Source organism: Halopseudomonas sp. 4NH20-0008, from assembly GCF_057548395.1.
Window position 1 is genome coordinate 1 of sequence record NZ_BAAJMD010000003.1, and the last position, 114136, is coordinate 114136.

The window sequence follows — 114136 nt, forward strand, 5'->3', positions numbered from 1 at the left end:
AGGGCTCTCTCAGCGTTCAATTACCTGCGAGAAGAGAGGGGTATAGCCAGAGATGCGGGAGCGCGGCGATTGGTTAGCCGGTACGCTTGTTTCGATGATTTTGTGATTGACTGGCTGTGTGCCGAAAATGCGGTCAAGCAAATTCACTTTGCCCCGCAATGGCACTTCCTGGTCAATGGCCTTGGACAAGTGGATATGGACTTTATTGGTAAGCAGGAGAACATCAGTTCTGACTTCGTCCAGGTGTGCAGAGCCTTGGATGTTGAGGTTAACCTGTCGCACACCAACCGTTCGCAAATGACGGCTTTGTCTATCAGCATCTCCGATGAGGCGAGAAGTATTGTGGCCGAGGTATACCGACGTGACTATCAGTTGTTTGGCTATACAAGTTAGCTCTTGCCTGTTTCGCTAAGGCAAGGGTGAGCTATCCAGGTATGCCATGATCTGGGCAACAGACGCGCCGATGCATTGATGCTGCGTCGGTACGACAATCTCTGCTGAGTCAGGGGCTTCGTAGGGTGAATCAACACCTGTAAAGTCCTTCAGTTGTCCGAGCCTGACTTTGTGATAGAGACCCTTGGGATCGCGCCGCTCACACTCTTCAAGCGGTGCGTCTATATACACTTCAATAAATTCGCCCGGCTCGAACAGCGCTCTGGCTTTCTCGCGATCTTCCCGGAAAGGCGAAATGAAGGCGGTAATGACCAGCAAGCCAGCATCAACCATCAGTTTGGCCACTTCGCCCACCCGGCGTATATTTTCTTCCCGATCCTGATCAGTCATGCCCAGGTCCTTGTTCAGGCCATGCCGCACATTGTCGCCATCCAGCAGGAAAGTCTTGTTGCCAGCTTGATGCAGGCTGAACTCGAGGGCGTTGGCAATGGTTGACTTGCCCGAGCCTGAGAGCCCGGTGAGCCAGATGCAGCGTGGGCGTTGGCCAATCAACTGGCGACGCATGACTGGCGTTACCTGTGTTTTGTGCCAGACAACCTCGGCTTTACTGTCATTTTCTCGCTCCTCATAAACCAGCTTTGCCTTGTCGGTCGCCGAACTGGCCCAGTCTGGATGTGTCTGGCTGCAGACTATAAACCAGGGGTTGAGAAGCGACTGGGGATTCTGGTTGTAGCGAAGCGGTGTCAGTTCCGGATAGCGCAAGACCTGACCGCCGGCAGCCTCTACCACGGCCTGTGCCGCAGCCGTATCCCATTCACTGGTGGGACCGAGGCGCGGATACAGATCGGCTGCACCTTCTGCCACCAGGCAGAGCTTGAGCGAGCTGCCCATGGCCACCAGTTCGCTGTTTGGCAGGGCCGTCATGAATGATTCGAAGTCGGCAGAGGCATGTGAGCGGCTGCCAACTACCTTCCAGCTTTTGCCGGGCAAAGGGGGCTGGGCAGCTTGAATGGCTTCAGGAGCAGCTTGACCCTCCTGCTTGAAGGCGCCACGCCCCTGTTCGCCCCAGTAACTGATGCCCAGCGCGGGTGCATGTACAACGCCCATAACGGGGACGCCGTTATCAATGAGTGCGATATTCACGGTGAACTCACCGTTGCGCTTGACGAACTCCTTTGTGCCATCCAGCGGATCAACCAGCCAGTAGCGGGTCCACTGCATGCGATCTAGACTATCCTGGGCAGAGGATTCTTCCGATAGGGCCGGGATATCAGGGGTCAGTTGCGAAAGGCGCGCGCAAATAAGGTGGTGGGCACGCATGTCCGCCTCTGTCAGCGGGCTGCTGTCCTGTTTGTCGGTAACGGCAAAATCCTGTTGATAAACAGCCAGAATCTGTTCCCCGGCGTCCACTGCAATCTTGACTATGGCCTGGATATCGATCATCGGCTGTCTGGCTTCCACAGTAATATTGAGCTTGATGGCTTTAGTTTGAGCCATGTAAGAAGTTTATTCTAACCAGCTTGGCGAGCTGATGTGAAATTGAAACGCGGTTTGTGGGGTTCTGCCTGGTCGGATTCGAGCTCAGATGCTGGAGCGATGCTTGCCTGGACCTTATACTGTTGGCCGGAAAACATGGACGATAGGCAGGAGTACTAACGTGTCGGAAGCCCCCCTAGTATCTATTGTGGTTGCCTGTTACAACCACGGTGATTATATAGAAGAGTCCCTGCGCTCGGTGTTCGCTCAGGACTATCCGAATATCGAACTGATTGTGGTAAATGATGGCTCTACAGATCAGAGTCTCGAGGCGATCGAAAGGCTACGTAGCGAGCACGACTTCACTCTGATCAATCAGACCAATCAGGGTGTGACCCGTGCTGTGAATGCTGGCCTTCAGGTTGCAAAGGGCGAGTTTTTTCTGACTTTTGATTCCGACGATATCATGCTGCCTTCGAGGATCAGTATTCAGGTCGGGCACCTGCTCAAGTATCCTGAACTGGGTGGCTGTGGGGCAAACTTTCAGTTTATCGATGCCCAGGGCGCGCCAATGAAGGGGGCGCCGAACAAGCGTGCCGCGCGTTATCGTTTCAAGGATTTGTTTGAAAATGATGACATCTGGCTGGGCGGTCCTACCGCCGTGTTTCGACGTGAGGCTGTTCTGAAAGCGGGCGGCTATGACGTCAATAACCGCATTCAGGATCATCATCTGGAGTTGCGCATTGCTCACGCGGGTTATCCATTGGATATCATCGAAGACATGGTCACGCTGTATCGCCAGCATGGCCGTAATCAATCGCACAACTATAAGGGCAATTATCCCTGGTTATTGATGGGGCTGGATTGCTATCGCGACCATCCAGGCTATATGCGAGGCAAGCGTAGCCTGATTAACAACACGCTCAAGAGTGCGGTTAAATATGATCGTGAATTCGCGCGGCAATTGTTTGCCGAGTTGCCCTGGTACCGCTGGAATGGCAAAACCATCAAGCGTTATCGGCACTTTCTGTTTAAATACCGTCCGGGTAAGGCGTTGGTCAAGGCTTGAATTGGCTGCGCACTATCGGACTGACCAGTGCCCAGTCCTGCTCATAGCGTAACAAGTGCTGGTAGTTGCGCTTGCGCATGCTATTGGGTAGGGGTTTGCCCAGGCAGCGCAGGTCCGATATGTCGATCAGGCCGAGTTGGCCAGAGGGGGTTTGCACTATATTGCCCAGATGCAGCGAGCGGAAGTACACACCTTTGTCATGTAGTTCAGTGATAAAGGTGGCGAGCTTGGCAAAGAGTTCAATCTGGCCAAGATTGACATCGCGGTTGAGCAGATCGCGTAAGGTTGTACCTTGCAGCGGGTGGTAATGCACCGCATTGCGTGGAGGGTTGATGAGCCGGTATACGGCAATAATGTCCGGGCAAGCTATGCCCAGTTTGCGCAGTGCTTCGGCGTTGTCCGCAAAGCGCTGTGCGGGAGGGAACAGCAGCGTTTTCGAGAACAGGCTCTTGCGCCGGAACAGTTTGAAGAAGGTGCCGTCAGCAAAGCGCAGGACCTTGTCGCCATGGCCATCCTTCTCGAGAACGTCGGCGTCCTCGCGCCAGCGTTCAAAATCTGCGTTGCTGAGTGTTTGCAAAGCTGTTTCCCAATCAAAAAAAACAACAAGTTTATCGCATTTTCCATTCTACCGTTGGTCGATCTTTCCCTGTGTTAAACTCTCGTTCCATCATTCTACTGCGAACAGTCCATGCCCAATCCATTGAATGAAAGTTTCATGCAATCCAGCGTCAGGATTTACCTGCGGCTGCTGGGGTATGTCAAACCCTACTGGATTCCCTTCAGTATCAGTATTTTGGGTTTCACCATTTTTGCGTCCAGTCAGCCGGCCATGGCCTGGATGCTCAAGTACTTTGTTGACGGTCTGAACGCGGGTGCGGGTGCCGAATTTTTTGGCATTCCACTGCTGTGGGGGTTTCCCGCCTTCATTATTCTGGTGGCTTTCTATCAGGGCGTTGGCTCCTTTCTGGGTAACTTTTATATTGCCAAGGTGTCTCTAGGGGTTGTGCATGACCTACGCACTGCTTTGTTCAATAACTTCCTGACCTTGCCCAATCAGTATTTCGATAACCACAATTCCGGTCATCTGGTATCTCGCGTTACCTTCAACGTGACCATGGTGACCGGAGCGGCCACCGATGCGATCAAAGTGGTTTTCCGTGAAGGGATGACGGTGATTTTCCTGTTTGCTTATTTGCTGTGGATGAACTGGAAGCTGACCCTGGTCTTGCTGGCTATCCTGCCGGTGATCGGCCTGATGGTAACCAGCACTAGCAAAAAGTTTCGCAAGCAGAGCAAGAAAATCCAGGCTGCCATGGGCGATGTTACCCATGTCACCTCGGAAACCATCAGTGGTTATCGGGTGGTGCGCAGCTACGGTGGCGAACAGTATGAAATCGACCGTTTCAATCGCGCCAGCGAAGAAAATCGTCAGCGCGGACTGAAAATGACCCGCACTGGTGCGGTGTTCACGCCAACGCTGCAGCTGGTCACTTACGGCGCCATGGCCGTTATCATGTTCCTGGTACTTTTTCTGCGCGGCGACGCTACGGCAGGCGACCTGGTTTCCTACATTACGGCCGCTGGTTTGCTGCCCAAGCCCATCCGCCAGTTGTCGGAAGTCAGCGCCAATATCCAGAAAGGCATTGCGGCGGCGGAAAGTATTTTTGAGCAGCTGGATGAAGACCAGGAAACGGATGTAGGGGTGATTGAGCGCGAGCGGGTCAGTGGTCGCGTTGAAGTACGTAATCTCAGTTTCAATTATCCAGGCACCGACAAGTCGGTATTGCAGGATATCGACTTTGTTATTGAACCAGGCCAGATGGTCGCATTGGTTGGCCGTTCAGGCAGCGGAAAGTCCACCCTGGCCAGTCTGATCCCGCGTTTCTATAACCACAGTCAAGGTCAGATACTCATTGATGGCGTGCCGATTGAAGACTACCGGCTACCCAACTTGCGTCGGCATATCGCCCTGGTGACTCAGCACGTCACCCTGTTCAACGACACCGTGGCCAACAATATTGCCTATGGTGATCTGGCCGGGGCGCCGCGCGCCGACATTGAGGCGGCCGCCGAGGCAGCCTATGCCAGCGAGTTCGTCAATAAGTTGCCGAAGGGCCTGGACACACTGGTTGGTGAAAACGGTGTGCTCTTGTCAGGCGGTCAGCGGCAGCGTTTGGCGATTGCCCGTGCCTTGCTCAAGGATGCGCCGCTGCTGATTCTTGATGAAGCAACGTCGGCACTGGATACAGAGTCCGAAAGGCACATCCAGAAAGCCCTGGACAGGGTAATGCAGGGCAGAACCACGCTGGTTATTGCCCATCGGCTGTCAACCATTGAGAAGGCCGACGTAATTATGGTCATGGATCAGGGGCGAATAGTCGAACGCGGCAGCCATAGGGAGCTTATAGAACAGAATGGCTATTATGCGCGTCTGCACAGCATGCAGTTTCAGGACGAGCCAGGCCAGGCGTCATGATCGGAACGCCCCTGAAGGGTAGAGAAGACAGGTGAATATTAGAATGAAACTGAGTATGCCGCGCTTTGATTCAGCACCGGTACTGGTGGTCGGCGACGTGATGCTGGACCGTTACTGGCATGGACCGACCCATCGTATTTCCCCGGAGGCGCCGGTCCCTGTGGTCAAAGTCGAGCAGATCGAAGATCGACCGGGCGGCGCGGGTAATGTGGCACTGAATATAGCAGCGCTTGGCGCCCCAGCCTGGCTGGTGGGTGTAACGGGTGACGATGAGGCCGCCTTGAGCCTGCAGCAGCGCCTTAACGCTGCGGGCGTGTATTGCGCCTTTCAGGCGCACCCGGAACAGCCAACCATCACCAAGCTAAGGGTCATGAGCCGCCATCAACAATTGATCAGGCTGGATTTTGAAGCGCCTTTCAAGACCGATGGTCAGGCCATTCTTGCTGCTGCCAGAGAGCTGATCGGCAAGGTCAAGGTCATGATTCTGTCGGATTACGGCAAGGGTGCCCTGGTCAATCATCAACAGCTTATTGCCTTGGCCCGAGAGCATTCAGTGCCGGTGTTGGCCGACCCCAAAGGAAAGGACTTTTCAATTTATCGCGGCGCCACGCTGCTGACGCCGAACCTGGCCGAGTTCGAGGCGGTGGTGGGTCATTGTGATAGTGAACAGATGTTGGTCGATAAGGGCATGGCTCTGATCGAGATGCTCGAGCTTGAGGCGCTGCTGGTGACTCGCAGTGAACAGGGCATGACATTGTTGCGCAAGGGTGAGTCGGCCTTGCACCTGCCGGCCCGTGCCCGCGAAGTGTTCGATGTTACCGGTGCTGGCGATACGGTGATTTCTACGCTTGCCGCTGCTCTGGCGTCGGGTGAGCCCTATCCGCAGGCCGTGGCCCTGGCCAATCTGGCCGCCGGCATCGTGGTTGGCAAACTGGGTACAGCGGCTATCAGCGCACCGGAACTGCGCCGTGCAGTTCAGCGTGAGCAGGGGAGTGAGCGCGGCGTTTTGGGTCTGGAGCAATTGCAGCAGGCGGTCGAGGATGCCCGTGCCCATGGTGAGCGCATTGTCTTTACCAACGGCTGCTTCGATATTATCCACGCCGGTCACGTCGGCTATCTGGAAGAGGCGCGCAGTCTGGGTGATCGCCTGATTGTGGCCATTAATGATGATGCCTCGGTAAGTCGCTTGAAGGGGCCGGGCCGACCGATCAACAGTGTTGAGCGGCGCATGACCGTCTTGGCTGGGCTCGGCGCGGTGGACTGGGTAATCAGCTTTGCCGAGGACACCCCCGAGCGGCTCTTGGGTCAGCTCAAACCCGATGTGCTGGTCAAGGGTGGTGACTACCGTGTTGATCAGGTAGTGGGTGCGCCCATAGTCCAGGCTTACGGTGGTGATGTGCAGGTGCTGAATTTTGTTGAGAGCTGTTCAACCACGGCCATAGTCGAGAAAATCCGCGAACGCGGCGACGCTTAAAGACGGCTTAGCCCTTCTGGCCAGTTGGCCCGAGGGGCAGCTACTACCCAGCCTACCTGTTCCGCCATGCTTTCACTCAGCTTGGGCTGGGTTGGTCTTCGCGGAATCAGCTCGCCCTTTTCCAGGGTAAATACCTTGCCATTGGCCCTGCCGTCGCTTATCTCGGCAAGAAAAAGTTCGGGCCGGCGGCTGTCCATTTCAACAACGAGCTCACCGGTCTGGCTGTCGAGATGTTCATCGGCATGTAGCAGGCTCAAACTGTGGCAATTGTCCGGCAGGCTGAGTTGCAGGGAATAGACCAGCTGCAGTGAGTTGCTGGGCAAGTGGACATAGGCCCTGGGTCGCTCGATCAAGTGCAATTCGCGGCATAACACCGGGTGGGTTGCGCCTTGTAATGGGCTGAGGATGAAATGGTGACGCTTGCTTTTTTTCAAACCGGAGTAGGGCGTGGGTAACCAGGTATTCTGGTATCGGCCCTGCAACCAACCCCAGGGGCTCTCTATCAGCAGTTCTTCGGCTATTTCAGTGATGGCTGTGAGCAGGGGCACGCGGAGTTCATGCGCCGGTACGTAGCCAGACAATAATTTCAGTACGGTATCGCCGTGATCTTGACGAATCTGTCGAACCAGAACGCGGAAGCTGCGGCCTTGCCAGTTCAGCGTCAGATTAATGGACACACCGAGGTTGGCGACCGTCAGTTCGAATTGCCAGGGGTCGCTGATAGCGACAGGTAGGCGCAGTGACTGCATTTCATCAAAGTTGAGCGGGTTGCCGACCGGGGTGTAGCAGAGAACTTCCGGCGTGGCCTTGATATGAATAGCCTGGGTTTTGAAGATGACCGGGTTTTTTCGGGCGATGATGCGTGACATGCATGTATCCCTATTGTTGTTCTAGCACCTTCACGGCTGCCGCGACATTGGCCCGCAAGTGTGCAGGATTGATGGTGCCGACAATGGCGCTGGTAACGGCAGGGTGGCCCAGCACCCATTTCAGGCTGGCTTCAGTGGGGTCGTTGCCCTCTTTGCACAGGTGCCCGCTGGCCAGTGCTTTTTTGATCAGAATGCCCTTGTTGTGTGACAGCGCAAAGTCGAGTACGGCTGTTTCCGATTGCTCCTGCAGATTGTAAGTGACCATGGCGCAGTCACCCTGCTGCAGGGCAGCGATGCCGCCTTCCGCTGTCTTGCCGGAAAAGCCGAAGGCACGGATCAATCCCGCCTGTTTAAGCTTGGCCAACGTTGGGTAGACCTCCTCGGCCAGTACGGCCAGATCGTTGCCATCGGAGTGTACCAGCACCAGATCAAGGTAGTCGGTAGCCAGGCGCTTCAGCGAACGTTCAACCGACAGTCGGGTATGTCCGGCACTGAAGTCAAAGTGCGATTGACCATGCTCGAACTCTTCACCGACTTTGGAACAGATCACCCAGGCTTGACGCTGGCGGCGTAACAACTGGCCAAGGCGCTCTTCGCTGCTGCCATAGGCCGGTGCCGTGTCGATCAGGTTGATGCCCAACTCACTGGCCAGCGCCAATAGATCGGCTGCCTCTCGGTCGCTCGGCAATTCAAAATGACTGGGATACTTGACCCCCTGATTGCGGCCCAGTTTTACCGTGCCAAGTCCGAGTGGTGATACCAGCAGGCTGGTATCACCCAGGGGTCTGAGAAAATTGCGCATATCGCTCATGGGAACAGGCCGTCCCATACCGGTACGGCCGGGGCAGGTCTGGGCAGACCAAGGTTGCTTTTCTGCGCTGAGGGCTGAATGCCCTGCCGTTCCAGCTCTGCCAGAACCTGATCACTTAGATCCGGTGCCAGAGCCAGCTTGGTCGGCCAACTGACAAGGCCATTGCTGCTGGCTTGCAAATAGGCGCTATCGGGTCTGGTAAGGCCACTCTGCGCCGGTTCGGCACGGTTAACGGGCAGGGTCTGCCATTGGCAGCTGCTAAGGTCTACCCAGGGTAACAGGGCAGCCAGTTCCTGTTGTGCTTTGGCAATCAGTTGTGCGGCACTTTGCTCAACACCCTGTTCGGCGATCTCGCCACCCAGATACCAGCACCACTGGCCGTCATGGCAGGGATGAGTGGTTACGGTAAGGCGGGGTTTCGGACTGTTGCCCAGGCAATGGGCGTACAGGGGAGGAAGTTGTGCACCCTTGACTAAAACCATCTGCAAGGGCCGGCGTTGCATCGCGGGCTTGCTCAGCCCCCACTGCTGCAGCAACTGTTCGTTGCCCTCTCCGGCACACAGGATGTAGCGCCGGGCACGAATAAGGTGGCCTTCGATCGCTATGCCTTGGATGTCGCCATGATCCCCCTGTAGTACCTTGGGGTCAGGGTCGAAGACCAGGCTGTCAGCACTGAGCTCGGCCAGGTGTTTCACCAGGTCGGGTACGTCCAGCACCAGTTCTGCCAGTCGGTAGACTTTGCCCTTGAATGCGGGGTGGGCAAAGACCTCGGGGAGTGCCTTGCCCTTGATCTGGTCAACCCGGCCGCGCAGTGCCTTGCTGGCAAAAAAGCCGGCAAGATTGCTGATCAGGCTGCCGGGCGACCACAAGTAATGATACTGCGACAATACTCGAACGCCGCGAAGGTCAAGCTCACCCCGGCCATCCAGACAGGCGCGCCAGCGAGCAGGCATGCCTGAGATGGCTTCAGCAGCCTGGGTCAGGCTGCCTTGCAGGGCATACTTGGTGCCGCCATGGATGATGCCTTGGGATTTCATGCTTTGTCCGCCACCCAGCTGATTCTGTTCGATCAGCAGGGTGTTGTAGCCGGCAGCACGAAGACGTGCATTCAGCCAGAGGCCAGCAATGCCGCCGCCGATCAAACAGATGTCGGTGTCAAGAGGTGTGCTCATGAGCTCCCATACAGGTAATGAAAAGAGCCCTAGTATAGACATTGCCAGGCCGCGTGCGAACTTCTGCTACCATAGGTCGCAGTCAATTCGGCGCAACATGTTGCCGACTGTCACTGGGGAGTCATGATGTCCCGTCTCGTTTATACCGTTATTTTTGTACTTTGCCTGCCACTGATTATTGCTCGCCTGCTGTATCGATCTTTGCGTGCACCGGCCTATGCGCGGCGCTGGCATGAGCGCTTTGGACTGGGTGGCGATCTGCGCCCCGGAGGTATATGGGTGCATGCGGTGTCGGTTGGCGAGGCTATTGCAGCAGCCCCGATGGTGCGCGAACTGTTGCAACATTATCCGGCCTTGCCGGTGACCATCACCTGCATGACGCCCACGGGCTCGGAACAGATTCGTCGGCTGTTTGCTGATCAGGTTGGGCATGTTTACTTGCCCTATGATCTGCCCTGGTTACAGCGGCGTCTGCTGCGGCGTCTGCGCCCGCGCATCGGCATCATCATGGAAACCGAGTTGTGGCCGAACCTGGTACATGAGGCCAAGGCGGCCAAGGTGCCTCTGGTGTTGGCCAATGCACGCTTGTCGGAACGCTCGGCCCGCGGCTATCAGCGCGTTGCCTGGTTGGTTAGGCCGATGTTCAAGGGGCTTGACTGGGTTGCCGTACAAACACGAGCCGAGTCTGTGCGCTTTGCTGCTCTTGGCGTGCCTGAGTCAGCCATGAGCATCACAGGCAGCATCAAGTTCGACCTCAAGCCGAATGCCGATAGTCTGGCCAGTGCCGCTGTCCTGCGGTCGGATATCGGCGAGCGGCCGGTGTGGATTGCCGCCAGCACCCATGCTGGGGAGGACGAAGTGATTTTGGCTGCACACAAACGCATTCTGGACCATCAACCTGAAGCGCTGCTGATTCTGGTGCCGCGTCATCCCGAGCGTTTCAATGCAGTCGCGCAGTTGATCGCCAACAGCGCCCTGAGCTTGGCCAGACGCAGTCTTGGTGAGCAACCCGCGGCACAGCAGCAGGTATATCTCGGCGACACCATGGGCGAGCTAATGATGCTCTATGCCTGTGCCGACCTTGCTTTCGTCGGTGGTTCGCTGGTAGCCAGCGGTGGGCACAATTATCTTGAGCCGGCAGCACTGGGCAAACCGATACTAAGCGGCCCGCACCGGTTCAATTTCGCTGAAATTGGCGAATTACTGGAAGGTGCTGGTGCGCTGCAGGTTGTTGACGACGACGAGAGCTTGGCTGAATCGGTGTGCGCACTGTTTGCCAGTGCTGAAACGATGCGTAAGGCGGGGATGGCTGGTCAGGCTGTGGTCAAGGATAACGAAGGAGCCTTGTCAGCGCTTTTACAGGGTATCGACCATCTGCTGGCGAGGGCTGATAGGGATTCCTGAAGCCCCATCCTCGCGGCTGTTTGCGCGAGGATGGGGTGGCGTTTAGAACGAGCTGCGCATGCGCCGTTCATCGTCGCCCGCTGGCGTCTGACGACCGAGGGACATGCGTTGGGCTTCTTCTTCTGTGAAGGGCGGAATGAAATCGCGGTCCGGGTTGTAGTCCGGGTTGAGCCAGGTGGACAGGTCGGTCAGATCTTCCGGACTCAGGGTGCCGGCTGCCTGTTTCAGGCTCAGGTTGTCAATGATGTAGTTGTAGCGCACGGTGTTGTAGTCACGTACAGAACGAAACAGGTTGCGCTGAGCTTCCAGCACGTCCACTACGTTACGTGTGCCGACTTCATAGCCGGTTTGCGTGGCGTCCAGTGCGGCCTTGGCGGAAATGATAGCCTGACGCCGGGCTTCAACTTCCTCAACGCTTGATGTAACAGTGCGATAGAGGTTGCGCGTGCTCTCGACAACCTGGCGCAATTGAGATTCGCTGAGCTGCTCGGCTTGGGTTAGGCGATAGTTGGATTCGCGGACCCGTGAGGTGGTTGCGCCACCCGTGAACAAGGGCAAAGTCAACTCAACACCGATACTGCTCAGCTCGGAATCATTGTTATTGCCGCCGTCAAATCCGCCACCACCGCCTCCCGTACTGCTGGCTCCGCTGGTACCGCTGTTGTTATAGCGGACAAAGGCATCGACAGTGGGGGCGTAGGCAGACTTGCTACTGCGCAGGGTCTGGTTGGCACTGGTTACGGCCAGGCGACTGGCTTGCAAGCTCAGGTTCTGAGCAGCAGCCGTATCGACCCATTGCTGCAGGTCACTGGGTGTGGGCGGCAGTATCGGCAGCTCGTGGCTGATGCCTACCAGGCGCTGATAGTCACGGTTGGTCAGGCGGGTCACGGCTTGGTAGCTGACGTCCAGATTGGTTTTGGCGGTCAACCGGGCCGCGCGAGCGGTATCGAAGCCGGCCAGGGCTTCAAGGACGTCAGTGCGTGCTGACAGGCCAACGTCGAAACGCTCCCGAGCCTGATCCAGCTGGCGCTCAAAGGCCTCTTCCTCGGCGCGGGCGGTGGCCAGGTTATCGCTGGCACGCAGCACATTGAAATAGGCCCTGGCCACTTCAAGGATCAGATTTTGCTGGGTCGCCGAAAACTCGACTTCGGCCTGTTCGCTAATCGACTTGGCTGCCTGATAATTGAACCAGCGGTCAGCGCGGAACAGGGGCTGGGTCAGTGATGCCTGGTAGTAATTGCTGGTGTAGCTGTCGCTGCCAACGCCATCAATGTCAATGCGCTCGCGGCTGGTCCCGGCACCTAGGCCGATATTCGGCAGCAACTGAGCTCGGGCCTGGGGCAGGGCCTCCTGACGAGCCATGGCATCTGCCTGGGCCGCAGCCAGGTCGGCACTGTTGGCCAGGGCTTCTTCATACACAGACATCAGGTCATTTTCGGCCAGGGCCTGTGTGGAAAAGCCGGCAAGCAGGATGGCGAGGTACAGAGGACGCAGCATGCAGAGATCCTTCGTAACGGGAGGGAATAATTGATCAAGGCTAATGACCGGCAGGTATATGGTCAAGCAAAGACTGCTGGTGGGCTTGGAACAGATTGTTTCCTCTCGCTGCCCTGGCATTCGTCGGCGCTGGTTTGATATTGCCAGTGCGAGCGTGCAGCGGTGGTTTGCGACGCGGTGCTGGGGTAAGCTGTAGTCATCTTGACGGGGTGCTACCTTTTAGGGGCGGCTGAGATCATACCCGTTGAACCTGAACCGGCTAATACCGGCGTAGGAATCGAGATGTCTTCCCGTATCGACAGCCTTGTTGCTGCCGCTGCCTGTGACTTCGATTCCCTGTGAAGTCAACCCGCAGTGGAGTACAGCAATGAGCAGCCAGTTATCGGATACCGCTATCGCCACCTCCGGCGCAGATAGCGCATCAACCAAAGCTTTTCCCAACTCCCGCAAGATCTATGTGACGGGCTCGCGCTCGGACATTCGTGTACCTATGCGCGAAATCAGTCTGGCCGACACTCAGACGGACAAGGGTATTGAGTCTAATCCGCCGGTATTGGTGTATGACACATCGGGCCCCTACACCGACCCGGAAGTGGCTATTGATTTGCGCGCAGGCCTGGCTGATGTGCGCTCTGCCTGGATAGCAGACCGAAATGATACCGAGGTGCTGTCCGGGTTGAGTTCCGAGTTCGGCAAGTCGCGTTTGGCTGACGAGCGACTCGACCACATGCGTTTTGCCCATGTACGCACGCCTCGCCGCGCCATGGCTGGCCGCAATGTCACGCAGATGCATTATGCCCGACAGGGCATCATTACGCCCGAGATGGAGTATGTGGCGATTCGCGAAAACATGAAGCTGGCCGAGGCCCGGCAGGCTGGGTTATTGGTCGCGCAACATGCGGGTCACAGTTTTGGCGCAAGCATCCCCAAGGATATTACGGCTGAATTTGTTCGTGAAGAAATAGCCCGCGGTCGAGCCATTATCCCGGCCAACATCAATCACACCGAGCTGGAACCGATGATCATCGGTCGAAACTTTCTGGTGAAGATCAATGGCAACATTGGCAACTCGGCGCTGGGCTCCTCTATTGAAGAAGAAGTGGAGAAGATGACCTGGGGTATTCGCTGGGGCTCGGACACCATCATGGATCTCTCGACCGGCAAAAACATCCATGAAACCCGTGAGTGGATCATTCGCAATTCACCGGTGCCGATCGGTACTGTGCCCATCTACCAGGCCTTGGAGAAGGTCGACGGTGTGGCTGAGAACCTGACCTGGGAAATTTTCCGCGATACCCTGATCGAACAGGCTGAGCAGGGTGTCGACTACTTCACTATCCATGCCGGGGTGCTGTTGCGTTACGTGCCGATGACCGCCAAGCGGGTCACCGGGATTGTCTCGCGTGGCGGCTCGATCATGGCCAAGTGGTGTCTGGCTCACCACAAGGAGAACTTCCTCTATACCCATTTTGAAGATATCTGCGAGATCATGAAGGCCTATGATGTGTCTTTCTCGCTGGGGGACGGCTTGCGTCCCGGTTCGATCGCCGATGCCAATGATGAAGCGCAGTTCGGTGAGCTGGAAACCCTGGGTGAGCTGACCAAGATAGCCTGGAAACATGATGTTCAGGTGATGATTGAGGGGCCTGGTCATGTGCCCATGCAACTCATTAAGGAGAACATGGACAAGCAGCTTGAATGCTGCGACGAAGCGCCTTTCTACACCCTGGGGCCTTTGACCACCGATATTGCGCCCGGCTATGACCACATCACCTCGGGTATCGGCGCGGCGATGATCGGCTGGTTCGGCTGTGCCATGCTCTGTTATGTCACGCCCAAGGAGCACCTGGGCCTGCCCAACCGCGATGATGTGAAAACCGGGATCATTACTTACAAGATCGCTGCTCACGCTGCCGATCTTGCCAAGGGCCACCCCGGCGCGCAGATCCGTGACAATGCCTTGAGCAAGGCGCGCTTCGAGTTCCGCTGGGAAGACCAGTTCAACCTGGGCCTGGATCCGGATACGGCTCGGGCTTTTCACGATGAAACCCTGCCCAAGGAGTCGGCCAAGGTGGCGCACTTCTGTTCCATGTGCGGACCGAAGTTCTGCTCGATGAAAATTACTCAGGAAGTGCGCGATTACGCTGAAGCCCAGCGCATCGAGGCAGTGGACCTGGAGGCAGAGGAAGGCATGCAGGCCAAAGCGGCTGAGTTTCGCCAGGCGGGCTCGCAGCTGTATCAGAAGGTGTGAGGCTGGGGCCTCACACCTTCGCTGAATGCTAGAGGCTGGGATGGTCATAAACTGCAGTGTTAGGGAGTTGGGTGCACGGTTTAATGCCGAAGTGCTTTGCATCAGTGGGCGCCAGGGCTAGTCTTCCAGCCTCCAGCCTCCAGCCTCCAGCCTCCAGCCTCCAGCCTCCAGCCTCCAGCCTCCAGCTCAGGCGTTAGCCATGACAGCGCGTCTGCCGGCGGAGCATGGATGCCGCTTTTGCCTTCCAGTTACAAACCGAACTTGCCCGCAACCCTCACTTGCTTGTAGCTTGTAACTTCTATCTTGCCGCTTAAGACCGGGAGTTGCCGTGTCCTTCAGTTCCGCCGATGTCGAGATCATTCAACGCGACACCGCCTTCAAGGGGTTTTATCGCCTGGATGTGCTGCATCTGCGTCACCGCCTGTTTGCCGGCGGCTGGGGCCCGCAGCTTCGCCGCGAACTCTTTGTGCGGCACGACGCTGTGTGCGTATTGCCCTATGACCCTTGGCTGGACAGTGTGGTATTGCTGGAGCAGATGCGCATTGGTGCGATCGGCAAGTGTGACAATCCCTGGATGATCGAATTGGTTGCCGGCTTGATTGATACCGATGAGCAGCCCGAGCAGGTTGCTCACCGTGAAGCCGATGAAGAAGCCGGCCTGGTGTTGCGAGAGCTGATACCCATTACCCGCTACTTTCCCTCTCCCGGTGGCAGTGACGAACGCGTTCATCTTTACTGCGCATTGGTCGATAGCCGAGGCGTGGGCGGTATTCATGGTTTGCAGGAGGAAGGTGAGGACATTCGTGTCAGTGTCTGGTCGCGTGACGATGCGCTAACAGCGGTCGACTCGGGGCGCATCGATAACGCAGCCAGTATCATCAGTCTGCAGTGGTTGGCCATGCATGCCCAACGCCTGCAGCAACAGGCTGGGCCGCAGCCATGAACCAGTTACGCAAACCTCGTTACCGTGTTGACCTGATCAGTCTGCAGGCTGTCTGTGAGTCCAATTACTGGCGTTTGCTGAAATTGATGCCGGACGCGGACTCTCATTCCGAGCGCAGCTTGTTGCTCGATACGGGCGATGGTCAGCCCCAGCGCCTGTCCGTGCGTCTGCTTGAGCGTTGCCGCTACACCACCACAGTGCAATTGCTGCATCACAGTGGTCCTGGCTGGTTGGCACCGCCGAGCATGGAAGTCAGGCTGTATCATGATGCCGCCATGGCTGAAGTGGTCGCCGCTTACAGCCGCAGACAGTTCAGAGGGGTTTATCCCTATCCAAACGAACAGATGTTGCAGCCGGATGAAAAGTTCCAGTTGAACCAGTTTTTGGGGGAGTGGCTGAGTCATTGTCAGCGCCATGGGCAGAGTGAGGATCGGCTCAGTTTTACCGGCTGAATGGCCTGAAACCGCTGCCTTTACCCTGCAGCTGTGAACCAGTCACTGGATTATCTGCCATCTTGTTGACATCATAGGCCATTGTATTAGGACGGGGAGCAGGTGGTTCATGGCATCACCGCAAAAGACTGAATCAGGTCATATTCGTATTCTGCAACTGACAGATTGCCATCTGTATGCCCAGCAGAATACCGAGCTGTTGGGGCTGGATACGCTGGCAAGTCTGCACGCGGTTGTTGATCAGGTATTGGCAGAAGCCACAGCTATTGATCTGATTCTGGCCACGGGTGATATTGCTCAGGATGCCAGTGAGCAGGGCTATCGCCACTTCATCAGCGCTGTCGAACGCCTGCCTGCGCCCTGCGTGTGGATACCGGGTAATCACGACGATGCCCGTTTGATGGACTATATTGGCGCCCCATTGGGACTGAACCAAAATTGGGTTGACCTTGGTGCCTGGCGTATCGTCATGCTCGACTCGAGTTTGCCTGGCTCAGTCGCAGGTTTCCTCGCGCAATCCCAGCTTGAGCGGCTGTCTGATGCGCTGGCCAGTGCCGATGACCGGTTCGTGCTGGTTTGCCTGCATCACCATCCGGTTGCCATCGGCTGTGGCTGGATGGACCCCCTGGGCTTGCTTAACAGCACGGCGTTGATGCCGATTGTGGCGACTGACAAGCGTGTGCGTGCATTGCTCTGGGGGCACGTACACCAGGAGTTTGAACAGCAGCATGGGCCGTTGCGGCTGTTGGCGACGCCGTCAACCTGCGTGCAGTTTGCTGCCCAAAGCAAGGAGTTTGCCACCGACAGCCAGGCGCCGGGTTATCGCTGGCTGCAACTCTTTGATGACGGCCGGATCGAGACACAGGTCAAGCGCCTGCCGCATGGACGCTTTATTCCCGATCCTGACGCCACGGGATATTGATTCGAAAAGGGTCGAGGAGGCGCGGCCATTGGCATGCCTGGCCGCAGACGGATACTATGCGGCATCAAGGATTGACCTGCCCCATTCAAGTGGTTGATCCTCCCTGCATCACCAGCATCAAGGAAGCCCAGACAAGCTATGTCACAATCGACCTATAACGCCGATGCACTGGAGGTCCTCAGTGGTCTGGACCCAGTGCGTCGTCGCCCGGGCATGTATACCGATACCACGCGGCCGAATCACCTTGCCCAGGAAGTGATCGACAACAGTGTGGATGAAGCGCTTGCTGGTCATGCCCGCAGCATCGCCGTGATTCTGCATCAGGATAACCGCCTTGAAGTCAGCGACGATGGGCGGGGCATGCCTGTTGATATCCATGCCGAGGAGGGGGTGTCCGGGGTAGAGTTGATCTTCACGCGGCTGCATGCCGGCGGCAAATTTTCCAGCAAGAATTACCAGTTTTCCGGCGGTTTGCACGGTGTAGGTATTTCCGTGGTCAACGCCCTGTCCCTGCGTGTCGATGTGCGTGTCCGCCGCGACGGCAACGAATACGCCATGGCCTTCGAACATGGCGAAAAAGTCAGTGAACTCGAGGTGGTGGGCACGGTCGGCAAGCGCAATACCGGTACCACCGTGGTGTTTTGCCCGGATCCCAGCTATTTCGATTCACCCAAGTTCAGCATCAGCCGGCTCAAGCATCTGCTCAAGGCCAAGGCCGTTCTCTGCCCTGGCTTGAAAGTCGACTTTGATGACCGCCAGAGTGGCGAGCAGCACAGTTGGTTGTATCAGGACGGTTTGCGCGATTACCTGCTGGATGCCTGTTCCGAGTGGCCGACCCTGCCGGAAGAGCCCTTTGTCGGCAGCTTCAAGGCGCGCCAGGAAACCGTGGACTGGGCCGTGCTCTGGCAACCCGAAGGGGGTGAGCTGATTCAGGAAAGTTACGTCAACCTGATCCCTACGGCGCAGGGCGGCACCCATGTCAACGGGTTACGTGCCGGTCTGCTGGAGGCCATCCGCGAGTTCTGTGAGTTCCGTAATCTGCTGCCGCGAGGTGTCAAACTGGCACCTGAGGATGTGTGGGAGCGGGTCAGCTACGTGTTGTCACTGAAAATGGCCGAGGCGCAGTTTTCCGGGCAGACCAAGGAGCGCCTGTCATCCCGCGAGTCAGCCGCCTTTGTTTCCGGTGTGGTCAAGGATGCGTTCAGTCTGTGGCTGAATCAACATGCTGATATCGGCCAACTCATTGCAGAAATGGCCATCAACCATGCTGGCCGACGACTCAAGGCCGGCAAGAAAATCGAACGCAAGCGTATTACCCAGGGCCCGGCCTTGCCCGGCAAGTTGGCGGATTGTGCCGGACAGGACAGTCGGCGTTCCGAGCTGTTTCTGGTCGAGGGGGACTCGGCTGGTGGCAGTGCCAAGCAGGCCCGTGACAAGGAGTTCCAGGCGGTCATGCCACTGCGTGGCAAGATCCTCAATACCTGGGAGGTCGACTCCGGTGAGGTGCTGGGTTCTCAGGAGGTGCATGACATTGCGGTGGCCATTGGGGTTGATCCGGGTTCGCCGGATCTGGCGCAACTGCGTTACGGCAAGATCTGCATTCTCGCCGATGCCGATTCGGATGGTCTGCACATCGCCACCTTGTTGTGCGCCCTGTTTGTAAAGCACTTCGAGCCGCTGGTAGCGGCTGGGCACGTGTTTGTTGCCATGCCACCGCTATACCGGATCGATATCGGCAAGGACGTGTTCTACGCACTGGATGATGCAGAAAAGCAGGGCGTGCTGGACCGCATTGAGGCAGAGGGCAAACGCGGCAAGATTCAGGTCACCCGTTTCAAGGGGCTGGGTGAAATGAATCCGCTGCAGTTGCGTGAAACCACCATGGCGCCGGATACCCGTCGTCTGGTGCAGCTGACCATCGATGATATGCCGGCCACTGAGGCCTTGATGGACATGCTACTGGCGAAAAAGCGTGCCGGTGACCGCAAGATCTGGCTGGAAAGCAAAGGCAATCTGGCCGAGGTGTTGCTTTGATTGCCTTTGACCGCGACAGGAGACTCTGCCGTGAGTGAGGCGCCGCAAACCCAGCGTCTTGGCAAGGTCATGATGTATCTGGCCTGGGCTGCCGGCCTGTTTCTCGCGGTACAGTGGTTCGCTGCGTTCGAGGAGCGCAAGTACAATCCCAACCAGCAGCCGCAAGCGCAGACCACGGATCAGGGCATTGAGGTGCGCTTGCAGGCCAACCCACAGGGGCATTACCTGCTCAAGGGGCAGATCAATGGCGCTGATGTCACCTTCATGTTGGATACCGGGGCGACCTTCGTGGCTATTCCGGGTAGCCTGGCCGAGCGCTTACGCCTGGAGTCCGGGCGCCGTGTGATGGTCAATACCGCCAATGGCATGGCGGACAGTTTCGATACGCAAATCAGCTCCCTGAACCTGGGCGGTATTCGCCTCCGGGATGTCAGTGCCGGCATTATTCCTGGCATGACCGGAGATGAAGTACTGCTGGGTATGAGCGCCCTGCGCCAGCTGGACTTCAGCCAGCAGGGTGGAGAATTGATTCTGCGCCAGTATCGCTAACCGATGCGCGTTTTCTGATTTAACCGAGGATAAGTATGACTGACAGTCTGGATCTGAGTATGGATGGAGTAGAGCGACGCGCCCTGTCGGCCTTTACTGAAGAGGCTTATCTCAACTACTCCATGTACGTGATCATGGACCGTGCCTTGCCGCATATTGGTGACGGACTCAAGCCGGTGCAGCGGCGCATCATCTATGCCATGAGTGAGCTAGGTCTGTCGGCCGGCGCCAAGCACAAGAAATCCGCACGCACCATTGGTGATGTGCTCGGTAAATATCACCCGCACGGCGATTCGGCCTGTTATGAGGCCATGGTGCTGATGGCGCAGCCCTTTTCCTATCGCTACACCCTGGTAGATGGTCAGGGTAACTGGGGTGCACCGGATGATCCGAAATCCTTTGCCGCCATGCGTTATACCGAGGCGCGCCTGGCGCGTTACAGCGAAACCCTGCTGACCGAAGTGGCCCAGGGTACAGTGGACTGGCAGCCGAACTTCGACGGGACCCTGGACGAGCCTATGGTGCTGCCTGCCCGTCTACCCAACCTGTTGCTTAACGGCACCACCGGGATTGCCGTGGGTATGGCCACCGATGTCCCACCGCACAACCTGCGTGAAGTGGCTGCGGCCTGTGTGCGTATGCTGGATGATCCCGGCGCTGGGGTTGATGAGCTGTGTGAGCATATTCAGGGCCCGGACTTCCCCACCGAGGCGGAAATCATCACGCCGCGTCATGAGCTGTTGAAGCTCTATGCCACCGGACGTGGCTCGGTGCGCTGCCGCGGCGTATGGACTCGCGAGGATGGCGATATCGTGGTGACGGCTTTGCCGCATCAGGTGTCGGGCTCCAAGGTGCTGGAACAGATAGCCGCGCAGATGCAATCGAAGAAACTACCGATGGTCGCCGACCTGCGCGACGAGTCTGACCATGAAAACCCCACGCGCATCGTTATTGTGCCACGCTCCAGCCGGGTCGATGCCGAGGAATTGATGCAGCATCTGTTTGCCACCACGGATCTGGAACACAGTTACCGCGTCAATATGAACGTTATCGGCACCGATGGTCGTCCGGCCGTGAAAGACTTGCGTACGTTGATCGGTGAGTGGCTGGGCTTTCGCATATCCACAGTGCGTCGGCGCCTGCAGTTTCGTCTGGACAAGGTGCTGGCTCGACTGCACTTGTTGGAGGGTTTGTTGGTCGCCTTCCTGAATCTCGATGAGGTCATTCACATCATCCGTACCGAGGAACACCCGCGTGCCGAACTGATGTCACGTTTCGGCCTGACCGAGGTGCAGGCGGACTATATTCTCGATACTCGCTTGCGGCAGTTGGCGCGTCTGGAAGAGATGAAGATCCGCGGTGAGCAGGATGCCCTGGAAGAAGAACGTGACAAGCTGCAGGCGGTGCTGGGCAGCGACAAACTGCTGCGCAACCTGGTCCGGGATGAGTTGTTGGCTGATGCTGAAACCTATGGGGACGACCGGCGCTCGCCGTTGGTCGAGCGCCGTGAGGCACGTGCGTTGTCGGAGACCGAGTTGCTGCCCTCGGAGCCCGTTACCGTCGTCTTGTCCGAGAAGGGCTGGGTGCGTTGTGCCAAGGGTCATGATGTGGATGGGCGCACGCTGTCCTATAAAGCCGGTGATGCCTGGCAGGCCCAGGCATCCGGGCGCTCCAATCAGCAGGCGGTGTTTATCGACTCCACAGGCCGCAGCTATTCCCTGACGGCGCATACCTTGCCCTCTGCGCGGGGTCAGGGCGAACCCTTGACGGGTCGCCTGAGCCCACCACCTGGCGCAGCCTTTGAACATGTGCTGATGCCGGATGAGCAGACGCTGTACCTGTTGGCCTCGGACGCCGGTTATGGCTTTGTTGTCCAGGGTAGCGAAATGCTGGCCAAGAACAAGAACGGCAAAGCCTTGCTGAGTCTGCCAGAGGGTGGTCGGGTCATGCCGCCATTGCCAGTGTCGGCGATGGACGCTGATCTTGTGGTAGCGGTGTCGAACGAGGGGCGCTTGCTGGTCTTTCCCCTCAAGGACCTACCGCAACTGGCCAAGGGCAAGGGCAACAAGATACTTTCTGTGCCGTCGGCGCGGGTTAAAACCCGTGAAGAGTTTCTCTTGGCTACGGCCCTGTTACCGCCGGATGCCAGTCTGATACTGACGTCAGGCAAGCGAACCTTGACCCTCAAGCCGGCTGATCTGGAGCACTATCGTGGTGAGCGTGGACGTCGCGGCAACAAGCTGCCGCGCGGTTTCCAGAAAGTTGATCAGATGAACGTCGAGATGGGCAAAGTGCCTGTCCAAGTCAATGTTGACGTTGACGGTAAAGATGACTGAGCTGCTGTTCCAGCATGCTCTGATAGGGGTCCTGCAATCGTTCTATGCAGTAGACCCCAGGTTGGCTGGCTAGACGCCGTACCACAGCCCGTTGCAGTAGGCTCGGCTGATTGGCCAGTTCGGCCTCCAGCAGCAGCAGGTTGCGGCTAAATCCGATCTGTTCGAACAGCGTCTGGCAGGCTGGTTGATCGGCCAGTTGTTGCTCTTCGACAAAGCGCATGCACGATGCGTGGCCAATCGTCAGTTGCAGGTGCAGGGTAATACCGGTGTCAGCAATTTCCACCTGCAAATCATGCCCCAGTACCCGGATCAACTCACCACAGCACAGCGCGTGGGTCAGTTCATCTTGCCGGCATTCGCGGGCGTGGAACAGCATCAGGCTGGTCCCGTCGATCAGAGTATGCAGGTGTCCGTTATACAGTTGGCAGGCCTGTTCAAGCTGCGTGCGGTAGCGATCGAGTAATGCCATCAGACGGCTGCGCGGCAAGCGCTTCAAGGCATCCTGATTGCCGAGTCGGACCGCCAGCAATGCCGTTTCATGCTGCGGGGTGCCTGAGGGATGAACGGCCTGCACCTCAACCATGGTTTCTGTGCTGTCGGCTTCGTCAACGAGCTCTTGAGCAACGTCTTCTTCGTCATGAATGTCATCGACTGCGCTGGCGACTGGTGTCAGGTTGTCCTCGGCTAGGGCCGCCGCTGGGCTGTCTGCAATCTCGGGTTGTACATCAAGGCCGTCATCGCCGCTCAACGGCTGCTGGATGTGCACCTCGGCTGCCAGCTGATCGTCTGGCGGGGGCTGAATGGAGGGGGACGTATCCACTTCAAGCTCTGGCTCTGGCTCTGGCTGGTTGGCCAGTGTGTTGGTTAGCATCTGCCTCGCCAACGCACCGATTTCATCACTGCGATCGCGTCCAGGGATCTCAGTGTCGCCAAGGCTATGCCAGGCACCCAGGGCCTGCAATGCCGAGGTCATGCCATGCGCCATACGCCAGGCGACCAGTCCGGAAGCCAGTAGCAGGGCAATCAATATCCACAGGCTGGTACTGATAAGTGACTGCGCAGGCGAGGCGAATGGGGTGGCGCTCAGACTGAGTTGAACCTGACCCTCCATGACGTCCTGAATCTGAATCGCCGCATTGAAATGCCCCTGGCCTGGCGCAATCCGGACGCCATTACGTTGTCCAGCCTCGGCAATCATGCGGTTATCCGCGTTATAAACGCGGGTATGGGCGATCAGGGGATTTTTACTCCACTGCGCCAACTGCAGGTTAAGGCTGAGTTGATCGCCTGCCGCCAGGGAGTCTGCCAGTGAACTGGCGATCTGGCGGGCCAGCTCTGCTCCTACGCGGTCGGCCTGCGTTGCAATGTTGTTGTGTACTTGTTGCTTGGCAAGCCCCAAACCCAAAAGTGCTAGTAAAAGGGGGATGACAGCCAGCATGGTCAGTTTGCTGCGCAGGCCAAAGCCGTTTTCCCGCCAATGGTTATAGCAACGGATAAACAGATTGTCTGAGTGGGGCGGTATCGGGTTCAAGGTATGGCTCGGTCCGGTGAAGGCAGTCTGCCCTCAGGGGCATGCGAATATCGCCAGTATAGCGATTCCCCGAGTGTGGCAAAAGCCAGCATCTGTGAGCCTTGCCCGTTTTCCAGTTAGAATGGCGATCAATAGCCATTTTCATTTCAGACTGGAGCGCCCCTTGAAGGAAATCGTGCTGATCAATATTACCGGACCGGATCGACCGGGCCTTACAGCGGCCATAACCGGCATTCTGGCAAGAGCCGAAGTGAATATCCTGGATATTGGCCAGGCCGTGATACATGACACGCTGTCGTTCGGCATTCTGGTAGAGATGGTCGGTCAAACCGGTATGGCTGATGTGCTCAAGGATATTCTTTTTCGCGGTTACGAACTGGATCAGCAGGTGCGTTTTACCCCAGTGAGTGCCGAGGAGTATGCGCGCTGGGTTACCGGTCAGGGCAAGCCTCGGCACATTGTTACGCTGCTGGCCAGGCGTGTGACTGCCGAGCATATCGCCAGGGTCAGTGAAATCACCGCGCGCTATGGTCTTAATATTGATCATATTGACCGTTTGTCCGGGCGGATTCCCGAGGGCCTTCCAGCCGACCAGGGCAAGGGCTGTATCGAGTTTTCCGTGCGCGGCGAACCAGCTGATCCAGCGCAACTGCGCGCCGAGTTTCTTACCATAGCCCAGCAGTTGAGCGTTGATATCGCCTTCCAGCAGGACAGCGTGTTCCGCCGCAACCGCCGATTGGTGGTCTTCGATATGGACTCAACGCTGATTGATGCCGAAGTCATTGATGAGCTGGCCAAGGCCGCAGGCGTTGGCGATCAGGTTGCCGAGATTACCGAGCGCGCCATGCGGGGTGAGCTGGACTTCAAGGCCAGTTTCCGCGAGCGCATGGCCTTGCTGAAGGGTTTGCCGGTGAGTGTTCTGGAGGAGATAGGCGCATCACTGCGGCTGACTGAAGGCGCGGAGACCCTGATCAGTCAACTGCGTCGTCTGGGCTACAAAACCGCCATCCTGTCCGGTGGCTTCAGCTACTTTGCCGAGCGCCTGCAGCAGCGTCTGGGTATCGATTACGTTTATGCCAATGCCTTGCCGGTGGAAAACGGCCTGGTTACCGGAGACGTGCTCGAACCTATAGTCGATGGTCAGCGTAAGGCCGATCTGTTGCGTGAACTGGCCATTCGCGAAGGGATAAGCCTGGAGCAGACCATAGCCGTGGGTGATGGCGCCAATGACCTGCCCATGCTGTCAATTGCCGGCCTTGGCGTTGCCTTTCGGGCCAAGCCATTGGTCAAACAATCGGCCAAGCAGGCGATATCGACATTGGGACTGGACGGTATTCTTTATCTGTTGGGTTTTCGTGATCGCGAGGGCGATTGACGATCGGGGCCTCTGGCCCCGATCTGGTATCAGTCAGCAGAAAAGTCGTAATTCATGCTGTCGCTGGGGGATTGCAGGTAGTGACCCTGTATATAGTTCACCCCGGCTTGCCACAAGGTTGGCATCATCGCGGCAGAATCCACATAAGGCACAATAACCAGTTTGCCCATACTGTGCAGGGTAGCGATCATTTCCTTCAGGGTATCGACAGCTTCAGGTGTCGACAGGTCTCGGCTGAAGGAGCCATCTACCCTTATAAAATCGACATGCAGGTGCTTGAGCGACGCATAGGGGTTCAGGGCGCAACCAAAGTGGCTGAGTGACACCTTGCAGTGCAGCGCCTTGAGCGATTCGGTCAGGCTCTTGGCCTGTTTCATGTAGGTATTGGCGTCGGCGTCATTGAACTGGAAGACCAGACTGTCGCTTGGCAGGCGGTTATCCTTGAGTTGTCCGGCCAACCATTGAACCAGCCCGGCATCCTGCAAACTGGCACTGGTCAGATTCAGGATCAGTCGGGTATCGGCACCTTTGCTGCGATGGCTAGCCAATAGCTTGACTGCCTGAGAGATGACCCAACGATCGATTTCGGCGGCCAGACCGGCTTCTTCAGCGGCGGGCAGAAAATCGGCTGCCGGCACTTCTTCGCCCTGGCTGTTGTGCAGCCTTAGATAGGTTTCATAGTGTTCGGCGCTGTCGCCACGCAGACTGATAACCGGTTGAAAAAGAAGTTTGAACGCGTTGGTTTCCAGCGTGTGCTTGACCAGAGCAATCAGGTTTCCACGATTGGCTTGGTGAGCAAGTTCATCCAGCGGATTGAAGACTTTGACGGCATTGCCGCCGGCCTGGCTCAACTGGTCGGCCAGACGATGTGCGCGGTTGATGGCCAGATCAGGTTGGGGATGGGTCTCGCTGATGGCCGATACACCAATGCTGACGGTTATTTGAACGGTTCGACCGTTGGCTTCAAACAGGTTGCCCTCGACGCGCTTGCGCAGGCTTTCCAGGCTCTCTGTCAGGGCATCGGGTTCCTTGCCGCTGAGCAGCACGGTACAGGCGTCATCGCCGAACCGGGCCATCAGGGTATTTTCCGGGAAGCTCTGGCGGAGTAACTGGGCCAGGTCGGTCAGAATCAAATCGGCGCCACCAATGCCGACGTCACTCTGAACCACGTTGAAGTTGTCGATACCGATGTAGATCAGGCTACTGGGCTGGCCAGAATGCACGGCATGTTCACTGACTTTCTCCAGTTGCTCCTGGAAATAGGAGCGGTTGAACAGCCCCGTCACCAGATCCTGACTAGACATGACCTTGAGCTTTTCTTCGAACTCGGCGCTGGCCGTTTCAACCCGGATCACCACCTGGGTGCAGGGTTCGCCATCATAACTGGCCGGCGAAAAGGTCAGCATGATCGGGAATTCCTTGCCATCGATATCAACGGCACTGCAGCGCAGTTCGTTCTTTGCGCCCATATCGCTGTAATTGCGCAGAAAAGATTTGAACGCGTCACGATCCTTGGTGGCAATCAGGCCGACCATCGGTTCGGCGGCCAGATCATCGGGATCGTCGTAGCCGAAAAGACTGATGTACGAGCGGTTGGCATAGATATGCATGCCGTCATGCACATAGGCAATTGAATCAACCGAGCTGTCGAGAAGAAGCTGGCAGCGTTTTTCTGCTTCGCGCAGGGATTGTTCGGCGATGCGCAGTTGCCGGCGCGACATCAGACTGGACAGTTCACGTTTGACGACGGTGGTCAGCAGTGATTCGGCCGCTTCGCTGACGGCATCCTGCATGCCACTGCGCAAGGCCGACAGGCGACCCTCATCACCAAGATCCCCTGGGCAAACGAGAATAAAGGGGATGTCACGGGATTGCCGGGCGATCATGCTGCAGGCGTCTTCAGCGCTCATGAAGCTGGTTTCGGGGCGGCCCAGACACAGATCCCAGTTGTGTTGCAGGCTTTCCTGCAAGTCTTCCGTGGAGGTTATCCGGTGAGCTCGGGTTGCATGCCCTGCATTGCGCAAAAGACTGACGAGATGCTCAGCATTGTTTTGCGAGTCATCGAGGATCAGCAAACGGATGGCGTTAGTTTCGTTGCCCATTGTCTTCCAAACTGATTAGGGCCTTCAGGCCCTGTATTGGTTAAGACGCCTGAATTTACAGCGACTTCCATAGTGAGTCAAAGTCATCATCGCTGCTGATAGCCAAACTTGTGCTGCCAGTCTCGTTTTTGTCTTTTAGCTCAGGGCTTTGCTCCAGCATGCGGTACTCGAATTGGCTGAAACTGCCGGTGGCAGCCACCCTGTCTGTCAGGTGCGCCCGGGACTCTCGGTTGCCCTGCAGAATCACTACCTTGCTGTTGACCTGAAACGGCAGGCGAGGGGTGATGATGGTGGCGGGTCGGTCAATGGCAGTCACTTCAGGCAAAATCAGGCCGCGCAGGAACTTGCTCGGCTCTGCGGTCTTGCGGATCAATTTGATCGCACAGGGAGTGCAATGTGGCGCGACCAGCTCGATACCCATTTGAGTGCCGCCACCCCGTACCTGGCGAATCCAGCGGACAACTGCCAGGCTCCAGTCCTGGTCGCTGTCTTCCTGAATGCCCAGCAGCTCGCCGGCTTGTAACTGTTTAGGTACATCCTTTGGCCAGGTAAGGCAAAATCCTCCCGGACTGTGGTTGATGATCGGCAGGGTAAAGATCGGGTAGTCTTCCTCCTGCTCCTCTTCTTCCACCCCAACATGCGCAGTGTTGTAATTGATCTGTTCGAACTTGCCGTTGCCCCAATCAACCGACTGGTCACCGTCGAAGGCATTGCTCCAACCTTCCTGTCGTGAGCGCTGGGCGGCATCTGAGAAGGGGTTGATATCATGCTCGCCAGCGCTGATATAACGTGAAAAGGGTGTGTTGCTGATGCGGTAATGCGTGGCGCTGATACCGATGCTGACTTTCAACGCTCCCCGTCCGGGTACACGGTTGAATGTTCGCTCGGCCAGATCGCCCCAGGATTGACTGACATGCTGCAGCAGTTCGACGCCAAAACCTTCAGGTACCTTGAGTCCAGTGCGACTCTCAGCCCCGTTGAGCATGTAATCTTTAATGCCATCTACCAGATTTTGTGTGCTCAGGCCCAAACTGTCAGTCAGGTCTTCCTCAAGGATCAGCGAGCGGTATCGCGGTGCGCAATCCATGGCCGGATTGACGATGAACAGGGCACGTGGATCTTCCGGCGGCAGCAGGCTGGCCATGCGGCACCAATCCTCGAGGGTGGAAAAGACCCTTGCCATGCCGCTTTGACGCATTTGATTGGGCCTGGCTGACCCCATGAGCAGGGCCACCAGATAACATTGTTCGATGCTCAGGGGGCGCTCGCTGACACTTTCACTGTCAGGAATAGGTTTTTGATGTACTTTTCGGCGTCGAGCGAGTTGATACAGTTGATGCAACTCCAGCCAAACGCCATCGGCTACCGGGCAGTAAAGCTGGAAGGCTCTCAGCAAGGGGCCACATAAACCTCGCATGGCGCGCTGAATAGCCAAGCTGACGGTGTCTGCATGGTCACGGGACTTGATCAGTCGTTCCTGTGCAACAACAATTTTATAGCCGTTAGCCATATGGTTTTGCAGGGACTGGGACAGGTTGGCGACTTTACGCGGCTTGTCTTCCAGAACAATCGACTGGCCAAGATAATACTTTGATAAGGCACTGCAGACGTAATGGACCTGGGGTCGAATAAGCTCAAGCAATGCCAGACGTTTTTCTGGAGAAATTTCCAACTGATTGAGTTCAATCAAGCCTTGGTAAAGCTGTCGGGCGGTTTCGCCGATATTGGCCTTGGGCAGATTGGCCAACCAATGGCTTATACCTTTTTCACTGCTATCGGCAAAGCTCAGGGATTTCAGGCTTTGCTGCGGGATCCGCAAATTCAGTTTGTTAGCAGTGCTATCCATAATCAGTTGTATCCAGTACAGGCAGTTCTAGCCAAATCCCGAGGCATTCAGGCGGGATCGCGGGTCTAACGTGCTGTTTAAGCGTCAAATAATACTCTAGCAGTAAAGTGATCTTGGTGCTAAGTCAATAAACCGTTCTCATTCGTCCAGTATGCAGGGTGAAACCGGCAATGGGAGCTTGCTGGGTTGCCCGGCTACTTCCCGAACCAGGCGGGGTACTAGAAAGCCTGGCAGGCGCGACAGCATCTGGCTCACCAGCTTGCAGGCCTGGGCATCGGTAACCTGGAAATGATGGGCACCACGGACCGTATCCAGCACATGCAGGTAATAAGGTATGACGCCATGGTCGCCGAGTGCCTCGCTTAGGCTAATCTGGTCCTCAAGCCTGTCATTCACTCCTTTTAACAGCACAGCCTGATTGAGTAACGTTATGCCGGCTGACTTCAAGCGCAAAATGGCGGCGCCCATCTCGGCATCAAGCTCGTTGGCATGATTACAGTGCAATACCATGGTGACCGGGAGTCGTGTACCGCAAAGTGCATCCAGCAGCTCAGGGGTAACCCGTTGAGGAATGACCACAGGTAATCGGGTATGCACGCGAAGCCGGCGAACATGCTCAATTGCCGCAATTTCACGGGTCAGCCAGGCCAAGCGTCGGTCATTGGCTGCCAAGGGGTCACCGCCGCTGTAAATAACCTCACGGATGCTGCTGTCGGCGCGGATATAGTCCAGCGCCTGATGCCATTCAGCGGTACTGAGATTGTTATCCGCGTAGGGAAAATGGCGGCGGAAACAATAACGGCAGTTAATCGCGCAGCCACCGCTGACCAGTAGCAGCAGGCGGCCGTGATACTTGTGAATGATGCCGGGACGGGCATTGCTGTGTTGTTCACCGAGGGGGTCAAGGACATATCCAGGCTGCGCAACCAGTTCTTCACCCAGCGGCAGTACCTGGCGTAGCAGGGGGTCATCAGGATCGCCCTTGCGCATTCTGTTCAGGTAGGGTTCAGGAACGCGAAGGGCGAATTCACGGCTTGCGGCATGGGCTGCGTCAAGCAATTTGGGATCGAGCGAAAGGCGATGCAGCAGGGTTTTCGGGTCACTGATGCAGTTGGCCAGAATACTTTGCCAGTTGTCAGACTCAACAGGCGCTGAAGATACATGTATCATTGCGTTTTTCCGCGCATGGGTGGCAGGACATCCGTCGGTCGTTGTAGTCAACGTCTGGCTGAATCCGGTCGATCAGACCAGGCTGTGACTTGGTTTCAGCGCGTACTCGGATGTTTCCGTTCAAACTGTCAGTGGGAAATGTATGGCCAACTATTCTACCAATGAATTCAAGCCGGGTCTCAAGGTGATGCTCGATGGCGATCCTTGCTCCATCCTGGAAAACGAATACGTCAAACCAGGTAAGGGTCAGGCGTTCAACCGGGTCAAAGTGCGCAACCTGAAGACTGGCCGGGTCAACGAACGTACCTTCAAGTCAGGCGACAGCCTGGAAGGTGCGGACGTCATGGATCGCGAAATGGAATACCTTTATACCGATGGCGAGTTCTGGCACTTCATGGCCACTGATGGCTCCTTCGAGCAGGTTGCTGCCGATGAGAAGGCCGTTACCGAGGCCAAGAACTGGTTGAAGGAGCAGGTTATCTATCAGGTAACGCTGTTCAATGGCGCCCCGATTGCCGTTACCCCGCCGAACTTTGTTGAGCTGGAAGTGGTTGAGACTGATCCAGGTGTTCGCGGTGATACGTCTGGCGGCGGCACCAAACCGGCAAAATTGATGACCGGTGCTGTGGTCAAGGTGCCCTTGTTCATCAACATCGGTGACGTGCTTAAAGTGGATACCCGCAGCGCCGAGTATGTCGGTCGCGCTTGATCGCTTTTAGCTAGGTGCCCTCGGGCGCAGATTAAACCGGGGCAATGCTCCGGTTTTTTCATTCTGACCAATGGAGTTTCAGATGCCGAACTGGCAACCCTCCGCGTCAATCACGGCATTGCATCGTCGAGCCGAGATAGTGCAGCAGGTTCGTGGGTTCTTTTTACAGCGCAGGGTGCTGGAGGTCGAAACGCCTTTTCTGTCCTGCGCCGCAGTCAGCGATCCGCAGTTACATCCTTTTGTCACCGACTTTGTGCCAGAGGGAGGCGGTCTGCCGCAGTCATTATTTCTGCATACGTCCCCGGAATATCCGATGAAGCGCTTGCTGGCAGCCGGAAGCGGTTGTATCTGGCAGCTGTGCAGAGTGTTTCGCAATGGTGAGCAAGGTAGGCGGCACAATCCTGAGTTCAGCATGCTGGAGTGGTATCGGTTGGGCTTTGATCACCACCAGTTGATGGATGAGGTGGATGCTCTGGTGTCATCCATACTGGGTACTCCGGCTGCACACAGAGTGACCTATGCGGCTCTCTTTGCTGCACATTTGCAGATTGATATTCACCAGTGCAGTGATCAGCAGCTTTCCGAGCTGGGAAGCAAACTCAGTGGTCTTGTTGCCGAGATGTCCAGAGACGGCTGGTTGAACCTGCTTTTTTCACACTACATAGAGCCAAAGTTGATCGAGCCGACCTTGGTCTATGCCTTTCCGGCTTCACAGGCGGCGCTGGCACGTATAGTCGATGGGGATGATCGAATCCCGGTGGCCGCGCGATTCGAGATGTTTATCGACGGCATGGAGTTGGCCAACGGCTATTTCGAACTGGTTGATGCCGAAGAACAGCAACGACGTTTCGCCAGTGATCAGCACGAACGCATAGCCATGGGCAAGACTGCGCTGCCGGTCGATCACGCTTTGCTGGCGGCCATGCAGTCCGGCTTGCCCGACTGCGCCGGTGTTGCCCTTGGTTTGGATCGGCTGGTTATGCTCGCCCTGGGCGCAGAGCGGATCGACGAAGTCATCGCATTTCCGCTCAGTCGGGCTTGAAGCGTTAAGCAAGCTTGAAGTTTGAAGCATTAAGCTGGAAGTGGTTCGCAGTGGCAATGGTTACGCTGTTTCAACTAAACTTGTGATGTGGCTTGACATAAAAGCATTGCTCCACAGACTTTTCCAGCTTCCAGCTTCCAGCTTCCAGCTTCCAGCTGAAAGCCTAGCCGATCAAACGGCCGTATTCGCTGGACCCGTTTTGAAGCCCATCGCCTGCCCCATACGTACCGCTGTGCCAGCTTGCAGCTGCTCTGTCCAGCGAACCTGCTCCGGCCCGAACAGAATGATGGCAGTAGATCCCAGTTTGAAACGGCCCATCTCTGCGCCACGCTCAAGGTTTGGCGCGCTTTGCCCGTATTGCTGGGCTTTCAATTGACGCGTCGGTGGCGCAACCAGTCCGGCCCAAACGGTTTCCACTGAAGCCACAATCATGGCGCCAACCAGTACCACGGCCATGGGGCCGGCCGGACTGTCAAATAGGCAAACCACGCGTTCATTGCGGGCAAAGAGTTCGGGTACGTTTTCTGCCGTGCTCTGATTGACCGAAAACAGCTTGCCGGGTACGTAGATCATGTCCCGAAGGGTGCCCTGCAATGGCATGTGGACGCGATGATAGTCGCGTGGCGAAAGGTAGACGGTAGCGAACTGGCCACCCTGAAACAGGGCTGCGTGCTCTGGATTGCCGCCAAGTAGTTCGAGTACGCTGAAGCTCTGTCCCTTGGCTTGAAAAACCCGGCCATGTTCGATCTGGCCAATCTGGCTGATGGCGCCATCGGCGGGGCACAGCACGCTGTCCGGTTGATCATCCAGTGGTCTGGCGTCGTCCTTCAATGCTCGGGTAAAAAAATCGTTGAAACAGGCAAAGGCAGTCGGATCTTCCTGCTGAGCCTCGGACATGTCTACCTGGTAGCGTTTGACAAACCAGCTAATGAAGGGGTTTTTCACCCAGGGCCAGGTGCAGTTGGCCAGGCAACCAGCAAGGCGGGATAAAAGATGCTGGGGCAGCAGGTACTGCATGATGATAAACAGGCGTTCTTGCATGGGTTTTCCTTAAAGTTCCACTGGAGTGTCGGGGTGATTTCCCCATTCCGACCAGGAGCCGGCGTAGGCTTTCACTTTTGGGTAGCCGAGTATCTTGGCGGCAAGATAGGTGAAGCCGGAGCGATGATGGGTCTGGCAATGGGTAATAATTTGTTGATCCGGGCTGATGCCAAGATCGAGCAATTGCTTTTGCAGGTCACTACGTAGCCGCAAGCCGCGCTGGGCATCCATACCGGCGGTCCATTCAAAGTTGACCGCGCCAGGGATATGGCCAGCTTTTGCCGCGAGCACTTTCTGGCCACTGAATTCTGCCGGCGAGCGAGCATCCCAAATACGTAGCCCGGGTGTGCCGAGCAGCGCTGTCAGGCTTGCCAGATCAATGCTGGCGTCCTGATTGATCTGTATTGTCGGGTTGCTGACGGGAACCGTCTGCTGGCCTTGTTCGGTTACCAGCCCAGCCTGCTGCCAGGCGACAATGCCACCGTCGATATAGCTGTAGTGGGGATGCCCGATGCTGTCGAGTATCCAGGCGAATCGCCCGGCCCAACCACCACCCTCATCATCGTATAGCACATAGTGAAGGTCTGGCTGATGACCCAGTTGAGCAAAGAGTGCTTGCAGCTGGGCGCTATCTGGTAGCAAGCCCGGGCGTGGAGCGGGTGACTGGGTCTGCCCTGGAGGGACATGGACGGCCCCCGGGATGTGCGCCTGAAGATACTGCTCTGTGCGGGACAGGTCGACCAACCGGAAAACGGAAGGGTCCAGCGGCAGCTCGAGTTCCAGCGGGTCGATCAGTATGGGTAGGGCGGATTGCGACATGCGCATTGTCTCCAGCATTTCGAGTCAGGTTTTATTATGCTTGGGGCGTTTGCTTGAACGTGCTCAATGCACGGTACAAACATTCAGCGGTTTTTTGCAGCGCCTTGCGTGGTTGCTCGCTTACCAGCGCGGGCGGCTCAAGATTCTGCGCGGCCAGCAAGGCTATGATCTGGCCCTTGTGCACTACCGGTAGCAGAAAGGCATGCTGATCGGCCAGCAGACGCTTGATGTTGCCGGGTATCAGTGCGCTTTCGCGGCGCAGACTGCTGGTGGTCATGGCATGACAAGGGCTGCTGGCCAGCCAGCGTCCCCAGGCGGTATTGCGACTGGGCCCCAGCTTGAGGCCAGCAATGTTGCTGCCGGCCTCGAAGCCGTGCACGGCACTGACGACCAGTTGCTGTTCGCGGCCATTATACAGTGCTACCCAGCACTGTCCGATACCCAGCCCATCGTGCATGGCGCTTAGGGTAACCTGAAGCATTTCGCTGACGCTGTTGAATTCGTTGGGTTGCTTGATCAGCTTCATGCATTGCTGTCGCCAAAGCGCTTGATTCGGATGTAAGGCAGTTGCGTCGATCTGTTTCAAGGGCTTGATGGGCGGGGCTGCGGCTTTACTGGCTGAGGGCGTCTGGCGGTCACGAGTCGCCCGGCTGCGTTGACCTGTCGGCCACAGTAGCGCCTGGGCAGGCCGCCAGATTGTACTTTCCGTTGCGGAGAGTGATCTGGCGGCTTCAACTGCATTCTGATGAGTCAGGCTTTGTACTGAGTCCAAAGGTGCTCCCAGATATAGGGCAGTAAGCTGCTGCCAACGATTGGTATGCGCAGCATCCCAATCGAGATGGGCACCCAATGCCAAGCCGTTGGCAAGCATCAAGCTGTTCGCTGGCTGTGTAAGCCAGCGGTAGAGCGAACGGTCAGCATCCAATCGTGCTTGCTGCTCCTGGGGGTGGCTCACATCACGGGCAATGTGCAATGCCTTGACGATGACTCGGCGATCGGTGACCAGCGCGCGGTAGCCCTGCAGAATCCAGGGCGGTAGCCACCAGTCTGAGGCTAGCTGCTGGGCCACATCAAGGAGCCGCGTGCTATCCGAGAGCCAGGGATTTAAATGATTTTTCTTGTCCTTTTGCTGATCCAGCAGCATCGTTTCCCACTCCCGAAACAAGGCCGGGCGTTGATGGACCAGGATCCAGTAAGGCGCCAGAAAAAGCAGGGTGGCCAGGGAAACTTCATGCCACAGCCTGGCCATGCGATGTGAGAACAGGCCCTGAGCCTGAATGACCGCATGTTCGCTGATGCTCAGCAGCTGGCGGTATTCTGCGGGCAGCTCATCCAGGCTGGCGGTAGGCAACTCCTTTACCAGCTGGGTGAGTTGCAGGACACCCAGAAGATTGCAGGCCTGTTCCAACGTCAGGATGTCGATATCCCGTTTGCGCGCTGCTATACCGGCTACACGGCATACTTGCAGCGTTGCTGCGGGTACTTTGAGAATCTCGCGGGTCAGATCTGATATGCTCAGAAACTCGTTGTCGAGCTGTTCGATAAGCCGGCTACGCTGAGTTTTTTCGATAGGCAATACAAAATGCTTCAGGCTTTCGCGCAGGCTGCCGATATCATCTTCTGTGTTCGGACTGACCTGATCATTTGTGCTCATAAAGTTATACAGCCGTATAATTGATCCGCGTGTATGGTTAAGACTATAACGCTATCAGGGCGGTTTTGCTGCGCTGGCCCATGACTAAAAGGCAGTTTACTGGTGAATCGGGGGATCTGAAGGATTTATGCTGAAAATTGCCGGTTTTCTTGTGGTGATCATCTGCGTGCTCAGCGGCTTTGTTCTGTCGGGCGGCAAGCTTATGGCCCTGTGGCATCCCTATGAGATTCTGATTATCGGTGGGGCGGCTTTTGGTGCATTCCTGACGGCCAACAACATGGCAACAGTCAAGAAGGTGTTCGGTAAGGTGCCGGTTATCATTTTCGGCCATCGTTTTAGTAAGGCGTTTTATCTGGATGTGCTGGGTTTGCTCTACGAAGTGCTGAACAAGAGTCGCCGTGAAGGCATGATGTCAATTGAAGCCGATATCGAAGAGCCACTCGAAAGTCCTATCTTTAGCAAGTATCCAGCCATTATCAAGGATAAGCAGATGCTGTCGTTTGTCTGCGATTACTTGCGGATCATGTCTACCGGTAATATGGCACCGCATGAGCTTGAAGCCCTTTTCGACGTGGAAATCTCAAGTCTGTCCGAGGAGATTCTTGAGCCCTCACATGCCGTTACCCGCGTAGCTGATGGCCTTCCCGCATTCGGTATTGTGGCAGCTGTTCTGGGTATTGTGATTACCATGGGTATTCTGGGTGATGCGGATAATGCCGAAATCGGTCAGAAAGTCGCCACCGCGCTGGTGGGCACTCTGCTGGGTATTTTGGCAGCTTACGGTTTTGTTGGTCCTTTTGCCTCCGCTATGGGGCACGAGGCGCATGAAGAAGTGAACACCTACGAAGCCATCAAGATGTGTCTGGTGGCGAGCGCCCAGGGACTGCCGCCCGCGCTGGCGGTCGAGTTTGGCCGTAAAGCGCTGCTGCCGGAGCATCGCCCCAGCTTTCAGGAGCTGGAAGAGTCGGTCAAGGGGCGTTGATCGGTGGATAACAACCAACCCATTATCGTCAAGCGCATCAGTCGCAAGGCTGACGGACACCACGGCGGAGCCTGGAAAATTGCCTTTGCCGATTTTGCCGTGGCGATGATGGCGTTCTTTCTGGTCATGTGGCTGTTGTCCACGGCGACGCCAGAGCAATTAAAAATGATTGCCGGCTACTTCAATGATCCGGTCGGTTTTTCCGAGGGCGGCAGCCCTTTTGCGATTGATCTGGGAGGAACGCCCACAGTTTCACCAGAGCGCACGCTGAACGATGCCGAGGAGGACAGTTATCTGGTTCCCCTGGATGCGGAACGTATTCAGGAAATGTCGGAGGAGGTTGAGCGACTTGAGCTGGATATGCTGCTCCAGGAATTGCAGAACAAAATTGATGATGAGCCTGTATTGCAGCGGTTCAAGGACCAGATTCTGATCGAGATTACCCAGGATGGTTTGCGCATCCAGATCATTGATGCGGCCAACCGCCCCATGTTCGCCAGCGGCAGCGCCCAGTTACAGCCCTATTTCGAAGACATTCTGCTTGCCCTGAGCGATACCATCGCGGTTGTTCCCAAAAAAATAAGCATTGGTGGGCATACAGACTCGCAACCCTTTAGTGGGCGTCGCGATTATGGCAACTGGGAGCTGTCCAGCGATCGTGCCAATGCCGCACGCAGAACCTTGCTGGTGGCGGGTTATCCGGAAAGTCAGGTAGCGAGAGTGGCGGGTTATGCTGACTCTGCGCTCTTTGACCGCAGTAATCCGCTCAATCCGATCAATCGTCGTATTGATATTGTGGTTCTGAACAAAAAGGCTGAGGAAGAACTGTATGATCGGGTCAGTGAAGGGGCTGCCGATAACGTCGATGAGTCTGCGGCTAACGACGTGATTGAGCTGCCAGAAACCGATGAGCCTGCAGTGGCACCGGAAGTGGATAGTGATTTGATCGATGATGCGTTTGTCATCCCTGAACAGACTGCAGTGGGGCCCCTCGAAGGTGACCCCCTGGAGCCAGTAATGCCAGGGCTGTCAAATGAGTTGCCAGCAGCAGGCGACTCAGATTTGCCGGAGGCACCTGAACCGCAACCCCCCGCTGAGCCGCAGCCGGCGCAGCGCCCTGCCAATCTGTTTGAAGACGGCAATCCACTCAGGCAGTTGCGCGAAAGCCCTGCTCAGTAACTCTCGGTAACCAGGCTGGAGAGTATCTGCCTGTAGCTGGCCATGCGGCTGGCGGATATCAGTTTGCTCTCCACCGCCTGTAGCAAAGCGCAGCCGGGTTCATGCAGGTGCTGGCAGTCGCGGAACTTGCAGCGGCCCAGCCAGGGTCTGAACTCGATAAAACCTTCCAGCAGGTCATCGTGACTGATGTGTGTCAGGCCAAATTCGCGGATACCTGGCGAGTCAATAAGATCGCCACCCTCAGGGAAGTGAAACAGTCTGGCCGTGGTGGTGGTATGGGTACCCTGGCCACTCGATTCGGACAGTGCCCCGACCCGCAAATCAATGCCTGGCAGCAAGGCATTGATCAGCGAGGACTTACCTACGCCGGATTGGCCAACAAATACGCTGATGTGCCCGCACAGCGCGGCTCGCAACTCATCCAGCCCGCTGCCTGAGCTGGCTGACAGGCTCATTACCTGATAGCCCAGAGCAGCGTAGTCGTCGAGCCACTGGCGCAATTCGTCAAACTCGCCGCCGAGCATCAGGTCGGCCTTGTTAAGCACCAGCAGGGGTGTCAGGCCGATTTGTTCGGAGGCCACTAGATAGCGGTCAATCAATGTGGTGTAAGGGGTCGGCAAGGGCGCAAAGACAATCACCAGCCGGTCGACGTTGGCCGCCACCGGCTTGAGCTGGCCGCGGTGGTCGGGACGGTTGAGCTCGGTCTCTCTGGGTATCTGGGCAACGATGACGCCGCCCAGTTGATTGTCTGCGCGCCAGACCACGCGATCACCGGTGACCAGGGCTGGCAGGTTGGCGCGCAGGTGACAGCGACGTACCTGGCCGGCCAGCTCACCGGACAGCGCTTCAACATCAACCTGGACGCCAAAATGAGCGATCACCAGTCCGGCTTGCTCGGGTCCCAGATCACCACCCATCAGGCTGGCTTCGGCCTGTTCGGCACGACGTTGGGCGCGAACCGTGCGCTCATCCTGTACTTTCTGGATTTGCCAGCTCTGTCGGCGGGTAAGGTGTCGCTTGGCCATGGGATATGCTGTTCTCTGAAGTTGCGCCACTATACCACGTGCCGCGTATACTAGAGTCAATCCAACCCGCCGCAGGAGTCCCCATGCAAAATCCCGAGAACCTGATCTGGATAGACCTTGAAATGACCGGTCTGGATCCGGACAAGGACGTGATTATCGAGATTGCCACCGTGGTGACCGATGCCCAGCTGAATGTGCTCGCTGAAGGGCCGGTGATGGCGGTTAAACAATCAGACGCGCTGTTGGCCGGGATGGATGAGTGGAATACCCGTCAGCATGGCCAGTCTGGTCTGACCCAGCGTGTGCGCGACAGTCAGATCAGCCCTGAACAGGCCCAGCAGCAGACGCTGGACTTTCTGCAGCAGTGGGTGCCGGCGGGCAAATCACCCATGTGCGGCAATAGCATCTGTCAGGATCGCCGCTTTCTGTATCGCGGCATGCCTGAACTGGAAGTGTATTTTCATTATCGTAATCTGGATGTGTCGACGCTCAAGGAGTTGGTGGCTCGCTGGGCGCCTGAGCTCAAGGGTGGCTTTAAAAAGCAGGCCAGTCATTTGGCCCTGGATGACATCTACGATTCGATTGCCGAGTTGAAGTACTACCGCGAGCACTTCCTCAAGTATTGATGGGGGCTGCTGCGCTGTGGCGTGCCAGCGCCCAGCGTACATGCTCGCGGACCAGTTCCGAGGGATGATCCAGGCGGCTTCTCAATGCCTCAATCACGTCGATACTGGTGGGCGCATTTCCCAGGCCTACGGCCAGATTGCGCAGCCAGCGTTCATGGCCAATACGGCGAATCGGTGAGCCTTCGGTATTGCGCAGAAAGCTGTCCTCGTCCCAACGAAACAGGCTGACCAGGCTGGCCTTATCGAGTCGGTGTCTGGGGCTGAAGTCGGGCTCTTCGGTCGGTTTGGCGAAGCGGTTCCAGGGGCAGACCAGTTGGCAGTCATCACAGCCGAACACCCGATTGCCCATCAGTGGGCGCAGGTCTTCCGGAATGGCATCCTTGAGTTCGATGGTCAGATAGGAAATGCAGCGTCGCGCATCCAGTACCCGGTCGCCCACAAAGGCATCGGTCGGGCATTTGTCCAGGCAGGCACTGCAGCGGCCGCAATGGTCGGTGATGTGCTCCTGGTCCACGGGCAGTGGCAGGTCGGTAAACAGCTCGCCAAGAAAGAAATAACTGCCGGCTTTGCGGTTGATCAGCATGCTGTTCTTGCCGATCCAGCCAAGGCCGGCTTGCTGAGCCAGAGCCCTTTCCAGAACCGGGGCGCTATCAACAAAGGCGCGATAGCCAAAGGGCCCGATGAGTGCCTGAATATGCTCAGCCAGTTGCTGCAGGCGTCGGCGCATGAGCTTGTGGTAATCGCGCCCTAATGCATAGCGCGACAGGTACGCGGTTTCAGGTTGCAACAGGCGTCGTGCCATCTCGGTGTCGGCGGGCAGATAGTCCATGCGCACCGAGATGACCCTGAGCGTATCGGGTACCAGGAGCGCCGGCTGGCTGCGCTTTTCGCCATGGCTGGCCATCCACTGCATATCGCCCTGATAGCCGGCATCCAGCCAGGCCTGCAGGTGATCCGCATGTTCACCCGTGTCGGTTGCACTGATGCCCACTTGCTGAAATCCCAGCTGCGCGCCCAACTGCCGAATCTGTTCGGCCAGCGCGGTATAGTCGGTGGGTTGGTTGGGCATGGCAGGCGCGGTCATCCGGGTTTTCAGGTATAAAGTCTGTAATCGCTCTAGCGACAATTGTGCCAGACAATCCTGCAGGTAGCCTATTTATGAACGATGCCTTGCCCCACTGGTTTTTTACTGCGCAACAGACCCGTGACCTGGATGCGGCCATTATTGCGGGTGGTATTTCGGGTTTTGATCTGATGCAGCGTGCCGCGCTAGCGCTGTGGCAACACCTGCAACAGCGTTGGCCAGAGGCTGGGCACGTCACCGTGCTCTGTGGTGGCGGCAACAATGCCGGTGATGGCTATCTTCTCGCCAGGCTGGCCCATCAGGCCGGCTATCGGGTGCAGGTGTACTGGCTGACTGATCCCATGCAGCTCAAGGCCGATGCGGCGCTGGCCTGGCAGTCAGCTTTGACTGCGGGCGTCGAGATTCAACCTTGGGCACGGACGGTCAGGCTGCAGGGTATTGTGGTTGATGCATTGCTCGGTACCGGTTTGCAGGGTGAGGTGCGAGCGCCATTCATTGAGGCCATCAAGGCAATCAATGCCAGTGGATTAGCGGTTCTTGCCGTGGATCTGCCCAGCGGCTTGCATGCCGATCGAGGTGTCCCACTGGGCATGGCTGTCAAGGCTAGCCTGACCTTGAGCTTTATTGGTCTTAAACCGGGGCTGTGCATGGCTGACGGCCCAGACTATTGCGGTGAACTGCGTTTTGCCCAGTTGGCGGATTTGCCCCATACACGGCCGCTGCCCGCAGCAGAGCGTCTGACTATGGCTGAATGGCGCCACTGTCTGGGCCAGCGACCGCGCAATGCACACAAAGGGCTATTTGGTCATCTGGTGTTGCTGGGTGGTGATCTTGGAATGGGCGGCGCGATCATGCTGGCCGCCGAGGCGGCACTGCGCAGTGGCGCTGGCAAAGTCAGTGTGGTGACTCGCGACTGCCATGTGATGCCGCTGTTGGCGCGTTGTCCCGAACTCATGGTCAAGGGTGTTGAGCAGCCTGCTGATGCGGCTGGACTGATTGCCGCCGCCGATGTGTTGGTCATAGGACCTGGGCTGGGGCGTGCTGATTGGGGGCTGGAGTTGCTTGAGATGGGGCTGGCAAGGAAGGTGCCCAAGGTACTGGATGCTGATGCCCTGAATGCTCTGGCCGAGATGGGCGACGCTGGCAGAGCACCCGGGAACACGGCTATTATCACGCCGCATCCGGCTGAGGCTGCGCGGCTTTTGGGGATTTCCACATCCGAGGTTCAGGCTGATAGGCTGAATGCCTTGCAACGCCTGGTTGAACGCTGGAGCTGTGTGGTTGTCCTCAAAGGTGCGGGTAGTTTGATTGCCGGGCCTGACGATCAGGCTCGGCCGCCCGGTTTGTGCACCTATGGCAATCCTGCCATGGCAACGGCGGGTATGGGTGACGTGCTTTCGGGTTTGGCTGGGGCTCTGCTGGCCCAGGGGTTGAAAGCACCTGATGCGGCTCGCTATGCCGTGCTGCTGCATGCGCTTGCCGGAGACCAGGCGGCAGCAGGGGCTCAGCGTGGACTGCTGGCCAGCGATCTGTTTTTATCACTGCGACAATTGCTCAACCAACGGGATAGTGAATGAATCATGAGTTTCTGATCGCCGATGAGGATGCCATGCAGGTACTCGGTGCTGCCATTGGTTCGGCCATGCGAGGGCGTGGGGTGATTTATCTACAGGGTGATCTGGGTGCCGGCAAGACCACTTTGAGTCGCGGCCTTATTCGTGGTCAGGGGCATACTGGTGCGGTCAAAAGCCCCACTTTCACGCTGGTGGAGCCCTATGAGCTGGCCACGGGGGTGATTTATCATTTTGACCTGTACCGGCTGTTGGATCCTGAAGAATTGGAATTTTTGGGTATTCGAGATTATTTCAGCGCAGAGAGCCTGTGCCTGATTGAATGGCCAGACAAGGGCAAGGGCGTTTTGCCTATGCCGGACCTGAGCATTACCATAGGCAATGAAGGCACCGGTCGTCGAGTAGGCTTGCAAGCCCATACTGCCCGGGGAGAAGATGCCTGCGTGGCCATACAACAAAGTCAGAGCAAGAAACAGCCATGATGGGTAACGCTGGGGGAAGGGGTAGCGCAATGCTGAGAGGATTTATCTGCTGCCTGTGTCTTTTGATGACAGGTGTATTGAAGGCTGCTGATATTCAGAATGTGCGGATCTGGCGTGCGCCCGATAACACTCGGCTGGTTTTTGACCTGACTGGCCCGTCGGAGCACACACTGTTTACCCTCTCCAGCCCGGAACGCATTGTCATTGATTTAAGCGGTGCCAGATTCAGTGCCGATGTCAGCGCTTTGCCGCTGGAAGGAACCCCTCTGACCGGCGTCCGTTCGGCGCCTCGCGAACAGTCTGATTTGCGCGTTGTGCTGGATTTATCGCGTCAGGTAACCGCCAAAAGCTTTGCTTTGCCCCCCAATCAGCAGTATGGGCATCGCCTGGTTATTGATCTGTTTGATCAGGAGCAATCGGACCCTGTTTTGCCATCAGTCGCTCAGCCTGCCGCCACAAACCTGCCGGTTACGCCGAGCCGAACGGCGCCGCCAGAGGGTGAGCGAGACATTATCATTGCATTGGATGCCGGCCATGGTGGTGAAGACCCTGGTGCGCTTGGTCCAGGCGGTGCCCGCGAGAAAATTGTTGTGCTGGCAATCGCCCGCGAGCTGAAAACCTTACTGGATGCTGAACCCGGGTTCAGGGCCGAGCTGGTCAGAACCGGTGATTATTTTATCCCTTTGCGGCGCCGTACCGAGATAGCACGCCAACATAATGCGGATCTGTTTATTTCCATTCACGCCGATGCCTTTACGCGCGCCAGTGCATTCGGAGCCTCGGTGTTTGCCTTGTCTGACCGTGGTGCGACCTCGGAAACGGCGCGACTGTTGGCAGATCGTGAAAACCGCTCCGACTTGATTGGCGGGGTCGGCGGCGTCAGCCTGGAAGATCGTGATCAGGTGCTGGCCAGTGTATTGCTCGATCTGTCTATGACCGCAACGCTGTCAGCCAGTCTTGATGTTGGTCAGCAGGTGTTGGCCTCCATCGGTCGAATTACACCCTTGCACAAGCGCCGCGTGGAGCAGGCCGGCTTTATGGTGCTGAAGTCTCCGGATATCCCCTCGATATTGGTCGAAACCGGCTTTATTTCCAATCCTGGTGAGGCGCAAAAGCTGGTTACTCGCAGTCATCAACAGGCGTTGGCGCGCGCCATGCATACCGGCGTCAGGGAGTATTTCCATCGCAGCCCGCCACCCGGTACGCGCATAGCCGCAATGAAGGCCAGTGGACAATTGCAGGTGCAGCGGCCAGCTGAGCACACCGTTGCCCGGGGAGAGAGCCTGTCATTGATCGCCAATCGATACGACGTATCGGTAGCCAGTTTGCGTCAGGCCAACGCGTTGACAAATGACCAGATTCGGGTTGGTCAGGTATTGAAGGTGCCGGCAGGCAGCCTGCTAGTGCGGAATGAACCCTGACATGGCGCGGATCGAATTACTTAGCCCGCGGTTGGCAAACCAGATTGCTGCCGGCGAGGTGGTTGAGCGTCCAGCATCGGTTATCAAGGAGCTGTTGGAAAACAGTCTGGACGCTGGCGCGCAACGCGTTGACATCGATGTAGAGCAGGGCGGCGTCAAGTTGCTCAGGGTGCGCGACGATGGTTGGGGCATTGATCAGGATGATCTGTCATTGGCACTGTCCCGGCATGCTACGAGCAAGATTCGCGATCTGGATGATCTGGAGCGTGTGGCTACCCTGGGCTTCAGGGGGGAAGCTCTGGCGTCGGTCAGCTCGGTGTCGCGCCTTACCTTGACCTCCTGTACCGAAGGCGCTGATCAGGCCTGGCAGGTGGAAACCGAGGGCCGCGATATGGCGCCGCTTCTTCAGCCTGCAGCGCATCCGCGAGGTACTACGGTTGAGGTGCGCGATTTGTTCTTCAATACGCCGGCCCGCCGCAAGTTCCTGCGCACCGAAAAAACCGAGTTCAGTCATCTGGAAGAAGTGGTCAAGCGTCTGGCTCTGTCGCGTTTCGATGTGGCATTCAACCTGCGCCATAATGGCCGCTCGGTATTCAGTTTGCGCTCAGCACAGGGTGAGCTGGAAGCACGCAGACGGGTAGCTAGTGTTTGTGGGCCAGCCTTTGTCGAACAGTCTCGTCTTATTGATAACGAGCGTGCCGGTTTGCGCCTTTGGGGCTGGGTCGGTCTGCCGACCTTTTCACGCAGTCAGGCCGATTTGCAGTACTTCTTTGTCAACGGTCGCATGATTCGTGACAAGCTGGTTGTCCATGCGGTGCGCCAGGCTTATCGGGATGTCCTGTTCAATGGCCGGCACCCAACCTTCGTTCTCTATCTTGAGGTCGATCCAGCGGTGGTCGATGTCAATGTGCATCCGACCAAGCATGAAGTGCGGTTTCGCGATGGTCGTATGGTCCATGACTTTCTCTTCAGCACCCTGCACCGCGCTCTGGCCGATCAGCGCCCGGGTGATCAGTCGCAACCGGAGCAAGCCGAGACACTGGCTCAGCCAGCGGTGGTCGGTCAGGCGGCCGGGATTTTTTCCGGGCAAACCAGCATGGGTCTGAATGAACCGTCCGCGTCTTGGCAAGTGGAAACGGGCTATCGCCCAGAACGACCGTCCGTTGGCGCTGTGGCGGGTACACTGGCAGCTTACTCGGATCTATATGCCGACACTGGTGAGGCAGCATCTACCGACACCTCTGCTGCTGACGTGCCCCCCATGGGGTATGCCCTGGCGCAGTTACACGGGGTGTTTATCCTCGCAGAAAATGCCCACGGACTGGTGGTGGTCGATATGCACGCGGCGCATGAGCGCATTACCTATGAGCGTCTCAAGCTGGCTATGGATCAAGAAGGGCTGCGCGGTCAGCCATTGCTGGTTCCGGAGTCGCTCGCAGTAAGCCAGCGCGAGGCTGACTGTGCCGAAGAACATGCTGAGTGGTTTGCTCGTCTGGGCTTTGAACTGCAACGCATGGGTCCGGAAACGCTGACTATCCGGCAAACGCCGGCCTTGTTGCGCCAGGCTGACGCTGAACAGTTGGTGCGTGACGTTCTGACTGACCTGCTCGAGTACGGTACCAGCGACCGTATTCTTGCGCATCGCAATGAATTGCTCGGGACCATGGCCTGTCACGGCGCCATTCGTGCCAATCGGCGTTTAACCCTGACCGAGATGAATGCGCTTCTGCGTGATATGGAGCAGACTGAGCGTTCCGGTCAGTGCAATCACGGCAGGCCTACCTGGACGCAAATGGGTATGCAGGATCTGGACAGGTTGTTTTTACGTGGACGTTAACGGTGCCTTGGTGGGGTCTGTGAGATATCGGGTGGCGTTATGAACGATCAGTCTCCGGCGGTGATCTGTCTGATGGGCCCCACTGCAGCCGGCAAGACCGATCTGGCCTTGTATCTGGCGGATAATCTTCCGTGTGAGTTGGTCAGTGTGGATTCTGCGCTGGTCTATCGAGGCATGGATATCGGTACAGCCAAGCCGGATGCGGACACCCTGGCGCGTTACCCTCACCACCTGGTTGATATTCTCGATCCGGCGCAAGCCTATTCGGCTGCGCTGTTTCGTGACGATGTGTTGCGCTTGATTACCGAGATCAGCGCGCGTGGTCGAATCCCCCTGCTGGTTGGCGGTACCATGCTGTATTTCAAGGCCTTGGCTGACGGTTTGGCGCCGATGCCACAGGCTGACGCCGGGGTGCGGCAACAGCTTGAGACCATGGCCGCTACAGAGGGCTGGGCCGCGGTTCACGCCCGGCTTGCCGAGGTTGACCCGGAGTCGGCTGCGCGCATTCATCCCAACGATCCACAGCGAATTCAGCGTGCGTATGAAGTATTTCTGGTATCGGGCACCAGCTTGAGTGACTGGCATCGATTGCAAGCCGCAGAAAAAGCCTGCACAACGGCGCGCAATGGCACATTTTTACCCTATACTATGCATTATCTTTCTGTCGCACCCCGTGAGCGTTCTATTCTGCATGAGCGCATTGCAGAGCGTTTTTCGACTATGCTGCAGCTGGGGTTTGTCGATGAAGTCAGTCAATTGCACGCGCGTCCCGATCTGCATGTCGGCATGCCCTCGGTGCGTGCAGTAGGCTATCGTCAGATCTGGGATCATCTCGATGGGAAACTCTCATTGGATGAAGCGGTCGAAAGGGGTGTAATTGCAACCCGGCAACTGGCCAAGCGGCAGATGACCTGGTTGCGCGGTTGGAAGTCTGATATTGACTGGTTTGATAGCATGGATCCGAAAAGATTTGCGCAGGCCTTGAAACGGGTTGAGCAGGTCACCATATAGGTCAAATCATCTGCTAGTCTTTTCAGGTGCCAGATCAGATTTTTTGCGTCGGTAAGCCTTCAGGACGAGGGCATTTCGGCGATTTCGCATTGTTACAATGCTAACCACTATGGTTTCCAAAAGGAGTGAGGCAATGTCAAAAGGGCATTCACTACAAGACCCTTACCTGAACGTTCTGCGCAAGGAACGTGTTCCGGTATCTATTTATCTGGTCAACGGCATCAAACTGCAGGGTCAAATCGAATCTTTCGATCAATTTGTCATTCTGCTCAAGAATACCGTCAGCCAGATGGTCTACAAACATGCAATCTCCACTGTTGTGCCCGGTCGACCGGTTCGCCTGCCAGTTCAGGGCGGTGGCGACGAAGCTGAGGCTGACAGCCTTTGATGCGTCGGGAGGCTTGATTGTTTTTTGAGCGTCACGAAGGGGGAGAACGGGCCGTTCTCATCCATCTTGAAGGTCACGACGAGCGCACCCGGGAAGATCCCCAGGAATTTGTCGAGCTGGTCAGCTCGGCAGGGGCGGATATTGCTGCCTTTATGACTGTCAATCGTCACCACCCCAGTCCGCGCTTTCTCGTGGGTGCGGGCAAGGTTGACGAGATACAGTCAATGGTGCGTGAGCATGCCGCTGACCTGGTCATCTTCAATCATGTGTTGACGCCCAGTCAGGAGCGTAATCTCGAGCGTGAGTTGCAGTGTCGGGTCATTGACCGGACCGGGCTTATTCTGGATATTTTCGCCCAGCGTGCACGTACTCATGAGGGCAAGTTGCAGGTCGAACTGGCACAGCTTGACCATTTGAGTACCCGTCTGGTCCGTGGCTGGACTCACCTTGAGCGGCAAAAGGGCGGCATTGGCTTGCGTGGCCCGGGTGAAACCCAGCTGGAGACTGATCGTCGACTTTTGCGCGAGCGGATCAAACAGATTACCCGTCGCCTGGAAAAAGTGCGTAGCCAGCGTGAGCAGGCACGACGCGGGCGGCGTCGGGCAGAAATCCCGGTGGTTTCTCTTGTTGGCTATACCAACGCCGGCAAATCAACGCTGTTCAACACCCTTACCGCTTCCAACGTTTATGCGGCGGATCAGTTGTTTGCGACGCTGGATCCCACGCTCAGGCGTATCGAGCTGGCCGATATTGGCCCGGTTATTCTTGCCGACACAGTGGGTTTTATTCGGCACCTGCCGCACAAGCTGGTTGAGGCTTTTCGTGCCACCCTCGAGGAGTCCAGTCAGGCAGATCTGCTCCTGCACGTTATCGATGCAGCTGATCCCGAGCGCGACTCGCATATCGAACAGGTGGTCAAGGTACTGAGTGAGATCGGTGCCATTGAGTTGCCCATCCTTGAGGTGTACAACAAGGTCGATTTGCTCGAGGCAGTCGAGCCGCAGATTCAGCGTGATGAATCTGGCGTTCCCGTCCGCGTCTGGGTTTCAGCGCAGAATGGCCTTGGGCTGGATTTGCTTGCAGAGGCCATGGCTGAGCGATTGGGCGAAGATGTCATTCAGGAGTCGATCCTGCTTGAACATGCCGAAGCTCGGTTGCGCGCGCAGTTCTATGCAGCAGGTGCCGTTATTGCCGAGCACATCAGCGATGATGGGCGACAGCAACTTGATTTGCGTCTGCAACGCACGGATTTCAATCGGTTGCTCAAGCGTGAAGGCTGGCAACCTGATGACTTTCTTCAGCAACATACTTTGCAATAATGCACGCCTGACAGGTTCGCGTCACGTGCGCTAATTGCTGTAGGATTGCATGAATTGAATCGTCATCCAATCCGGATGGCGGTCTGGCTGGTTTACGTTTATACGGAGAACGCTATGGCCTGGAATGAGCCTGGTGGCGGCAAGAACAATCAAGACCCTTGGGGTGGTGGCGGTAATAACGGCAATCGTGGTGGCAAGCAGGGTCCGCCTGACCTTGATGAAGCGCTACGCAAACTGCAGGACAGTCTCAATGGCATGTTCGGCGGCAAGAAAGGCGGTGGCAAAAGCGCCGGCGGTGGGTCTGCGGGTGGCCAGGGAATACCCAAGCCACTGTTCTTTATTGCTGGTCTAATTGCTGTGGTTGTTTGGTTGTCCTTTGCTGTGTACATGGTTGACGAGCAGGAACAGGCCATTATTTTGCGCTTTGGTGAATATGATCGGACTGTCGAGTCGGGCTTGCATGTCTACTTCCCGCCAATAGAGCGCAAGTTTCAACGCAATGTGACGCAGGTTCGTTCCTACCGGCAGCAGGGTCAGATGTTGACTCAGGATGAGAATATCGTTGAAGTTCCCCTGGCTGTTCAGTACAGGATTTCCGATCTGGAAAATTTCGTACTTATGGTTGAGGACCCTGAAACCAGTCTTCGCCATGCGACAGAAAGCGCCCTTCGTCACGTTGTTGGTTCAACCTCAATGCACCAGGTTCTGACCGAAGGCCGCGAGCAGATGGGTGTTGAGACGACCGAACGTCTGCAGCGCTATCTCGATCTATATAACACCGGGATAACCGTTGTGCAGGTCAACATTGAAAGTGCTCAGGCGCCGGCCGAAGTTCAAGATGCCTTTGATGACGTTATTCGTGCTCGTGAAGATGAAGTACGTGAGCGTAATCAGGCCGAATCTTATGCCAACGGTGTCATTCCAGAGGCTCGTGGTCAGGCCCAGCGACTGCTTGAAGAGGCTAACGGTTACCGTGAAGAGGTTATTGCCAGGGCCGATGGTGAGGCTCAGCGCTTCAATTTGCTGGTTGAGCAATACAAGCTGTCACCAGTGGTCATGCGCGAGCGCATGTTTATCGAAACGCTGCAGGATGTGATGAGCAATACCAGCAAAATCATGGTCTCTGGTGGTGAGGGTAACAACAATCTGCTTTATCTGCCGCTGGATAGATTGATGCAGCAGGGTAGTGCACCTTCTTCCTCATCATCGAGTAATTCGCCTGCAGCCGATGCAACGGCACGTTTGCCTGTTCAGGTGCAGCCGCGTGACCTGCGTTCAAGGGAGACTCGCTGATGAGTAACAAGTCTGTGTTTGGGCTGGTAGCTGCCCTTGTGATTGTAGTTGTAGGTTGGAACAGCTTTTTTGTTGTCAGCCAGATTGAGCGTGGCCTGGTACTGCAGTTTGGTAAGGTAGTCAGAGACGATGTTCAGCCGGGTCTGCACTTCAAACTGCCCTTTGTTCAGGAGCATCGGTTGTTTGACGGTCGCCTGCTGACCTTGGATACCTCGACTCAGCGTTATCTGACATTGGAAAAGAAAGCCTTGATGGTTGATTCCTATGCCAAATGGCGTATTGCCAACGTCCAGCGCTTTTATACGGCTACCTCCGGCTTACGCTCCATTGCCGAGGAGCGCCTGTCTCGCCAGCTGGAGTCAGGGCTGCGTAACGAAGTGGCGCGTCGCACTTTGAACGAAGTCGTATCCGGTGAGCGTGATCAGTTGATGGCGGACATCACCTCAACACTTGATGCCAGTGCGCAACGTGAGTTGGGTATCGAGGTTCTGGACGTCAGGGTCAAGGGGATCGATTTGCCCCGTGAAGTTAACCGCAGTGTGTTTGAACGCATGAGTACCGAGCGTGAGCGTGAGGCGCGTGAGCACCGCGCCAAGGGCCGTGAGCTGGGCGAGGGTATTCGTGCCGATGCTGATCGACAGCAGCGGGTGATTCTTGCTGAGGCCTTCCGTGAAGCTGAGCAGATTCGCGGTGACGGTGATGCCCAGGCTGCCGCAATTTACGCCGAGGCCTATAACAAGGATCCCGAGTTCTATTCCTTCTACCGCAGTCTGCAGGCCTACCGTGAGAGTTTCTCGAGCAAGTCGGATATCCTGGTATTGGATCCGGACAGCGAGTTCTTCCGTTATCTGCAAAGCAAGGGCGTTCGCTGATCTATCGTCCGGCCACTCTGCAGTCAATGCAGGTGTGGCCGGGTAAAAACGTGATACAATCTTGCAGCCGGGAAATCCCGGCTTTTTTGTGACCATCGTGTGTGTCGTCCTTGGCGACAACGCCTGCGGCGCGAGCTTGAGGGTGAGCCATGTGGCAAAGTTTGGCTGCAGCATTGTGCCTGGTTCTGGTGATTGAGGGGCTGTTGCCGTTTCTGGCCCCGGCGCGCTGGAAGCGCATGCTGTTAAGCGTGGCTCAGGTGCCTGATCGTCAAATACGTTTGATTGGTCTGGCCTGCATGCTGAGCGGCACCCTGTTTCTATATCTGATTCGCTGAAGAGTGCGCCGAAGCAATGGCGCCTCATTGTGTAAAAGGTTTGAAAATGCCCACTGTTGATAGCTGGTTGTTACCTGACGGTATTGAAGAGGTGCTCCCCCAGGAGGCTGCCCGTATCGAGGCAGCACGCCGGCAACTGCTGGACCTGTTTGCTTCCTGGGGTTATGACCTGGTGATTACCCCGCATATCGAATATGTCGAATCCCTGTTGACCGGTGCAGGTCATGATCTTGAACTGCAGACGTTCAAGATGATCGATCAGCTCTCAGGTCGGATGCTTGGCCTGCGGGCGGATATTACGCCGCAGGTGGCGAGGATTGATGCGCATACCCTGGGTGCTGATACGCCGAGTCGACTTTGCTATTGCGGTAGTGTCATGCATACCCGGCCTCGGGCACTATCCAGTGCGCGGAGTCTGATTCAGTTGGGCGCTGAACTCTATGGTGATGCCTCCAGCGCCAGCGACATCGAGATTATTACGCTGATGCTTGAAACGCTGCGCTCTTGTCGCGTCGCCGATGTGCATCTGGATATAGGTCATGTCGGTATTTATCGTGGCTTGGTGCAGGCTGCTGACGTGAGTGAGGTTGTAGAGCAAAAGCTCTTTGACGCCCTGCAGCGCAAGGCGACCGACGAAGTGCGTGCCTTGTCCGAGCAGATTGGGCAGTCGTCCCTGGCGGCCATGATTTGCAGTCTGGTTGAGCTTTCCGGTGGTCTGGAGGTGCTTGACCGGGCCCATGTTTTGCTGGACGGGGCCCCTGAAGTAGTTATGGCGGCGTTGGATGATCTGGCGGAGATTGCTCAGACCCTGACGCGCCAGTATCCCGATATCCCGCTGTATTTTGACCTGGGCGAGTTGCGCGGCTATCACTATCACACCGGTGCGGTGTTCGCCGCCTTTGTGCCCGGCGTCGGTCAGAGTATTGCCCAGGGTGGACGTTATGACGATATAGGGCAGTATTTTGGTCGAGCTCGCCCGGCTACCGGGTTTTCCACTGACCTGCGCTTGCTTGTCGAGCGTGGACAGATCACCGCTTCCCAGCGTCGTGGCATCTGGGCTGCGAACGCCACGGCTGCCGGTTTGCAGCTTGAAGTCATGCGTCTTCGACAGTCTGGAGAGCGCGTGGTAGTGGCGCTACCCGGACAGCTGGATATTGACGCCATGGTCTATGGCTGCGATAGGGTGCTGCGCTGGCAGGGCGATCAGTGGCAGGTCAGTAATCTGAATTCATGATTAGATAGGCCCTTTGGGGTCATCCAAATGTTAGCGAGGCAAGAGCTGAAATGGGTAAGAACGTAGTCATCCTGGGCACCCAGTGGGGCGATGAAGGCAAAGGCAAGATCGTTGATCTGCTGACAGATCAGGTGGCGGCCGTCGTTCGCTATCAAGGCGGGCATAATGCCGGGCACACGCTGGTAATCGATGGGGAGAAAACCGTTCTGCACCTGATTCCCTCTGGGATCCTGCGCGAGAATGTTCGCTGTTTTATCGGTAACGGTGTGGTGCTGTCTCCCGAGGCGCTGCTAAAGGAGCTGACTGAGCTGGAAGCCAAGGGTGTGCCTGTTCGCGAACGTTTGCGCATCAGCCCGGCCTGCCCGCTCATACTGCCTTACCATGTCGCCCTCGATCAGGCGCGCGAGAAAGCCCGTGGCGAAGCCAAGATTGGTACCACTGGTCGAGGTATCGGGCCGGCCTATGAAGACAAGGTGTCGCGTCGCGGGCTGCGGGTTGCCGATCTATTTCACCGCGAACGCTTTGCTGCCAAGTTGGGCGAAGTGCTGGATTATCACAATTTTGCCCTGCAGCACTATTACAAGGTTGATCCGGTTGACTTCCAGAAAACCCTGGATGAAGCCATGGGTTATGCGGAATGGTTGAAGCCCTTGATGACCGACGTTACGGCACGCCTGCACGAGCTGCGTCGTGAAAGTGCCAATATCATGTTCGAAGGTGCCCAAGGCTCGCTGCTGGATATCGATCATGGTACCTACCCCTTTGTTACCAGCTCCAACACCACCGCCGGTGGTACCGCGACCGGTTCGGGTTTTGGTCCGCTGTATCTGGATTATGTGCTGGGGATCACCAAGGCTTACACTACGCGAGTTGGTTCTGGCCCCTTCCCGACTGAGCTGTTTGATGATGTCGGTGCGCGCCTTGCTGAGCGTGGTCACGAGTTTGGCTCGACCACCGGTCGGGCGCGTCGTTGTGGCTGGTTTGATGCGGTTATCCTGCGTCGGGCCATGGAAATCAACAGTATCAGCGGTCTGTGTCTGACCAAGCTGGACGTGTTGGATGGCCTGGACGTGATTCGCATCTGTATCGGTTATCGCAATGAAGAGGGTGCTGTGATTGAAGCGCCGACCGATGCAGACAGCTATTTGGGTCTGGAGCCGGTGTACGAGGATGTCCCGGGCTGGTGTGAATCTACGCTGGGTATTCAGGCGCTGGATCAGCTGCCGGCTAATGCACAGGCCTACATCAAGCGTATCGAAGAGTTGGTCGGTGCGCCGGTGGATATTATCTCCACGGGTCCGGACCGCAACGAAACCATCATACTTCGCAAGATTTTCTAAGTCGTAGTAAACAGAAAAGCGCCCTACGGGGCGTTTTTTTGTTTCTCCCGCGCGCATGTTGACAGGCTGCGCGAGCAGTAAAGAATCGATTATTTGACGTTGTGGGGTTAGAAAAAAGGAGGGTTAGAGCTAAAAGCAAGATGGTGCCCAGGAGAAGACTCGAACTTCCACGGCCGTGAGGCCACCAGCACCTGAAGCTGGCGTGTCTACCAATTTCACCACCTGGGCATTGCGTGCAGCACGAAGCGCTTCATGAGATAGTGCGTGAAGCTTGAAAATGGTGCCCAGGAGAAGACTCGAACTTCCACGGCCGTGAGGCCACCAGCACCTGAAGCTGGCGTGTCTACCAATTTCACCACCTGGGCGTGCAAGCATTACAGGAGTGCTAAGCTTGAAATAACTTGTATTTCAACCTGCAACCCTTGATGCATCAACGGCGCGAATATTACGTAGCGGTTCCCGCCTTGTAAAGCCCCGGGTGAAAAATTTTATCCCCGCACCGGAAATAAGGTGCATGAAACACGGATTCGCGGTTCAATAGAGGCCTATGACGAAAAAATCAATATCCAAAGACTCGGCCTCCCCGTCGAGCAACTCCAAACGTTCTTCCGCATCACCGGCCAACTGGGCAAGCATTGATCCAGAAGCCAAACGCGAAGCACAAAATTACGACAACCCCATCCCCAGTCGTGAACTTATCCTGGCCCTGCTTGAAGAGCGTGGTGCTCCCGCTACGCGCGCGCAGCTGCAGGATGAGTTCGGCATTACCGATGAAGAGGGCGTAGAGGCCTTGCGCCGGCGTTTACGCGCCATGGAGCGTGATGGTCAGCTGATCTATACCCGCCGCGGTGCTTACGCGCCAGTCGACAAGCTGGACCTGATCAAGGGTCGAGTGCAGGGACATCGCGATGGTTTTGGCTTTCTGGTACCGGATGAGGGTACTGAAGATCTGTTTCTCAGCCCGGCGCAGATGCGCTTGGTGTTTGATGGTGATCGGGTTCTAGGTCGTATTACCGGTGTTGATCGCCGTGGCCGCAGTGAAGGTACCATTGTCGAGATACTCGAGCGTGCCCATGAGGTGCTGGTAGGCCGCTACTACAATGAAAACGGTATCGCCTTCGTGGTGGCGGATAACGCCAAGATCAACCATGAGGTGCTGGTGACGCCGGGTTGTGACGGCGGTGCCAAGCATGGTCAGTATGTCGAGGTAAAGATTACCCATTGGCCGACCATGCACCGCCAGTCACAGGGTGAGGTCATCGAAGTGGTGGGGGACTACATGGCCCCCGGGGTTGAAATCGAGGTTGCCCTGCGCAGTTACGATATACCCAGCGTATGGCCCCAGGCGGTGCTGGATGAAGCGGCAAAGCTTAAAGACCATGTTGAAGAAAAGGACAAGCTTAAGCGCGTCGACCTCAGGCATCTGCCCCTGGTCACCATTGATGGCGAAGATGCCCGCGACTTCGATGATGCCGTGTTCTGTGAGCCGCAGAAAGCCAGTGGCTGGCGTCTGTTTGCCGGTGGCTGGAAGCTTTACGTGGCGATTGCCGACGTCTCGCATTATGTGCCGGTAGGCTCGGCACTGGATGCCGAAGCTGAACTGCGCGGTACCTCGGTGTACTTCCCCAGTGAAGTGGTACCCATGCTGCCCGAGGCTATCTCCAATGGCCTGTGTTCGTTGATGCCTAAAGTTGATCGGTTGGCCATGGTCTGTGAAATGACCGTATCGAAAAGCGGTGAGCTGACCGACTATCAGTTCTATGAGGCGGTCATTCATTCGCACGCACGCCTGACCTACAACAAGGTGTCCGCCATGCTGGAGCACCCGCGTAGCCAGGATGGTGCCCGACTACTTGGTGAATATGCCGATGTTGTCCCGGCCCTGAAAAATCTTTATGAGCTATACAAAGCATTGGCCAAGGCCCGTCAGGGGCGTGGTGCTATTGATTTTGAAACCACCGAGACGCGCATTGTCTTTGGTGAGAATCGCAAGATTGCAGAGATTCGGCCAACCACGCGCAATGATGCGCACAAGATTGTCGAGGAATGCATGCTCTGCGCCAATGTCGCTACAGCACGCTTTCTTCAGGATCTTGAGATGCCAGGCCTGTACCGTGTGCATGACAGTCCCCAGCCGGAAAAGATCGAGCGCCTGCGTCAGTTCCTGGGTGCCATGGGCATGAGTCTGACCCGCAAGAAAGGGGATCCGACGCCTGAGGATTACAGTGCCGTATTGCAAAAGGTTCAGGGGCGCCCGGATGCTCAGCTGATTCAGACAGTCATGCTGCGTTCATTGAGTCAGGCCGTCTACAGCCCGAACAATGCCGGGCACTTTGGTCTCAACTATGAGGCGTATACGCATTTCACTTCGCCCATTCGCCGCTATCCTGATCTATTGACCCACAGGGCTATACGCAGCGTCGTGCGCTCGCGGAAGAAGACCGATCGGGTGCAGCGTGCCGGTGCTGGCGTACTCCCTAAGGCCTCGATTTACCCTTATGATCACGCCGCCCTCGAGCGTCTTGGTCAGCAGTGCTCGCAGAACGAGCGACGTGCCGATGAGGCCACCCGTGATGTGGTCAGCTGGCTCAAGTGCGAGTTCATGAAGGATCGGGTTGGCGAGAGTTTTGATGGTTTGGTTACAGCGGTCACCGGTTTCGGTCTGTTTGTCGAGCTCAAGGATATCTACGTGGAAGGGCTGGTACATATTACCGCCTTGCCAGCCGACTATTACAACTTTGACGCGGTGCACCACCGTCTTGTCGGTGAGCGTTCAGGCAAGAACTTCCGTCTTGGTGATCAGGTTCGCGTGCAGGTCGCTCGGGTCGACCTGGATGAGCGCAAGATCGACTTCGAAATGGATAAACAGCAGCCGCAGGCAGCCAGTACAGTTGAAGCCAGTCGCGCCGTCCGCCAGAAGCTGATGGATGATGCCAAAAAAGCCGGTGGCAAGCCCTCAGGTCGTGCGCCAAAGTCTGGCGGCAAGGGTGGTCGTAGTGCTGCTCCGGCGTCAGCAAAGCCGGCTGGCAAAGCACCCTCTGGAGCGCCCGCACGTGCCCCGCGTGCACCCCGTGCTCCGCGCAAGCGCAAGTAACAATAAACGGATCGGCAGGGCACAGACAGAATGAGTGATATTGAATACGTCTACGGTATCCATGCCGTACAAGCCATGCTGGAGCGCTCAGCCAAGCGGGTAAAGCGGGTAACGCTGGTCCGTGGGCGTCTTGATGCTCGTGCTCAGGTCCTGCTGGATCTGGCCGCCAGCGTGGGTGTCAGCGTCAATCGTGTCGCTCCCGAAGAGCTCGACAGGCTGGTAGATGGCGTGCACCAGGGTGTGGTGGCTGAAGTGGCCGCCAGCCAGATGTGGTCAGAAGAGATGCTTGACAATCTACTGGAAAAGCTCGAAGAGCCAGCTTTGCTGCTGGTGCTGGATGGCGTGACAGATCCGCATAACCTGGGTGCGTGCCTGCGCAGTGCTGATGCGGCGGGTGCCCATGCTGTTGTCATCCCGCGGGATCGCTCGGCCAGTCTGACGCCTGCAGTGCGCAAGGTGGCTTGCGGGGCGGCAGAAACGGTTCCGCTGGTTGCAGTGACCAATCTGGCCAGAACCCTCAAACAGCTCCAGCAACGCGGTTTATGGGTGGTCGGTACCGCCGGTGAGGCCGACCAGCTCCTCTATCAGGTCGATCTCAAAGTGCCCAGTGTTATCATCATGGGCGCAGAGGGGGCTGGCATGCGTCGCTTGACTCGCGAGCACTGCGATTACCTGGCCAAGCTGCCCATGGCCGGTGCTGTCAGTAGCCTGAACGTCTCGGTTGCCGCCGGTATTTGCCTTTTTGAGGCTGTTCGGCAACGCAACAAGGCTTGAGCTGCAAGCTGCAAGCCGCAAGCTACAAGCTTTAAGCCAAAAGCCAAAAGCCAAATCCACTACGGTCTGCTTGCAGCTTATGGCTTAAAGCTTGCCGCTATCCCTTAAAGCTTGCAGCTTCCCACCCACTCCCCTAGAATGTGCGCCCCAATCTAGAGTTCTACTCCTTGCCAGACCATGTTGGGTGGCTGGCTATAACCCGTAAGGAGCACTTATGCGTCATTACGAAATCGTTTTTCTGGTACACCCGGATCAAAGTGAGCAGGTCGGCGGTATGGTCGAGCGCTACACTAAGCTGATCGAAGAAGATGGCGGCAAGATTCACCGCCTGGAAGACTGGGGCCGCCGTCAACTGGCTTACCCAATCGACAAGATCCACAAAGCCCACTACATCATGCTTAACGTCGAGTGCAGCGCCAAGGCACTGGAAGAGTTGACTGAGAACTTCCGTTACAACGATGCCGTTATTCGTAACATGGTCATCCGTCGTGAAGAAGCCATCACCGAGCAGTCTGACATGCTCAAGCCTGAAGATACCGGCCGTGGTGAGCGTCGTGAGCGCCGTGAGCGCAGCGATGATGATCTCGATACCGACAACGACGGTGACAACGTCAACGACGACGACACAGACGGCGACGACGAGTAAGTCAAACCGGTCCCTTTTTTCAGAATCCTAGGAGACGCTGCCATGGCACGTTTTTTCCGTCGCAGAAAGTTCTGCCGTTTTACCGCTGAAGGCGTTAAAGAGATCGATTACAAAGATCTGAACACCCTGAAAGCCTACGTTACCGAAACCGGCAAGATCGTACCCAGCCGTATTACCGGTACCAAAGCCAAATACCAGCGTCAGCTGGGTGTTGCCATCAAGCGCGCCCGTTATCTGGCCCTGTTGCCCTTCACCGACAGTCACGGTCGTTGATAGGCAGTTGAATTCCTGATCAGGGGATGTGAACCGGCATGCGCGCCTTGGCAGAGTACATTATGCGCGGTCGCAAGGAAGCCACACTGGTTGTGGCGATTGCCTCCGCAGTACCGCTGCTGTTTCTGCTTGCTGCTGCAGCAGTTGCCCTTGTGGTATTGCGGCGCGGACTCAGCGAGAGCCTGCCGGTAATCGGCTGGGGTATATTGCCAGCCGTAGCCTGGGTTTTTATGGGCGATATCACGCCGCTGCTGGTCATTATTGGCAGCGCCGCGCTCGCGGTACTTTTGCGCGAGCGCGCCAGCTGGTTACAGGTCTTAATGGCTGTAGTGCCAATAAGCTTGCTGTATACGCTGGTGTTGATGCTTGTATTGCAAGAGCCGATGGCCGGGCTGGTGGCGCAGCTGGAAACAGACTTGCCTGAGGTGCTCTCTGCCAACGGTGTAGACGAGTCTGTTCAGCTTATGGTTATCGGTTTGCTCAAGCCTTTGCTGGCAGGCTCCTTCGGCATGTTCAACGGCCTTATGGTGTTGATCGCGCTGATGATAGGTCGCTCATGGCAGGCCGGCTTGTATAACCCGGGTGGGTTTCGTGCTGAGTTTCATCAGTTGCGTCTGCCGCCTGTCATGGCCGCCATGTTCTGGTTGTTGTTCCTTGGAACATTGAAACTGGGACAATTTGCGATCATGGCGCCTATTGCAACCTTGCCGCTGCTGATAGCAGGTCTGGCGGTGCTGCATGGGGTTGTCGGCTTGAGGCAGATGGGCATTCAGTGGTTGGTGGTAGTCTACGTGCTGCTGGTTATTGCTGCGCAGGTGGTGTACCCCCTGATTATGGTTTTGGCACTCATTGATAGTCTGTTCGACTTTCGTTCACGTCTTGCGCCGGCCTCGGGCCCCCGTGATGACAACGATCCGAACGGCCAAGATTGAATAAAAGAGGTTATCGAAATGCAAGTTATCCTGCTCGAAAAGATCGCGAACCTGGGTAGCCTTGGCGACAAGGTTAACGTCAGTGCTGGTTACGCTCGCAATTTCCTGCTGCCCTTTGGCAAGGCTACGCCTGCCACTGCGGCCAACCTGGAAGCCTTCGAAGTGCGCCGCGCTGAACTCGAGCGTATTGCGGCCGAGAAGAAAGCTGAAGCTGAAGCCCGTGCGGCCAAGCTGGTAGAGCTGAGCGTCACCATTGCAGCTAACGCGGGTGAAGAAGGCAAGCTGTTTGGTTCAATCGGTACCCGTGATATTGCGGACGCCGTGACTGCCGCTGGTGTTGCTATCGAGAAAAGTGAAGTGCGTCTGCCGGAAGGCCCGCTGCGCAATGTAGGCGAGTTTGAAGTCGCTCTGCAGTTGCACAGTGATGTTGAAACCAGCGTCAAGCTGATCGTAGTAGCCGGTTAATCCGGGTACTCGCAACTGCTCGAGGGCCATTGATCTGCCTTGGTGGATCAGGGGTGAGTTGAGTGGGCTTTGCAGTTAGACTGTTCAACACGGTGCCTGTCTCTGACAGGCGCCGTGTTGCTGTTTTAGGCTGTCACTGAATAACGGCAATGTTTTTTGCCTGAATTGTCCGGCTAAATGCCTTTCGGTGATGTGCTGTGTGCCTTACTGCTGTTTTCAGCCTGTACCGAGTCTGTGCCGATGAACGAGTCGAATTACAGTGATACCGCGGAACTTGACCTGCAGACATCTGCACTGAAGATCCCCCCGCACTCGATTGAAGCCGAGCAGGCTGTGCTGGGCGGTGTCATGCTGGAAAACAACACCTGGGAGCGTGTGTCTGAGCAGTTGGCTGAATCGGATTTCTACCGCCATGACCATCGGCTTATCTTTCGCGCACTGGCCAGTCTGGCTGGGCGCAACCAGCCCTTTGATGTGGTCACCCTGGCCGAAGAGCTGGACCGTGAGGGCCTGATAGATCAGGTTGGTGGGCTTGCCTACCTCGGCCAATTGGCCAAGAACACCCCCTCTGTAGCGAATATTACCGCGTATACCCAGATCATTCGTGAGCGCGCGACTCTGCGCAAGTTGATCAGCACCAGCTCTGATATTGCCGATAGTGCCTTCAACCCCAAGGGCAAGCAGGCCAACGAGATCCTTGACGAGGCCGAACGGCAGATCTTTGCGATTGCCGAAAGTCGCCCTAAAACCGGTGGGCCGGAATCGGTCAATACGCTGCTGACCAAGGCCATCGACCGGATTGATACGTTATTCAACAGCGATGGCGCGCTGACCGGGTTGTCTACGGGATTTACCGATCTGGATGAGATGACATCAGGTTTACAACCGGCTGATCTGGTCATCGTGGCTGGTCGTCCGTCAATGGGCAAGACCACCTTCGCCATGAATCTGGTCGAGAACGTGGTGATGCGTTATGACAAGGCGGTACTGGTGTTCTCGCTGGAGATGCCCGGTGATTCACTGGTTATGCGTATGCTGTCATCACTCGGTCGTATCGACCAGAGCAAGGTGCGCTCCGGGCGGCTGGATGACGATGACTGGCCACGGCTGACTTCGGCGGTCAACCTCTTGAATGATCGCAAGCTTTTCATCGATGACACCGCTGGCCTGTCACCGATGGAGATGCGTGCCCGTGCCCGCCGTGTCGCGCGTGAACATGGTGAAATCGGTCTGATCATGATCGACTACCTGCAGTTGATGCAGGTGGGTGGCTCGTCGGAAAACCGTACCAATGAAATTTCCGAGATTTCACGCTCGTTGAAGGCGCTGGCCAAGGAGTTCAATGCGCCTGTGGTAGCCTTGTCACAGTTGAATCGTTCGCTGGAGCAGCGCCCGAACAAGCGCCCGATCAACTCGGATCTGCGCGAGTCGGGCGCCATTGAGCAGGACGCTGATATCATCATGTTCGTCTACCGGGATGAGGTATACCATCCCGATACCCAGGATCAGGGTATCGCCGAGTTGATTATCGGCAAGCACAGGAATGGCCCGATCGGTACTGTCCGTATGGCCTTCATGGGAAAATTCACCCGATTCGAGAATCTCGCACCCGGCTCCTATTCCGGGTACGGAGATATGGAGTAAGCATGTCCATCAGCATGCCGGCTGCCAAGCCGCTGTTTGATTATCCCAAGTATTGGGCCGAGTGTTTTGGTCCGGCGCCTTTTCTCCCCATGAGCCGTGAGGAGATGGATCTGCTTGGCTGGGATAGCTGCGATATCATCGTGGTGACCGGTGATGCCTATGTTGATCATCCATCCTTTGGCATGGCGATCATCGGACGGCTGCTCGAGGCTCAGGGTTTCCGCGTCGGCATCATCAGCCAGCCGGACTGGCAGAGCAAAGACGCCTTCATGCAGCTGGGGAAGCCGAATCTGTTTTTCGGTGTCGCCGCCGGCAACATGGATTCGATGATCAACCGCTATACCGCCGACCGCAAGATCCGTTCCGATGATGCCTATACCCCCGGCGGCATTGCTGGCAAGCGGCCGGACCGCGCCAGTCTGGTTTACAGCCAGCGTTGCCGCGAGGCTTACAAGGACGTGCCGATTGTGCTGGGCGGCATTGAAGCTTCATTGCGGCGCATTGCCCACTACGACTACTGGCAGGACAAGGTCAGACATTCACTGCTGCTCGATGCCAAGGCCGATATCCTTTTGTATGGCAATGCCGAGCGCGCCGTGGTGGAAGTGGCGCAGCGCCTGAGTCGGGGGCAGTCGATTCACGACATGACCGATATCCGCGGTACCGCCTTTATCCGCCGAGATACGCCTGAAGGCTGGTTTGAATTGGACTCTACCCGCATAGATCGCCCGGGTAAGGTCGACAAGATTATCAATCCTTATGTCAATACTCAGGATACCGCTGCCTGCGCGGTCGAGCAGGCCCGCGGCGAGAATGCCGAGCAGGGTGAAGGCACTGACGTTCAGGTTATTGAACTACTTCCGCATCCGCGATTGGAGCGTGACAGAACGGTTATACGCTTACCTTCCTTCGAGAAGGTAAAAAGTGATCCGGTGCTCTATGCCCATGCCAACCGGGTATTGCACCTGGAAACCAATCCAGGTAACGCGCGGGCGTTGGTTCAGCGCCATGCGGATAAGGATGTGTGGTTTACACCGCCGCCGATTCCGTTGACTACCGAGGAGATGGACTACATCTTCGGTTTGCCCTATGCGCGCATACCTCACCCGGCCTATGGTGATGCCAAGATTCCGGCGTACGATATGATTCGTTTCTCGGTGAATATCATGCGTGGCTGCTTTGGTGGTTGTACCTTCTGTTCGATTACCGAGCATGAGGGCCGTATTATCCAGAACCGTTCGCATGACTCGATCATCCGGGAAATCGAAGAGATTCGTGACAAGGTACCGGGTTTTACCGGCGTCATTTCCGACCTCGGTGGGCCGACCGCGAACATGTACCGCATCGCCTGCAAGAGTCCCGAGATAGAAGCAGCCTGTCGCAAGCCCTCGTGCGTTTATCCGGGGATTTGTGAAAATCTGAATACCGATCATTCCTCCCTGATTGGCTTGTACCGCAAGGCCCGTGAACTGCCCGGCGTGAAAAAGATCCTGATTGCTTCGGGATTGCGTTATGACCTGGCAGTCGAGTCCCCCGAGTACGTCAAGGAGCTGGTCACGCATCATGTTGGCGGTTATCTGAAGATTGCCCCTGAGCATACCGAGCAAGGCCCGTTATCGAAAATGATGAAGCCCGGTATCGGCAGTTATGACACCTTCAAGCGCCTGTTCGAGAAATACTCCAAGGAGGCGGGCAAGAAGCAGTATCTGATCCCGTATTTTATTGCGGCGCATCCGGGTACATCGGATGACGACATGATGAACTTGGCCTTATGGCTGAAAACCAACGGTTTCCGTGCCGACCAAGTGCAAGCCTTTTATCCGTCACCGATGGCGACGGCTACGGCCATGTATCACTCCGGGAAAAACCCGCTGCGCAAGGTCAGCTACAAGAGTGATGGCGTGGCAACGGTCAAGGGCGAGCGTCAGCGACGTTTGCACAAGGCCTTTCTGCGCTACCATGACCCGAAAAATTGGCCCTTGTTGCGCGAAGCCCTGAGCGAGATGGGTCGGGCAGACCTGATCGGTAACGGCAAGCAACACCTGATCCCGACCTATCAGCCTGCGGTAGAGGGCTATGCCAGTGCCCGGCGGAAGAATTCGACGCCAGCGGGCAAGACCGGCCCCAAACAGGGCAACATGCAAACCCAGCATACTGGTTTGCCACCCAGAGAGACGGGGGCGGCAAAAAAGCCGGCGAAGCGCAAGCCGGGTCGTTCAACGCCGCGTCTATCATCGCGATAAGGATAATCTAGTGTGACCGAGCAAGGCTTCAGGCTAGGCTGTAGTTGTCTGAATCAGGAGTTGGGTCATGCGCATATTATTGCAGAACCAGTCGTGGTATAGCCTGCAGCTGACGCTGCAAGCCTATGCCGTGAATATTGCGGCAGCACAGGGCGGGGCATATTAAAAATAGTGGGCAGTTAGCTAGGGACTTTTTTGCGCTCTATCCAGTAATTCAGCTTCTCGCGCAGCTGCGCCAGCTCAACCGGTTTGGCAATGTGACCATCCATGCCCACGCGCCGCGAGCGTTCGCGGTGTTCGGGGAGTATGTGCGCCGTCAGGGCAATGATCGGGATAGGCGGGCGACCACTGCTCTTTTCCCAGGCGCGAATCTGTTCCGCAGCAGTAAATCCGTCCATCTCCGGCATTTCGCAATCCATCAGAATCAGGTCGTATTCACCGCGCTTGGCGGCATCGACCGCTTCGGCACCGTTCTTCACAGAATCGACATGCATGTTTAACTTGCCTAGCATGCCGCGAATGACCTTGGTTGAGATCGCATTGTCCTCGGCAACCAGTATGCGAAAACCACTATCGGACTCTTCGGGCGGGCTTGTGTGCTCCGCAGTGGCAGGGTCTCGCAAGGCATGCTGCTGCCATTCATCAATCAGCGTCGTTCTCAAGGTATAACCGGCAACGGGCTTGCTCAGGATGCGACGAATACCGGCATTTCTGGCAATGATGCGACTCGGGGCCTGACTTACACCGGTCAGCATGATGATCATCAACTGGCCATTGAGGGCGGGTTCATCCTTGATTCTACTGGCAAGCTCTAGCCCGGTCATACCCGGCATGGACTGGTCAACCAACAGGATATCGAAGGCGTTACCCAGGTGAGCCTGGGTGCGCAGCAGGGCGAGAGCCTCCTTGCCGCTGGCTACGCCCTGTGCCTGCATGCCCCAGGCATTGCACTGTTGCTGCAGAACCTTGCGGCAAGTGGCATTGTCGTCAACGATAAGGACATTCCTTTCCTGCAGGCAACGCCCCTCAGCGTCGCCTTCAACACAGGGCTCGGTGGGGCTGATGGGCAGGGTAAACCAGATCGAGTTACCTTGCTCGGAGGCATACTTGATGCCTAACTGCCCGTCCATCATGCGGATCAGTTGACTGGCGATCACCAGCCCAAGATGCCCGCTGCCATCGGCCTGATCGAGTAATCGGGAGGTGTTTGGCAGGTTCTTCAGCAGGCAGTCCCGTGCCTGTTCGGGCAGGGCGGCTCCGGAATCCTGTACGGCGAAATGCAGGCCATGGTCTTCATAGCCGACAACCAGAAGAATCTCACCTTGTTCTGTAAAACGCAGGGCATTGCTCAACAGATTCATCAGAATCTGCCGCAGGCGCGTAGGGTCACCCTGTATGGTGCGGGGTACATCGGGATGGACAAAACCAATGAGCTCAATCGATTGGCCGTCGGCTCGATTGCGAAAGATATCCAGACAGTCGTTGACCAGAGCATGGACATCAAACTGGACTGATTCCAGGGTCATTTGTCCAGACTCAAGCCGCGACATGTCGAGAATCTCGTTGATCAGATTCAACAGGTCATTGCCAGAGCCATGGATGGTTTGCACATAGTCACGCTGTTTGGCGGACAAGGCGGTATCCAGCAGGAGTTCCGACATACCCAATACGCCGTTCATCGGCGTGCGAATCTCATGACTGATACGCGCCAGAAACTCGGCCTTGGCGCGACGTTCAGCCTGGTGTGTAGCCTGTGTCTGCCGTTGCCCGACACGCTGAGCCAGATTGCGTTGCAGGCGAATATGCAGGCTCCAGGCAAAGGCAACCAAGGCCAGCCAGAGCATGAAGTCACTAACGCTGTTATTGACCTGCTGGGCGTTGTCAATGTGTCCGACAACTACGGCGGTCAAGAGGAACAGGGCGCCAGCTAAAAAAGGCCTGTCCAGTGGTTGCCGACGTAGCCAGAGAAAGCCCAGCAGGCAAAGACAGAGCAGCGGTAATCCCAGTTCGGCAAGCAGAAAAAAAGGCTGCTGCAGCGCTGGCCTGTAGGCCACAACCATGGCCATGAGAGCCATCAGCAGGCTGGTAATGACAATCACCCCTGGCCAACGACCCGATTGCTTCAGGCTTGGGCCGGGTAACAGGCTTAACAGTAATAAACCGGTAAAGGCGTAGGCCAAGAGATGCAGCAGACTGGCTACGCGTCCTGCCAGCCATGGCATCAACTGTACCAGCCAACTGATACCTGACATGGCCTCAAATGCCAGCATCAGTGAACCCAGGGCCAATAACAGGTGAAACGGGTCACGGCTGATGCTGCCGTGCAGCAAACCATGTAATACCAAGGCCAGCATGAAACCAATCAAAACACCCTGCAGGGCTTGTTGGGCAGCGTGGTGTGACACGGCCTCTGCTGCCGAACGCATTTCCAGGCGGGTACTCAAGGGGTAGTCGCTCTGCAGGCGCAGCAGAAGTTGATACTCGCCTCTGGCTTCAGTGGTAACCGGGAAGGCCAGGCCTGGCAGTAATTTGGACGTCGAGGGTCGCTGCTGCAGCGTGCCAGCCTGGTGTTGGGATATCAGCTCGCCGTTGCGCACAATGTACAGATTGACCCGTTGAATGGCCGGGTTATCCAACTGCAGCACCTGGGCGTTGCCGCGCTCCAGGGCAAACATCAACCATAGTGCCGAACCGTCACCGGGGATTTTCACAGAGCCGGCGGGACTGGGAATAAAACGGTTGGCATAACGATTGGAGGTTATATCGTCCAGCGTCAGACTGGCGCTGGTATCAACGAAGCTCTGATAGGGCTGCTCACCGGTTTCGGTTGCCACTACCCAGTTGCTTGCTATCAGGATCAGGCTCGCCAGTGCAGCGAGAAAAAGCCAGCTTGCTTGCTTCACTATGTGTGCGTCCTGTCCTTGGGCTGTGAGTCAAATCGGCCTTTAATCCAAGACAGTATAGTTGAGCCGTTGCGGATCACCTATGGACTGTCCAGCCGCATTACTGTCCTTATCGGCCAGCATCACGTTACTTATCGGACAGTCGCATGCCGCGGCGGTTCCGCGGCAGCGATGAGTCAGCCGGTTACTCGCGGGCAATCGCCCGGTAGCCTATGTCTCGACGGTAGAAGCAGCCTTCCCAACTAACGCCGGCGGCCAGTTCGTAGGCGCGCTTCTGCGCCTCGCGAACACTGCTGCCAAGTGCTGTAGCGCACAACACCCGGCCGCCATGGGTCACGACCTTGCCGTCCTGCAAGGCTGTGCCGGCATGGAATACCTTGGCATCGCTGCTGCCTGCTGTCAGGCCAGTGATTGCGTGGCCCTTGGCGTAGTCTGCCGGGTAACCGCCAGCGGCGAGTACCACGCCCAGGCTTGGGCGCGGATCCCAGTGTGCTTCGATCTGGTCAAGTTGGCCCTGTAACGCCGCCTCGACCAGTTCAACCAGGCTGGATTGCAGACGCAGCATGATCGGTTGGGTTTCCGGATCGCCAAATCGACAATTGAATTCGATCACCTTGGGCGCGCCGTTGCCATCAATCATCAGCCCGGCATAGAGAAAGCCGGTATAGACGTTGCCTTCGGCGGCCATGCCGCGCACGGTAGGCCAGATCACTTCGTCCATGACCCGCTGGTGTACCTCGGGGGTAACGACTGGTGCCGGTGAATAGGCGCCCATACCGCCAGTATTGGGACCCGTATCACCGTCACCGACGCGTTTGTGGTCCTGGCTGGTCGCCATGGGCAGAACATGTTCGCCATCCACCATGACAATGAAGCTGGCTTCTTCGCCATCCAGAAACTCCTCGATGACTACCCGGGATCCGGCGGCACCAAAGGCATTGCCGGCTAGCATGTCACGCACGGCATCCTCGGCTTCCTGCAGGGTCATGGCGACGATCACGCCCTTGCCGGCAGCCAAGCCATCGGCCTTGATGACGATCGGGGCACCTTTGCTGCGCAGGTAGGCCAGTGCCGGTTCAATCTCGGTAAAGTTCTGGTAGTCGGCCGTGGGAATCTGATGACGCGCCAAAAAGTCCTTGGTAAAGGCCTTGGAGCCTTCCAGTTGGGCGGCGGCGGCGGTCGGACCAAAACAGCTCAGGCCGGCACTGCGGAAACGATCAACTACCCCGGCGACCAAGGGTGCTTCAGGGCCGACTATGGTCAGTGCCACATTGTCGCGGGCAAAGGCCACCAGTGCGTCCAGATCCAGTACGTCGATAGCCAGATTTTCGCATTTGGCCTCGGTCGCCGTGCCGGCATTACCCGGTGCCACAAAGACCTTGTTAACGCGGCTGTCCTGCGCGACCTTCCAGGCCAGCGCATGCTCGCGTCCGCCGCTACCGATAATCAGTACATTCATAGATCTCTCCTGTGGAGAGAGCGCCAAGCTACAAGCTACAAGCTACAAGTAAAAGCGAATGCAGATCGCCCTTGCTTGCCGCTTGTAGCTTGCTGCTTGCCGCTCGCAGTTAGTGTCTGAAATGCCGCATGCCGGTAAACACCATGGCCATGCCGGCTTCGTCGGCGGCGGCAATCACTTCGGCGTCGCGCATTGAGCCGCCGGGCTGAATCACCGCGCTGATACCGTTGGCAGCAGCATTATCGATGCCGTCACGGAACGGGAAGAAGGCATCGGAGGCCATGACCGCACCCTGAACCTGCAAGCCGGCATGCTCGGCCTTGATGGCGGCAATGCGTGCCGAGTTGACGCGGCTCATCTGGCCGGCGCCGACACCGACCGTCTGGCGGTTGCGAGCGTAGACGATGGCATTGGATTTGACGAACTTGGCCACTTTCCAGGCGAAGATCAGGTCGTGCATTTCCTGTTCGGTCGGCGCGCGCTTGGTCACCACCTTGAGGTCGGCTTCGGTGATCATGCCGATGTCGCGGCTCTGAATCAGCAGGCCGCCGTTGACCCGTTTGAAGTCCCAACCGGCGGCGCGTTCGGCTCCCCACTCGCCGCACTCAAGCAGGCGCACGTTGGCCTTGGCAGCCACTATGACCCTTGCAGCTGCACTGATCTTGGGGGCAATGATCACTTCGACGAACTGACGATCGACAATGGCCTGGGCGGTATCGCCGTCCAGCTCGCGGTTGAAGGCGATGATGCCGCCGAAGGCAGATTCGTTGTCGGTATCCCAGGCCAGGTCATAGGCTTTACGAATGCCGCCATCGGCTTCTGGTACAACCGCAACGCCACAGGGATTGGCGTGTTTTACAATGACGCAGGCCGGCTTGCTGAAGCTTTTGACACACTCCAGCGCGGCATCGGTATCGGCCACGTTGTTGAATGACAGTTCCTTGCCCTGCAACTGCACGGCAGTGGCAATGCAGGCCTCGGCAGCGTGCTCGACGTAAAAGGCTGCGCTCTGGTGCGGGTTCTCGCCATAGCGCATGTCCTGTGCCTTGATGAACTGGCTGTTGAAGGTGCGTGGGAAAGTAATACGGCCTTCAGTTGTCAGCTTCTCACGACCCTGGTCAATACTGCCCAGGTAATTGGCGATCATGCCATCGTAGGCGGAGGTGTGTTCGAAGGCCTTGAGCGCCAGATCAAAACGCTCGGCGTAGGTCAGGCCGCCGCTCTTGAGCGAAGCAACAATGCCGGCGTAATCACTGGCGTTGACCACGATCGCCACGTCCTTGTGATTCTTGGCCGCGCTGCGGACCATGGTCGGGCCACCGATGTCGATATTTTCAATCGCGTCGGCCAGGCTGCAGTCGGCTTTGGCAACCGTAGCAGCGAAGGGATACAGGTTGACCACGACCATGTCGATCGGCTTGATGCCGTGCTCTTGCATCACCTCGGTGTCCAGATCACGTCGGCCGAGTATGCCGCCGTGGATTTTCGGATGCAGGGTCTTGACCCGGCCATCCATCATTTCCGGGAAGCCGGTGTAGTCAGCCACTTCGATTGCGTTGATGGCCTGCTCGCGGAGCAGCTTGAAAGTGCCACCTGTGGAGAGAATCTCCACACCCTGGGCTGCTAGTTCACGGGCAAAATCGACAATCCCGGTTTTGTCAGAGACGCTGATGAGCGCGCGACGTACCGGCAGGCGGGTGGTTTGGTCGGTCATATTGGGTCCTGAATTGGTTGCTGATGTTTGTGGCTCGTTCGATTGCGTTCGCCGAATGCTTGAGGCTCAAGGCTGGAAGGTCTGGTGCAGAGTTGATTACATATTCCGCTCATTGACCTGGCGCTTACACCTGTACTTCCAGCGTCCAGCTATCAGCCTTGCGCCGCAGGCGCCGGCTTTTATAACAGTCCGTATTGTTTGAGTTTCTTGCGTAATGTGCCGCGATTCAGGCCGAGGATTTCCGAGGCACGGGTCTGGTTGCCCTTTACATGCTCCATCACACTTTCGAGCAGGGGTGCCTCTACTTCGCACAGGACCATATTGTAGACATCCGTTACATCCTGGCCGTCGAGGTGTTCAAAGTAGTTTTTCAGTGCCAGCTCCACGCTGTCTCTGAGGGTCTGACTGCTCTGGCTGAGCGGGTCGGGCGTGGTGCAGGGCAGGCTGTCGGGGAGTTCACTCACGGAATCTGTTCCATTAATTGCTGATGCATTCATAAGGCTCATGCCGCAAGGTCTCCTTCCAGCAAGCGGATAAAGAATGTCTGTATGCTCCGAACCTGCTGTTGTGGGCAGTCGATAGCATTGAATTGGCGTCTGAAATCCTCAGCGCCGGGCAAGGTCTGCAGATACCAGCCAACGTGCTTGCGGGCGATACGCAGGCCTTGCTCTGGTCCATAAAAGGCATGCAAGGCGTCGAGGTGCTCGAGCAAAATGCCCTGCTGCCAGTCGAGCGCCGGTTCTGGAAGATGCGTGCCATGCTGCAGGAAGTGATTGATTTCGTTGAAAATCCAGGGTCGACCCTGGGCTGCGCGACCGATCATGACGGCATCAGCGCCGGTCTGTTGCAGGACATCACGGGCCTTTTCTGCCGAGTCGATGTCGCCATTGGCAAACAGCGGGATATTGATGGCCTGCTTGATTTCGGCAATGGTCTCGTATTCGGCTTGGCCGGTATACAGTTGGGTGCGTGTCCGGCCGTGCACGGCCAGGGCCTGTATGCCACTATCCTGAGCAATTTTTGCGATCTGCAGGCCATTGCGCTGTTCAGCACTCCAGCCGGTGCGAATCTTCAGGGTTACCGGCAGGTTGACGGCCTCGACCACGGCGCTGAGTATCTCGGCTACCAGCTTCTCATCGCGCATCAGAGCCGAACCCGCGGCCTTGTTACAGACCTTCTTGGCCGGGCAACCCATATTGATATCGATAATCTGCGCGCCAAGTGCCTCGTTCATGCGCGCCGCCTCAGCCATCATCTGTGGTTCGCTGCCGGCGATCTGCACCGAGCGAGGCTCTGCTTCACCGACATGATTGAGGCGTTGACGGGATTTTCTGCTGTTCCACAGGCGGGTGTCACTGGTGACCATTTCCGATACCACCAGTCCAGCGCCAAGCCGGCGGCAAAGCTGACGAAAGGGCAGGTCTGTAACGCCAGCCATGGGCGCTAGTATCACGGGATTGGCAATCTGATAGGGCCCAATTCGGATCACTGCTAGGTCCATCCCTGTACTGTCAGCATGTCAGTGGCGCGCCCGACGCCCAGCGCGAGTGAGAGTTCTCAGCGCCGATGCCGGGTCAGGAAGTGTGAAAAGGGGAGCCATCATACCTGCTCTTGATGACCATATAAAGACTGGATTGGATGAAATTTGAACAGAAACGCCGGGGCTTCTCAGGGGCTTAGGAAGTCCAGGGTATAGCCGGCGGCGCTGGGACCTGGATCAAGCATATTCAGTCCAACGTGAACGGGGACTTGGGGTGGCATCTCTGTGACACCGGCCAGTTCACCGGCCAGATACTCTTCAGGTCGTACCTGTTTGCTGGTCAGTTCGCGCCCGTTCAGGTCACTGAAGCGCATGCGCAGCACCGGAAAAGGTTGGGCGAAGTCAGCACGGTTGTACAAAATCACATCTACCGCGAGCGCATTGGGGAATTCCGGATGGGGGCGAACAACCAGGTTGCTGCTGCGGATCAGATTGATATCCACCCGAGCAGGCAGTTCGCAGCCAGTCAGCAGGCAAATACGCTCGGCCAGGGGGCGGGTGCTCTGGTGATGGCTCAGTGCGGTGAAGTTATAGGCCAGCAGCTGGGCGATCAGCGTCAGGGCTGCCAGCAGGCTCAACAGGCCCCATAGCCATTGATGGCGAGGGCGACGAACCAGGGGGCGTTCATCGTCAAGCAACAGCAGCTCGTCATTCAGGTCGGGCAGTGACAGGGCGCGGCCGAGGGAAGGCTCCTGGCGGCTGGTCACCGGTGCAACGCTGCGGCCAGGCTTGCCGGTATTGTTGTCACGCAGAAAGATACCGTGGTCCTTGACCGGGGCGATCAGCGGCCGCATGGGCTCGGGAATAGCTGCGCCAAACAGGGTGTTTTGGCCGCGAAGCGAGCTATCTGCAGCGGTCTGCTTGGGTGGTTCGGGTATAAAGTCATCGGCCTTGGGTGTGGACAGGAAGTCTTCGTGCAGCTCCAGTTCAGGGCTGTCGTCTTCTTCGGTCCCCTCGGCGTCGACATAGGGGTATTCAAGGGCCGGATCGTACAGGCTATCGAGGTCGAAAAGCTCATCCTCGGTCTTTTCCTCAGCATCAGCTCCGCGTGCATCTGCCGGGTCTTCGGATTCCGTGAGCTCCTCGAGATCGAAGCGCAGGGCACGGGGTTCGGGTGTGAGCTCAGTTTGCGCTTCCGGCGGACTAGGGGTGGCCACGGGTGCAGGCAGGCTTTCCGCGGCGCGCGCTGTCGGGTTGATTTCCTCGAGGATGGATTCATCAAGGCCCAGATCCTTGAGATCCAGGTCATCCAGTTCAAGGTCATCGTGAATCAGCAAGCTGCCCTGACGCGCTACCTGCCCAAGCTGGGTTGATTCAATGGGCTTCGAGACCACTGAAGTGGGTTCTGGTCGGCTGACCTGGGCTGATGCGCGTTGGGCCTTTTTTTCAGGGTCAGCGTTGAACACTTTCAGGCAGGCGCCGCAGCGCACGTTGCCTGCGGCCGCCTGAAGATGATCATGCGACAGCCGGAAACGCGTCTGGCAATAGGGGCATTGCGCTACCAGCGATTCACTCATGTTGGAACGCTTATCCTTGGGGTTCGGTGGCCTATTGTGCCGTGAACAGCCTTATGCCGCCAAGTGGCGTCTGCCGCTGATTCTGATCCAGCCATCACGCTCGGCAACCGGGTCCAGTTCGAAGTGCTCCCGGTACGCGGCAAGGATGTCTTCAGTCTGTTCGGCCAGTATGCCGGACAAGGCAATCAAACCGCCTGGCTTGACCAGTGCGGTCAGTTCCTCGGCGAGCTTGACCAGCGGTCCGGCGAGTATATTGGCGACCACTACATCGGCGGCATGGCGTGGCATGTCTTCCGGTAAAAAGAGGGTCAGTTTGCTATCGGCAATCTTGTTGCGCTGGGCATTGTCGCGCGAGGCTTCCAGTGCCTGACTATCGATGTCGGTTGCCACGACCTGATCAGCGCCCAGCAGCAGTGCGGCAATGGCCAGAATCCCTGATCCGCAACCAAAGTCGATCACCTGCTGTCCGTCCAGCGATTGGCCATCCAGCCACTCCAGGCAAAGCGCGGTAGTGGGGTGGGTGCCGGTGCCGAAGGCCAGGCCAGGGTCAAGCAGCAGATTGACCGCGTCAGGTTCTGGTGCCGCATGCCAACTGGGCACAATCCACAGGCGCTGACCAAAGCGCATGGGGTGAAAGTGTTCCATCCAGCTGCGTTCCCAGTTCTGGTCGGCAATCTCCTGCAGTTCATGGGCGGGTAGTGGTCCTGGCCAGAGTGTCTGCAGACTGTCGAGCAATTGCGTGCGGTCGGTGCTCGCTTCGAACAGTGCCAACAGATGGGTATTGGACCAAAGCGGCGTGGTGCCCAGATCCGGCTCGAAGATCGGTTGATCCTCGGCATCCATAAAGGTCACGGATACGGCATCGAGAGCCAGCAGCATGTCTTCCAGCGGCTCAGCCTGTTCGGGGGTAATGGCCAGTCGCAGTTGCAGCCAGGGCATGGGGGCATTCCTCTGGTACAGCTTGTCGGCGCAGGCTGCGCGCTTCAAGCAACAGGAAAAACAACGGGAGCGACAAGTCGCTCCCGCAATGGTGGACCACAGTCCGCACGCTATGGTTGGCGCTTACTTGATGCCCAGCTTGTGCTCAAGGTAGTGAATGTTGACGCCACCCTTGCAGAAGCCTGGATCACGAACCAGGTCGCGGTGCAGCGGCGTGTTGGTCTTGATGCCGTCCACCACCAGTTCGTCCAGAGCGTTGCGCATGCGTGCCAACGCCTCATCCCGGGTCGCACCGTAGGTAATCAGCTTGCCGACCAGCGAATCGTAATTCGGTGGCACCTTGTAGCCACTGTACAGATGCGAATCGACGCGCACACCGTTGCCACCCGGGGCATGGAAGAAGGTCACGGTACCTGGGCTGGGCATGAAGGTTTTCGGATCTTCGGCGTTGATCCGGCACTCGATGGAATGGCCACGGATCGCCACGTCATCCTGGGTGATGCTCAGCGGCTGTCCGGAGGCAACCAGGATCTGCTCCTTGACGATATCAACGCCGGTGACCATTTCTGAGACCGGATGCTCAACCTGAACCCGGGTGTTCATCTCGATAAAGAAGAACTCGCCGTTTTCGTAGAGAAACTCGAAGGTGCCGGCACCGCGGTAGCCCAGGTCGATACAGGCCTTTACGCAGCGCGCTTGAACCATGGCTCGAGCCTTTTCATCGATACCTGGTGCGGGTGCTTCCTCGATGATTTTCTGGTGCCGGCGCTGCAGTGAGCAGTCGCGGTCACCCAAGTGCACGGCATGGCCCTGGCCATCGGACAGCACCTGGACTTCCACATGGCGTGGATTGGTCAGGAACTTTTCCAGATAAACCATGGGGTTGCCGAAGGCGGCGCCGGCCTCGGTGCGGGTCAGGCGAATCGATTTGATCAGTTCGGCTTCGTCATGCACCACGCGCATGCCACGTCCGCCACCACCACCCGAGGCCTTGATGATAACCGGGTAGCCGACGCGACGGCCGATGGCCAGACACTCTGCCTCGTCTTCCGGCAAGGGGCCGTTGGAGCCCGGTACGGTCGGAACACCGGCCTTGATCATGGCGTCAATGGCCGACACCTTGTCGCCCATCAGGCGAATAACATCGGCACTGGGGCCAATGAAGGTGAAGCCCGAGCGCTCGATCTGTTCGGCAAAGTCGGCATTTTCGGCCAGGAAACCATAGCCCGGGTGGATGCCATCGGCACCGGTCACCTCGGCGGCGGCAATGATGGCCGGAATATTCAGGTAGGACTCGCTGGCACTTGGCGGACCAATACAGACGGTTTCGTCAGCCAGGGCCAGGTGCATCAGTTCGCGGTCGGCGGTTGAGTGCACGGCGACGGTCTTCAATCCCAGTTCCTTGCAGGCGCGGATGACGCGCAGGGCAATTTCACCGCGATTGGCTATCAGTACTTTTTGCATCTAAGCCTCCGGGCCGGGCTCAGGCGATGCTGAACAGGGGTTGATCGAATTCGACCGGCTGGCCGTTATCCACCAGAATGGCCTGAATCACACCGCTCTTGTCAGCCTCGATGTGGTTCATCATCTTCATGGCTTCGACGATACACAGCACATCACCGGCCTTGACGCTATGGCCTACTTCAACGAAGGAGCCGGCTGCCGGAGAGGGTGAGCGGTAGAAGGTGCCAACCATGGGCGAACGCACCAGGTGACCGGCCGGTTCGGCCGGAGCGGCTTCTGCTGCCGGGGCGGCAGATGCAGGCGCAGCGGCAGGCGCAGGTGCCGCGGCCATGGGCTGAGGCGCATAGTACTGCTGCGGTGCAGCCATCTGTTTGCTGTGACGGCTGATGCGCACGGACTCTTCACCTTCGTGAATTTCCAGTTCGTCGATACCGGACTCTTCCAGAAGTTCGATGAGTTTTTTGACTTTGCGGATATCCATGGATTGTTACGCTCCAGAGCTGATTAGTGTTGTTCAGTTTGTTCGATGAGGTGTACGGCCGCGTCCAGAGCCAGCTGATAGCCTTTGGCTCCCAGTCCGCATATCACGCCTTGGGCGATATCGGAGAAGTAGGAGTGGTGGCGAAACGGCTCGCGCTTGTACACATTGGATAAATGCACTTCGATGAATGGGATGCTCACCGCCAGCAATGCGTCACGTATTGCCACGCTGGTATGAGTAAAAGCCGCCGGATTGATGATGATAAAATCGATGGCTTCATCCCGTGCGGCATGTATGCGTTCGATCAGTTCGTGCTCGGCGTTGCTTTGCAATGACAGCAGATGATGGCCCTGCAGGCTGGCCGTTTCGCGCAGTTGCTGGACTATCTGCTCCAGCGTGACGGCGCCATAGACGCCCGGTTCGCGGGTGCCGAGCAGGTTCAGGTTGGGTCCGTTGAGAACCAGGATGCTGGCCATTTTTATTGTCCACAGGCTGGGTAATCGAGTGACTGGAAAGTCATGGGTGAAGTCTGCCGCAATCCGTCGTGGCTGTCCAGAACCTGTGCAATGCCATCAGATGCCGGCATGATAGCCGCAGAAAGACTTAAAATTACCTTTCGAGCGCGGCGCGGGCATGCTCTTGAAAAACCGCCTTGCTTACCTCTCCAACCAGCCGCAACGCGGTTATTTCCTGGCCATTGCGGTCGTAGAACAGAAAAGCCGGTGGGCCGAACAGATTCCGACTGTCCAGCCACTGGCGTTGATCGGTGGTATTGGCGGTCAGGTCGAATTTGATGCGCTGCATGCGATCCAGGTCACGCCTGACTTCCGGATCGGCGAGAATGGTGCGCTCCATGAGTTTGCAACTGATGCACCAGTCCGCATACAGCTCGACTATGGCGTGTTGCTGCTGCGCACTGGCCTGTTGCTGCCGTTCGGCCAACTCGGATTGAGCTGAGACGCTGAAAAAATAGCCGTCCGCCTGTTGCGAACCGGTCGCTTGTCCGGTCAGCGGGGCAAGGGGTTGCAATGGGTTGTTGCCGCCGGCCAGGGCGCCGGCCAGCAGCGCCGCTGAGTAAAAAGCGGCCAACAAGGACAGCACCCGCGCCAGACGGGCAAGGTTGCTTTGCGGATGTCGATCAAACAGACCCAGCTGGACGGCCAGACCAGCGCTCAGGGCAGACCACAGGGCCAGGCTCGCCGGACCCGGCAGTACGCGCTCCAGCAGCCAGATGGCCACACCCAGCAGACCAAAGCCGAAGACCTGTTTGACGCCGTTCATCCAGGCGCCGGATTTGGGCAGCAACGCGTTACCAAAAACCGCCACCAGCAGCAGTGGCAGGCCCATGCCAAGGGCCAGGGCGAACAGTCGTGCTGCACCTCCCAGGGCATCGCCGGTGGTGCTGATATAGACCAGGGCGCCGGCCAGTGGTGCAGAAATACAGGGCGAAACAACCAGCGTTGAGAGTGCCCCCATGACCGCCGCACCGGGAACGGAGCCGCCGCGGGTGCGGCTGCCCAGGCGCTCGAGGGGCTCGCGGATAAAGGCCGGCAAGCGCAGATCAAACAAACCGAACATCGCCAGGGCAAAGATCACGAAAAACAGCGCGAACACACTCAACACCACTGGGGACTGCAGTCGTGCCTGGATATTCAGGGCCGCACCAAACAGGCCAATCAGGGCGCCCACCAGGGCGAAGGTCAGCGCCATGGCCAGTACGTAGCTGCTGGCCAGTATCAGCGCCCGTGGTCGATCAATGTCCGTACGACCAACCACCAGGCTGGACAGAATCGGCAACATGGGCAGTACGCAGGGGGTAAAGGTCAGGCCCAGACCGGCCAGCAGAAACAGCAGCAGGGCAACCAGCAGACCGCTGCGATCGGGTGCCTGTGTTTCAGGCGCTGCGGCAGACTCGCCGGGCAGGCGCAGGGAAAGGGTTTCCGGCGGATAGCACAGGCCTGCATCGGCGCAGCCTTGATAGTCGATGCTCAACTCTGCTCCGGCAATCGGACCCGTACTGGTCAGGGTGATGTCCAGGGCGTTGTAATACACCTCAACATCGCCAAAGAACTCGTCCTGTTTTTGTTCTCCGGCGGGCAGGGTGATTTCGCTGATGCGGCTTGGCTCGCCATCAACCCTGAATGCAAGCCGGTGCCGATACAGGTAATAGCCGGGGGCTATATCAAATCGCAACCGAATCAGCGGGCCGTCCACCTCCGTTTGAGTCAGGCGGAAAGCCTGGTCTACCGGTAGAAAACGTTGCTGGGTTACGGAGCCAAAGAGGCTGCCAGAGCTGTTCGCTCCCGGGCTGGACAAGGGCGTGGCTTGGGCGAAGCCAGCCAGCAGCAGGCAGATCATCAGTGTCAGGCGTAACAGCAAGGTCGGGTATTCCATGGTTGCTCAATGGCTGCCATCATAAACCCTGTGCCCCCGAATGCCGAGTGGCATTCTGTCTCAATCCTTTAACCGCCATACAGGGATGCCCCGGTTATTAGATGGTATGCTCTAGGAACACTTGGTTAAGGAGATCTGGCAATGAAACTTGGCAAATGGTCACTGGGTGAAGGCCGCGCGTCCTATCGGGCTGCGGGTAGCTCAGGTGGCCGGTCTGTGCTCGGCAAGATGCTTGCCGCGCTTTTCGTGCTGTATATCCTGTTCTGTTTGTTGCTAGGCTGGTACTGGAGCCGTGAGCCCGGTCTTGAGCCGCTTGGCGTGCCGGCGCCGGCCAGCCAAAGTGTCAATGGAGAACTGACGGCCCAGACCCTGAGCCGGCTGATGACCACGCTACTGGACAAGCCCGGTGGCTTTTTGAGTAATGATATTGCCCCTCCCGGGGTCTGGCTGGACAACATGCCTGCCTGGGAGTTTGGCGTGCTGGTACAAGTGCGTGACATGACCCGGGCCATGCGGCGGGATATGGCGCGTTCGCAGTCGCAATCGGCTGAAGATCGTGATCTCGCTCGTGCCGAACCGCGCTTTCATTTCGATAATGACAGTTGGGCCATGCCGGCCAGCGAAAGTGAGTATCGTGATGGGTTGAAGGCGCTGGACAGCTACACCGTGCGACTGCAGCAAGGTGATGCCGACTTCTACCCGCGTGCCGACAATCTGGCCAGTTGGATGGGCGACGTCAGCACGCGCATGGGTTCCTTGTCCCAGCGTTTGTCGGCCAGCGTTGATCAGGCGCCGGTAACGGATGGCAGTCGCCCCCGTGAGCAAACACCCTGGCTGGAAATCGATGATGTGTTCTATGAAGCGCGCGGCACAGCCTGGGCGTTGGTGCACCTGCTGCGCGCGGTCGAGGTGGATTTTGCCGATGTCATTGTCAAGAAGAATGCTCAGGCCAGTCTGCAGCAGATCATCCGTGAGCTTGAAGCGACGCAGGAGCCTCTTTGGAGCCCCATGGTGCTGAATGGCAGCGGTTTTGGTCTGCTGGCCAATCACTCCCTGGTCATGGCCAATTACCTGTCGCGGGCCAATGCGGCGCTGATCGATCTGCGTCGCTTGCTGGAGCAAGGCTGATCTTGGATGCGCAGTCGATTGCTGATTACCTCGCTGCTTCCGCCCGTGAGCAGGTGATCCAGGTTGATGAGTGGGATAATCCGCTGGGTGTCGTCAATCGTGAACAGGTGCAGCGTGAGGGCTTGATCACCCGCTGCACCTATATCTTTGTCTTCAATAGCAGCGGGTTGTTATGCATGCACCGCCGCACCGAGCACAAAAGGTTGTATCCCGGATACTGGGATCTGGCTGCCGGTGGTCTGGTAGGCGCAGGTGAAAGCTACCGACAGGGTGCAGAGCGCGAGCTGGAAGAAGAGTTGGGTATTGTTGATGTTCAGTTACGCTCGCATGGACGTTTCTATTACCAATCGCCTGAAAGCAAGCTATGGGGCGGGGTTTTCAGTTGTTGCTGGGATGGGCCGATACGCATGCAGCCAGAAGAGGTGCTGGCGGTGCGCTGGATCGATCCGAAGCTGCCCTGGCAGCGGCAGGGGGAGTGCTACACCCCTGATTCTCTGCAAGCCATGTCGCGTCTTTCGGGGCTTTAACGGGGGAATCAGAGCGGTATGAAATCAAGCAAAGGCCTGGCTGGGCTGGGCGGTCTTGTCTACTCAACAGAAAGCGGGCGTACCTGCCCACAATGCCGACTGCCGATTGCCGAGTGCAACTGCGCTCAGTCAGCCATTCCCGAGGGTGATGGCATCGCCCGTGTTCGCCGAGAGACCAAGGGTCGCGGTGGCAAGACAGTGACGACGGTCAGTGGCTTGTGTCTCAAGGCCGACGATCTTAAAAATCTGGCCAAGGAGCTCAAGGCCCGTTGCGGCTGTGGCGGCGGAATCAAGGATGGGGTTATCGAGATTCAGGGAGATAAAAGCGAATTTATCTGTGAATGGCTTGCAGGCAAGGGTTTCAAGGTCAAGCGCGCGGGTGGGTGATAAAAAGTTGCGTGTATCGGCAGCCTCGATGCAGCTTCAGGCTAAGCTTCAGTAAGGCAGTCCAGGCTCTCCGATCAAAGGTGCATCATGCAAGAACCGACAATCCCCGAGGATGAAGTCGCGCGGCAGAGGGATCTCGATCAACTGAATATTGTTGACACACCGGCTGATCCTCAAATTGATGCACTTTTGCGTCTGGCTCAGCGACTGTTTCAAGTCAGAACGGTGCTGGTTACCTTGCTCGACGGTGATCGCCAATGGTTCAAGGGGCGGCGCGGCATGTCGCTGGCGGAAACCCCGCGCAAGATTTCCTTTTGTGCTCATGCGATCCAGGATGAGGCCATCATGGAGGTGCCTGATGCACGACTTGACCCGCGTTTCCGGGACAATCCGCTGGTCCAGGGTGAACCCTACATCCGTTTCTATGCGGGCATTCCCTTGCATGGCCCTGACGGCTACCGGGTGGGTACCTTTTGTGTGATTGATGGCAGTCCGAGGCAGTTGAGTGATGAGCAGCGTCAGAGTATGCGTGATTTTGCCCGGCTGATTGACGGCCAGTTCAATATCCAGCAACTGCGCTTGAGCCTCCAGGGGCTGCAGCGTGAACTGAAGGATGCACGTCGTCGCGCACTGCTGGATCCGCTGACCCAGCTGTGGAATCGCGAAGGCTTGCAGCAGATGTTGCCTGGCTATGTCCGCAGCGCCCAGCGCGAGGAGTTGCTGGTTGGTTTCATCTACGCCGACCTTGATCGTTTCAAGGCCATCAATGATGACCTTGGCCATGGTGTGGGTGATGAGGTCCTGATCGAAGTAGGTCAGCGACTCAGTGCCGCCATTCGGCCGCAGGATCTGGCCATTCGGCTTGGCGGGGAGGAGTTCGGGGTGCTGGCTCTGGTCAGTTCTCATGATCAGCTCGCGGTGATTGCCGAGCGCATACGTCAGGCGATCCGCTCTGACCGAGTTGCTACTGAAGAACACCGTCTGCAGGTCACTATCAGTCTGGGCACGGCTGTCATGCACGCAGATGACTTGGATGAGGGGGGCGAGCTAATTGATCTCGCCGATCAGGCCTTGTACTGCGCCAAGCAAGCGGGACGAGATTGCGTGATGCGTGGCTAATCAGCCTGGTTTGGCCTGAGCCAGCAGTGCAGATATCGACCCAGTCCGCTGTAGGCAGGGTGACGACTGTATTGCAGCTCATGCTCGATGATCTGTGATTCAGTTGCAAGAGACTGATATTCGGCCGGCATGTAGTCATAAAACACGCGAATACCGCTCTGCGCCTGACAGGTCAGACCGGCTTCGGCTATCCAGCCATGAACGTCCCGGGGGTCCAGTGGCTGCTGTGGCGTCAGGCTGCGCCGGCTGCCGGCCAGTGGCTTGTTAGCCAGCTTGCGGAACTGACCCTTGATCAGGTTCTTGTAAATCAGTGCGTCACGGTTGTAAAAGGCCAATGAAATCGCGCCACTTGGCCTGCACAGATGATTCAGGTGCTGGATGGCGGCGGCTGGATCAGCCAGCCACTCGAGCACTGCATGACAGATGATCAGGTCGTATTGGCTGTCGGCGGGCACATCCTGCAGCGCGCATTGCAGGTACTCAACCGGGTAGCTTGACTCCAGTCCATCCAGACGCAGGCGGGCTGCCTCAAGCATCTCGGCAGAGGGTTCGCAGACGGTGACTCTATGGCCCCGCTGCACTAGCCAGGCGCTCATGTGTCCCAGTCCGGCGCCTGCATCCAGCACCCGCAATGACTGGTCATGCTCACAAATGGCCGGCAACCACTCCTGCAGATCACGGGTCAATACGGCCAGCCGAATGCTGCCTTTGGTGCTGCTGTAGATCTTGTGCGCGAAGTGCGCACCCATATGATCGAAGTAACGGTCGCTCATGGTTTTGACTGACTGGTAGAGGTTAGTGGCAGTGAGGGTGAACTGCGGGCATAAAAAAAGCCAGCTTGTGGCCGGGTTTTTTTGATCTTAATGTGTTGTTTTTTATGGGGTATTTATTTTTGTTATTCTTTGTCCCCCCATTCGTCCCCCCATGTTGGCGGCGCGTCGAGCGAATCGGCGACGTGGCTTGGTCAATCTGCTCAAGTTTGTGGCTCTGCAGCAGGGATAACCAGCAGTAACTCAGATTCATCCACCATGCTGAACACAGGACGTTTTCCTGACAAGCGTTCGCTACTGTCTAGAATAATCTGCACGCCCTCGCCGCGCTTGTCCATCATGGCACTGCGTCCGCTCAGTTCGCGTTCGTTTTCAGGAACCGCACACTTGGCCAGCAGGCTAGTGATCGCTTCATTTCGCGCGGCTTGCCGGTAGGGCAGGCTGTCAACCGTCATGGTGTTTGGAATGGCACCTGGCGAGTAGAGCTCAAGCCGGTCAGCAAACATGCGCAGCCTGATCTTGGCCCCGTGAATGGAGTAATCGCGGTGGGCCACGGCATTTACCAGAGCTTCGAACACCGCGGTCATGTCGTATTGTGGCAGGTCATGCCGACCCTCGTGCTTGCTGGCAGACACCTGCATGTTCTTCTTGACGAAGTGGCAGGCGGCTAGGACCTGAGTATCCAGAGGGCCGGTAATGTCTTGGGCGTCGAGCTGGTAGGCGGCATCGCCTTGCGGCAGCACCTCGGTTCCTCGATAGGCTACTGCCTGAATAAAAGCATTGGGCAGCCAGCGCCGTGGATCATCGCTCGCCATCAAAACACCCGCAATGGTTGGGCGAATTGCATCATCTGCATCAGGTCTGGCCATGGCCAGCTTATTCAGTAGCACCGCGCGGCTGTCCTGAACACGCGGGCTAGCAAAGCGTTGCCACAGCGCAGGTGCCAAGTCGTCCAGTGTAGCGCCCGGCACAGGTTGCTCATCAAAGCGAATGATGCGGGCCTGGCTACGTTGCTGGAACAGGCGCGCTAGCAGCCTGTTGAAATTCGCCTACGGTCTGTCTGACTTTGCAGTGTAAGGTTTACGATATCGGCTCCAATCTGCCGGGAACCCCGATTTCCATGCGTGGCGCCGATATCACTCAGGAATCCTTGTTCACTGTCGCCAAGCTCGATGACTTCGTGCCAGCGACTCACCCCCTGCGCGCCATCCGCAAGCTGGCAGACACCGCTCTGCAGCGGATGAGCGCCCTGTTTGACACCTTGTATGCCGACACCGGTCGCGCCTCGATCGCCCCCGAGAAGCTGATGCGGGCACAGTTGCTGCAGTTGTTCTACTCGCTGCGCAGCGAGCGGATGCTCATGGAGCAACTGGGCTACAACCTGCTGTTCCGCTGGTTCGTCGGCTTGGCCATCGATGATCCGGTGTGGGATCACTCGGTCTTCTCGAAGAACCGTGACCGTCTCAATGCCCAGGCCGTGGCCACCGAATTTCTGAGCGAGGTGGTGCGCCTGGCAGAGAAGCAGGGGCTGATCTCGGATGAGCACTTCTCAGTCGACGGCACATTGCTGCAAGCCTGGGCCTCTCAGAAGAGTTTCCGGCCCAAGGACGACTCTCCAGACGATCAAGGCCCCGGACCACGCAATGCCCCGCCGGACTTCAAGGGGCACAAGCGCAGCAACGACACCCACGCCTCGACCAGCGATCCGGATGCCCGGCTGTACCGAAAGAGCCACAACACCGGCGCGCAGCTGAGTTACATGGGGCATGTGCTGATGGAACACCGCAGTGGCCTGGTGCGCAGTGCTCATGTGACTCTGGCCGGTGGCCGTGGCGAACGCGAAGCCGCGCTGGCGATGCTGAGCAAGCTGGGTGGTCGCCGTCGCCGCACCTTGGCTGCGGACAAGGCCTACGATACGGCAGACTTCGTGGCCGCCTGTCGGGCACTCGGCGTGACACCGCATGTGGCACAGAACACCAGTGGCCGGCGTAGCGCCATCGACGGCCGTACCACGCGCCATGCTGGCTATGGACTGAGCCTGAAGATTCGCGCCTGGATCGAAACCCACTTCGGCTGGCTCAAGGCGGCGGCAGGCCTGCGCCAGGTGAAGCAACGCGGACTTGAGCGTGTCGACGCGCTGTTCCAGCTGGCCATGGCGGCAAGCAACCTGGTGCGCCTGCCGAAGCTGCTGGCTACAGGCTCAATGGCATGAGCGCGTTGACGGGGAAGGTGCGCCTGGAGCACGCCAAATCGGGCTATTTCCATCGATTGGCGCCCTAAACGGGAAGTAAACGAGCGCGACCGCTGCTGCCAGAAGCAGTGGACGTAATCATCGCGGCGAATTTCAACAGGCTGCTAGGTAGTCGGGCGCCATCTCGCGCTTAGCGCTCCCAATCCGATGCAGGTAACCCCCTGGGCTGCGATGTACGAAGAGGCTGCTGGGTACATCCACTTTCAACACAGGGAGTTGTTCTCCTGTGTTACTTGGCAAGGTCATGCGCTCGATTACTGGTGCGATGGGTGGATTGATGCTGTCCAGGCACAATTGTCGAGCGAAGTCCTCTACCAGGTCCAGGCGCTCCAGCGGAATGCCCAGGATCTCACGCGCATCATCTACACCCAGTAGGCACACGCCGCCTCGACTGTTGGCGAAAGCTGCCAATTCGTCAGCCAGGGAATCGCGATGAGGTGCAGTTACTTTCTGCCCAGCAAAGCGTACCTCCTTAAGCTCCAAGAAGGAGTCCTCACCCAGGCGGATTTTCTCCAGTAGATCGGCAATATTGTCGAACACGTCAGACCTCTCTTCCCAATCGTTGGTAGCGGCGCTCGAAAGCTTCTTTTCCGCCCTCCATCACCTGACATACCTCTTCACGCATCTTCTGGTCTTGCAGTGACCCGGTTTGCTTGACGAAGCACTGACTCCTGAAATCGAGTACGTGGATCAACTCGGCATCTCCATTCACAACGATATTCGGGTTGTGAGTCACGATGATGAGTTGGCGGCGCAGTTTGTTGGAGCGAATCTGTTGAACCACCAGGTCGTAGATCAGATGGTTGTCCAAATCATCCTCCGGCTGGTCAAGAACCAACGGTTCTCTGCCATGAGCCAGCAGGAAGGCCAGCATGGCAGCGGCGCGCTGACCAGCGGATGCCTGTCCAATAGACTGGAATTCACGTCCGTCGCCCTTGCGGCTGTACTCGACTTGCAGGCCGTCCTCAGGGAACCAGCACCGAATGTGGTCAATGAACTCCGGGCGCTTGTCGGCTTCTGTCTTTAAAAACTTGTTGAACCAACCACCAAAATCACCGCTACCTTGGCAGGCTTTCGCAAGGCGTCTCTTCATCGCTTTGATAGCGGACTCGAATGCCGGAGTATCCCACTCGTCAGTCTTCTCGGCGAGTTCCGAGTGCAGCATAAGGTCGGCCACTAGCCCCTTGGCCGACTCATCATCTTGGGCTTCTTGATACAGGTCATCCGTGTACTTTCCTTCTGCCGCACCGAGCAAGTCTCTGAGCGAACGGTCGATGGCGCGAGCATCCCGACTGTAGGGAACCAGTGCCATCCGCACATACAGGTTTCCCTCCAAAGTCGATTTCAGAAAACTATCTCGCAACGAGCTAATCGCCTGCCGAGCGCTTTTGACCTGCTCAAGCTGGGTCTGGGCCTTTTCCTTTAGTGCGTCCTGCTGCTTCTGTAGCGCATCAAGCCGCTTGATTTCATTCTCAAGGCGCTGCTTCTCCTGCACGAGACGCCCGTACTCGCTTGGGTCATTCACTCCTTGTTGCTGCAAGTCGGCTTTCAGTTGGTCATACGCCGACTTGGCGTCAGCAACCTGCGCGGCCCAAGTCGAGGCATCCAGTCCTGCTTTTAGCAAGCGGCTTTGTTCATCGAGCTGAGCCGCACTGCTTTCAACGTCAGTCCGCGCCTTCGAAATTGCTTTTTGCAACTGTTGAATAATCTGCAAGGCAGAAGCATCGGCCGCATCATCAAATACACCGTAGGGCAAGTCCTCTGCCAGTAGCTCCTGTGCAAAGCCTTTCAAGCGCACAGCAAGATCTACAGCGCTTTCAAACTGGCGTTCCAGTTCGCGACTCTGCCGGCTGGTCCGCTGGTAGTTCTTCAAAACGACCGCGTGATCGGCTCCTTCGAATCGGGCCAGCTTGCGTTGCACGTCCTGCAGGCCGAGGTTCAGCGCATCACGCCCCTGCAACTTGCCATCGAGCTCGCGCATCTGGGCGCGCGTCGAAAAGAAGCTGCGTTTGCACTCTTCGAAAGCCGCTTGTTGGGTGCTGGTACCGGCCGCATCATCAATGACCCTTAGCAAGGCCTGCTGACTGTCGCCTGCCAGTGCAGCAATCTGCCCCTGGCTGAACAAGCGAATTGGGAAGCGCTGTTCGCTGATGGCTTGGCTGACTGCCGGCCTGAGCTCTGGCGCTGCGTCATCCCATTCCTCAACTGCATGGCCTTGGCCGTCCTGCCGCCAAATCAGGCGGTGAGGTGTGCCGTCACGACTGAGCTGTACGGAAACCTGTGTATCGGCTCGCAACCCACCTTCGTCGTTGCGGTTCTTGGCGACCTTGTTGAATCGGGAAAAGGTTTGGCCTGCTTCAGAACCGAGGGGTAGCTCTTTCTCGCGTCTATAGGCGAGGCGCAAGGCGTGTATAACAGTCGATTTACCCGTACCACGACCGCCGATTAGTGCGTTGAAGTAGGGGTTGAGTGGCAGCGTGGCTGGCTTGCCGCGCCCCATGTATCGTGCGTCACGAATTTCAATTGACTCAATGAAGTGCTCGGGCTTTTTGAATGGGGCAAACCCATCCCCATCATCGCTACGGCGAACGGATATTTCTTGGCCATCCAGCAGGGCCAAGCGCAAACCCTCCAAGCAAGGTTTGGCCATTTTGATCCATGTGTAGCGCGAGCCGGGGATTGCAGAACCTTGGAAGGAGTGGCAATCACTACCGACGACATGGGCAAGCTTCAGCTTAAGTTCGTCGAATATGACAGGCAAAGGCGCTGACATATCGCAACGCTCCAGCGCCAGGATGCCGGGCACTTGCAACACTTGTCTTACGGTGTTCGTGTCGTGCTTGCATTGGCGCGTGCCAGACTCAGTTTGGAGCAGTCCCTTGTCTCCGTCGGAGTGCGCCGGTATGGCGATACCACCTTCCGCAAGGACTCTCTCGACAACCTTTGCAGCGCCCTCGCGTGTTACCCCATCGCTGTCGCCACGCGTACCCGCATAGTCCACTTTCGCGAGTAGGTCACTGATGGTCTGGCTGCTGGCCGATGGGTCAAAGATCGCCAGCAAGTGAAAGCCACCCTGTACGGAAATCTCGACGCCAGGGAACAGATGCAGTTCGCGGAAGCCGGGTGGAGGAGTCCCCGCCTCATCGGCCTGCTTCATCTGCGCATAGGCCGATTTCAACCTGTCGATCCACTCGCCGCTATTGTGATCAGTCACTGCCACGCAATCGATTTCCGCGGCCATATACTTCAGCAGCCAGTTCTCTGGTGTAAGTTCCTGAGGTGTGCCGATTGCAGCTTGCCAAGCGGCCGTGTCCTTGGAGGCTGGTGTGTGGGTATGGAAGTCAAACTTCCACCAGCGTGCGCCGGGATAGATCCAGTTCTGGCTCATGGAAGTTTCCTTGTTCCTCTCATTATTCCTAGCCGCTTGTTGATTTCGATACGTGCTTGCGCTTCCTTGGCTACGCCATTCAGGCTTTCCTCGGCGAAGTCGCGTGGTTGGCTTGGTCTGGCTGCAAATTGTTCTGCTGGGCGTAGTCTAGGATCAACACTTCGATCATCGAGGCGACGGAGCGGTGCTCCCGCTCTGCCGCCTTGCGCAGCAGTTGCTTGATCTCAGCCGAAGTGCGAATTGACAGGGTCTCGTCCTTCAAGCGCTTCATGGAGTGGATCCGGGAGTGAATGTGCTGCAAATGTACTGCGTTTTTTCGTTCGGCCCAACCAAAAATGCTGTTTCAGCTAGATGAGACCTGCCCCAAAGGTTCTTGCTCCGGCAGGTATGAGGTTTGGTTGCATCGCACGACTACTGCGCTGCGGAAGGTGGCGATGCGCCGCCATCCTCGATCGCCTGGGGTGCTAATTCGCCGGATAGATGCGGTTTTTGATAGCCATCTACACCCTCCTGAAGGGATCCCTGGATGCGGTGCTGGCGGGCTTTCCCTTCGAACGTCTGATGCTGGAAGTCACGGAGCACGCTTCCGTCGACGACTATTCCCTGATTGCCGCCGCTCTCAAGCCTCTGCGGGAGCGCCGTTTGAAGCTGGCAGTGGACGACGCCGGCGCGGGCTACGCCAGTTTTCGTCATATCCTCAAATTGCAGCCGGACGTAATCAAACTCGATGTCAGCTTGATCCGGAAAATCGACAGCGACACCGGCTGCAGGGCCTTGGCCGCGGCACTCATCCGGTTCGCCGAGGAAACAGGCAGCAAGATCGTCGCCGAAGGGGTCGAAACCGTTGCGGAGCTGCAGGCCTTGTGCGAACTGAAGGTCAACAAAGCGCAGGGCTACCTGCTCGGACGCCCAGCCTCGATCGATGCCCTGCCGGTCCGGCCGGCCTGGTAGGTTGTTGAAAAACTACCTGCGTGGGCAATACTGCGTTGGAAACGGCCTCGCGTGCGAGCCCAGTCAAAATGCTCATTTACAGCATGTAAACTCTGCTTCTTCGGCCGTTTTGACCAGCCGGAGGCTGTTACTAACGTAACGCCTTGTCTTGCCTGCCTCGCCTACGTTTTCAACGGCCTGCTAGCGTCCCCGCCCGGCCACGGCCATTGGCAACGAAACGCACCCAGCCAAGATTGCCAATTCGCCCTTGGTCGCCACTCTCGTGGCGGCGGCTGTTCGCAGCCAGTCCGTTCTCGGTTCCCAGTTCGGCTTTACGATTTTTTCCGAATTCTGCGGGCTCCCCACGTTGACCAAACTGGGCCGCTGCATGCCAGGCAAGGCTTACCCATTGACTGAAGCCCGCAGTTTGCGGGGCGGCAGCTACCGCGACAGTTCAAGCGGATAGTCGCCTGCAGTCAAGAGGTGGCCCCGACCAGGTCACGCAAACGTGCGTCATTACTCCGCCACCAGGCCAGCAGCGCATCACCCGGCATGGGTTTGGCCACGAAGTAGCCCTGCACCTCGCCGCAGCCCAGGTCACGTAGCAGCATCCAGTCCTGCAGGGTTTCCACGCCTTCTGCCACTACGCCCAGGCCCAGCTTGCCGGCGATATCCAGGGCGCTTTCCAGGAGGATATCGCCGCACAGCTCGGCCGTGAACTGACGCTGCAGTTCGCTGTCGTCCACAATCAGCACCTGTTGGGGGAGCCTTTTCACGTTCATCATGATCGCCTCGACTATCTCGAACTCATCACCACCCTGGGGATTTCACCCAGGGCTACGACTTGATCCACGCCACCCAGCTTGATGGCCTCTTTCGGCATGCCGAACACCACGCAACTCGCTTCATCCTGGGCATAGGTTCGTGCCCCGGTCTCGTGCAGCTCCTTCAAGCCACGTGCCCCGTCGTCGCCCATACCGGTCATGATGATGCCGGTGGCATTCTTGCCGGCGAACTTGGCCACCGAGCGGAACAGCACATCCACCGAAGGTCGGTGGCGGTTGACCACAGGTCCATCCAGCACCTCGACGTGGTAGTAGGCGCCGCTGCGCTTGAGTAACATATGCTTGCCACCGGGGGCGATCAGGGCCAGGCCGGGAATCACCCGATCATTGTGCTTCGCTTCGCGTACCTCTATCTGCGACAAGCTGTTCAAGCGCTCGGCGAAGGAAGCAGTGAACTTCTCCGGCATGTGCTGCACGATCACGATGCCGGGGCAGACTCGCGGCAACGCGGTCAGTACAGACTCCAGCGCTTGGGTACCGCCCGTGGAGGTGCCGATAGCGACAATCCGCTCGGTGGTTTGCGCCATGGCCTGGCCGCCAGGGGCGGAGAGAATGGCATCGGCATGCAGCTTGGTGGGCACCGGGGCCCCCGCCGCAGTGTTCCTGGCCAGAAGCCGGACGTTGGCCTGGGCGGCGGCCCTGACCGCTGCCACCAGCTCGGCAGCGGAGTCTTGCAGGAAGTCCTTCAGACCGACCTTGGGTTTGGTGATAATTTCCACGGCGCCGGCGGCGAGCGCTTGCAAGGTTGTTTCCGCGCCTTTTTCCGTGAGTGAGGAACAGATCACTACCGGCGTAGGCCGCTCGGCCATGATTTTCTTCAGGAAGGTGATGCCATCCATTCGCGGCATTTCCACGTCCAGCACAATGACGTCCGGCCACTCTTTGGCCAGTTTGGCCATGGCGAAAAGCGGGTCGGAGGCGGCTCCTGTCACCCGGATATCCGGCTCGCGCTCCAGCAGCGCCAGCATGACCTGACGCACCACGGCGGAGTCGTCCACCAATAGAACCCTGATTTTCTTCATCGGCCCCTCTAGCTCTCATTCAGGCGTTGGTGGCGAACCCACACATGACCGCTGCGGATATCGAAGATGACGTTGCGGTGCCCACTGCGGCCCAGATCCTCAGCGCTCAGCTGCAGCCGATGGCGGGCCACGAGCCGGTGCGCGGCGGCGACATTGCTGTCGGCAATATTGTGCATGCCGGGACTGCCGCTCGCGGTTTTCTTGCGGTAGCCGGGGAACATATTGCCGCCACCGAACAGCTTGACCTGGTACTCCTCCAGCTGTGTGCCATGGCGAGCCACCTCCAGCAGAAAAAGCCCCATGGCTTCCTCGGCGTATTTGCCGTCGAGTGGGCTGCCGGGCGTATGGCGGCTCGGCAACATGTAGTGGCACATGCCGCCGACCAAACGCTTCGGATGCCACAGGGTGATGGCCACGCAAGAGCCCAACAGGGTGCGGATGCGAGTGGAGGCGTCGCCGAAATAGAATTCGCCGGGCTGCAGGAAGATGTCGATGTCGGCTGCGATTTTTTTCATGGCTTGCGGTAAATTGACGGGGTGATCAGTTTCAGCGCTTCGCTGATACCGTTGAGGCTTTCCGAATGGCTGACGATAAAATAGCCACCAGGTTTGAGCAGCGGCAGCATGCGGGCGACCACCTTGCGCTTGGTGTCCTGATCGAAGTAGATCATCACGTTGCGCAGAAAGATCACCTCGAACTCGCCAATCTTGGGCAGCTCTTCGTTGAGGTTGATCTGCATAAAGTGCACCCGCTCGCGCAGGCTGCGCTCGATCAGGAAGGTGCCCTCCTGGCGGCCGGTGCCCTTTAGGCAATGCTTGACCAACAGTGGCTGCGCGATGGTACGTGCGCGTGCCAGCGGATAGTGGCCGCTGCGGGCTTTGGCCAGCACCTGGCTGCTGATGTCCGAGCCGATGATTTCCCAGGGTGTGCTGCCCAGGCCATCGGCCAGGGTCATGGCCAGGCTGTAGGGTTCCTCGCCGGATGAGCTGGCGGCGCTCCACAGGCGGAAGGTCTTGCCCGCCATGGCCTTGGGCAGCACCTGCTCGCGCAGGAAGTCGAAATGCTTGGGTTCGCGAAAAAAATAGGTTTCGTTGGTGGTGAGCAGATCCAGGGCCACCTGCAGTTCGGCCGTGGCCTCGTGGCCCATTATCAGCTGGAAATAATCGCCGTAGCTGTTCAACTGGTGGTGTTTCAGGCGCTTGAACAGACGCCCGGCCACCAGCGCCTTCTTCGCTGGGGACAGGTTGATGCCGGCGGCACGGTAGAGCCAAGCCTGGAACTGCTTGAACTCGCCATCCTTCAGCGCTGTTGCATTCATGGTGGAACATCCTTGCCGGGTAGACAGCTTGCGTTGCAAGAAAAGCGTCCCATGGCCGAGGCGCATCACGCGCACGACAGGGACGCTTATCGAATAGCCGGAACCATCACTCCGAGGCAGGCGACTCCAGCGCGCCAACCTCGGACAGCATGGCCATCTCATCGACCGACAACACGCGGTCGACGTTGAGGACGATGACGAACTTGCCGTTCACCTTGGCCATGCCACTGATAAAGTCGGAACGGATCTTGGCACCGAAGTTGGGGGCCGGTTCGATCTCGCTGGCGGGAATCTCCAGCACCGCCGACACCGCATCAACCATCAGGCCGACATCCTGGGTGCCGGCCTCCGACTCCGCCTCGATGATGACGATGCAGCTGCGCCGGGTGATCTCGGAGCTGTGCCGGCCAAAACGCGCCGACAGGTCCACCACCGGCACCACCGCGCCGCGCAGGTTGATCACCCCGCGGACGAAGGCGGGCATCATCGGCACGCTGGTGAGCTGGCCGTATTCGAGTATCTCCTTGATTCCGAGAATGCCGATGGCAAACATCTCCCCACCCAGCATAAAAGTCAGGTATTGCGCCTCCTCTTCTTGGAGGGTGGCCTCGGGTCGAGTTGTTGTAACCAATGCGCCCATGACGACCTCCAGTTAGAAGCGGGTGAATTCGGCTTCTGCCGGACTGCTGGCCGCATGCGCATGGCTGCTTGCCGTGTGCGAGTGTGCAGGCGTGTGGGGCTGCTGCTTGACGGCCACCGGAGCCCGATGCGGTATAGTCTTGTGCGGGCTGGCGTTGGCCGCAGTCACGGTAAAGAAGCTCATCGCCTGCTGCAGCTGCTCGGCCTGGCTGCTCATCTCTTCGGAGGTGGCGGCCAGTTCCTCGCTGCTGGAAGCGTTTTGCTGAGTGATCTGGTTGAGCTGGGTCATGGCGGTGTTGATCTGCCCAACCCCGGAGGCCTGCTCCTCGGAAGCGGCGCTGATTTCCTGTACCAGATCGGAGGTCTTGGTGATCGAGGGCAGCATGGCGTCCAGCAGCTTGCCGGCCTTCTCGGCCAGCTCCACGCTGCTGGAGGACAGCTGGCCGATCTCCTGTGCCGCCACCTGACTGCGTTCGGCCAGTTTGCGCACTTCGGCCGCCACCACGGCGAAGCCTTTGCCGTGCTCCCCGGCGCGCGCCGCCTCGATGGCGGCGTTGAGCGCCAGCAGGTTGGTCTGGTAGGCGATGTCGTCGATGATGCCGATGCGCTGGGCGATCTGCTTCATGGCAGCGACCGTCTGCTGCACCGCCTCGCCGCCCTCGGTCGCTTCCTTGGCGGCCTTGCCGGCCATGCCGTCGGTGACCTTGGCGTTCTCGGTGTTCTGGTTGATGCTGGCGCTCATCTGTTCGATGGAGGCGCTGGTCTCCTCGACGCTGGCGGCCTGCTCGCTGGTGGCTTGGCTCATCGACTGGGCGGTGGCGCTGACCTCTTCCGAGGCACTGGCCAGGTTATCGGCCGAGTTACGCACCTCGGCGATGATATGCGCCAGTTTGCCGACCATATCCTGCATGGAGCTCAACAACATGCCGGTCTCGTCTTTGGAGGTCACTTCAATCTTGGCGGTCAGGTCGCCCTCGGCGAGCTGGCTGGCGACCTGGGCGGCGATATTCAACGGGCGGGAGATAATGCGCGAGATAAACAGTGCCAACACCAGACCGATGGCCAGGGCTGCGATCAATACCCCGATGATGGCGAGCCGTGCGCTGGCATAGAGGTCGTCGCCCCGCACGCTGGCAGCGGCCGAACTTGCGTCGCCCAGCTCGACCATCTTCTGGATTTCGGCGAGCATGGCGTCGAAGGCTTGGCGCGACTCGCCAGCGAATAATGTCTGCGCCTCTTCGGTCAGTAACTGACGTGAAGTATTGAGCAGGGTCTTGCTGACGTTCTGGTAGGCCGTCCATTTGACCTGGAAAGCCTCATAGAGCTGCTGCTCTTCCGGGCTGGCGATGAGTTTCTCGTAGATGACCCTGCTCTTTTCCAGTTCTTCGATATTATGAGCAGCCAGTTGTTCCAGACTGCTCATTTCCTCTGGATTTTGCGCAAGGATATGCCGCGACTCCTGGAGTCGGTATTCGGCGGCATAGTAGCGCATGCCCTGGGCAGCACGCATGGACGGCAACCAGTTGTCGGCAATTTCATTCCCGGTATCGTTCACCTCGGAGAGCTGGATGATGGAAAAGCCCCCCATAAAGGCGGTCAATGCCAGCACCGTAAGGAACGAAGCGATGAGCTTGGTGGCAATCTTCAAGTCGTAGAACCATTTCATCATGTAACTCCTTGGATAATTCGATAGCGGACTTAGCGAGCAAGCACGGGTGTTCTGGGTTGTTGTGACGCCTGTTGGTTTTCGTGTTGGACGATCTGCTGTACCAGCGATGGAACATCGAGAATCAGGGCCACCGCACCATTGCCGAGAATGGTCGAGCCGCTGATGCCACGCAGTGCGCTGAACAGCTTGCCCAGCGGTTTGATTACGGTCTGGAATTCACCCTGCAGCTCGTCCACCACCAGGCCGGCCTTGTGTTCGCCACAGTGCACCACAACTACATTCTCCCGGCGGCCGGCGCTGTCGCCGGCGTTGAACTGTTCGCGCAGGAACACCAGCGGCAGCACCTCGCCACGCAGGTTGAGGTAGCTGCGTTCACGGGTAGCGCGGCGGTCCTCTGCGGACAGCTCAAGGCACTCCTGCACCATATCCAGCGGCACCACGTAGCTGGCTTGGCCGACCCCGACCAGGAAGCCGTCGATGATCGCCAGGGTCAGCGGCAGGCGGATGCGCACCGTGGTACCGCGGCCAGCCTGGCTGTCGAGGTCGACGCTGCCGCGCAGGGCGGCGATGTTGCGCTTGACCACGTCCATTCCTACACCGCGCCCGGAGAGATTGGTGACTGCGGCAGCCGTGGAAAACCCCGGTTCGAAGATCAGGTTGTAGATCTCCTGATCGCTTGGCGTGGCGCTGTCGGCGAGCAGGCCGCGCTCCCTGGCCTTGTGCAGGATGCGCTCACGGTCGAGGCCGGCGCCGTCGTCGGCGATCTCGATAACGATGCTGCCGGAGTCGTGGTAGGCATTCAGATGCAAATTACCTTTACCCTGTTTGCCTGCTGCATGACGCGCCTCGGGGGCTTCGATACCGTGATCCATGGCGTTGCGCAGCAGGTGCATCAGCGGGTCGCCGATCTTCTCTACCACAGTCTTGTCCAACTCGGTGTCGGCACCACTGATATGCAGGTCGATATCCTTGCCCAGCTCATGGCTGACATCGCGCACCACCCGCTGGAAACGGTTAAACGTGTCGCCGATGGGTACCATGCGCAGGCGCAGGGCACCGTCGCGGATTTCCTCTACCAGCCCGGAGACGATCGAGGTGGCCTCCTGCAGGGCATCGTTCTGGCAGCTCCGCGCCAGCAGGCTGGCACCGGCACCGGCGATCACCAACTCGCCGACCAGATTGATCAGCTCGTCCAGCTTGTCCGCATGCACGCGGACGTAGCGGCTCTCTTTGTTCTTGTGTTCCTGGATCTGACCTTGTTTGTCCAGGGCGGCCTGAACCAGAGCCGGCTCCACCGCGCGTTGCCCGATCAGGATCTCGCCCAGGGGCGAGGTGTTCTGGGCACTATTGCCGCGCTGCTCGCGCAGGCCTTTTTCCAGCTCCTGCGGCGTCAGCGCACCACTCGCCACCAGCAGATCGCCGAGGCGACTGGCGCTTTCCGGCAAGTTCTCGATCAGCTCGATGTATTCGGCGATCTTGCTGTGCGGCGGCAGGATATGGATCAGGCAGTCGTCGCGCACAAACTCGAATGCTTCGGCGATGGCCGCCTTGTCCGCACTGCTCCGGTAGTCGATCTCGAAGCCGAGGTAACAGGCTTCGGCGTCCATGGCCTCGGCCGCCGGCATGGCATCGGCCAGGGTGGCGATGCGCACGATTTCGCCCTGGCTGCCCAGGTAGCGCAGGAAGGACAGGGGGTCCATGCCATTGCGCAGTACTTCGCGGCCGAAGCGCAGGGAGATATGCCAGAGCTCGGAAGCCACGTCCGCATCGCCACCGATCCGGGTTAGCGCATCATTATCGAGCGGTGCAACGGGTGTGGCGGGGGCTTGTGCAGGGTCACCCTGATAAATGTGCAGGTGTTGGCGCAGACCAGCCTCCCGGGCCAGCGCGGCGCTATCCAGTTGGCCGCCCTGGCCTGCGACCACCTCGACCAGTTCCTGCATATGGTCGCCGCACCGCAGCAGCAGGGCGACCAGCTCGCCGGTGATGACAATCGCACCGTCACGCACGCGATCCAGTACGTCTTCGACTATATGGGTGAAGCCGACTATGGGCTCCAGGCCAAACAAGCCGGCCGAGCCCTTGATGGTGTGAGCGGCGCGAAATATGGCACCCAGCGTATCGGCGTCGCTCGGGTCGCTTTCCAGTCGCAGCAGCGACTCTTCCATATCCTGCAGCAGCTCGCGGGCTTCGGCGATAAAGGTTTGCAGGGCCTGATTGAGATTGATGCTCATGCTGAATTCCTTGTGCAGTGAGGTCAGCTGTTGGCCGAGTGTGAGATCACCAGGGGGTCGCCGAAAAAGGCGGCGAGGTTGCACAGATCAAAAACTTCGAGCACGGCCCGGCTGTGCCAGGCCAGGCGCAGGGTGGTGCCGACGCGCTCCGTTTCGCGCTTGGCCAGGATCAGCAGTTGCAGCCCGGCGCTGTCCAGTTCGCTGACCTGGGACAGGTCGATTTCTAGCTCACCCGGTTGGGCCAGATGGGGCAGCAGCTGTGACTTCAGCTCGACGGCGGTGTAGATGCTCATCTCGCCTTCGATATGCAGCAGGCACAGGCCATTTTTCATTTCGGCGCGGATAGTCATGGTTGGCTCCGAGGTCTGCGGATCAAGGCAGGATCAGTTTGGACACGGCGGCCAGCATTTGCGCAGGCTGAAAGGGTTTGACCACCCAGGCCTTGGCCCCGGCAGCCTGGCCTTCCTGCTTTTTCGCCTCCTGGGATTCAGTGGTTAGCATGATGATCGGCGTGAATTTGTAATTAGCCAGCTTCTTCACCTCTTTGACGAGGGTGATGCCGTCCATGTTGGGCATGTTCACGTCACTGATCATCAGGTGGATCTTCTGCCCGGTCAGTTTGGCCAGGGCATCTTTGCCATCGCTGGCCTCGATCACCTCGTAGCCGGCACCTTTCAGGGCGATGCTGACCACTTGACGCACGCTGCTGGAGTCGTCGACGACCATTACCGTTTTAGCCATGCTGCTCTCCCCTAAAAAATCTAAGCACATGTTTTAAAAGCCTTATTCGAGGCGCACGACTGACCATTGCAGAACAATGAACGATCTGGCGTGCCGACTAGAAGAAGGTGATTTCCTGTTCTCTCGCTGAGCTGGAATTAGCGCCATGGTGGATCTGGCGTTGCTCATAGGTGGCGTAAGTCAGTTCCATTTCCGCTAGCCAGGCCTGGGCGTCGATCTGAGCCGACTGATCCGGACTTTGCTGGCATTGCTGTAAGTGGCGGTGCAGCGCTTCCATGTTGCCACGCACATGGGCGAGGATCTGACTAACCCGGTCCTGGAACTGCAGGGCGACCAGCACCTCGCTGATTTCGTCGCGGATACCGAGGCTTTCCTGGCGCAGAAGCTCGGTGGAGCCCGACAGGCGCTGGGTAATGCCATGGAAACGATCCAGCACATGCTGGATGCTGGCTTCGGAGGTGGCTAGCGAGTGGCTGTCGTTCGCCGCCGTGTTGCTCGCCACCTCAACCAGGCGGGTGATGGCGGAGTTGATGATATCCACCGTGGCGGACATCTTCTGCCCGGCTTCACTGGACAGGCTCGAAAGACTGCGCACGGCATCGGCCACCACAGCGAAACCGCGTCCGGCCTCACCGGCACGGGCAGCTTCGATCGCAGCATTGAGTGCCAGCAGGTTGGTTTGCGCTGCAATCGCCGCAACCTCCTTGGCCATGCTCAGCAGTTCGTCGGTGTAGCCGGTCAGGCCGCGTACCTGTTCAAGCATCTCGTCGCGGCTGACTTGTGCGGCCCTGAGGGAGTCAATCACCCGGGTGAGGTCACTCTCGCTTTGGTTCAATACGAGCAAGGCACTGTCTTGCCCCCCACCGGCCAAATCACCAGCGGCCTGCTGCGAGGTTTGCACGGCCTCTTCCAGTTTGCTGTAGATGCCGGAGAAGCGCTCGGTGAGGGCAACGATGGCTTGCTCGGTCTGGCTGCGGGAACTTTCCACCTGCCTGGCCCAGATGGGAACGGCCTCCAGGCATACCGCCTGCAAGCCATTGGCGGCCGCCTCGGCGCTGGCGGCCAGGTGGTGCGTCTGGCTGCTGGCAAGTGCTTGAGCCCCCGCTTGTTCGAGTAGGTTGCGGTGACGATGCAAGACCCAGATGGCGGCACCCGCGCCACAGGCAAGCAGGAGCAGGGCGGCAAGCATGGACAGCAGGTGGGTGCCCGCCAGAGTCAGAAGCAAAACAGCGCCGAGCGCAGCGGTCGCGAGGCCCGGCCAGACCAAGGGGAGGGCATTAGGCACTGGGGCGAAATCGGGCTTGCGGTCATAGGCAGACATAGAGCCGTCCTTGATCAAATTGCTCTGGCCTAGCGATAACGTGGCTGTTCATTGCAACGGGCCTTGGTTGGAGTTTTTCCGTCGGCCCGCCTGAGTTCCCAAATCACCCACTAAGGTGAACCTATCGCTCTCAGTGTGACCAAGAAGTTTTGCATGCTCCGCATGATAGCCATTGGCCGGCATTCCAGCAAGCTGATAATGCTTCCCGGAGTTCATTAGGTAGTCGCGCTGTCGCATGGGGAGCAGTCTTGTATCCGGGTTGCTGTGCATCTGCCGGCCCTCGGTCTGAACTGATCCATTGGTTTTTTTTTGTCGGAAGTGGGATGAAAAATCATTTCTTGTAGATCACGCGTATCCGCTGATTCACATAGTCCTTGAGGATTTCGTAGCCCGGGTTGCGGGTCAGCAGGTTGTGCCCGGCGCTGGCTGCAGCGGTTAGGGATGGTCTGAAGTAGTTGTGTATTTCTGGCTGACTTCAGCCCCTGCCGATTTTAAAAGCGGCAAATCGATCAAAAACGCTCAGATCACCCGCTTATTTCTGTGTTTTTAGCCGCCGCGAGCACCTCGCGGCAGCCATTTTCCACATTACAGGCGCACCTCTCCTGCATTCGCCAGTAAATGTCGGCGCGCCATCCACAGGTTCGACAGAGCGAACAGTGTCACCAGTTGCGCCGTGTTTTTGGCCAAGCCGCGAAAGCGCACCTTGGTGTAACCGAACTGGCGCTTGATTACCCGGAACGGATGCTCGACCTTGGCGCGCACCTGAGCCTTGGCCTTTTCAATCTTGCGCTTGGCTTTGTACAGCACGCTGCGCTTATCGAGTTTTTTGTAGGTGCTGCGGCGTGCCGCCACCTGCCAGATAACTTCACGTCCTTCATGCTCGGGCCGCTTTTCGACACCGGTGTAGCCTGCATCGGCGCAGACCACGTTTTCGTCGCCATGCAGCAATTTGTCCACCTGGGTGACATCCGCCACATTGGCCGCCGTGCCCACTACGCTGTGCACCAGACCCGATTCGTCATCGGCGCCGATGTGGGCCTTCATGCCAAAATAATACTGGTTTCCCTTCTTGGTCTGGTGCATTTCCGGGTCGCGCTTGCCGTCCTTGTTCTTGGTCGAACTGGGCGCATTGATCAGCGTTGCATCGACGATGGTGCCCTGGCGCAGCGACAGGCCGCGGTCGCCCAGATAGCCATTGATGACAGCGAGGATGCCGGCCGCCAGCTCGTGTTTCTCCAGCAAGCGGCGGAAGTTGAGAATGGTGGTTTCGTCGGGGATGCGCTCCAGGTTCAGCCCGGCAAACTGGCGCAGGATCGTGGTTTCGTACAGCGCTTCCTCCATCGCTGGATCGCTGTAGCCGAACCAGTTCTGCAGCAGATGCACACGCAGCATCGCCATCAACGGGTAGGCCGGACGGCCACCTTCACCCTTCGGATAATGTGGCTCGATCAAAGCAATCAAGCCCTTCCACGGCACCACCCGGTCCATCTCGATCAGGAACAACTCCTTGCGGGTTTGCTTGCGCTTGCCAGCGTACTCGGCGTCGGCGAAGGTCATCTGCTTCATCGGGAAACTCGGTGGGTGGGGTCGCGGTATTTTGCCAAATCAGAAAGTCTTTTTCAGAGTTTCCCTAGCGTGACGACTGAAAGGGTGAAAGGGACCGAAGCCAGGCTGGCAATCGCGCCAATTGTCCCACCTTGAGCGAATGCGCTTTTCAAGTCGCTCTTGACGGGCATTTCATCCCAAGGATTTCAATATTGGTTTCGACCAGTTTGATGCCTGCTGTGAAATTACCCCTGAGGCCATTGACCTCGAAGGAGGTTCTGCTTCTCACGAAGCTTTCAATCTGCGCTTCGTCCAGTGCGGTGATAGACGCTGGCGCTGTCCAGGGTGCCCCGGAACAGTTCGTGAAAGACGATCACCCGGTGCCGGCTGTCGAGCAGAAGCAGGGCGAATACCTCATGCTCGTAATCGCCCAGCAGCGCCTGCAGGTGGCTGAATACTTCGTTCGGTGAGGTAAGTGCTCGCCCTCGGCGCAGACGCAGATTCGCCAACTGCCGGGCCATCAGCAGGATGTCGGTTTCGGTGACCGGCGACTCGACCAGGTAGGTGCCGGTCGATTCACTGGCCTTCAGCTTGTGCAGGCGCATGCAGGGCTCCTTGATGGTGATCGGTCGGTGGGGTGTGGCGCTGGGCTTGCGCGTCCAGCTTCTCGGCCAGGCTGGCTTTCGCAGAGCGCTGGGAGGTGTTGGGGGCTGGAGATTGGCTTTCCTCGGCGGGGTAGAACTCCTCGGCGACGGCGCCAGCGTCTTCCTCGCTGTCCTCGAAGGCGCCATTGCCGAAGCCACGCTGCGCCGCTTCATCCAAGGCGGCCTGATCGAAGCCTGCTGCTTGCCGCTGTGCATCGAGCCCACTGGCGGCCTGCAGAGCCTCCGTCATCTCCATACCGCCGCGTACCGTCAGGTCGACGTAGAAGATCGGTGTGCCATGGCTTTGCCGGGTGGACTTTCCGCGTAGGCGCAGCTCCAGCGGCAGGCACGCCAGGCGGTTGCCGGAGATGGCCTGGAAGTAATGCAGTCGAGCGGCGAGGGTGCGGATGCTGTTGAAGCCGGTGGTACGGAACACGAAGCTGCCCAATGGATCGTCATCGCCAATGACCACGTTCAGTCGGCCGTAAGGCTTGCAGGCATTGCCTTTGGCCAGTGGGCAGGCATCCGGCGAAGGGCAGGGCAGCGACTGCATGCCGTCCTGGGTGATGCGCTTGCAAGTCTCGCCATTGCCCACGCAAAGCGGGCGTCCGGACTGCCGGTCGAACAGGGTGTAGTCGGCGCGGAAATTCAGCTCCGGCGCGTTGAACAGCAGACGCACCGGGATGCTGCGCAGCTTGTCGTCCTTGCCCTGGCGCAGCTCGTCATTGAGCGGGTGCAAAAGCCAGCCGTCCTTGCCTTGCACCTGGGAGGTGATGGTGAACTGGTCATCCTTCTCCGGCAGGCGCTTGCCGTTCTTCTCGACGACCTTGCCGATGGAGATGCGTCCGAGTACCGGCGGGGTTATAGCCAAACCTTTGAGCATGATGGCTCTCCTGAAAATGAAAAAAGGCCAGCCACGCAGCGCTAACTGCATGGGCTGGCCAAGGGAGGGAATGGTTGATCGGGTGGGCATCAGCCGATCAGGAAGCGTCGGCTGCCTTCCTTGAGCTTGGTGTAGCGAACCTGCAGGTAGGGCTTGTCCTTCAGCATGCGTTCGACATCAAGTACGTTGCTGTCCTTGGACTTCTTCCAACTGATAAAGCCGTGGCTGAACTCCGCGCGGGTGGCATCACCCATGGCCTGCTGCAGCATCTGCTTGAGCTGGGCCTCACGCGTTTCCTTCTCGCTGATGGATTGGCGCACAGCCTTGAGCTCCAGATAGGCCGCTGCCAAACCAGCGCGGCCACTGAAGTCGACGGTCTGGCCGTTGTCTTCCGGGTAAAGGGCGCGCAGCGCCATTTCAGCAGACGCTGAGCCATCGGCAGGCGGTGGCGTATCGGTCTCCACGTACTGCCAGAACTTACGCTCCAGCTCGATCAGGCGGGCGATCATCTGCTCGTCACGCTCGATGCGATGAATCTCTAGCGTCTGGCCACCCAGCAGTACCGCCACATCTGCCACCTGCTTGCCGGTGACGGCGAGCTGGTGCATCACCTGCAGTTGCACATACTCCGGCACACCTTCTTTCCAGAGGCGTGCGCCATTTATGCCGGCTGTCTTACATTCAAGAATCTGCACATCGTCAGCACCGATCACCTCGCGGTCGATATTGGCGAGCATCCAGGGCAACTCTGGATCAGGGTGTTGCAGCACGGCGTTGATGCGCCGCACCTTGTTCTTCGTGCGCTTGCTGTAATGCCAGGCCACGATGGGCTCCAGGACGTTGCCCCAGTACATCGGGCTTTCCTCATCGTGGGGATCGGCCTTCGGCAGCGTGGTATCTCGGCCGGTCTTCTCCAGCCACAGCTCCAGCTGCGATTTATAGGGATTCAGACCCACCGCGGCGGCGGCATCCGAGCTGCCGATGCCCTGCTTGCGCACGGCCAGCCAGTCTTCGCGGGGCAATTCCTTGGTACTGATCAGGCGCAGCGCCGGGCGAGCCTTGCTGGTGCTGCTCAACGGAGTAGCTTTCATAGCGTTCACCTTGCGGAAATAGAAACGCCCGATCAGCGACGAGGCTGATCGGGCGTTATGGGGTGGAAGAGGTAAGCGGTCAGGCGACCAGTTGCAGAGCGGTGTCCAGGGCACGTTGCTTGATCTGCGCGCCCTGGCCGAACCAGGCCGAGTCCATGCGGTACTCGTTGCTGCGAGCGCGGCGCTCGTGATCGACGTACTCGGTCACTGAGTTGAGCAGGCCCCAGGCGGTACCGCGTGCCGAGTCGAGCTGGCTGCCCCGACCACGTCCTTCGTACAGCTCCTGGACCTTGCGCAGAGCGCGTTCATTGGGCAGTACCTCCGGCAGAGCTCCGGTCGGATTGGTCTCGCACAGCACGTTCATGAAGAAGCCCAGTGCCTCGTGCCATTGCACCTTGCGCTCGGCCAGCGCGCGCATGCGGTACATGAAGTCGTCCCATTGCGAGACGGCGATGCCGAGTTGCTTCTTCACCGCCTTCGGATCGAAGCGGGTGTTGTGCGGCACCTTGATCGCCCGGCTGGTGCCGTCTAGGGCGATGGTCAGGGTGTTGTTGCAGACCACGCGTACGGTGGTCGGGGTTGCCGTGGTGGCCAGCGTGCCGTCGCAGGAGGTGGCCAGCAACAGGTAGCCGTTGACCTGATCGTTACCCTTTATCGCTGCGCCCTGACCGGTACGCGCCAGCGCCCAGAACTTGCGACCACCCTTGAGCACGCCGGCCGTTTCCAGCTCGTAGCCAGAGACCTCGGTGAGGTCCCGGTAAAACTCCAGCACTTCCCGAGGCTGCACGGTGTGGTAGCGCTGGGAGACCACCGACAGCGGGGCCTTGGTGTCCGAACGGAACAGCACCTTCTGCTCGGGGTACGAGTGGATAGCGCCCAGGTGGCCGACAGCGCCAGATTTGAAATGCACGGGGCTTTCCTGGATCTGCCAATCCATACCGGCTTCGCGTTGCCAGACTTCAATGGGTTGATTCTGAGTGAGTTGGTTGCCCAGGCCATGCCACGGGGCAGCGCCGGCGTAGGCCATTGTTTCGACGAGATGAGCCATGGTTGAGATTCCTTTGGGAGCAGGCCGGCATAAAGCGCCGCGCACAGCGCAGCACCGGCCGGACGATATGGATAAAACGAGGCGGTACGGCCAGGTTAGGCCGGTAGGTTGAAGCGGTGACCGCAGAGCAGGCAGAGGTTGTGGGCCAATACGTGACGGTCGAGCGACTCGCCCAACTGCGCGCCGAGCGCACAACCACCAACCCCTCCGGCCAAGCCGCCGAGGATGGCACCTGACACAGAGCCAAGCGTTATACCTACAGGGCCGGCGAAAGCGCCAATCAGTGCACCCGCTTGGCCGCCAGCCAGGGCAGCGCTGACGCCCCGCGCAGCACCACCCAAGGTGCCGATGGCTGCGCCGACTTTCATGGCGTGATGGAAAGAAGCGACTTTGGGTGAGTGACAGCGAGGGCAGTGCAATGACATGGGATGAGCCTTCTTGGTGGTGATGTCATTACTGTTATGTGTTGCCCAAAACAACTTGAATCGACTTTCGTGCATAGCCCGCGCTGGACGTGATGGCGTTGGGGCTCGAAAAGTTAGTTCCCGCGCTGTGCAAGTTAGTTCCAACCCAGTGCCAAGGCCCGTATCTGTTGACTTTGAGCAAACTGGTGAGGCTGCGAGGTGCAGTCCGAGGGTGTCGGTGGCGATGAAATGATGGCAACGGTCACTTGGTCTTTGGAAGTAAATCATCAGCGGCTGCTATGCAGCCGCCTAACACTCGGCATGGTTGTGCGTAGACTGAAAGCCAAGTGATTGCCTTGTGAGGGCTTGATATGCACAACAGAGAGAATAGGCCTAAAAGGCTAATACGGTTCCCAACACTTGTCGAGAGGGTTGGGTTAAAGAAAGGAGCTATCGAAGACCGTCTTAATCCAGCGTCCCCGCGATACGATGAAACATTCCCTAAGAAAATCAAAATTGGGAAAAATAGTGTTGCATGGTTGGAAGAGGAAGTTGAAGTCTGGATTGAGCAGCAGATAGAGCGCTCAAGAACTGCGTAAATGTGCCATAACTTTACGTTTGAGTAAATATATTTTTTATGGGAGCGTCTTGCGGTACATAGAAATTTATTAAGGGTTGCTAGGTCTTTAGGGGTGCTTGACTTTTGTTATATATATCATTGTTGATTGTGAGTGTGTGATAGCTGACTTCAGTGTGAGGTGAGTATAGCTGCTGTAGTGATGTAATTTGATTGGGGTATTTATATGTTGATAGATGAAGAGTTTAATGAGTCTTTAGTTCTGGATCAGTGCTATTTGTCAAGTGATGGGGAGGAGGATTTTGTAGTCATACTACCTGAGGTTGATCGTGTTCAGGATATGTCAGAGGTTGTAAGGCTTTCGCTAGCAGTGGTTTGTGGGGAATCCTTTTACAAGAATGGTGAAGGTGCTCAAGGTGAGCGTTTGACCAAGATTGGTAGGGAGCTTTTACTGGGGTTAAGAATTGATGTTGAAGGTTTGCTTGAGGTTTATAAGGGGGGGAGGTTAAATCCCTATCTTCGTGTTTTTGATAAAGTCAAAAGGCAGTTGAGCGAAAGCGAGGAGGCGGTAGATTTTTATAGTGATATCAATAGCCTTTCAGGGCAGGTAGATGTTGTTAAGCGTGCAGTTAGCGCGATTTTACAAGAGGCGTCGGTTGAGGAGTTCAAGAGGCATGTAAGGAACTGCGAGCGAGCGGTAAACAAAAACTCTAAGAGCTTAGATGGGTTTGTAGACTCGCTTTTTGAACGGTACTCCAGGCTTTTGGTTTTGCGCCTAGATATTGGTTATTCATTGTCTTACCTGCAAAGCCAAAGCTGGGTGATGAGCTTGGGGCGAGTGAAGAAAGATTTTAGTGTGTTTTTAAGGCTGTTAAATCGAGGCAGGTTGAAAGATACGTTGTGTGGCTACATTTGGAAGTTGGAGTTTGGTCCAAGTAAGCAGTATCACTACCATGTCATGATTTTTTTAGATGGTGCAAAGCATCAGGAGGATATTAATCTTTGTGAAGAGCTAGGAGAGATTTGGAAAGGTAAGGTGACGGCTGGGGATGGGGTTTACTTTAATTGTAATCGTAAGAAGTATAGGTATAGGCGGAAGGGTATAGGTATGGTGGCTTGGAATGACACCGCAGCGGTAGATAACGTAAAGTGGGCGGGGGAATATCTTGTAAAGAAAGATCTACTTATTAGGCCTAATCTGCTTGATAAGGAGCGCACGTTCGGTAAGTCCGCCCTGCCAGAGCCCGGTAGGAAAATGGGTAGGCCGAGAAGGGCGTTGATGTCATGAGGAAGTTATGCCTGTTGGTTTTGTATATTTCTTCAGTTTATATTATTCCTAATACAGTTGTGAGTTATATTTGATTGGTCTTTCTGGATGATTTTGCTTTCTTTAATGATGATTTTATGGCTTTGTTTATTTCATCGACGCCTTCCTTACCAGCACTCATCCATTTGAGAATTCTCTCGTGTAGTGATGAGGCTTTTAAGTTTAGCTTGAAGTTGAGGTCTGGTCTTGGGGTGTAAGGTTCTTCTTTACTGTCAATAGGTGGTAGAGGGTTTTTCGGTATGTAGAGTTGCTTTGTCAATATTTCCGCTACATGAATTGCCGCTACTTTCATAGAGGGCCAGCCATCATTCGGACGCTCTTCAAGAAGTAAGTCAGCCACCATTTTTTTTACTATGTTTGTTCCTGCGTGCGTCGCATCATTAGCAATGCTTGATATTTTCGATCTCTTCGGGTCAAGGATATAGGTTGGGACTCCTGCTCGGTTTAGCTGGGAGCTTTCGTACAGCGCACCTGCGTAAAATGATAAGCAGCAGAGTGCGGACATGGTTTTCTCATAATCCTTTTCACTGTAGTGTTGCTTTGCGCGAGCTCTCGCGACTATGTAACCGGATAGGTAAATTGGGTGTAAATATCGGTTGTCTCTTTCGCCGGAGTCGTCTATGAGGTCTTGGTATTCGCTAATGTGCTCAGTTGTAAATTTTCCTGTTCTGATCTTATTTTTAATGTCGTCTATAATTGCTGCCCATTTGTTTTTTGTGTAAACTACTTCCATGGAGTAATTTATCCAGCCGTCCATATAGTTCAGTGTATCTTCGAGCGAGCCATGAAGCCAGTTGTCCATATGGCATAAGAGGTCTTCTGGGATGTCTTTAATATCCATTAATATACTCTCATGGTTGTGTGCAGTTTATGCTGTGATTGGAGGTGTGTTTTTGGTTTATAGTTCTGTGTCGCTCTTCGTAGATGTCAAGTAACTGGCCCAGTTATTCATCAGTTCTCTACGTTTGGCTAAGAAATCAGTCCTAGAGTAAGCCCCTTCAGTCTGATCCCGCTCATCGTGCGCCAATGCCATTTCACAAACTTCTCTTGGGTAGTGCGTGCATTCACCTGCCCAGTCACGGAATGATGAGCGAAAGCCGTGTCGGGTAATAGATTTATAATCCATCTCGTGTAGCAGGTTGCGGACTGCATTTGCATGCATTACACCGCTTTTTCCTTGGCCGGGGAACAAAAATGGACTGTCTCCAATTCGTGGGATAGCTCGAACACAGTCTATTACTTCGTCAGCAAGCGGAATTGTGAAGGCGATACGTGTTTTCATGCGCTCGCCGGGAAGTGACCACGTACGAGTCTCAAGATCGAATTCATCCCAGCGTGCGAACCTCACCATGTGCGCGCGTGCGGCAGTCATGATTAGCAGTTGTGCGGCAAGAGATGGTGCAGTCGTATTCGCTTTCAGTTGATGCATTAGCTTCGGCACGTCTTGCCAGGGCATTGCGGGGAAGTGCTCGCGCTTTCTTGCTTTTTTCTTTTCCGCTCGGCTGAGCAAGTTATCCAGATGGCCGCGCCATCGGGCAGGGTTCTCTCCTTCGCGAAGACCGCGTGCTTTGGCTGCATCCAAGATCTGCTCAATTTGCCCGCGCACCTCGTCCGCGGTACGTGTTTTTGTCGCCCATATAGGCTGAAGAAGTTTGAGGACATGCCCAGTGTCTATCTGCTCAGCAGAAAGGTTGCCAATATGTGGAAATGCGTACAGCTCTAGCTTGCGTATCCAGCCTCTGCGCCACTGATCAGACCAAGCCCCGCCGTGCGCTACCCAGTACTCTGTGGCCAGTGTCCTAAACTTGAGTTGTTTGGCTTCCTGGGCTCTTTGAGCCTCGCGCTGAGCTGCGCGCTCCTGGTCCCGTGCAGCAAGTGGGTCCACGCCATCTACTAGGATGCGGCGCTTTGCGCTCGCTTCGAGACGCGCGTTCTTGAGGCTGATCTCTGGGTATGAACCTAGGCCCATTTCCCGCCGACGACCCGCGAGTTGGAATCGTAGTAACCACGACTTACGCCCGGTGGGTTTGACGACCAATCGAAGTCCGTCGCCATCTTCGTAGGTGCCGGGTTCTGTCAGGTTCTCGACCTGTTTCGGATTCAGCTTGCCCATCGTGCCCTCTGAAGCGTTGCCATTCTCTTTTGTCCCCCCACTTGTCCCCCCACTTTTTCATCGAATGGGGTTGCATCACTTTGAACGCGGTTGGGTGGGTGAATAGCTGTATCCCTTTATTTCTCTAGGCTACCAGCATGGGTTTTGGGTTGGATAGGTTTTTTTTAGGCATAAAAAAAACCGGCTTGTGGCCGGCTTTTACGGGGGCAAAACACTTATTTTTGGTAAGCGTTTACTGCCTTAACAATTTCCGCGCGGGCTTCATCAGCGTTGCCCCAGCGGTCGATTTTGACCCATTTGCCAGGTTCCAGGTCTTTGTAGTTTTCAAAGAAATGCTGGATCTGTTGCATGAGCAACTCGGGCAAATCGGTGTATTCCTTGATGTCGCGATACAGCGCGCTCAGCTTGTCATGTGGGACGGCGATCAACTTCGCATCTCCACCACCGTCGTCGGTCATATGCAGGACGCCAACCGGACGGCAGCGAATGACGGCACCGGGTGAGACGGGGTGGGGGGTGACTACCAGAACATCCAGCGGGTCGCCATCATCAGCCAGGGTGTTTGGAATGAACCCGTAGTTGGCAGGATAAAACATCGGCGTAGCCATAAAGCGGTCGACAAAGAGCGTGTTGCTGTCCTTGTCGATTTCGTACTTGATGGGCGCATGATTGGCCGGAATTTCGATAGCAACATAAATGTCGTTAGGAACGTCTTTGCCTGCGGGGATCTGGTCGTAGCTCATGGGTTACCTGATTCGGGCATGTGGAAATGAACGGGCGGGATTATAGGCGCTTGGGGCTGTGATACCAAGTAAAACCGCTAAAACGATGGTCGTAGTGACGTGGGCAGCCTTTTTAAGGCTGCCGCAGGCGAAATACCGGGCTGGCTCAGGCCTTGAGTCGGTTTTGGGTCAACCCGTCATGCTCGGCAGGTATTCAAAGCTTCAGTGCAAAATAATGAAACTCGGCATCGTCGGAAAAGCCCAGCGAGCGGTACAGGCTGTGGGCCGTGGTGTTGTTTTCCCCGGTCATCACGATCATGCGTTGAATGCCCTGGGCCCTGGCCATGACCTTGGCCTGGTTGATCAGCTTGTCGGCGACCAGTTGACGGCGGGCTTCCTCGATCACATAGATGCCCTTGAGTACCCAGCTCGGGGACAGGGTCAAGGCGGAAAAGCTAGGGATAAACTGGCAGAAGCCCAGTACTTTTCCGCTGTCTTCGTCTTCGGCGACCAGAATGATCGCTTGCTCATGGGTCAGACGGTCTTCCAGAAAACGTCTGGATGCCTCGGGCTTGGGCAGTTGCCCATAAAACTCGCGGTATTTGATAAACAGTGGCGTAACTTCGTCCAATCGACTCAAGTCGGCCTGTACAATGCGCATACTGATACCCCATAAATAGTCAGATTATGCCCCGAAGGTTTTTTCGGGTCAGATGACATCATCCTGCCCCAGCAGGCATAAATCTTCAATCGCTGCGCATAAAAAACCCGCCTGAAAGGCGGGTTTTCGGCCCTGCTGGCTCAGATCTTGAATTCTGGCAGCTTGCGCGGCACCAGTTGATGCGTGAGGCGCACGTAATCCGGCAAGCCATTGCGGAAAGGCGGCAGGTCTTCGCCCTGGATCAGGGGCGACAGATAACGCCGGCAGGCCTCGGTAATATGGAAGCCATCGGCGCTGATGAAATCGGCCGGCATGAATTTCTCAACGTTGGCCACCTCTTTCAACGGTGCTTCCATGATGTCCCATTGGTAAGGCTCATCGGCCAGGCGGCGAATAGCTGGCATGATTGCGTTTTTTCCCTCCAGTGCGATTCGAACCGCAGCCTGACCCAAGGCATAGGCCTGCTCGACATCCACCTTGGAGGCAATGTGGCGGGCAGCGCGCTGCAGGTAATCTGCCACGGCCCAGTGATATTTGTAGCCCAGTTCGTCCTTGACCAATTTGGCAATGGTCGGTGCTACGCCGCCCAGCTGGGCATGGCCGAAGGCATCGGTCAGACCTGATTCGGACAGGAATTTGCCGTCACTGTTCTTGATGCCTTCGGAAACGCCAATGACGCAGTAGCCATAGGTTTTCACGCAGTCCTCAACGCGGGCCAGAAAAGCCGGCTGATCGAATTTCACTTCCGGGAACAGCAAAATGTGCGGCGGCTGACCCTCAGCCTCACTGGCCAGGCCGCAGGCGGCGGTAATCCAGCCGGCATGCCGGCCCATGACTTCAAGAATGAATACCTTGGTCGAGGTGGCGGCCATGGAGGCGACATCAAAGCCGGCTTCGCGGATCGAAGTGGCCACATACTTGGCTACCGAGCCAAAGCCTGGGCAGCAGTCGGTGATGGGCAAGTCATTATCGACGGTCTTGGGAACATGGATCGCCTGGATCGGGTAACCCATGGTTTCCGACAGTTGCGATATCTTCAGGCAGGTATCGGCCGAGTCACCGCCACCGTTGTAGAAAAAATAGCCAATGTCATGGGCCTTGAAAACGTCGATCAGTCGCTCATACTCGGCGCGGTTGGCTTCCAGGCTCTTGAGTTTGTAGCGGCAGGAACCAAAGGCGCCAGAGGGTGTGTGGCGCAGGGCGGCAATGTCTTCGGCGGACACCAGGCTGGTGTCAATCAGTTCTTCGGTCAGGGCACCAATAATGCCATTTCGCCCGGCGTAGACAGTACCGATCTTATCAGGATGCTGGCGAGCGGTTTCAATCACCCCGGCAGCAGAAGCATTGATAACGGCGGTCACGCCACCGGATTGGGCGTAGAAAGCATTTTTGATGGTCATGATGACTCCATGTTCTCAAAGCTGATGGGAAGAGAGACTGCCTGCAGTGTGGTTGTGAAATAACCCGTAACAACCCGTGGCCAATGCCGCGCATCATAGCCGAAACATCTCTGTTTTGCATGGCCGTTGGGCGGACGTGTAGTATCGTGGGCCTGATGCGGCGGCTTTACGGGAGGCGCAACTGACCGGTTGTCCGCTTCAGTGAGCAGCATCGGCAGTTAACGGCTTTTGTCCCGCCAGTCATGATCGTAGGATTTATCAAGGACATTGAATGCATCTGCATATTCTGGGTATCTGTGGCACTTTTATGGGCTCATTGGCGCTGCTGGCACGTGAGCTGGGGCACAGGGTTACCGGCTCGGACGCTAACATCTATCCACCCATGAGTACTCAGCTCGAGTCTCAGGGTATCGGCCTGATGGAGGGCTATAGGCCCGAGCACATGCAGCCTGCGCCGGACCTGGTGGTTATTGGCAACGCCTTGTCACGCGGCAATCCAGCGGTTGAATATGTCCTCGATCAGGGTCTGCCTTATGTTTCAGGGCCGCAGTGGCTGGCTGACCATGTGCTGCAGGGGCGCTGGGTTCTGGCAGTGGCGGGCACGCATGGCAAAACCACTACTGCCAGTCTGTTGGCCTGGGTGCTTGAGTCAGCAGGACTGGCACCGGGTTTTTTGATTGGCGGTGTGCCGCAGAACTTCGGCTTGTCAGCGCGGTTGGGTGAAACGCCGTTCTTTGTGGTGGAGGCCGATGAGTACGACAGTGCCTTCTTTGATAAACGCTCAAAGTTTGTGCATTACCGTCCGCGTACCGCGATTCTGAACAATCTTGAGTTTGATCATGCGGATATTTTCCCTGATCTTGCAGCTATTGAGCGGCAATTCCATCACCTGGTTCGAACCGTGCCGGGATCCGGGCTGATTATCCATCCGCAGGCTGATGCTGCTTTGCAGCGGGTGCTCGGCATGGGCTGCTGGACGCCTTGCCAAACTACCGGCGACAAAGGCGACTGGCAGGCACGTTTGCTGGCTGAAGATGGTTCCTGCTTTGAGGTGTTGCTGGGCGGCGAGCTGCAGGGCCGAGTCGAGTGGCAGCAAACCGGCGCGCACAGTGTGGCCAATGCCCTGGTGGCGCTGGCGGCTGCGCGTCATGTTGGGGTAACGCCTGCTCAGGGTATTGCTGCACTGGGACGTTTTGCCAGTGTCAAGCGGCGCATGGAGCTGATTGCCGACGTCAACAATATCAAGGTCTACGATGACTTTGCTCACCATCCCACGGCCATCGCCACCACGCTGGCCGGGTTGCGAGCGCAAATCGGCGATGCACCCTTGCTGGCCATTATTGAACCGCGTTCCAATACCATGCGCTTGGGCAGTCACATGTCGGCCTTGCCTGCCAGTGTGCGAGATGCCACAGAAGTGATCTGGTATCAGCCGGAGGGGCTTGACTGGTCGCTGGACGCCGTTGTGCAAGCCAGCCCGGTTCCGGCTGCGGTACTGAGTTCAATTGATGCGGTAATCCAGCAGACCCTGGCGCGCAGTCAGCCGGGGACCCGTATCGTGATCATGAGTAATGGCGGCTTTGCCGGTATCCACGGCAAGCTGGTTCAGGCTCTGGAGGCGCAACATGGCTGAGGTGCAGCGGGTTACTCTGGCCGTCACTGGCGCCTCGGGTGTGCAGTACGCCATGCGTCTGCTCGAGTGCCTGGTCAAGGCTGAGGTTGAGGTGTCTTTTCTTATGTCGCAGGCGGCCATGCTGGTTGCCGCAACAGAAACCGACTGGCAGTTGCCGCCCAAGCCTCAGGCTATGGAAGCCTATCTGACCGAGCAATTTCATGCGCAGCCTGGACAGATTCGGGTATATGGCAAGCAGGACTGGATGTCACCGGTAGCCTCAGGCTCTGGTGCGCCAGCGGCTATGGTGGTTTGTCCGTGTTCGACCGGGACGCTATCAGCTATTGCCACGGGGGCCAGTAATAACCTGATTGAGCGCGCCGCTGATGTAGCTCTGAAGGAGCGCCGGCAGCTGATATTGGTGCCACGCGAGGCGCCCTTCTCGACCATTCACCTGGAAAACATGCTGACACTCAGTCGCATGGGCGCGGTGATTTTGCCGGCCAGTCCGGGCTTCTATCACAAGCCGAATTCAATCGAAGATCTGGTCGACTTTATCGTCGCCCGTATCCTTAATCAGTTGGGTATTGAACAAAAGCTGTTGGCGCGCTGGGGCGAATAATGGGCACGGCACCAATTGAGAACTGGAGTGGCAGTCAGAATGTTGCTCGTGCTGCGGGGGTTAAACAGTTGCTGGCCCCGCTGAAGACGGGGCCAGCAGATGCATCAGACAAAGTACAGCGTCAGGCCTTCGGCGATAAAGGCAGGCTTCGGGCTGCCTTCAATTTCCAGCGTCGAGCGGGCCTTGACCAGCCACTGTCCCGGATTCTTCTCGGTAACGTCAATAACAGTTACCTGCAGACGCACCCGGGAGCCGACGCGTACCGGCTGAATAAAGCGCACACTGTCCAGGCCGTAGTTGACGGCCATCTTCAGTCCCTGGGGGCGAATCAGCAGGCCGGCTGACAACACAGGCAGCAGCGACAGCGACAAAAAGCCGTGGGCAATGGTGCCGCCAAAGGGTGTTTGTTTGGCTTTTTCTTCATCGATATGAATGAACTGGTGGTCTCCAGTGCATTCGGCAAACTGGTTGACGCGTTGCTGGTCGATGGTCATCCACTCGGAATGGCCCATGTCCTTGCCGATGAAAGAGGACAGTTCGGATGCGGGTACGGCTGATGTCATGGCGATCTCCATGGCGCTGTTGTTGTTTGCCCTGAGGGCTGCGTGAAACGAGCACTCACAATGAATGCCTGTTCAAATATAGACACAGGTTCCTAACTTTTGCCATGGTTGCAAGGCTGGCTGGCCAGGTCAATTGCCGGTGTGCCTAAATAGGTTAGCTGAATGCACTGACTGTAGATTAGGGGTAAGCATGAATGACACCTGCGCACTGTTTCCTTTGAAAAGTATTTTATTACCTGATTGCGTGATGGATTTGCAGATTTTCGAGGCGCGCTATCTGGATATGGTCAGTCGTAGCTTCAAACAGGGCGAAGACTTCCTGATTGTGCCGCTGGATACCGGCCCTGAGGTCGGCAATGGCGATTTGCGTTTCAGCGCCATTGGCTGTGAGGCGCTGATTATAGATTGGCAGCAGCGCGACAACGGGCTGCTTGGCATTCGCGTCAAGGGCGGGCGCCGTGCCCGTATCAGTGCTGCCGAGGTGGCCTCAGATGGTTTGGTCAGGGGCGTGCCTGACTGGTTGACTGAGGCGCCTGACGCGCCTCTGGAAGACCTGCATGATGATCTCGTGACGCTGCATGGGACGCTCATGGAGCACCCCTTGGCCGAGGGTCTGGGGTTGCCGCCGGTAGCAGACAGTCAGCAGCGGCTGGGCTATCAGCTGGCCTTTTTGCTGCCCTTTGATCTTGATCAGAAGGTCAAGCTACTGGCCACTGATTCTGCCGCTTTGCGCCTGG

Annotated in this window: 100 protein-coding genes, 2 tRNA genes, 2 pseudogenes and 1 riboswitch (1 of these 105 cut by a window edge); of the genes and pseudogenes, 49 read left to right on the forward strand and 55 right to left on the reverse strand. The window is 57.3% G+C overall.

The genetic code is table 11. The features are described from left to right. Positions 1–393, forward strand: a 393-nt coding sequence (locus AC27HQ_RS03700) for a sulfotransferase family 2 domain-containing protein (protein ID WP_487154619.1), incomplete at its 5' end; no start/stop codon positions are given. 15 nt (positions 394–408) lie between these two features. Here the strand turns inward: AC27HQ_RS03700 and cysQ are convergent. Then, positions 409–1890, reverse strand: a complete 1482-nt coding sequence (gene cysQ / locus AC27HQ_RS03705; protein ID WP_487154620.1) for a 3'(2'),5'-bisphosphate nucleotidase CysQ — start codon at positions 1888–1890, stop codon at positions 409–411. 160 nt (positions 1891–2050) lie between these two features. Between cysQ and AC27HQ_RS03710 the strand changes: the two genes are divergently transcribed. After that, positions 2051–2938, forward strand: a complete 888-nt coding sequence (locus tag AC27HQ_RS03710; protein ID WP_487154622.1) for a glycosyltransferase family 2 protein — start codon at positions 2051–2053, stop codon at positions 2936–2938. Here the strand turns inward: AC27HQ_RS03710 and AC27HQ_RS03715 are convergent. Then, positions 2928–3515 carry a BUD32 family EKC/KEOPS complex subunit gene (locus AC27HQ_RS03715; protein WP_487154624.1) on the reverse strand — a complete coding sequence of 196 codons (588 nt, stop codon included), beginning with the start codon at positions 3513–3515 and terminating at the stop codon, positions 2928–2930. The two genes, AC27HQ_RS03710 and AC27HQ_RS03715, sit on opposite strands and share 11 nt — an antisense overlap. A 138-nt stretch (positions 3516–3653) precedes the next feature. On the opposite strand from AC27HQ_RS03715, the gene msbA reads away from it, so the two are divergent. Both msbA and hldE read left to right on the forward strand, forming a co-directional pair. Beyond that, on the forward strand, positions 3654–5414 hold the full coding sequence (msbA, locus tag AC27HQ_RS03720; protein WP_487154625.1) for a lipid A export permease/ATP-binding protein MsbA: 1761 nt from the start codon (positions 3654–3656) through the stop codon (positions 5412–5414). A 43-nt stretch (positions 5415–5457) separates the two neighbouring features. Beyond that, positions 5458–6888, forward strand: coding sequence for a bifunctional D-glycero-beta-D-manno-heptose-7-phosphate kinase/D-glycero-beta-D-manno-heptose 1-phosphate adenylyltransferase HldE (gene hldE / locus AC27HQ_RS03725; RefSeq protein WP_487154627.1), 1431 nt, complete (start codon positions 5458–5460; stop codon positions 6886–6888). Here the strand turns inward: hldE and AC27HQ_RS03730 are convergent. From AC27HQ_RS03730 to AC27HQ_RS03740, 3 genes are read right to left on the reverse strand one after another with little or no spacing between them, the layout of a single operon-like run. Continuing rightward, positions 6885–7757 carry a metal ABC transporter ATPase gene (locus AC27HQ_RS03730; protein WP_487154628.1) on the reverse strand — a complete coding sequence of 291 codons (873 nt, stop codon included), beginning with the start codon at positions 7755–7757 and terminating at the stop codon, positions 6885–6887. The genes hldE and AC27HQ_RS03730 overlap by 4 nt on opposite strands. A gap of 10 nt (positions 7758–7767) precedes the next feature. After that, positions 7768–8568 (reverse strand): aldo/keto reductase, encoded by an 801-nt coding sequence (locus tag AC27HQ_RS03735; protein ID WP_487154630.1) that lies wholly within the window; start codon positions 8566–8568, stop codon positions 7768–7770. Then, positions 8565–9740, reverse strand: coding sequence for an FAD-dependent oxidoreductase (locus tag AC27HQ_RS03740; RefSeq protein WP_487154631.1), 1176 nt, complete (start codon positions 9738–9740; stop codon positions 8565–8567). Before AC27HQ_RS03740 ends, AC27HQ_RS03735 begins: the two co-directional genes overlap by 4 nt. 126 nt (positions 9741–9866) lie before the next feature. Between AC27HQ_RS03740 and waaA the strand changes: the two genes are divergently transcribed. Next, complete coding sequence (waaA, locus tag AC27HQ_RS03745) at positions 9867–11144, forward strand: lipid IV(A) 3-deoxy-D-manno-octulosonic acid transferase (protein WP_487154633.1); 1278 nt, start codon at positions 9867–9869, stop codon at positions 11142–11144. 42 nt (positions 11145–11186) lie between these two features. Here waaA and AC27HQ_RS03750 read toward each other — a convergent pair whose 3' ends face one another. Continuing rightward, positions 11187–12641 carry a TolC family outer membrane protein gene (locus AC27HQ_RS03750; protein ID WP_487154635.1) on the reverse strand — a complete coding sequence of 485 codons (1455 nt, stop codon included), beginning with the start codon at positions 12639–12641 and terminating at the stop codon, positions 11187–11189. A gap of 195 nt (positions 12642–12836) precedes the next feature. Further along, positions 12837–12935, forward strand: a riboswitch (TPP riboswitch). Between the two features lie 73 nt (positions 12936–13008). Here AC27HQ_RS03750 and thiC point away from each other — a divergent pair. From thiC to parC, 7 genes are all read left to right on the forward strand, one after another. Continuing rightward, entirely contained in the window at positions 13009–14892 is a 1884-nt protein-coding gene (gene thiC, locus AC27HQ_RS03755; protein WP_487154636.1) for a phosphomethylpyrimidine synthase ThiC, read from the forward strand. A 328-nt stretch (positions 14893–15220) separates the two neighbouring features. Beyond that, positions 15221–15835, forward strand: a complete 615-nt coding sequence (locus tag AC27HQ_RS03760; protein WP_487154638.1) for an NUDIX domain-containing protein — start codon at positions 15221–15223, stop codon at positions 15833–15835. Continuing rightward, positions 15832–16287: a DUF1249 domain-containing protein gene (locus AC27HQ_RS03765; protein WP_487154640.1), complete on the forward strand. Its 456-nt coding sequence runs from the start codon at positions 15832–15834 to the stop codon at positions 16285–16287. The genes AC27HQ_RS03760 and AC27HQ_RS03765 overlap by 4 nt, the downstream gene beginning before the upstream one ends. A gap of 109 nt (positions 16288–16396) precedes the next feature. Continuing rightward, complete coding sequence (cpdA, locus tag AC27HQ_RS03770; protein WP_487154642.1) at positions 16397–17209, forward strand: 3',5'-cyclic-AMP phosphodiesterase; 813 nt, start codon at positions 16397–16399, stop codon at positions 17207–17209. A 138-nt stretch (positions 17210–17347) separates the two neighbouring features. Continuing rightward, positions 17348–19243: a DNA topoisomerase IV subunit B gene (gene parE, locus AC27HQ_RS03775; RefSeq protein WP_487154644.1), complete on the forward strand. Its 1896-nt coding sequence runs from the start codon at positions 17348–17350 to the stop codon at positions 19241–19243. A gap of 30 nt (positions 19244–19273) precedes the next feature. Further along, the gene (locus AC27HQ_RS03780) at positions 19274–19792 is read left to right on the forward strand and encodes a retropepsin-like aspartic protease family protein (protein ID WP_487154645.1); all 519 of its coding nucleotides are present in this window, start codon (positions 19274–19276) and stop codon (positions 19790–19792) included. Positions 19793–19827: 35 nt separating this feature from the next. Next, positions 19828–22128, forward strand: a complete 2301-nt coding sequence (parC, locus tag AC27HQ_RS03785; protein WP_487154646.1) for a DNA topoisomerase IV subunit A — start codon at positions 19828–19830, stop codon at positions 22126–22128. On the opposite strand, the gene AC27HQ_RS03790 is transcribed toward parC, so the two are convergent. Beyond that, positions 22097–23659 (reverse strand): hypothetical protein, encoded by a 1563-nt coding sequence (locus AC27HQ_RS03790; RefSeq protein ID WP_487154648.1) that lies wholly within the window; start codon positions 23657–23659, stop codon positions 22097–22099. The two genes, parC and AC27HQ_RS03790, sit on opposite strands and share 32 nt — an antisense overlap. Before the next feature lie 163 nt (positions 23660–23822). On the opposite strand from AC27HQ_RS03790, the gene serB reads away from it, so the two are divergent. Next, positions 23823–25034, forward strand: coding sequence for a phosphoserine phosphatase SerB (gene serB, locus AC27HQ_RS03795; RefSeq protein WP_487154649.1), 1212 nt, complete (start codon positions 23823–23825; stop codon positions 25032–25034). 29 nt (positions 25035–25063) lie between these two features. Here the strand turns inward: serB and AC27HQ_RS03800 are convergent, their stop codons facing one another. The 3 genes from AC27HQ_RS03800 to epmB all read right to left on the reverse strand — a co-directional run bounded on the left by AC27HQ_RS03800 (position 25064) and on the right by epmB (position 30152). Continuing rightward, positions 25064–27136 (reverse strand): GGDEF/EAL domain-containing response regulator, encoded by a 2073-nt coding sequence (locus AC27HQ_RS03800; protein WP_487154650.1) that lies wholly within the window; start codon positions 27134–27136, stop codon positions 25064–25066. A gap of 55 nt (positions 27137–27191) precedes the next feature. After that, entirely contained in the window at positions 27192–28982 is a 1791-nt protein-coding gene (locus AC27HQ_RS03805) for a molecular chaperone (RefSeq protein WP_487154651.1), read from the reverse strand. Positions 28983–29120: 138 nt separating this feature from the next. Next, positions 29121–30152 carry an EF-P beta-lysylation protein EpmB gene (gene epmB, locus AC27HQ_RS03810; protein ID WP_487154653.1) on the reverse strand — a complete coding sequence of 344 codons (1032 nt, stop codon included), beginning with the start codon at positions 30150–30152 and terminating at the stop codon, positions 29121–29123. Between the two features lie 142 nt (positions 30153–30294). Between epmB and efp the strand changes: the two genes are divergently transcribed. Together efp and epmA are read left to right on the forward strand one after the other, a co-directional pair. Beyond that, complete coding sequence (efp, locus tag AC27HQ_RS03815; protein ID WP_487154654.1) at positions 30295–30861, forward strand: elongation factor P; 567 nt, start codon at positions 30295–30297, stop codon at positions 30859–30861. 82 nt (positions 30862–30943) lie between these two features. Then, positions 30944–31903 carry an elongation factor P--(R)-beta-lysine ligase gene (epmA, locus tag AC27HQ_RS03820; protein ID WP_487154655.1) on the forward strand — a complete coding sequence of 320 codons (960 nt, stop codon included), beginning with the start codon at positions 30944–30946 and terminating at the stop codon, positions 31901–31903. A 171-nt stretch (positions 31904–32074) separates the two neighbouring features. On the opposite strand, the gene asd is transcribed toward epmA, so the two are convergent. The 3 genes from asd to AC27HQ_RS03835 are packed head-to-tail and all read right to left on the reverse strand — an operon-like array spanning position 32075 to position 35417. Then, on the reverse strand, positions 32075–32944 hold the full coding sequence (gene asd / locus AC27HQ_RS03825; RefSeq protein ID WP_487154657.1) for an archaetidylserine decarboxylase: 870 nt from the start codon (positions 32942–32944) through the stop codon (positions 32075–32077). 9 nt (positions 32945–32953) lie between these two features. Then, on the reverse strand, positions 32954–33763 hold the full coding sequence (locus tag AC27HQ_RS03830; protein WP_487154658.1) for a rhodanese-like domain-containing protein: 810 nt from the start codon (positions 33761–33763) through the stop codon (positions 32954–32956). A 34-nt stretch (positions 33764–33797) separates the two neighbouring features. Next, positions 33798–35417, reverse strand: coding sequence for a hypothetical protein (locus AC27HQ_RS03835; protein WP_487154659.1), 1620 nt, complete (start codon positions 35415–35417; stop codon positions 33798–33800). Between the two features lie 127 nt (positions 35418–35544). On the opposite strand from AC27HQ_RS03835, the gene motA reads away from it, so the two are divergent. Together motA and motB are read left to right on the forward strand one after the other, a co-directional pair. Beyond that, a complete protein-coding gene (gene motA / locus AC27HQ_RS03840; RefSeq protein ID WP_487154660.1) occupies positions 35545–36399 on the forward strand; it encodes a flagellar motor stator protein MotA in 855 nt (284 codons plus the stop codon). Between the two features lie 3 nt (positions 36400–36402). Then, positions 36403–37578, forward strand: coding sequence for a flagellar motor protein MotB (motB, locus tag AC27HQ_RS03845; protein WP_487154662.1), 1176 nt, complete (start codon positions 36403–36405; stop codon positions 37576–37578). Here motB and rsgA read toward each other — a convergent pair. Further along, positions 37572–38603: a small ribosomal subunit biogenesis GTPase RsgA gene (gene rsgA / locus AC27HQ_RS03850; protein WP_487154663.1), complete on the reverse strand. Its 1032-nt coding sequence runs from the start codon at positions 38601–38603 to the stop codon at positions 37572–37574. The two genes, motB and rsgA, sit on opposite strands and share 7 nt — an antisense overlap. An 83-nt stretch (positions 38604–38686) precedes the next feature. On the opposite strand from rsgA, the gene orn reads away from it, so the two are divergent. Next, a complete protein-coding gene (gene orn / locus AC27HQ_RS03855) occupies positions 38687–39229 on the forward strand; it encodes an oligoribonuclease (protein WP_487154664.1) in 543 nt (180 codons plus the stop codon). Here the strand turns inward: orn and queG are convergent. Further along, positions 39219–40298 carry a tRNA epoxyqueuosine(34) reductase QueG gene (gene queG / locus AC27HQ_RS03860; protein WP_487154665.1) on the reverse strand — a complete coding sequence of 360 codons (1080 nt, stop codon included), beginning with the start codon at positions 40296–40298 and terminating at the stop codon, positions 39219–39221. The genes orn and queG overlap by 11 nt on opposite strands. A gap of 89 nt (positions 40299–40387) precedes the next feature. Here queG and AC27HQ_RS03865 point away from each other — a divergent pair, with 89 nt between their 5' ends. From AC27HQ_RS03865 to AC27HQ_RS03920, 12 genes are all read left to right on the forward strand, one after another. Next, the gene (locus tag AC27HQ_RS03865) at positions 40388–41890 is read left to right on the forward strand and encodes an NAD(P)H-hydrate dehydratase (protein WP_487154667.1); all 1503 of its coding nucleotides are present in this window, start codon (positions 40388–40390) and stop codon (positions 41888–41890) included. Beyond that, positions 41887–42366, forward strand: a complete 480-nt coding sequence (gene tsaE, locus AC27HQ_RS03870) for a tRNA (adenosine(37)-N6)-threonylcarbamoyltransferase complex ATPase subunit type 1 TsaE (protein WP_487154668.1) — start codon at positions 41887–41889, stop codon at positions 42364–42366. Before AC27HQ_RS03865 ends, tsaE begins: the two co-directional genes overlap by 4 nt. 65 nt (positions 42367–42431) lie before the next feature. Beyond that, a complete protein-coding gene (locus AC27HQ_RS03875; RefSeq protein ID WP_487154669.1) occupies positions 42432–43787 on the forward strand; it encodes an N-acetylmuramoyl-L-alanine amidase in 1356 nt (451 codons plus the stop codon). A gap of 1 nt (position 43788) precedes the next feature. Then, positions 43789–45624, forward strand: a complete 1836-nt coding sequence (gene mutL / locus AC27HQ_RS03880; protein ID WP_487154670.1) for a DNA mismatch repair endonuclease MutL — start codon at positions 43789–43791, stop codon at positions 45622–45624. A gap of 39 nt (positions 45625–45663) precedes the next feature. Then, positions 45664–46635, forward strand: coding sequence for a tRNA (adenosine(37)-N6)-dimethylallyltransferase MiaA (gene miaA / locus AC27HQ_RS03885; RefSeq protein ID WP_487154671.1), 972 nt, complete (start codon positions 45664–45666; stop codon positions 46633–46635). Between the two features lie 133 nt (positions 46636–46768). Beyond that, complete coding sequence (gene hfq, locus AC27HQ_RS03890; RefSeq protein WP_487154672.1) at positions 46769–47023, forward strand: RNA chaperone Hfq; 255 nt, start codon at positions 46769–46771, stop codon at positions 47021–47023. Between the two features lie 17 nt (positions 47024–47040). After that, positions 47041–48342 carry a ribosome rescue GTPase HflX gene (gene hflX / locus AC27HQ_RS03895; protein ID WP_487154674.1) on the forward strand — a complete coding sequence of 434 codons (1302 nt, stop codon included), beginning with the start codon at positions 47041–47043 and terminating at the stop codon, positions 48340–48342. Positions 48343–48456: 114 nt separating this feature from the next. Continuing rightward, entirely contained in the window at positions 48457–49635 is a 1179-nt protein-coding gene (gene hflK / locus AC27HQ_RS03900) for an FtsH protease activity modulator HflK (protein ID WP_487154675.1), read from the forward strand. Further along, positions 49635–50507 carry a protease modulator HflC gene (gene hflC / locus AC27HQ_RS03905; RefSeq protein ID WP_487154676.1) on the forward strand — a complete coding sequence of 291 codons (873 nt, stop codon included), beginning with the start codon at positions 49635–49637 and terminating at the stop codon, positions 50505–50507. Before hflK ends, hflC begins: the two co-directional genes overlap by 1 nt. Before the next feature lie 149 nt (positions 50508–50656). Then, positions 50657–50842 carry a DUF2065 domain-containing protein gene (locus tag AC27HQ_RS03910; RefSeq protein ID WP_487154678.1) on the forward strand — a complete coding sequence of 62 codons (186 nt, stop codon included), beginning with the start codon at positions 50657–50659 and terminating at the stop codon, positions 50840–50842. A gap of 46 nt (positions 50843–50888) precedes the next feature. Then, entirely contained in the window at positions 50889–52076 is a 1188-nt protein-coding gene (locus AC27HQ_RS03915) for an ATP phosphoribosyltransferase regulatory subunit (RefSeq protein WP_487154679.1), read from the forward strand. Positions 52077–52126: 50 nt separating this feature from the next. Further along, positions 52127–53416 (forward strand): adenylosuccinate synthase, encoded by a 1290-nt coding sequence (locus AC27HQ_RS03920; RefSeq protein ID WP_487154680.1) that lies wholly within the window; start codon positions 52127–52129, stop codon positions 53414–53416. A gap of 141 nt (positions 53417–53557) precedes the next feature. On the opposite strand, the gene AC27HQ_RS03925 is transcribed toward AC27HQ_RS03920, so the two are convergent. Beyond that, a tRNA-Leu gene (locus AC27HQ_RS03925) sits at positions 53558–53644 on the reverse strand. Positions 53645–53694: 50 nt separating this feature from the next. After that, a tRNA-Leu gene (locus AC27HQ_RS03930) sits at positions 53695–53781 on the reverse strand. 182 nt (positions 53782–53963) lie between these two features. Here AC27HQ_RS03930 and rnr point away from each other — a divergent pair. From rnr to AC27HQ_RS03970, 8 genes are all read left to right on the forward strand, one after another. Further along, complete coding sequence (gene rnr, locus AC27HQ_RS03935) at positions 53964–56510, forward strand: ribonuclease R (protein ID WP_487154681.1); 2547 nt, start codon at positions 53964–53966, stop codon at positions 56508–56510. A gap of 30 nt (positions 56511–56540) precedes the next feature. Then, the gene (gene rlmB, locus AC27HQ_RS03940; RefSeq protein ID WP_487154683.1) at positions 56541–57284 is read left to right on the forward strand and encodes a 23S rRNA (guanosine(2251)-2'-O)-methyltransferase RlmB; all 744 of its coding nucleotides are present in this window, start codon (positions 56541–56543) and stop codon (positions 57282–57284) included. Between the two features lie 214 nt (positions 57285–57498). Then, a complete protein-coding gene (rpsF, locus tag AC27HQ_RS03945) occupies positions 57499–57930 on the forward strand; it encodes a 30S ribosomal protein S6 (protein ID WP_487154684.1) in 432 nt (143 codons plus the stop codon). A gap of 42 nt (positions 57931–57972) precedes the next feature. Continuing rightward, complete coding sequence (gene rpsR / locus AC27HQ_RS03950) at positions 57973–58203, forward strand: 30S ribosomal protein S18 (RefSeq protein ID WP_487154685.1); 231 nt, start codon at positions 57973–57975, stop codon at positions 58201–58203. Positions 58204–58241: 38 nt separating this feature from the next. Continuing rightward, positions 58242–59135, forward strand: a complete 894-nt coding sequence (locus AC27HQ_RS03955; protein WP_487154686.1) for a hypothetical protein — start codon at positions 58242–58244, stop codon at positions 59133–59135. Positions 59136–59153: 18 nt separating this feature from the next. Next, entirely contained in the window at positions 59154–59600 is a 447-nt protein-coding gene (rplI, locus tag AC27HQ_RS03960; RefSeq protein ID WP_487154687.1) for a 50S ribosomal protein L9, read from the forward strand. A 240-nt stretch (positions 59601–59840) separates the two neighbouring features. Next, positions 59841–61244 carry a replicative DNA helicase gene (dnaB, locus tag AC27HQ_RS03965; RefSeq protein ID WP_487155005.1) on the forward strand — a complete coding sequence of 468 codons (1404 nt, stop codon included), beginning with the start codon at positions 59841–59843 and terminating at the stop codon, positions 61242–61244. Between the two features lie 14 nt (positions 61245–61258). Then, positions 61259–63487, forward strand: coding sequence for a YgiQ family radical SAM protein (locus AC27HQ_RS03970; protein WP_487155006.1), 2229 nt, complete (start codon positions 61259–61261; stop codon positions 63485–63487). 179 nt (positions 63488–63666) lie between these two features. On the opposite strand, the gene AC27HQ_RS03975 is transcribed toward AC27HQ_RS03970, so the two are convergent. The 11 genes from AC27HQ_RS03975 to dsbD form a co-directional block, all read right to left on the reverse strand. Then, positions 63667–66390 carry a response regulator gene (locus AC27HQ_RS03975; RefSeq protein WP_487154688.1) on the reverse strand — a complete coding sequence of 908 codons (2724 nt, stop codon included), beginning with the start codon at positions 66388–66390 and terminating at the stop codon, positions 63667–63669. 184 nt (positions 66391–66574) lie between these two features. Further along, complete coding sequence (gene purD / locus AC27HQ_RS03980) at positions 66575–67849, reverse strand: phosphoribosylamine--glycine ligase (RefSeq protein ID WP_487154690.1); 1275 nt, start codon at positions 67847–67849, stop codon at positions 66575–66577. A gap of 109 nt (positions 67850–67958) precedes the next feature. After that, positions 67959–69563: a bifunctional phosphoribosylaminoimidazolecarboxamide formyltransferase/IMP cyclohydrolase gene (gene purH / locus AC27HQ_RS03985; protein ID WP_487154691.1), complete on the reverse strand. Its 1605-nt coding sequence runs from the start codon at positions 69561–69563 to the stop codon at positions 67959–67961. Between the two features lie 179 nt (positions 69564–69742). Continuing rightward, on the reverse strand, positions 69743–70069 hold the full coding sequence (gene fis / locus AC27HQ_RS03990) for a DNA-binding transcriptional regulator Fis (RefSeq protein WP_487154692.1): 327 nt from the start codon (positions 70067–70069) through the stop codon (positions 69743–69745). Beyond that, positions 70066–71064 (reverse strand): tRNA dihydrouridine synthase DusB, encoded by a 999-nt coding sequence (gene dusB / locus AC27HQ_RS03995; RefSeq protein ID WP_487154694.1) that lies wholly within the window; start codon positions 71062–71064, stop codon positions 70066–70068. Before dusB ends, fis begins: the two co-directional genes overlap by 4 nt. A gap of 167 nt (positions 71065–71231) precedes the next feature. Next, positions 71232–72620: a DUF3426 domain-containing protein gene (locus AC27HQ_RS04000; protein ID WP_487154695.1), complete on the reverse strand. Its 1389-nt coding sequence runs from the start codon at positions 72618–72620 to the stop codon at positions 71232–71234. Positions 72621–72671: 51 nt separating this feature from the next. Further along, positions 72672–73559, reverse strand: a complete 888-nt coding sequence (prmA, locus tag AC27HQ_RS04005; protein ID WP_487154697.1) for a 50S ribosomal protein L11 methyltransferase — start codon at positions 73557–73559, stop codon at positions 72672–72674. 123 nt (positions 73560–73682) lie between these two features. Then, positions 73683–75023, reverse strand: a complete 1341-nt coding sequence (gene accC / locus AC27HQ_RS04010) for an acetyl-CoA carboxylase biotin carboxylase subunit (protein ID WP_487154698.1) — start codon at positions 75021–75023, stop codon at positions 73683–73685. A gap of 19 nt (positions 75024–75042) precedes the next feature. Beyond that, complete coding sequence (gene accB, locus AC27HQ_RS04015; RefSeq protein WP_487154699.1) at positions 75043–75504, reverse strand: acetyl-CoA carboxylase biotin carboxyl carrier protein; 462 nt, start codon at positions 75502–75504, stop codon at positions 75043–75045. Positions 75505–75527: 23 nt separating this feature from the next. Next, entirely contained in the window at positions 75528–75980 is a 453-nt protein-coding gene (gene aroQ / locus AC27HQ_RS04020) for a type II 3-dehydroquinate dehydratase (protein WP_487154700.1), read from the reverse strand. A 133-nt stretch (positions 75981–76113) separates the two neighbouring features. Beyond that, positions 76114–77898, reverse strand: a complete 1785-nt coding sequence (dsbD, locus tag AC27HQ_RS04025; RefSeq protein WP_487154701.1) for a protein-disulfide reductase DsbD — start codon at positions 77896–77898, stop codon at positions 76114–76116. A 141-nt stretch (positions 77899–78039) separates the two neighbouring features. Here dsbD and AC27HQ_RS04030 point away from each other — a divergent pair, with 141 nt between their 5' ends. From AC27HQ_RS04030 to AC27HQ_RS04045, 4 genes are all read left to right on the forward strand, one after another. Continuing rightward, a complete protein-coding gene (locus AC27HQ_RS04030) occupies positions 78040–79026 on the forward strand; it encodes a DUF2333 family protein (protein ID WP_487154702.1) in 987 nt (328 codons plus the stop codon). Further along, complete coding sequence (locus AC27HQ_RS04035; protein WP_487155008.1) at positions 79023–79553, forward strand: NUDIX hydrolase; 531 nt, start codon at positions 79023–79025, stop codon at positions 79551–79553. The genes AC27HQ_RS04030 and AC27HQ_RS04035 overlap by 4 nt, the downstream gene beginning before the upstream one ends. Positions 79554–79571: 18 nt before the next feature. Then, positions 79572–79940, forward strand: coding sequence for a translation initiation factor Sui1 (locus tag AC27HQ_RS04040; RefSeq protein ID WP_487154704.1), 369 nt, complete (start codon positions 79572–79574; stop codon positions 79938–79940). Between the two features lie 87 nt (positions 79941–80027). Then, positions 80028–81059, forward strand: coding sequence for a GGDEF domain-containing protein (locus AC27HQ_RS04045; protein WP_487154705.1), 1032 nt, complete (start codon positions 80028–80030; stop codon positions 81057–81059). Here AC27HQ_RS04045 and AC27HQ_RS04050 read toward each other — a convergent pair. Both AC27HQ_RS04050 and AC27HQ_RS04055 read right to left on the reverse strand, forming a co-directional pair. Further along, on the reverse strand, positions 81056–81832 hold the full coding sequence (locus AC27HQ_RS04050; RefSeq protein ID WP_487154706.1) for a methyltransferase domain-containing protein: 777 nt from the start codon (positions 81830–81832) through the stop codon (positions 81056–81058). The two genes, AC27HQ_RS04045 and AC27HQ_RS04050, sit on opposite strands and share 4 nt — an antisense overlap. Positions 81833–82032: 200 nt before the next feature. Beyond that, a complete protein-coding gene (locus AC27HQ_RS04055; protein ID WP_487154707.1) occupies positions 82033–82800 on the reverse strand; it encodes an ATP-binding protein in 768 nt (255 codons plus the stop codon). Positions 82801–82949: 149 nt separating this feature from the next. On the opposite strand from AC27HQ_RS04055, the gene AC27HQ_RS04060 reads away from it, so the two are divergent. Further along, positions 82950–84041 (forward strand): IS5 family transposase, encoded by a 1092-nt coding sequence (locus AC27HQ_RS04060; protein ID WP_464383627.1) that lies wholly within the window; start codon positions 82950–82952, stop codon positions 84039–84041. A 132-nt stretch (positions 84042–84173) separates the two neighbouring features. On the opposite strand, the gene AC27HQ_RS04065 is transcribed toward AC27HQ_RS04060, so the two are convergent. The 3 genes from AC27HQ_RS04065 to AC27HQ_RS04075 all read right to left on the reverse strand — a co-directional run bounded on the left by AC27HQ_RS04065 (position 84174) and on the right by AC27HQ_RS04075 (position 87739). Continuing rightward, positions 84174–84620, reverse strand: coding sequence for an AlbA family DNA-binding domain-containing protein (locus AC27HQ_RS04065; RefSeq protein WP_487154708.1), 447 nt, complete (start codon positions 84618–84620; stop codon positions 84174–84176). Position 84621: 1 nt separating this feature from the next. Then, positions 84622–87468, reverse strand: coding sequence for a TrlF family AAA-like ATPase (locus AC27HQ_RS04070; protein WP_487154710.1), 2847 nt, complete (start codon positions 87466–87468; stop codon positions 84622–84624). A 79-nt stretch (positions 87469–87547) separates the two neighbouring features. After that, entirely contained in the window at positions 87548–87739 is a 192-nt protein-coding gene (locus AC27HQ_RS04075) for a type II toxin -antitoxin system TacA 1-like antitoxin (protein ID WP_487154712.1), read from the reverse strand. Positions 87740–87972: 233 nt separating this feature from the next. Between AC27HQ_RS04075 and AC27HQ_RS04080 the strand changes: the two are divergent. Further along, positions 87973–88419 (forward strand): annotated as a pseudogene (locus AC27HQ_RS04080) (EAL domain-containing protein); the annotation flags it as partial. 455 nt (positions 88420–88874) lie between these two features. Here AC27HQ_RS04080 and AC27HQ_RS04085 read toward each other — a convergent pair. From AC27HQ_RS04085 to AC27HQ_RS04160, 16 genes and pseudogenes are all read right to left on the reverse strand, one after another. Beyond that, positions 88875–89174: an EAL domain-containing protein gene (locus AC27HQ_RS04085; RefSeq protein WP_487154713.1), complete on the reverse strand. Its 300-nt coding sequence runs from the start codon at positions 89172–89174 to the stop codon at positions 88875–88877. Positions 89175–89194: 20 nt separating this feature from the next. Continuing rightward, a complete protein-coding gene (locus tag AC27HQ_RS04090) occupies positions 89195–90265 on the reverse strand; it encodes a protein-glutamate methylesterase/protein-glutamine glutaminase (RefSeq protein WP_487154714.1) in 1071 nt (356 codons plus the stop codon). 8 nt (positions 90266–90273) lie between these two features. Next, the gene (locus AC27HQ_RS04095) at positions 90274–90780 is read right to left on the reverse strand and encodes a chemotaxis protein CheD (RefSeq protein ID WP_487154716.1); all 507 of its coding nucleotides are present in this window, start codon (positions 90778–90780) and stop codon (positions 90274–90276) included. Beyond that, the gene (locus tag AC27HQ_RS04100) at positions 90777–91583 is read right to left on the reverse strand and encodes a CheR family methyltransferase (RefSeq protein ID WP_487154717.1); all 807 of its coding nucleotides are present in this window, start codon (positions 91581–91583) and stop codon (positions 90777–90779) included. Before AC27HQ_RS04100 ends, AC27HQ_RS04095 begins: the two co-directional genes overlap by 4 nt. 106 nt (positions 91584–91689) lie before the next feature. Next, positions 91690–92223: a chemotaxis protein CheW gene (locus tag AC27HQ_RS04105; RefSeq protein ID WP_487154719.1), complete on the reverse strand. Its 534-nt coding sequence runs from the start codon at positions 92221–92223 to the stop codon at positions 91690–91692. 12 nt (positions 92224–92235) lie between these two features. Continuing rightward, a complete protein-coding gene (locus tag AC27HQ_RS04110) occupies positions 92236–93888 on the reverse strand; it encodes a methyl-accepting chemotaxis protein (protein WP_487155009.1) in 1653 nt (550 codons plus the stop codon). Positions 93889–93920: 32 nt separating this feature from the next. After that, positions 93921–96125 carry a chemotaxis protein CheA gene (locus tag AC27HQ_RS04115; protein ID WP_487154720.1) on the reverse strand — a complete coding sequence of 735 codons (2205 nt, stop codon included), beginning with the start codon at positions 96123–96125 and terminating at the stop codon, positions 93921–93923. Between the two features lie 23 nt (positions 96126–96148). After that, complete coding sequence (locus tag AC27HQ_RS04120) at positions 96149–96475, reverse strand: STAS domain-containing protein (protein ID WP_487154722.1); 327 nt, start codon at positions 96473–96475, stop codon at positions 96149–96151. Between the two features lie 22 nt (positions 96476–96497). After that, positions 96498–96866: a response regulator gene (locus tag AC27HQ_RS04125; protein WP_487154724.1), complete on the reverse strand. Its 369-nt coding sequence runs from the start codon at positions 96864–96866 to the stop codon at positions 96498–96500. 97 nt (positions 96867–96963) lie between these two features. Beyond that, positions 96964–98187, reverse strand: a complete 1224-nt coding sequence (locus AC27HQ_RS04130; RefSeq protein WP_487154725.1) for a methyl-accepting chemotaxis protein — start codon at positions 98185–98187, stop codon at positions 96964–96966. A gap of 585 nt (positions 98188–98772) precedes the next feature. Continuing rightward, the gene (locus tag AC27HQ_RS04135) at positions 98773–99753 is read right to left on the reverse strand and encodes an IS5-like element IS1384 family transposase (protein ID WP_012637023.1); all 981 of its coding nucleotides are present in this window, start codon (positions 99751–99753) and stop codon (positions 98773–98775) included. Positions 99754–100049: 296 nt separating this feature from the next. Further along, positions 100050–100337 (reverse strand): annotated as a pseudogene (locus AC27HQ_RS04140) (JAB domain-containing protein); the annotation flags it as partial. Then, positions 100309–101259, reverse strand: a complete 951-nt coding sequence (locus AC27HQ_RS04145; protein ID WP_487154727.1) for a recombination directionality factor — start codon at positions 101257–101259, stop codon at positions 100309–100311. The pseudogene AC27HQ_RS04140 and the gene AC27HQ_RS04145, both read right to left, overlap by 29 nt. Before the next feature lie 89 nt (positions 101260–101348). After that, positions 101349–102350, reverse strand: a complete 1002-nt coding sequence (locus tag AC27HQ_RS04150; RefSeq protein ID WP_487154728.1) for a YqaJ viral recombinase family nuclease — start codon at positions 102348–102350, stop codon at positions 101349–101351. A 79-nt stretch (positions 102351–102429) separates the two neighbouring features. After that, entirely contained in the window at positions 102430–103398 is a 969-nt protein-coding gene (locus AC27HQ_RS04155) for a DUF932 domain-containing protein (protein WP_487154730.1), read from the reverse strand. Positions 103399–103493: 95 nt separating this feature from the next. Further along, positions 103494–103823, reverse strand: coding sequence for a hypothetical protein (locus tag AC27HQ_RS04160; RefSeq protein ID WP_487154731.1), 330 nt, complete (start codon positions 103821–103823; stop codon positions 103494–103496). Between the two features lie 350 nt (positions 103824–104173). Between AC27HQ_RS04160 and AC27HQ_RS04165 the strand changes: the two genes are divergently transcribed. Together AC27HQ_RS04165 and AC27HQ_RS04170 are read left to right on the forward strand one after the other, a co-directional pair. Beyond that, positions 104174–104401, forward strand: a complete 228-nt coding sequence (locus AC27HQ_RS04165; protein ID WP_200599752.1) for a helix-turn-helix transcriptional regulator — start codon at positions 104174–104176, stop codon at positions 104399–104401. A gap of 204 nt (positions 104402–104605) precedes the next feature. Then, positions 104606–105667 (forward strand): YagK/YfjJ domain-containing protein, encoded by a 1062-nt coding sequence (locus AC27HQ_RS04170; RefSeq protein ID WP_487154733.1) that lies wholly within the window; start codon positions 104606–104608, stop codon positions 105665–105667. A gap of 64 nt (positions 105668–105731) precedes the next feature. Here AC27HQ_RS04170 and AC27HQ_RS04175 read toward each other — a convergent pair whose 3' ends face one another. The 5 genes from AC27HQ_RS04175 to AC27HQ_RS04195 all read right to left on the reverse strand — a co-directional run bounded on the left by AC27HQ_RS04175 (position 105732) and on the right by AC27HQ_RS04195 (position 110602). Continuing rightward, positions 105732–106547 carry a hypothetical protein gene (locus tag AC27HQ_RS04175; RefSeq protein ID WP_487154735.1) on the reverse strand — a complete coding sequence of 272 codons (816 nt, stop codon included), beginning with the start codon at positions 106545–106547 and terminating at the stop codon, positions 105732–105734. A 57-nt stretch (positions 106548–106604) separates the two neighbouring features. Beyond that, on the reverse strand, positions 106605–107819 hold the full coding sequence (locus AC27HQ_RS04180) for a tyrosine-type recombinase/integrase (RefSeq protein WP_487154737.1): 1215 nt from the start codon (positions 107817–107819) through the stop codon (positions 106605–106607). A gap of 215 nt (positions 107820–108034) precedes the next feature. After that, positions 108035–108562, reverse strand: coding sequence for an inorganic diphosphatase (gene ppa / locus AC27HQ_RS04185; protein WP_487154738.1), 528 nt, complete (start codon positions 108560–108562; stop codon positions 108035–108037). Between the two features lie 193 nt (positions 108563–108755). Further along, entirely contained in the window at positions 108756–109202 is a 447-nt protein-coding gene (locus tag AC27HQ_RS04190; RefSeq protein WP_487154740.1) for a GNAT family N-acetyltransferase, read from the reverse strand. Positions 109203–109342: 140 nt separating this feature from the next. Then, positions 109343–110602 carry a 6-phosphofructokinase gene (locus AC27HQ_RS04195; RefSeq protein ID WP_487154741.1) on the reverse strand — a complete coding sequence of 420 codons (1260 nt, stop codon included), beginning with the start codon at positions 110600–110602 and terminating at the stop codon, positions 109343–109345. 271 nt (positions 110603–110873) lie between these two features. Between AC27HQ_RS04195 and mpl the strand changes: the two genes are divergently transcribed. Next, positions 110874–112235 (forward strand): UDP-N-acetylmuramate:L-alanyl-gamma-D-glutamyl-meso-diaminopimelate ligase, encoded by a 1362-nt coding sequence (gene mpl / locus AC27HQ_RS04200; protein WP_487154742.1) that lies wholly within the window; start codon positions 110874–110876, stop codon positions 112233–112235. Then, positions 112228–112836: a flavin prenyltransferase UbiX gene (locus tag AC27HQ_RS04205; protein WP_487154743.1), complete on the forward strand. Its 609-nt coding sequence runs from the start codon at positions 112228–112230 to the stop codon at positions 112834–112836. The genes mpl and AC27HQ_RS04205 overlap by 8 nt, the downstream gene beginning before the upstream one ends. A gap of 104 nt (positions 112837–112940) precedes the next feature. Here the strand turns inward: AC27HQ_RS04205 and AC27HQ_RS04210 are convergent, their stop codons facing one another. After that, positions 112941–113399, reverse strand: coding sequence for a MaoC family dehydratase (locus tag AC27HQ_RS04210; RefSeq protein WP_487154744.1), 459 nt, complete (start codon positions 113397–113399; stop codon positions 112941–112943). Between the two features lie 247 nt (positions 113400–113646). On the opposite strand from AC27HQ_RS04210, the gene AC27HQ_RS04215 reads away from it, so the two are divergent. Then, positions 113647–114136 carry the 5' portion of an LON peptidase substrate-binding domain-containing protein gene (locus AC27HQ_RS04215; protein WP_487154745.1) on the forward strand. 38 nt of this gene lie beyond the right edge of the window, so only the first 490 of its 528 coding nucleotides appear in the window; its start codon is at positions 113647–113649; its stop codon lies beyond the right edge, outside the window.

Excerpts from the sequence above, each read along its gene's own strand:
- cysQ (WP_487154620.1), bottom strand. The coding sequence starts at position 1,890 with ATGGCTCAAACTAAAGCCATCAAGCTCAATATTACTGTGGAAGCCAGA.
- msbA (WP_487154625.1), top strand. The coding sequence starts at position 3,654 with ATGCAATCCAGCGTCAGGATTTACCTGCGGCTGCTGGGGTATGTCAAA.
- hldE (WP_487154627.1), top strand. The coding sequence starts at position 5,458 with ATGAAACTGAGTATGCCGCGCTTTGATTCAGCACCGGTACTGGTGGTC.
- AC27HQ_RS03730 (WP_487154628.1), bottom strand. The coding sequence starts at position 7,757 with ATGTCACGCATCATCGCCCGAAAAAACCCGGTCATCTTCAAAACCCAG.
- AC27HQ_RS03735 (WP_487154630.1), bottom strand. The coding sequence starts at position 8,568 with ATGAGCGATATGCGCAATTTTCTCAGACCCCTGGGTGATACCAGCCTG.
- AC27HQ_RS03740 (WP_487154631.1), bottom strand. The coding sequence starts at position 9,740 with ATGAGCACACCTCTTGACACCGACATCTGTTTGATCGGCGGCGGCATT.
- waaA (WP_487154633.1), top strand. The coding sequence starts at position 9,867 with ATGTCCCGTCTCGTTTATACCGTTATTTTTGTACTTTGCCTGCCACTG.
- AC27HQ_RS03750 (WP_487154635.1), bottom strand. The coding sequence starts at position 12,641 with ATGCTGCGTCCTCTGTACCTCGCCATCCTGCTTGCCGGCTTTTCCACA.
- thiC (WP_487154636.1), top strand. The coding sequence starts at position 13,009 with ATGAGCAGCCAGTTATCGGATACCGCTATCGCCACCTCCGGCGCAGAT.
- AC27HQ_RS03765 (WP_487154640.1), top strand. The coding sequence starts at position 15,832 with ATGAACCAGTTACGCAAACCTCGTTACCGTGTTGACCTGATCAGTCTG.
- cpdA (WP_487154642.1), top strand. The coding sequence starts at position 16,397 with ATGGCATCACCGCAAAAGACTGAATCAGGTCATATTCGTATTCTGCAA.
- parE (WP_487154644.1), top strand. The coding sequence starts at position 17,348 with ATGTCACAATCGACCTATAACGCCGATGCACTGGAGGTCCTCAGTGGT.
- parC (WP_487154646.1), top strand. The coding sequence starts at position 19,828 with ATGACTGACAGTCTGGATCTGAGTATGGATGGAGTAGAGCGACGCGCC.
- AC27HQ_RS03800 (WP_487154650.1), bottom strand. The coding sequence starts at position 27,136 with ATGGGCAACGAAACTAACGCCATCCGTTTGCTGATCCTCGATGACTCG.
- AC27HQ_RS03805 (WP_487154651.1), bottom strand. The coding sequence starts at position 28,982 with ATGGATAGCACTGCTAACAAACTGAATTTGCGGATCCCGCAGCAAAGC.
- epmB (WP_487154653.1), bottom strand. The coding sequence starts at position 30,152 with ATGATACATGTATCTTCAGCGCCTGTTGAGTCTGACAACTGGCAAAGT.
- efp (WP_487154654.1), top strand. The coding sequence starts at position 30,295 with ATGGCCAACTATTCTACCAATGAATTCAAGCCGGGTCTCAAGGTGATG.
- epmA (WP_487154655.1), top strand. The coding sequence starts at position 30,944 with ATGCCGAACTGGCAACCCTCCGCGTCAATCACGGCATTGCATCGTCGA.
- asd (WP_487154657.1), bottom strand. The coding sequence starts at position 32,944 with ATGCAAGAACGCCTGTTTATCATCATGCAGTACCTGCTGCCCCAGCAT.
- AC27HQ_RS03830 (WP_487154658.1), bottom strand. The coding sequence starts at position 33,763 with ATGTCGCAATCCGCCCTACCCATACTGATCGACCCGCTGGAACTCGAG.
- AC27HQ_RS03835 (WP_487154659.1), bottom strand. The coding sequence starts at position 35,417 with ATGAGCACAAATGATCAGGTCAGTCCGAACACAGAAGATGATATCGGC.
- motA (WP_487154660.1), top strand. The coding sequence starts at position 35,545 with ATGCTGAAAATTGCCGGTTTTCTTGTGGTGATCATCTGCGTGCTCAGC.
- rsgA (WP_487154663.1), bottom strand. The coding sequence starts at position 38,603 with ATGGCCAAGCGACACCTTACCCGCCGACAGAGCTGGCAAATCCAGAAA.
- orn (WP_487154664.1), top strand. The coding sequence starts at position 38,687 with ATGCAAAATCCCGAGAACCTGATCTGGATAGACCTTGAAATGACCGGT.
- queG (WP_487154665.1), bottom strand. The coding sequence starts at position 40,298 with ATGCCCAACCAACCCACCGACTATACCGCGCTGGCCGAACAGATTCGG.
- AC27HQ_RS03865 (WP_487154667.1), top strand. The coding sequence starts at position 40,388 with ATGAACGATGCCTTGCCCCACTGGTTTTTTACTGCGCAACAGACCCGT.
- tsaE (WP_487154668.1), top strand. The coding sequence starts at position 41,887 with ATGAATCATGAGTTTCTGATCGCCGATGAGGATGCCATGCAGGTACTC.
- AC27HQ_RS03875 (WP_487154669.1), top strand. The coding sequence starts at position 42,432 with ATGACAGGTGTATTGAAGGCTGCTGATATTCAGAATGTGCGGATCTGG.
- mutL (WP_487154670.1), top strand. The coding sequence starts at position 43,789 with ATGGCGCGGATCGAATTACTTAGCCCGCGGTTGGCAAACCAGATTGCT.
- miaA (WP_487154671.1), top strand. The coding sequence starts at position 45,664 with ATGAACGATCAGTCTCCGGCGGTGATCTGTCTGATGGGCCCCACTGCA.
- hfq (WP_487154672.1), top strand. The coding sequence starts at position 46,769 with ATGTCAAAAGGGCATTCACTACAAGACCCTTACCTGAACGTTCTGCGC.
- hflK (WP_487154675.1), top strand. The coding sequence starts at position 48,457 with ATGGCCTGGAATGAGCCTGGTGGCGGCAAGAACAATCAAGACCCTTGG.
- hflC (WP_487154676.1), top strand. The coding sequence starts at position 49,635 with ATGAGTAACAAGTCTGTGTTTGGGCTGGTAGCTGCCCTTGTGATTGTA.
- AC27HQ_RS03910 (WP_487154678.1), top strand. The coding sequence starts at position 50,657 with ATGTGGCAAAGTTTGGCTGCAGCATTGTGCCTGGTTCTGGTGATTGAG.
- AC27HQ_RS03915 (WP_487154679.1), top strand. The coding sequence starts at position 50,889 with ATGCCCACTGTTGATAGCTGGTTGTTACCTGACGGTATTGAAGAGGTG.
- AC27HQ_RS03920 (WP_487154680.1), top strand. The coding sequence starts at position 52,127 with ATGGGTAAGAACGTAGTCATCCTGGGCACCCAGTGGGGCGATGAAGGC.
- rnr (WP_487154681.1), top strand. The coding sequence starts at position 53,964 with ATGACGAAAAAATCAATATCCAAAGACTCGGCCTCCCCGTCGAGCAAC.
- rlmB (WP_487154683.1), top strand. The coding sequence starts at position 56,541 with ATGAGTGATATTGAATACGTCTACGGTATCCATGCCGTACAAGCCATG.
- rpsF (WP_487154684.1), top strand. The coding sequence starts at position 57,499 with ATGCGTCATTACGAAATCGTTTTTCTGGTACACCCGGATCAAAGTGAG.
- rpsR (WP_487154685.1), top strand. The coding sequence starts at position 57,973 with ATGGCACGTTTTTTCCGTCGCAGAAAGTTCTGCCGTTTTACCGCTGAA.
- AC27HQ_RS03955 (WP_487154686.1), top strand. The coding sequence starts at position 58,242 with ATGCGCGCCTTGGCAGAGTACATTATGCGCGGTCGCAAGGAAGCCACA.
- rplI (WP_487154687.1), top strand. The coding sequence starts at position 59,154 with ATGCAAGTTATCCTGCTCGAAAAGATCGCGAACCTGGGTAGCCTTGGC.
- dnaB (WP_487155005.1), top strand. The coding sequence starts at position 59,841 with ATGAACGAGTCGAATTACAGTGATACCGCGGAACTTGACCTGCAGACA.
- AC27HQ_RS03970 (WP_487155006.1), top strand. The coding sequence starts at position 61,259 with ATGCCGGCTGCCAAGCCGCTGTTTGATTATCCCAAGTATTGGGCCGAG.
- purD (WP_487154690.1), bottom strand. The coding sequence starts at position 67,849 with ATGAATGTACTGATTATCGGTAGCGGCGGACGCGAGCATGCGCTGGCC.
- purH (WP_487154691.1), bottom strand. The coding sequence starts at position 69,563 with ATGACCGACCAAACCACCCGCCTGCCGGTACGTCGCGCGCTCATCAGC.
- fis (WP_487154692.1), bottom strand. The coding sequence starts at position 70,069 with ATGAGCCTTATGAATGCATCAGCAATTAATGGAACAGATTCCGTGAGT.
- dusB (WP_487154694.1), bottom strand. The coding sequence starts at position 71,064 with ATGGACCTAGCAGTGATCCGAATTGGGCCCTATCAGATTGCCAATCCC.
- AC27HQ_RS04000 (WP_487154695.1), bottom strand. The coding sequence starts at position 72,620 with ATGAGTGAATCGCTGGTAGCGCAATGCCCCTATTGCCAGACGCGTTTC.
- prmA (WP_487154697.1), bottom strand. The coding sequence starts at position 73,559 with ATGCCCTGGCTGCAACTGCGACTGGCCATTACCCCCGAACAGGCTGAG.
- accC (WP_487154698.1), bottom strand. The coding sequence starts at position 75,023 with ATGCAAAAAGTACTGATAGCCAATCGCGGTGAAATTGCCCTGCGCGTC.
- accB (WP_487154699.1), bottom strand. The coding sequence starts at position 75,504 with ATGGATATCCGCAAAGTCAAAAAACTCATCGAACTTCTGGAAGAGTCC.
- aroQ (WP_487154700.1), bottom strand. The coding sequence starts at position 75,980 with ATGGCCAGCATCCTGGTTCTCAACGGACCCAACCTGAACCTGCTCGGC.
- dsbD (WP_487154701.1), bottom strand. The coding sequence starts at position 77,898 with ATGGAATACCCGACCTTGCTGTTACGCCTGACACTGATGATCTGCCTG.
- AC27HQ_RS04030 (WP_487154702.1), top strand. The coding sequence starts at position 78,040 with ATGAAACTTGGCAAATGGTCACTGGGTGAAGGCCGCGCGTCCTATCGG.
- AC27HQ_RS04040 (WP_487154704.1), top strand. The coding sequence starts at position 79,572 with ATGAAATCAAGCAAAGGCCTGGCTGGGCTGGGCGGTCTTGTCTACTCA.
- AC27HQ_RS04045 (WP_487154705.1), top strand. The coding sequence starts at position 80,028 with ATGCAAGAACCGACAATCCCCGAGGATGAAGTCGCGCGGCAGAGGGAT.
- AC27HQ_RS04050 (WP_487154706.1), bottom strand. The coding sequence starts at position 81,832 with ATGAGCGACCGTTACTTCGATCATATGGGTGCGCACTTCGCGCACAAG.
- AC27HQ_RS04060 (WP_464383627.1), top strand. The coding sequence starts at position 82,950 with ATGCGTGGCGCCGATATCACTCAGGAATCCTTGTTCACTGTCGCCAAG.
- AC27HQ_RS04070 (WP_487154710.1), bottom strand. The coding sequence starts at position 87,468 with ATGAGCCAGAACTGGATCTATCCCGGCGCACGCTGGTGGAAGTTTGAC.
- AC27HQ_RS04075 (WP_487154712.1), bottom strand. The coding sequence starts at position 87,739 with ATGAAGCGCTTGAAGGACGAGACCCTGTCAATTCGCACTTCGGCTGAG.
- AC27HQ_RS04090 (WP_487154714.1), bottom strand. The coding sequence starts at position 90,265 with ATGAAGAAAATCAGGGTTCTATTGGTGGACGACTCCGCCGTGGTGCGT.
- AC27HQ_RS04095 (WP_487154716.1), bottom strand. The coding sequence starts at position 90,780 with ATGAAAAAAATCGCAGCCGACATCGACATCTTCCTGCAGCCCGGCGAA.
- AC27HQ_RS04100 (WP_487154717.1), bottom strand. The coding sequence starts at position 91,583 with ATGAATGCAACAGCGCTGAAGGATGGCGAGTTCAAGCAGTTCCAGGCT.
- AC27HQ_RS04105 (WP_487154719.1), bottom strand. The coding sequence starts at position 92,223 with ATGGGCGCATTGGTTACAACAACTCGACCCGAGGCCACCCTCCAAGAA.
- AC27HQ_RS04110 (WP_487155009.1), bottom strand. The coding sequence starts at position 93,888 with ATGAAATGGTTCTACGACTTGAAGATTGCCACCAAGCTCATCGCTTCG.
- AC27HQ_RS04115 (WP_487154720.1), bottom strand. The coding sequence starts at position 96,125 with ATGAGCATCAATCTCAATCAGGCCCTGCAAACCTTTATCGCCGAAGCC.
- AC27HQ_RS04120 (WP_487154722.1), bottom strand. The coding sequence starts at position 96,475 with ATGACTATCCGCGCCGAAATGAAAAATGGCCTGTGCCTGCTGCATATC.
- AC27HQ_RS04125 (WP_487154724.1), bottom strand. The coding sequence starts at position 96,866 with ATGGCTAAAACGGTAATGGTCGTCGACGACTCCAGCAGCGTGCGTCAA.
- AC27HQ_RS04130 (WP_487154725.1), bottom strand. The coding sequence starts at position 98,187 with ATGTCTGCCTATGACCGCAAGCCCGATTTCGCCCCAGTGCCTAATGCC.
- AC27HQ_RS04135 (WP_012637023.1), bottom strand. The coding sequence starts at position 99,753 with ATGAAGCAGATGACCTTCGCCGACGCCGAGTACGCTGGCAAGCGCAAG.
- AC27HQ_RS04145 (WP_487154727.1), bottom strand. The coding sequence starts at position 101,259 with ATGCTCAAAGGTTTGGCTATAACCCCGCCGGTACTCGGACGCATCTCC.
- AC27HQ_RS04150 (WP_487154728.1), bottom strand. The coding sequence starts at position 102,350 with ATGAAAGCTACTCCGTTGAGCAGCACCAGCAAGGCTCGCCCGGCGCTG.
- AC27HQ_RS04155 (WP_487154730.1), bottom strand. The coding sequence starts at position 103,398 with ATGGCTCATCTCGTCGAAACAATGGCCTACGCCGGCGCTGCCCCGTGG.
- AC27HQ_RS04160 (WP_487154731.1), bottom strand. The coding sequence starts at position 103,823 with ATGTCATTGCACTGCCCTCGCTGTCACTCACCCAAAGTCGCTTCTTTC.
- AC27HQ_RS04165 (WP_200599752.1), top strand. The coding sequence starts at position 104,174 with ATGCACAACAGAGAGAATAGGCCTAAAAGGCTAATACGGTTCCCAACA.
- AC27HQ_RS04170 (WP_487154733.1), top strand. The coding sequence starts at position 104,606 with ATGTTGATAGATGAAGAGTTTAATGAGTCTTTAGTTCTGGATCAGTGC.
- AC27HQ_RS04175 (WP_487154735.1), bottom strand. The coding sequence starts at position 106,547 with ATGGATATTAAAGACATCCCAGAAGACCTCTTATGCCATATGGACAAC.
- AC27HQ_RS04180 (WP_487154737.1), bottom strand. The coding sequence starts at position 107,819 with ATGGGCAAGCTGAATCCGAAACAGGTCGAGAACCTGACAGAACCCGGC.
- ppa (WP_487154738.1), bottom strand. The coding sequence starts at position 108,562 with ATGAGCTACGACCAGATCCCCGCAGGCAAAGACGTTCCTAACGACATT.
- AC27HQ_RS04190 (WP_487154740.1), bottom strand. The coding sequence starts at position 109,202 with ATGCGCATTGTACAGGCCGACTTGAGTCGATTGGACGAAGTTACGCCA.
- AC27HQ_RS04195 (WP_487154741.1), bottom strand. The coding sequence starts at position 110,602 with ATGACCATCAAAAATGCTTTCTACGCCCAATCCGGTGGCGTGACCGCC.
- mpl (WP_487154742.1), top strand. The coding sequence starts at position 110,874 with ATGCATCTGCATATTCTGGGTATCTGTGGCACTTTTATGGGCTCATTG.
- AC27HQ_RS04205 (WP_487154743.1), top strand. The coding sequence starts at position 112,228 with ATGGCTGAGGTGCAGCGGGTTACTCTGGCCGTCACTGGCGCCTCGGGT.
- AC27HQ_RS04210 (WP_487154744.1), bottom strand. The coding sequence starts at position 113,399 with ATGACATCAGCCGTACCCGCATCCGAACTGTCCTCTTTCATCGGCAAG.